This window comes from Streptomyces sp. APSN-46.1, assembly GCF_022815725.1.
Lineage (GTDB): Bacteria > Actinomycetota > Actinomycetes > Streptomycetales > Streptomycetaceae > Streptomyces.
In genome coordinates this window covers 1-115,011 of record NZ_JALGRF010000002.1, presented here as the reverse complement: position 1 = coordinate 115,011, position 115,011 = coordinate 1, and the positions used below count along the sequence as shown (strand labels likewise).

The window sequence follows — 115,011 nt, the reverse complement described above, 5'->3', positions numbered from 1 at the left end:
CGGCGCTGTGGGACGAGGTCAAGGGACTGGGCGGAGGCAAGGGGTGACGGCCGTCCGGGTGCGGCGTGTCTACGATCCCCCCGAACCGGGGGCGGATGGGGTGAGGGTGCTCGTGGACCGGCTCTGGCCGCGGGGGCTGGCGAAGGCGGCGGCGGGCGTCGACGAGTGGCCGAAGGCGGTGACGCCGTCGGCGGAGCTCCGGAAGTGGTTCCACGGGGGTGGCTCCGCCGGGGAGTTCCGGCGGCGGTACGAGGCGGAGCTGGCGGAGCCGGAGGCGGCGGAGGAGCTGGCGCGGCTGCGGGCGCTGGTGGCGGCGGGTCCGGTGACGCTGCTGACCGCGGTCAAGGACCCGGCCTCCAGCCACGCGGCGGTCCTGGCGGAGCTGCTGTCTCGGTGACGGTCGCCTGGCCGGGGCCTGGCCGGGCCTGGGCCGGCGGCTGCGCGGGGAAGCGGGCGCCGGGCCTGGGCCGGCGGCAGGCGCTGCGGGGCCGGGGCTTGGCGGAGCCGGCGCTTCGCCAGGGCCGGGGCTTGGCCGGAGCCGGGCCAGAGGCAGGCGCTGCCGGGGGCGGGGCTTGGCCCGGGCCGGACGCGGGCGCTGCGGGGACAGCGCTTGGCCGGGGCCGACGCCGGAGGCAGGCGCTGCGGTGCCGGGGCCCGGGCCGGGGCCGACGCCGGAAGCGGGCGCTGCCGGGAGTGGGGCTTGGCCGGGGGTGGGGGCTGCCGGGGCCGGGTGCGGGCTGGGGTGTCGTCCGGGACTGCATGATTTTTGGCGCCCTGGCGGGTGGCAGGCAGGCGGGCCTGATCGCGCCACAAATCACGTTTTACGTCCCGGCCAACACCCCAGCCCGCACCCGTCCCCGACAGCGCGCGTCCACGCCAGGGAGCGCTGCCCCGGCCCGTCTGAAGGGCTGCGGCCCGGGAGCGCGGCCTCGGCCTCCGGAGGGCTGCGGCCCGGGAGCACCGCCTCGGCCCGTACCCGGCGTTCCCCCGGAGGGCTACGACCCAGGAGCGCTACCCCGGCCCGTACCCGGCATTCCCCCGGAGGGCTACGACCCAGGAGCGCTACCCCGGCCCGTACCCGGCATTCCCCCGGAGGGGGCTACCCCGGCCCGTACCCGGCGGTCCCCCGGAGGGGCTACGGCCCCGGGAGGGCTGACCCGGCCCGTACCGGCGTTTCCCCGGAGGGGCTACGGCCCGGGAGCCCGGCCTCGGCCCCCGGAGGGCTACGGCCCGGGAGCGTGGACCCGGGCCGTACCCGGCGGTGCCTCGGAGGGCTACGGCCCGGGGGCGTGGGCCCGGGCCGTAGCCGGCGGTGCCTCGGGGGCTGCGGCTCGGGAGCGTTGGCTCGGCTCGTCCCTGGCAGCGCGCGCCCGGGCCCGTACTCGGTGGATCCCCGGAGGGGCTACGCCCAGAGTTGGCCGTGGAGGGTTTCGATTGCCTCTTCCGTTGTCGGGGCCGTGTAGACGCCCGTCGAGAGGTACTTCCAGCCGCCGTCGGCCACGACGAACACGATGTCCGCCGACTCGCCCGCCGCCACCGCCTTGCGGCCCACGCCGATGGCCGCGTGCAGGGCCGCGCCCGTGGAGACGCCCGCGAAGATACCCTCCTGCTGGAGGAGTTCGCGGGTGCGGGTCACCGCGTCCGCGGAGCCGACCGAGAAGCGGGTGGTCAGGACGGACGCGTCGTACAGCTCGGGGACGAAGCCCTCGTCCAGGTTGCGCAGGCCGTAGACCAGGTCGTCGTAGCGCGGTTCGGCCGCGACGATCTTGACTCCGGGTACCCGCTCGCGCAGGTAGCGGCCGACGCCCATCAGGGTGCCGGTCGTGCCCAGGCCCGCCACGAAGTGGGTGATCGAGGGCAGGTCGGCCAGGATCTCCGGGCCCGTCGTGGCGTAGTGGGCGCCCGCGTTGTCCGGGTTGCCGTACTGGTAGAGCATCACCCAGTCCGGGTGTTCGGCCGCCAGCTCCTTGGCGACGCGGACCGCGGTGTTCGAGCCGCCCGCCGCCGGGGAGGGGATGATCTCGGCTCCCCACATCGTCAGGAGGTCACGGCGCTCCTGGCTCGTGTTCTCCGGCATCACGCACACGATCCGGTAGCCCTTGAGCTTCGCCGCCATCGCGAGGGAGATGCCGGTGTTGCCCGAGGTGGGCTCCAGGATCGTGCAGCCGGGGTACAGCCGGCCGGCCTTCTCGGCCTGCTCGACCATGTGGAGCGCGGGGCGGTCCTTGATCGAGCCGGTCGGGTTGCGGTCCTCCAGCTTCGCCCAGATCCGCACGTCGGCGGAGGGCGAGAGCCGGGGCAGCCGGACCAGCGGGGTGTTGCCGACGGCGGCCAGTGGGGAGTCGTAGCGCATTACTTCGATCCGCCGGCCACGGCCGGGAGGATGGTGACGCTGTCGCCGTCCTTGAGCTCGGTGGAGATGCCGTCGAGGAAGCGGACGTCCTCGTCGTTGAGGTAGACGTTCACGAAGCGGCGCAGCTGGCCGTTGTCGACGATGCGCTCCTCGATGCCCTTGTGGCGCTTCTCCAGGTCGGCGAAGAGCTCGGCCAGCGTGGTGCCCTCACCGGTGACGGCCTTCTCGCCGTCGGTGTAGGTACGGAGGATGGTGGGGATGCGGACCTCGATGGCCATGGCAGGCTCCAGTGTCGTGAAGGGGCTTTAAGGGCGCGCGGCATGAAGTGCCCCGCGCGAGAAGGCTCTGGCTGTACTCAGGCAGCAGGACAGATGGCGCTGGCCAGGCGGCACAGGTCGACGTGCAACCGGGCCACGAGCAGCAGCCTGCCGGGCGTCTCGATGCTCACGTCGTGGGAAACCATGCAGTCATGTTAACGATTCCCGGTCACCCGATTGGAGTGTGATCCCACATCGTGGACCGGAAGCGCTCACATGATGGTCAGTAGGCTTCCACGACCCGCACTTCCTCCTCCGTGATCACGCCGTCGACGATCCGGTACGAGCGGAACTGGAACTCCCCGAGACCGTCCTGGTCCGCCGTGGAGACCAGCACGTAGTGCGCGCCGGGCTCGTTCGCGTACGTGATGTCCGTGCGCGAGGGGTAGGCCTCGGTCGCGGTGTGCGAGTGGTAGACGATCACGGGGTCCTCGTCCCGGTCGTCGAGCTCCCGGTAGAGCTTCAGCAGATCCTTCGAGTCGAACTCGTAGAACGTGGGCGAGCGGGCCGCGTTGAGCATCGGGATGAACCGCTCCGGGCGGTCGGTGCCCGCCGGGCCGGCCACGACTCCGCACGCCTCGTCGGGGTGGTCCTTGCGGGCGTGCTCGACGATCTGGTCGTACAGGGCCTGGGTGAGGGTCAACATGAGCGACAGGATAAGCAGACGGGCCCTCCCGTACCGAGGTGTGGTACGGAAGGGCCCGCATGGTGGACAAGGGCAGCCAGGGGGCGGCTAGGACGCCTTGGCGAAGGCCTCGCCGCGCGGGTTGCGGGACTTCATCACCAGGTAGGAGACCCCGAGGACGAGAACCCACAGCGGGGCGCAGTAGAGCGAGACGCGCGAGTCCTTGTCGGCGCCCATCATCACGATGACCATGCCGATGAAGAGCAGCGCGAACCAGCTCGTCCACGGGGCGCCGGGGGCGCGGAACGCGGACTGCGGCAGCTCGCCGCGGTCGGCCTTGGCGCGGTAGCGGATCTGACAGACCAGGATCATGATCCAGGCCCACATGCCGGAGATGGTGGCGAAGGAGACGACGTAGTCGAAGGCCTTGCCCGGGGCGACGTAGTTGATCCAGACGCCCACCAGCATCAGCGCGGCGGAGAAGGTGGTGCCGATGAGCGGGGTGCCGCTCTTGGTCAGCTTCGTGAAGAACTTCGGGCCCTGGCCGTTGAGCGCGAGGTCGCGCAGCATGCGGCCGGTGGAGTACATGCCCGAGTTGCAGGAGGACAGGGCGGCCGTCAGGACGACGAAGTTGACGATCGCGGCGCCGATGCCCAGGCCCATGCGCTCGAAGGCGGCGACGAAGGGCGAGACGCCCGGCTGGAAGTGCGTCCACGGCACGACCGACAGGATCATGATCAGCGCGCCGACGTAGAAGACGGCGATGCGCCACGGCACGGTGTTGATGGCCTTGGGCAGCGTCTTCTCGGGGTCCTTGGACTCGCCGGCGGTGACGCCGACCAGCTCGACCGCGAGGAAGGCGAACATCACGATCTGCAGGGTCATCAGCGTGCCGCCGATGCCCTTGGGGAAGAAGCCACCGTCGTTCCACAGGTTCGTGACGGTCGCGGTGTCGGCGGCGTCGGAGAAGCCGATGGTGAGGATGCCGGCGCAGATCAGGATCATGCCGACGATGGCGGTGACCTTGACCATGGAGAACCAGAACTCCAGCTCACCGAAGAGCTTCACGGAGATCAGGTTGGCGCCGTAGAGGATGACGGTGAAGATCAGCGCGTAGGCCCATTGCGGGAAGCTGTCGTGGGTCCAGTACGCCATGTACTGCGCGGCCGCTGTCACCTCGGTGATGCCGGTGACCACCCAGAAGAGCCAGTACGTCCAGCCGGTCACGTACCCCCAGAAGGGGCCGAGGAACTCGCGGGCGTAGTCCGAGAAGGACCCGGACACGGGGCGGTACATGAGCAGCTCGCCCAGGGCCCGCATGATGAAGAAGATGACCAGGCCCGCGATGGCGTAGGCCAGGATCAGGCTGGGCCCCGCCTTCGAGATGGCCTTGCCCGCCCCCAGGAAGAGGCCGGTGCCGATGGCTCCGCCGATCGCGATCATCTGGATCTGGCGGGCGCCGAGCGCGCGGTGGTAACCCTCGCCGCTCTCGTCCGCAGTGCCCTCGCCGGGCATCTTGCCGTGCTGCTCGACCTGCACAGAGGTCATGTTTGGTGCGCCTTTCTCCACGCCGACCCGCGCCTGTGACGGCTGCGGATCGGGTCCTCGATCCCCCCGGATACGGATGGAGTTGCACGCCGGCGGTCAGCCGGGTCAAGCAGGCCGGGGGACATGGGTGGCGTCCCTCCGGCAGTCGTGAAGATTTATCACGGACTTAACGAACCCGGAGGGGGAGAAAGGTGACGCGAGGCATCAAAAAAACGGGACAAACGAGTAGGGAAGGATCAGATCACCGCATGGCGGTGATCTGATCGTTATCCGGATTTGAGCGTCCGCTGAGCGAACAAAGGCCTCACAGCGTCTCGATGAGGGACTCCTGGAGGCCACCGAGCCAGAGGTACGCCATCACCATCGGCTTGCGCGGATCGTCGTCCGGAAGCCCGAGCAGCGCGGCGCTCTCATCGTCCTCGGTGATGTTCAGGCGGGCCGCGATGGTGAGCCGGAGGTCGTTGAGCGCGCCGAGCCAGCGCAGCGGCAGCTCCCCGGTCAGCTCCAGCACCGTCGCGCCGCCGTCTGCCGGGGTGAGTCCGTCGAGGCTGCGCACGACGGCCAGCGCGTCCTCCCGCTTGCGGGTGCGCAGGTCGTTCTCGGTGAACCGGCGGAACTCGGCGGACCGGGCGGCGAGCTCCTCGGGGTCCACGCCCTGGTCGACGGGGCCCGGGCCCCCGTACGCGTCGGGGAAGAGCCGGGCCAGCGCCGGGTCCGACGGCGGCTCGGAGGGCCCGTCGGCGAAGAGGGCGGCCAGCGGGTCGGCGTCCGCGGCGGCCTCCGGCTCACCCGGGCCGATCAGCTCCAGCAGCTGCACGGCCAGGGAGCGCAGGATCGAGATCTCGATCTCGTCGAGCGTGACGGCGGCGCCGCCGCCCTTGAGGGGCTCGAACATTCCGGCGGAGCGCCCCATCAGAAGCGGTCCTGGGAGAGGGTCGCCCACAGGCCGTAGCCGTGCATGGCCTGCACGTCGCGCTCCATCTCCTCGCGGGTGCCGCTGGAGACGACCGCCCGTCCCTTGTTGTGGACGTCGAGCATCAGCCTGTGCGCCTTGTCCTTGGGGTAGCCGAAGTACGCCTGGAACACGTACGTCACGTAGCTCATGAGGTTGACCGGGTCGTTGTGCACCAGGGTCACCCAGGGGACGTCGGGTTCGGGGACCGCGTAGGTCTCTTCGGCCGACTCGGTGCGTTCGATCTCAATGGGAGCAACACTCACTTGACCCATGCTGCCACTGCGGGCCGCCCGTCGCACAAACCGCCCCGACATCTCGTCACTCTGACGAGATGTGCGCTAGCATCCGAGGCATGAACCCTGCGGACCTGGGCCTGCCGGTGGACGTGCCGTCGACAGCGCTCTTCACTGACCATTACGAGCTCACGATGCTGCAGGCCGCGCTGGCCAACGGCACGGCCGACCGCCGCTCGGTCTTCGAGGCGTTCACCCGCCGGCTGCCCGAGGGGCGGCGCTACGGCGTCGTCGGAGGCACCGGCCGGGTGCTGGACGCGGTGGAGAACTTCCGCTTCGACGGAGCGGTACTGGAGTTCCTGCGCGAGCGGGCCATCGTGGACATGCGCACCCTGGACTGGCTCGCCTCGTACCGCTTCTCGGGGGACATCTGGGGCTACCCGGAGGGGGAGGCCTACTTCCCCGGCTCCCCGATCCTGCGGGTGGAGGGCAGCTTCGCCGAGTGCGTGCTGCTGGAGACCGTGATCCTGTCGATCCTCAACCACGACTCGGCGATCGCGGCGGCCGCCTCCCGGATGGCCTCGGCGGCGGGCGAGCGGCCGCTGATCGAGATGGGCGCGCGGCGGACGCACGAGCTGGCGGCCGTGGCGGCCTCGCGGGCGGCGTACGTGGGCGGCTTCACCTCGACCTCGGACCTGGCGGCCGGCTTCCGGTACGGGATTCCCACGGTCGGAACCTCGGCGCACGCGTTCACCCTGCTGCACGATACGGAGCGGGACGCGTTCCGGGCGCAGGTCGCCTCGCTGGGCGGCGGAACCACCCTGCTGGTGGACACGTACGACGTCGCGGAGGCGGTCCGCACGGCGGTGGAGATCGCCGGCCCCGGGCTGGGCGCGGTCCGGATCGACTCCGGGGACCTGCTGCTGGTCGCGCACCGGGTGCGGCAGCAGCTGGACGCGCTGGGCGCCGGCTCGACGAAGATCGTGGTCACCTCGGACCTGGACGAGTACGCGATCGCCTCGCTGGCGGCGGCCCCCGTGGACGCGTACGGGGTCGGGACGCAGCTGGTGACGGGCAGCGGGCACCCGACGTGCTCGATGGTCTACAAGCTGGTGGCGCGGGCCGCCTCGGCGGACCCGAAGGCGGCGCTGGTGCCGGTGGCGAAGAAGGCGACCGGCGGAAAGACCTCGATCGGGGGCCGCAAGTGGGCCGCGCGCCGGGTCGACTCCGACGGGGTCGCGGAGGCCGAGGTGATCGGGACGGGCCCGGTCCCGCCGGCCCTGGCGGACCGGCAGCTGCTGGTCCAGCTGGTCAAGGCGGGCGAGGTGATGGCCCGCGAGCCCCTGGAGGCGGCCCGCGACCGCCACCGCGAGGCCCGCGCCGGCCTCCCGCTCTCCGCGACGCAGCTCTCGCGCGGCGAGGCCGTGATCCCGACCGAGTACGTGTAGCGGGACTACGTGTAGCGGGGCGGGGGCGGGGCAAGACCCCGGCGCAGCGGCAAACACATCGACCTAAGGACACGCGACATGCACCGCGCACTGATCGTCGTCGACGTACAGAACGACTTCTGCGAAGGCGGCAGCCTCGCGGTCACGGGCGGAGCCGACGTCGCGGCCGCCATCACCGAGCTCATCGGCCAGGCCACGGCCGGCTACCGGCACGTCGTCGCGACCCGGGACCACCACATCGACCCGGGCGACCACTTCGCGCACCCCCCGGCCGAGCCGGACTACGAGACCTCCTGGCCCGTCCACTGCGTCGCCGGGACCGAGGGCGTCGGGTTCCACCCGAACTTCGCCCCCGCCGTGGCGTCCGGCAGCGTCGCCGCCGTCTTCGACAAGGGCGCGTACGAGGCGGCGTACAGCGGCTTCGAGGGCCGGGACGAGAACGGCGTCGCCCTGGCCGACTGGCTGCGGCAGCGCGAGGTCACGGAGGTCGATGTCGTCGGCATCGCCACCGACCACTGCGTCCGCGCCACCGCCCTCGACGCCGCCCGCGCGGGCTTCCGTACGCACGTCCTGCTCGACCTGACCGCGGGGGTCGCCCCCCACACCACCGCCCGCGCCCTGGACGACCTCCGCGCGGCCGGTGTCCACCTTTCCGGCACCCCCACGGTGGGCGATTGAGAAAATCTGAGAAGCAAAACTCAGTTTCCCTTGCAGCAGCTCACGGATGGCACTATCGTGAGCGCATGACGACAACGCGCATCGACGGCGTGGACCCTGCGGTCCGCGATCAGATCAACCTGCTGGCCCTCGCCTGGGATGTGACACCCGGCGAGGCGGTGGGCCGCCTCCTGGAGCGCTTCCAGCAGCAGGGCACGCCCAAGCCCGAGGCGCCGGCCTCCGAGACGCCCTTGGCGGGCGTGGCGGTCCATGCCCTGTACGCGGGCGTTCGCGTGGCAGGCCGGTACGACCCGGCCACCGAGAACCTCAGCATCCCCGCGGGGAACCCCGGCTCCGGGCACTACAAAACGCCCAGCGGCGCGGCCACGGCCGTCCTGCTGGCGCTGAAGCCGCACGTCAGCCCGAACCGGAACGGCTGGGGCTTCTGGGTCGTCGACGAGACCGGCAACCTGCTCCAGACCCTGCGCCGGACCAAGGCCTAGGCCGACGGGGCCCGGTCAGCGCCCCAGGAGCGCTCGGATCGGGTGCCAGAGTTCCTGGGCGTAGTCCGGGGCGCCGCGCCAGAGGAGGCCGTCCGGGTGGTGCAGGACGGCCGTGACCTCGTCCGGGGTCGGGGGCTGGGCGTTGCCCCGCAGGTACACCGCCCGCATGCCGAGGTTCCGCAGCCTGGTCAGGGCGCGGGCCCGGTTCGCGGCGTGCACCAGCACGCGGACGTTTCCGTCGTCGCCGCCCTCGCCGGAGGGCGGCCTCGGCAGCGTGAGCGCGACCACCACGCTGCCGCCTGGCAATCTGACGAAACCTCCACCGGGCATGATCTTCAGCTCCCCCGTCAATAAGACAACTCGCACCCGCATCTAAACGCGATCGGCCGCCGCCCGCTAGAGGGCGACGGCCGATCATGCTCTGACCTGTGGCTTTACCGAATTACTTGACGGCGGGGCCGACCTCGACCGTCATGACGCGACCGTCGTAGGTCTCCTTCGCGATCTTGATCTTGGTGTTGGTGTCAGTGACCTTCACCGAACCGGTCGGGTTCTCGTCGTAGAAGTACTTGCCCTTGTGGTCGTCGAAGACCAGGTTCGCGGGCTTCGGCTTGAGGAAGAGCGCCTCGCCGTTCTTGTGCAGCGTGAAGGCGTCCGTCGAGTACGCGCTGAAGGCGGCGTCGTACGGCTGGATCTTGTTGCGCAGCAGGGTGCCGTCCGACCACTTCATCGGCTTGGCGTTGGCGTCGATCGGAAGGATCAGACCGGCGCCCGGGTGCTGGCTGGTGTTGTTGTCCTTCTGGGAGGTGTCCCACTGCCAGATCAGCAGACCGTCCTGGTACGGGTAGTGCTCGACCCAGCCCGGACGGGTGTTGGCGTAGCCGAAGTTGTACGGGCCGACCTTGAGGGTCGAGTCGTACGAGACGTAGCGGCGGTTCTCGGCCAGGTAGTACTGCGCGTACTCCTTGGTGAAGCCGGCGCCGACGCGGGAGAAGCCCTTGCCGGTCCAGCCGTTGTCGCCGTTCTCGGCGCCGTCGGTGAACAGCGCCGAGCCGTCCGCGGTGAGGGTGACGGCATCGGCCGTGAAGCCCTTGCCGCCCGCGCCGCCGTCCGTCTGGTAGCGGAAGCGGAGGTCGATCTTCTTGCCCGCGTACGCGTCGAGCGGGAAGTTCAGCGACTGCCAGGCGCCCGAGACGCCGGTCAGCGACGGGCTGCCGGAGGCGTCGGCCGGGATGGCCTTGCCGTCGGCGGTGCCGGCCAGCGCGGTCCAGTTGGCGCCGCCGTCCGTGGACACCTCGGTGTAGAGGAAGTCGTACTCCGCCTCGATGTCCCACCAGCCCTTGAGGGAGAGGGCCGCGGAGGACTTGCCGGTCAGGTCGACCGAGCGGGTGAGGGTGTTCTTGAGGTCGTCACCCATGTTGCTCCACCACTGCGTGGAGCCCTCGGCGGGAGCGACGATGTCGGTCTTGACCTGCTTCTTCGGCAGCTCGACGACCAGCGCCTGCTTGTCCTTGGTGTTGTACGCCGAAACGCCCAGCTTGTGGGTGGACTTCGTCGCGGCCTTGGCCGTGTCGTAGTTCAGCCAGCCCAGCTGGAGCTTGTCCCAGGCCGTCATGTCGCCCGGGAGGTCGCCTATGGAGTCCTTGCCGGTGCCGAGCCAGGAGCCCGCCGACATCAGGGACCAGAAGCCGACGCTGTTCTCGCCGCCACCGGAGGTGTCGTAGAGGTCCGGCAGACCGAGGTCGTGGCCGTACTCGTGCGCGAAGACGCCGAGTCCGCCGTTCTCCGGCTGCATCGTGTAGTCGCCGACCCAGATGCCGGAGTCGCCGATCTGGGTACCGCCGGCCTTGTTGTTCTCCGGTCCGGACTTGCCCGCCTGCGTGCCGTACGCGTACCAGCGGTGCGCCCACAGCGCGGAGGTGCCCTGCACGCCGCCGCCGGCCGACTCGTCCTCGCCCGCGTGGACGATCTGGAAGTGGTCGATGTAGCCGTCGGGCTCGTTGAAGTTGCCGTCGCCGTCGAAGTCGTAGCGGTCCCACTGGTCGTACTGGGCCAGCTGCGCCTTGATCTGCGCGTCGGTCTTGCCCGCCTTCTTCTGGCCCTCGACCCAGGCGGTCACGCCGTCCTTGACGGTGTCCCAGACGTTGGCGCAGTTGGTCTGACCGCAGTAGTTCGAGCCGTATCGGCCCTCGTTGTACGGGATCTTGACCCAGTCGGCGACCTCGCCCTCGACCGAGTAGCGGCCCGAGGAGGTCTTCTCGTAGTAGGTCTTCAGCGAGTTCTTGCCCTTGCCGGTACCGAAGTACAGGTCCTGGAAGTAGTCGCGGTTGAAGTCCTTGCGCCAGGCGGTGCTGTTGTTCTGCTTGCGGTCCGGCTCCGCGATGGTGTTGTGCAGCGGACCGGGGGTGCCGCCGTACTTCGGGGCGGGCGGCTTGGGGCCGTCCGGACCGTCCGGGTCGAACATGGTCGTGTTGTCGACCTGGTCACCGAACTCGACGAGGATCGTGAAGATCTTGTCGGTCTTCTCACGGCCGAGCTCGACGTACTTCTTGTCGTCGAGCTTGACCACCTTCGAGGCGCCGCGCTGCTCGACGTCCTTCTTGCCGGTCAGAACCTGCTGCAGGGCAGCCTCGCGCTGCTCCTCCTGCTGCTTGCTGAACGGGCCCTCCAGGTTGTGCTCCACCTGCTCCTTCGCGGGGGCGGTCGGGTCCTCGCGGTGGGCGGCGGGTGCGTCCCAAGGGGCGGAATCGGCCTGGGCGGTCGTCGCGAAGACGGCGACGCCGGAGGCCGCGGTGGCGGCCATGGTCACGCCGATCGCGGCGGCGCGCAGGGCGCGCCGGCTGACGGAATTGCTGGTCACTTGATGTCGTTCCCCTCCCGCGGCCGCGACATGGGTCGGAACGTCTCCATAGGAGCGGGGGGTTCCGCGCGGCGCGCGTCTCAAGTGACGACATTTGACCGGACAGTCTAAAAAAAAGACAGTCCTTGACTTCTTCCTTACAACTGCACTATGCGGTCAGCGAGTTCCGCTATTCGGACGTTCTGCCGCCAGATGGGACGAAGGGCGCTTCACGACCCCCCGCGCGGCACGGCCGCATGACCCCGTGCGCCCCCCATGCTCCAGCGCGAGGGCATATTCGGGTGAGGTCACGCTTACTGTCGGTTCCGCTCGGGCATCTCCCGTCGTAGAGTCACTTGACGCGCGACCGAGTTGAGCCGACTCCCCCTCCCCGCCCGCCTTGAGGACGGATATCGCCATGCCGCGTCCGACTGCCGCACAGCTCGCCTACGGGTCCGCCACCGTCGTGGTGTCGACGATCGCCATGCTGCTGCTCTCGCAGACGAGCACCGGGCTGGGAGTCGCGGTCATCTCCGCGGCCGCGCTCGCCCTCGGCCTCCTCGTCGCGCTCACGGTGCCGGCGCCGCGGCGGCGCGGCCGGCACGCCGTTTCCCGGGCCGCGGCGCCCGCAGCGCCCGCGCCCGCCGGGCCCGCCTCCGCGGCGGAGCCCGCATCCGCGGCCGAGCCCGCGGACATGACTGCGGCCGCCCGGGTGTCGGGTCCCCGGACGGCCGCTGCCGAACACCCCGTCCACCACGGAGCTCGGCCGAGCTTCCGCTGAGCTCGGCCGCGCTCCGCTGGGCTCGGCGGGCCGGACGCGGGACGGGCGGCCTCCCCGAGGGGAGACCGCCCGCGAGCGCGCCCGGGACATGGGGTCAGGTCGAGTCAGGCCGAGTCAGGTCGACTTGACCACCACCGTTTTGGCGACCTTGTCGTGCAGCGCCTGCTTGTAGGGCTTGTCGACGAGCATCGAGACGATCAGCGCGAGCGGCCACAGGCAGAAGCAGCACACCAGCGTCGGCACCCACAGCACGGCGGCGCGGCTGAGGGACGCGTTGGAGGGGGGCACGCTGCCGTCGTTGAGCATCGCGACGCGCAGGCCCATCGACTTCTTGCCGAGGGTCCGGCCGTCCTTCTTCGTGAACCACCAGTCGTAGCCGACGTACGCGACGATCCCGATCAGCGTCCAGAGCAGACCGCTGCCGTCGTAGGACTTGGCGATGACCTCGGTGACGTCCTCACCCTTGGACGTGTCCACCACGTACCGCTGGGTGCCGAAGGGCAGTTGGATCAGGAACAGCGGGATCGTGACGATGAGCACGTCGATGACGCGGGCGGCGAGGCGCCTGCCGAAGTCCGCGAGCGGGGGCATGCCCGCGAGCGGGTCGGGCATGCCCCCGCCGCCGCCGTACGGGTCTCCCGCGCCACCGCCGCCGTACGGGGGCGGAGGGAACCCGCCGTGGCCCGCGCCACCGCCGGGGGCTCCGGGGCCGCCAGGGCCGCCGGGGGCTCCCGGGGGCGGAGGCGGCGAGCCGTACGGCGAACCGCCCGACGGAGGTGTCGGCTCCTGGGGCTTCTTGAGGAACGGGTCTTCCTCGGGCGGCTCGCCCGGCGGCGGCTGATCGGTACTCATGGCCCGAGTCGAACCCGGCTGCCGGGACCCCGCAATGGGACCGCGTCCGTCCGGGCGACGGAGGCCGGCCAAGCGGCCTCGGGGAAGTGGGGCACGCCTCCACGCCGCCCGGTGCGGTACCTCGGCGTGCTGCCGCATCGCCCGAGTACGCCGGGCACCACCTCAGCCTCGCCGGCGTTTGAGGCGCGGGGTCTGGGGCAGAGCCCCTGGGGGCACCTCCCAGCGGTAGCTGGGGGAGGAACCCGGCTCCGCCGGGCACCGGGCTCCGCCCGGACCCTCCCCCAGACTCCGTCCGGGGGGACCCCCACTCAAACGCCGGCGAGGCTGAAGGCGCGGGTCCGCGTACGGGCGATGCGGCAGTACGGCGAGGTGCCGTGCCGGGCGGCGTGGAGGCGTGCCCCACTTCCCCGAGACCGCTCAGCGGGCTACGTACGTGCCCGCCGCCCGGTCGTGCAAAGCGCGGCGCCGGCGGCGGTCCGCGAGGGACCAGAGGCTGCCCGGGAGGCCGAGGAAGGCGTACACGAGCCAGCGGCGCAGGGCCGCGCCGAAGGTCGGCGGGCGGAGGGTCGCGGTGGCCAGGACCCGGATGCCGAGCAGCTTCTTGCCCGGGGTGCGGCCCCAGCGGGCGGTGGGCAGCACCTCGTAGAACACCCCGAAGAGCAGGACGGCGCCCAGGACGACGGCCAGGTAGCCGCCGATGGTGCCGTCCAGCAACCACACGGTGGTGGTGCGGCCGGCCCCCCGGGCCACGTCCACCTTGGCCTCCAGGTGCGAGGTGGCGCCGGGTACGAGGGGCCAGGCGGCCCCGGCCGTGACGGCGCCGAGGACGAGGGAGTCCAGCGCGCGGGCAACGGCACGGCGCACCAGCCCGGCGGGGCGTACGGCGCGCTCCGCCATGCGCTCGAACACGGCCCGCGCGGTGCGCGGCGCGGCCGGGTCCGCTGTCGCGGGGGCGGCGGGCTTCGGGCCCCCGGGAGCCTCCCGGGCAGCGGGGACCCCAGGGGTCGCGGGCGCAGCGGAACCCGCAGAGCCCGCGTAGGCCGTTCCCACCGGCGAGACCGCCGAGCCGGCCGGGGCCCCGGACCCCGCAGAGCCCGCCCGTGCCGCCGAACCGCCTGGGGCGCCGGACGCCGCGGGAGCCGCGTAGCCCGCATGGGCCGTTCCCGCCAGCGAGGCCGCCGAGACCGCCGGGGCGCCGGAGGCCACAGAGCCCGCGCGGGCCGCCGAGGCGCCTGGGGCGCCGGAGGCCGCGGGAGCCGCGTAGGCCGTTTCCACCGCCCTGGCCCCCGAGACGGCAGGGCCCGCAGGAGCCGTTCCCGCCGCCCGGGGCGCCGAACCGCCTGGGGCGCCGGACGCCGCAGGAGCCGCGTAGCCCGCATGGGCCGTTCCCGCCAGCGAGACCGCCGGGGCGCCGGAGGCCGCAGGAGGCGCGTAGCCCGAGTGGCCCGGGCCGCCGGGGGCCGCAGCGTCCGCGTAGGCCGCCCGGGCCGCCGAGACAGCCGGGGCGCCGGAGGCCGCAGAGCCCGCGTGGGCCGGTCCCGCCGGCGAGGCGGGCGAGACGGCCGGGGCGCCGCCGGGGGCCGCGTAGGCCGCGGAGCCCCCGTGGGCCGGTCCCACCGGCGAGGCGGCCGAGACGGCCGGGGCCGCAGGGGCCGTTCCCGCCGCCCGGGGCGTCGAGACGGCAGGGGGCGCGGGGGTCGCAGAACCCGCGTAGGCCTCAGAGCCTCCGTGGGCCGGTCCCGCCGGCGAGGCCGAGACGGCTGGGGCGCCGGAGGCCGCAGGGGACACCGGGGCCGCGTAGGCCGTTCCCGCCGCCCGGGGCGCCGAGGCGACGGGGGTTGCGGGGGTCTCCCAGGGCGCTGGCGCCTGTGAGGGCGCGGGGGCGGCAGCCGCTGGGGCGGTCACCGGCGAGGGGCGGGGGGTTGAGGCCGCCCCGGGCCAGGAGGAGGTGAGCCCGGACCCGCTACGGCCACCGGGGGCGTCCGGCCACGCCGGGGCGGACACGGGGGCCGGGGCGGGGGCCGGCATGGAACCGCTAAGACCGTCGGGGGCGTCCGGCCGCGCCGGGGCGGAGACCGGGGCCGGGGCCGAGGTGGGGGCCGACCCGGACCCGCTACGGCCGCCGGGGGCGGCCGGCCAGGCCGGGGCGGAGAGCGGGGTCGGGGTCGGGGTCGGGGGTTGGCTTGCCGGGGAGCGGGCCGACAGGATGCCCGGCGCCGGCCCCTCCGCCGACGGCTTACGGGCCAGCGAGACCCCGGACGGCCGTGGCGGCCGCTGGGCGGGATCCACCGCCTCCGGCGCCTCTTCCGGGCTCCCCCAGGACACCCGCGCGTCCCTGGGCCCCCCGAAGCCGTACTGGTGGGCGGGATCGGCCTGCCACATCACCGGGGCGAGGGCGATGGCCGGTTCGGGCTCCGGTTCCGGCTCGGGCTCCCGCAGCGCCTCGGTCGCCGACGTCTCGTCCAGGAACACCGGACCCGTCTCGTCCACCGGGGGCGCGGGGCGGCTCGTACCGGGAACCCAGGACAGGCCGTTCCAGTACCGGACGTAGCCGGGGATGGACGGATCGGGGTAGTAGCCCTCGCGGGCCGCGTGCTCGCCGTCACCAGGGGAGGCCGTCAATGTCCCCAACTCCGATCGTGGCTTGAGGCTTGTCCAGGGAAGGACCATAGCCAAGAACCTCGGCCCGACAGGTCGGGTAACGGGAGAATCCCAACCTTCGGGCGAACACTCCTTCCCACGGCTACTTTCAGTCAGCCGACAGAATTCGGCCAACCTCTCCTCCTCTGCCGGAAGTCGCGTCATACCCGGGCACCACCGCGCTCTCTCCTTGCGTGGGCCCGATCCAGGCCCCGTACACGCGGCACACGCCGCAGAGCACGAAGTGAGGCCGCCATGCACCACCCCGTCATCGAGCGCGAGCTGGAACTCAAGCTGGTCCTGTCCCCCGAGCGCAGCGTCCCCGTCCCCGCCCGGCTGCTCTACCTGACCGACGACCCGTACGCCGTCCACATCACCTTCCACACCGGCTCCAACGCCCCGGTCAACTGGACCTTCGCCCGTGAGCTGCTCGTCGAGGGGGTGTTCCGTCCGTGCGGCCACGGAGACGTGCGGATCTGGCCCACGAAGATCGGCGGCAAGGGCGTGCTCTGCATGGCGCTGAGCTCCCCCGACGGCGACGCCCTGCTGGAGGCCCCGGCCGACTCGGTCTCGGCCTGGCTGGAGCGCACCCTGCGCGTGGTCCCGCCGGGCACCGAGGCGGAGCGGCTCGGCCTGGACGCCGCGCTGGCCGAGCTGCTCACCCCGACCCCGGCGGACGACCTGTGGCTGCGCGACCCGTGGCCCTCGGACGAGTCCGGGGAGGGGGACCACTGAACGGCGCGGGCGGCGTGCCCGAACACCGTGAGCCGCCCGGGGGCGGCGCGGGGAGTCAGAAGAGCTTGCCGGGGTTGAGCAGGCCCAGCGGATCGAAGGCCTGCTTGACGCCGCGCTGCATCTCCAGCCCCACCGGCCCCAGTTCGCGCGCCAGCCACTCCTTCTTCAGGACGCCGACGCCGTGCTCCCCGGTGATGGTGCCGCCCAGCGCCAGCCCGAGCGCCATGATCTCGTCGAAGGACGCGCGGGCCCGGCGGGTCTCGTCCTCGTCGGCCGGGTCGAAACAGACGACCGGGTGGGTGTTGCCGTCGCCCGCGTGCGCGCAGACCCCGATGAGCAGGTCGTACGCGCGGGCGATGGCGGCCGTGCCGTCCAGCATCTCGGCGAGCCGCGACCGCGGTACGCACACGTCGTCGATCATCGTCGCCGGCCTCAGCTCCTCCAGGGCGGTCAGCGACATCCGCCGGGCCTGGAGCAGCAGTTCCGACTCCGCCTCGTCCTCGGCGGGTACGACGGCGGTCGCCCCGGCGGCCGTGCACAACTCCCCCACGGCGGCGAGGGCGGCGGGCGCGTCCGGGGTGTCGAAGGCGGCGAGCAGCAGCGCCTCGGTGGACTCGGGCAGCCCCATCCTGCCGAGGGCGTTGACGGCGCGGACGGTCGTGCGGTCCATCAGTTCCAGCAGGGAGGGGGTGAATCCGGCCTCCATGACGGCGCAGACGGCCGCGCAGGCGGCCGCGACGGAGGGGAATTCGGCGGCCAGTGCCAGTTGCCGGGGCGGCGCGGGGCGCAGCGCGAGGACGGCCCGTACCACGACGCCGAGGCTACCCTCGGAGCCCACGAACAGCCGGGTGAGGTCGTATCCGGCGACGCCCTTGGCGGTACGGCGGCCCGTGCGCAGCAGCCGTCCGTCGGCGAGGACCACGTCGAGGCCGAGGACGTACTCGGCGGTGACCCCGTACTTGACGCAGCACAGACCGCCCGAGGCGGTACCGATGTTGCCGCCGATGGTGCACTGCTCCCAGCTGGAGGGATCGGGCGGGTAGTACAGGCCCTGTTCGGCGACGGCCCGGGACAGTACGGCGTTGACCACGCCCGGCTCGACGACGGCGATCCGGTCGACGGTGTCGATCTCCAGGATGCGGTCCATCGCGAGGAGGGACAGCACGATGCACCCGTCGGAGGCGTTGGCGGCGCCCGACAGGCCCGTACGGGCGCCCTGGGGGACCACCGGGACCCGTAGGGCGGTGGCGGTGCGCAGGACGTGCTGGACCTGTTCGACGGTGCGGGGCAGGACCACGGCGGCCGGGGTGCCGGCGGCGCAGAAGCCGGCCATGTCGGTGGCGTAGGAGGCGGTGACCTGGGGATCGGTCAGGAGGGCTTCGGCGGGCAGCCCTTCGAGCAGGCTCGCGCGCAGGCGGTCGTGGAGGCCGTCCTGGACGGTGTCGTGGACGGTGTCCTGAAATGTGTCGTGGAGGCGGTCGTGCAGGCGGCCGTGGACGCGGTCCTGGACGTGGTCGTGGACGTGGTCGTGGAGCGGCGCGGAGAGATCGTCAGCCATGGGGGCAGCGTGGCAGCCGGGGCCATCGGTGTGAACACGGCCGCGACCCTCTTCGGACACCTCGGCGAGCTCTTCATATTGACGCACAGTGACCCCATGCACCGTTTCGACCGTATCGACGAGGAAGCGCAGCAGCCGGCGCCGCCCGTGACCTTCACCGGCCGCAAGACGCTCGTGGCGGCGGCGGTCGCGGTGGTCCTGATCGCGGGCGCCCTGCTGATCCGGCCCGCCGGCGCGGGCGACGACGCCCGCCCGCCGGGGCCGGGCGAACGGGCCGCCGCGGCGGTCGGGATGGGCGCCCCGGCGGCGGCGGTGGACCTGACGGCACTGATCACCGACCGGGAGAAGTGGGTCGCGGCGCACGCGGACGACGACGCGTCCTGGGCGGTGCTCGGGTCGGCGTACCTGGAACAGGCGCGCCGGACGGCGGACTCGGGCTGGTTCCCGAAGGCGGAGAAGGCGCTGAAGCGGTCGCTGGAGGTCCGCCCGGCGGAGAAGGGCAACCTGGACGCGATGACCGGCATGGGCGCCCTGGCCAACGCCCGTAGCGACTTCGGGACCGCGAAGAAGTGGGGCGAGCTGGTACGGGCGCAGGCGCCGAAGCGCTGGACGGCGTACCCCGTGCTGATCGACGCCTACACGGGGCTCGGCGACTACAAGGCCGCGCAGCAGGCGCTGGGGCGGCTGGAGGAGCTCCACTCGGGGCTGGCGGCGCGGATCAGGGCCTCGCAGGTGTTCCGGGACCGCGGCTGGCGCGAGGACGCGTGGCTGGCGATGGAGCACGCGGGGGGCGTGGCGAAGACCCCGACGGAGAAGGCCTACGTACTGTTCCGGCTCGGGGAACTGGCCTGGGAGCGGGGCGATACGGCGACGGCGCTGGGCCTGTACGAGGGCGCGTTGCGGGCGGACCCGGGGCAGGCGGGCGCGCTGGGCGGCCGGGCCCGGGCGCTGGCCGGCCTGGGGCGGGGCGGGGAGGCGGTACGGGACTACCGGCTGGCGCTGGGGCGGGCGCCGGTGCCGCGGCTGGCGCTGGAGCTGGGCGAGTTGCTGGAGTCACTGGGCCGGGCGGACGAGGCCCGCACGCCGTACGAGGCGCTCAGCGCGCTCGCGGCCCGGGGCGCCGCGGGCGGGACCAACGGGGTGAACGAGGAGGTGGTCCTCGGGCTGTTCGAGGCGGACCACGGGGACGCGAAGTCGGCGGTGCGGCGGCTCTCGGCGGAATGGGCCCGGCACAGGAGCGTGCAGGTGGCGGATGCGCTGGGGTGGGCCCTGCACAGGGCCGGGAATGACGCGGCGGCGCTGGAGTACGCGAAGACGGCGACGGACCTGGGGCTGCGGAGCGCGGAGTTCTCGTACCACCGGGCGGTGATCGAGCGGGGTCTGGGCGACGAGGCGGCGGCGCGGCGGCATCTGCAGGAGACGCTGCGCACGAACCCGGTGTTCTCGCCGGTGCGCGGGCCGCTGGCGAAGGCGGCGCTCGCGGCGATCGGGCAGCCGGCGCCGGGCGGGCCGGAGCACATGCAGCCGCGCACTCCGTGGGTGCAGCCGGAGCTGCCGAAGCCGAAGCCGCAACCGAACCCCGCGGCGGCGAAGCCGAAGCCGGGGACCAAGCCGCAGGCCGCCGCCCCGACGGCGGATCCGAGTCCGGACCCGAACCGGGCGCCGGAACCCGAGCCGGAACCGGAGCCTTCGCCTTCGCCTTCGCCTTCGGCGTACTGACCGCGATCCGTGCCGCGGGCGGGGCCGGCCGCCGGCTGGTCACCGGCCCCCGCCCCGGCCTTCCACCCTTCCCCGCAACAGCCAGGGGCCCCGCGCGGCGGGGGCCCCGGACTGTGCGGCGCGCGGACTTAGCGGACTTGGCGGAGTTAGAGGTTGCCGCGCTTCTCCTGCTCCAGCTCGATCGCCTTGAACAGGGCCTTGAAGTTGCCCTTGCCGAAGCCCATCGAGCCGTGGCGCTCGATGATCTCGAAGAAGACCGTCGGGCGGTCCTGCACCGGCTTGGTGAAGATCTGCAGGAGGTAGCCGTCCTCGTCGCGGTCGGCCAGGATCTTCAGCTCGCGCAGCTCGTCGATCGGCACGCGGGTGTCGCCGACCCACTCACCGAGCGTGTCGTAGTACGTGTCCGGAACCGAGAGGAACTGGACGCCCGCCGCGCGCATCGTGCGCACCGTCGCGACGATGTCGTTCGAGGCCAGCGCGATGTGCTGGACGCCGGGGCCGCCGTAGAACTCCAGGTACTCGTCGATCTGCGACTTCTTCTTCGCGATCGCCGGCTCGTTGATCGGGAACTTGATCTTCTTCGTGCCGTCCGCGACCACCTTCGACATCAGCGCCGAGTACTCGGTCGCGATGTCGTCGCCCACGAACTCCTTCATGTTCGTGAAGCCCATGACCTTGTTGTAGAAGGCGACCCACTCGTCCATCCGGCCGAGCTCGACGTTGCCCACGCAGTGGTCGATGGCCTGGAAGGTCCGCTTCGCCGGCTGCGGCACCACCGGCTGGGCGGCGACATAACCCGGCAGGTACGGCCCGGTGTAATCGACGCGCTCGACGAGCGTGTGCCGGGTCTGGCCGTAGGTGGCGATGGCGGCCAGTACCACCGTGCCGTGCTCGTCCTTCACCTCGTACGGCTCGTCCAGCCCGCGTGCGCCCTGCTCGACGGCGTACGCGTACGCCGCCCGCGCGTCCGGGACCTCGATCGCGAGGTCGATCACGCCGTCGCCGTGTTCGGCGACGTGCTCGGCGAGGAAGCGGCCGTGGTCCGTCGTCGGCTTGATCACCGAGGTGAAGACGAAGCGCGCGGCGCCGTTGGTCAGGACATAGCTGGCCGTCTCGCGGACGCCGTTCTCCGGTCCGGAGTAGGCGACGACCTTCATGCCGAAGGCGGTGGAGTAGTAGTGCGCGGCCTGCTTGGCGTTGCCCACGGCGAAGACGACCGCGTCCATGCCCTTCACCGGGAAGGGGTCTGCCTCACGCGCGGTGTGGGGGGTGGTGTCGAGGGTCTCAGTCATAAACGCAGAGTCCCGCCGATCCACAAGCTGCGCAATAGTTTCTCTTTCTGCTGTACAGACTGGCCAGCCCGGGCGCAGGATGACTGAGAGATCTGTGCAGTATGACCAGCCGATCGAGGGAAGGCTTCCATGGGTATCGACGAACTCGACGGGCGGCTCATCGTCCTGCTCGCGCGCGAGCCCCGGATCGGGGTTCTGGAGGCCTCGCGCCGGCTCGGCGTGGCCCGCGGCACCGTCCAGGCGCGCCTGGACCGGCTCCAGGCGAGCGGGGTGATCCGCGGGTTCGGGCCCCAGGTGGACCCGACGGCGCTCGGGTATCCGGTCACCGCTTTCGCCACGCTGGAGATCAAGCAGGGGCAGGGGGCGGACGTACGGGCCCACCTGGACGGCGTACCTGAGGTGCTGGAGCTGCACACGACCACCGGGCACGGGGACATGCTGTGCCGGCTGGTGGCGAAGTCGAACGCCGATCTCCAGCGGGTGATCGACCGGGTGGTGGGTTTCGAGGGGATCGTGCGGGCCTCGACGGCGATCGTGATGGAGAACCCGGTGCCGCTGCGCGTGATCCCGCTGGTGGAGCAGGCGGCCCAGGAGGGCTGACCCCCACAGAGCAGGGATGCAAAGAACGCGTTGCAAAGAAACCCTTGCATAGAAGTCTTTGCAACTCTACTGTGGAGCCATGCCCGAGAACGAGAACGAGAACGAGCGCCCCGCCGCGCCGAAGGTCCGCACCCTCGACGCCCGTTCCCTGCGCGGCCTCGCCCACCCCCTGCGGATGCGCATGCTGGCCGCCCTGCGCCACGACGGCCCCGCCACCGCCTCACAACTGGCGGAGCGGCTCGGGGAGTCCAGCGGGGCCACCAGCTACCACCTGCGCCAGCTCGCCGCGCACGGGTTCGTCGAGGACGCGCCCGAGCACGGCAAGGGCCGCGAGCGGTGGTGGAAGGCCGCGCACGACGGCACGCAGTTCGACGAGTCGCTGATGTACGACACCGACCCGGACACGCGCGGAGCGGCCGACGCCTTCCTCCACGAGATCGCGACGATCCACACCCAGGAGACGAGCACCTGGCTCGGCGACGCGCACAACTGGCCGAAGGAGTGGCGGCGCTCCAGCGACCTCAGCGACTTCACGCTGCGCCTGACGCCCGAGCAGAGCCACGAACTGATCCACAAGATGCACGAGTTGGTCAACAGCTACCGCGATGTGCCGCCGACCGAGGGCGCGGAGACCGTCCGCATCCACACGCACGCCTTCCCGCGCCGCGGCGCCGAGTAGCGACGCGACGCGACCCGCGCGCCCCTCCCCCCCTTCTCCATCTCCCTCCGTAGAAGGAGTCCCGTCATGCACGCCTTCACGCACGCCGAGATCCACGCCGCCCACGCCGCCGAGCTGGCCGCCGACGCCGCCGCCTGGCGCCTGGCCCGGGAGGCCGCCGGGAACGCCCCGGCCGCCCTGCCCGCCTTCCCCGCCCTGCGCAACCGGGTCGGCGAGGCCCTGGTCTCGGCCGGAATCCGGCTGATGCAGCCCGCCCACGTCCACGCCCGCATCCAGCAGCACGCCGCGTGAGCGGGCGGCGGCCCTTCACGGCCGTACTGGCCGCCAACACCATCTCCATAGCGGGGAGTTCACTCACCCTGATCGGCGTCCCGTGGTTCGTACTCCAGACCACGGGCAGCGCCGGCCGGGCCGGGGTCGTCGCCTTCTGTGCCACCCTGCCCGTCGTCATCGCCGCGCTCGTCGGCGGCCCGGTCATCGACCGCATCGGCCGCCGCCGGATCTCGGCGGTCTCCGACCTGGTCTGCGGTCTGTCGGTCGGCGCGATCCCGCTGCTGCACTACGCGGGCCTGCTGGAGTTCTGGATGCTGTGCGCGCTGATGGCCCTCGGCGGCCTCGTGCACACCCCGGGCCTGACCGCCCGTCACGTCCTGCTGCCGGACCTCGCCGCGCACGCCGGCACCACCGTCGCCCGGGCGGCCAGCCTCTACGACGCGGTCTCGCGCGGAGCCCGGATGATCGGGGCCGCGCTGGCCGGCGTACTGATCGCGGTCTTCGGGCCCGAGGCCGTCCTGCTGCTGGACGCGGCCACGTTCGGGGCGTCGGCCCTCCTGGTCACCGCGTTCCTGCGCGGTATTCCGGCCGCCGAGCCGCAACGCGCCTCCGGAAAGGTGTCGTTCTCGGTCTACCGGGCCGAACTGGCCGAAGGGTGGGACTTCCTGGTCCGCTCCCGGCTGCTGATGGGCATCACCGTGATGGTGATGATGACCAACGGCCTGGACCAGGGCTGGTCCTCCGTCCTGCTGCCGGTGCACGGCCGCGAGGCACTCGGCGGCTCCGCCACCCTCGGCCTGATGATCTCCCTCTTCGGCGGCTCCGCGCTGCTGGGCGCCCTGCTCTACGGGGCGTGGGGCGAGCGGTTCCCCCGTAGGACGGTCTTCGCGGCGGCCTTCCTGGCCTCCGGCGCGACCCGCTACGTGGTGGCCGCCGTCACCGACACCACCCTGCCGCTCGCGGTGACGATGGCCCTGGCCGGTCTGGGCGCGGGCGTGCTCAACCCGATCCTGTCCACGCTGATGTACGAGAAGGTGCCGGAGGAGCTGCGCAGCCGGGTCTCGGGCGTCACCACGGCGGGCTGCGAACTGACCATGCCGCTGGGCGGGCTCGCCGCGGGCCTGCTGGTCGACGGGTTCGGGGCCACCCGGGCGCTGCTGCTGTTCGGCGGCACCTACCTGCTCACGACGCTCGCGCCGCTGGTCTTCCCGGCCTGGCGCGCGATGGACGACCGCCGGGCGGGGCCGGTCAGCAGGACGGAACCCGCTCCCCCCGGTTCAGCGCGCGCAGAGCGTCCACGGCATCCGACAGCGAAGTGACGGGGACCAGCCGGAGCCCCTCGGGAAGCTCGGACTGGGCGTCCGAGCACTCCGCCTTCGGTACGAGGAACACGCTCGCCCCGTCGCGCCGGGCGGCCTGGGTCTTCAGTGCCACGCCGCCGACCGCGCCGACTTCGCCGTCCGCGGTGATGGTGCCCGTACCGGCGATGCTGCGGCCGCCGGTGAGGTCGCCGCCGCTGCCGTCACCGTCGAGCTTGTCGACGATGCCGAGGGAGAAGAGGAGCCCGGCGCTCGGACCGCCGACGTCGGCGAGGTTGAGCTCGACCTTCACGTCCTTCGGGTCCTTGTGCAGGTAGCCGAGGGCGGCCTGGGCGGCGTCCGACTGGGAGGTGGTCATTTCCTCCAGGTTGTGCCGCTCGATGTCCTTGTCGCTTCCGCCGGTGGGGTAGACGGCCTCCCGGGGCATGACCGCGCGGGTGCCGTCGAACCAGTGGTCGAGGAGCTCGGGCAGGTTCACGGCGGAGGAGGGGCCGGTGGCCTGGATGGTGGTCATCCGGAGCTGGCCCTTGGTCTCGCGGGTGGGGGTGCCGGTGACGGTGATGACGGGCTTGCCGTCGCGGGCGCCGAGGACGTCGGCCGTCAGCCCGGGCTGGGCGATCACGAACGGCAACGGCGCGAAGGCGACCACGACGAACAGCCCGGCCACGGGCAGGGCGCACAACCCCAGGGCGGCGGGACGCGGCAGACGTGTGAGGCGAGAGAGCACCCACCCAATCTATCCCCCCACCCCACCACCCAGCCCCGACCTCTCAGCCCCGCCGGCGTCTCCCAGCCCCGCCGGCGTCTCTCAGCCTCGCCGGCGTTTGAGGCGCGGGGTCTGGGGCGGAGCCCCAGCTCTTCCAGCCTCGCCGGCGTTTGAGGCGCGGGGCCTGGGGCGGAGCCCCGGCTCATTCAGCCTCGCCGGCGTTTGAGGCGCGGGGTCTGGGGCGGAGCCCCAGCAGCGGCGCCGCACCCGAAACCCCGGCACGCCACGGCGGCACGGCACGGCGACTCAAGCCCGATCAGGGGGCCCGGGCGCAGCCCTGCCGTGGGCCCGGGCCCGGCCCGTCAGCGGAGGGCGTCCGCGACCTCGCGGGCCGCGTCCACGACCCGCGGCCCCACCCGCTCCGGCACGGCGTCGGCCAGCATGACGACGCCGACGCTGCCCTCCAGCCCGGTGATGCCGACCAGCGGCGCGGCGGCGCCGCTGGCGCCCGCCTCCAGCTCCCCGTGGGTCAGCGTGTACCCCGGCTCGGTCAGGGTGCCCTGACGGGCCGCCAGGATGGCCCGTCCGGCCGCCCCCCGGTCCAGCGGATGGCGGAACCCGGCCCGGTAGGCCACGTGGTAGTCGGTCCAGGTCGGCTCGACGACGGCGACGGCGAGCGCCTCGGTGCCGTCGACGAGGGTCAGGTGCGCGGTGGCCCCGATGTCCTCGGCGAGCGACCGCAGCGCGGGCAGGGCCGCCTCGCGCACCAGCGGGTGGACCTGGCGGCCCAGCCTCAGCACACCGAGGCCGACGCGCGCCCGGCCGCCGAGGTCCCGGCGGACCAGGGCGTGCTGTTCGAGCGTGGCGAGGAGTCGGTAGACCACGGTGCGGTTCACACCGAGGCGGTTGGAGAGCTCGGTGACGGTCAGACCGTGGTCGGTGTCGGCGAGCAGTTTGAGGACCTTGAGCCCTCTGTCGAGAGTCTGGGAGGTTTCCGCGGTCACGACGCCTCTCCCTCTTTTTCGGTGAGCGGCGGTGACTCTCGCGGGGTGGAGCGTCGCCGGTCCCACGGCAACGCACGGAGAGGCCGCCGGTAGCGGCCATGGCACCGGCTGCGCTCCCGCGGCGGCTCTGCCACGGAGGCGTTCGATGCGGGGACATTAGCGAGCGGGTCCGCTCAGCGGAAGGGCTCGTCCAGAATCCGGGCGCCTACTGCCGCTTTATGCCGTTTTTCCTTCGAGAGCGGTGTCAATTCGTGATCTCCCGGCCCCTTCAAAGCCATCACGCCCCTTTAGGCTGATCGCGTTCAAAAACATTAGGGGGGCGGCCCCAAAAACGGCGGGCGACCGCGCGAACCGGGCCGCATGGAGGGAAAAAACCAGTGAAGTTCAAGCGTATGGCCGTCGTGGCCGCCGCGGCGGTCGTCGGACCGACGGTTCTGATGAGCACGCCCGCCATGGCCGACGAGGTCCGCAACCCGGCGGTCACGACCCCGGACTCGGCGCCGAAGGACGACGCCGCCCAGCCGGAGGCCGACCAGGCGCCCGCGGCCCCGGCGACGCAGGCCCCGGCCGCCCAGACCCCGGCCACGCAGGCCCCGAACGCGGCGAGCCCGAGGGCGGAGAGCCCGAAGGCCCCGGCCGCCCCCAGGACCGAGACCCCCGCCGCCCCGCAGCAGAAGCAGGCGCAGCCCCAGCCGCCGGAGCTCACTCTTCACGAGGAAGAAGAGGACGAGCCCGGCCAGGGCGAGGAGAAGTGGCGCGGCGGCCCGGACCTCGCGATCCAGGGCGTCCCGAAGTCCTTCACGCCCGGCGCCGCCCTGACACCGCTCACGGTGACGGTCGACGCCACCGACGAGAGCGTGGACGTCAAGGACTACGCCCTGGCGGTCGGCGTCACTGACTTCGACGGCACGCTGAAGACCCAGCAGGTCAAGGCCGAGGTGCGTGGCGCCGACGGCACGTGGAAGCCGGCCAAGGCCGTGAACCTGGACTTCGACACGAGCTCGATCGAGATCCAGTTCGCGCCGACCACGGTCAAGGCGGGCACCACCCGCACGTTCGAACTGCGCCTCGGCTTCACCGCCGACGCCCCGGACACCACGGTCGAGATCTACGGCTACGCCGAGGGCGTGGACGCCGCCGGCCGGGTCATCTCCCCGGGGGCGTTCGAGACCGCGGACATCGGTGAGGGTTCCTCCGGCGAGGAGGGCGAGCTGCCCGGTCACCTCGAAGGCCCGCAGCTGACCCTGGAAGGGGTGCCCTCCGCCGGCTTCACGGCGGGCGCGGACTGGCAGACCCTGAAGCTGACCCTCGACAACGCCGGGATCGGCGACATCGACGAGTACACCGTGGCGATCATGATGGGCCGCCCGATGGGCTACGGCCAGTTCGTGGACGCCTCGCAGGTCAAGGTCCAGGTCCGCGACGGCAAGGGCTGGCACGACATCGAGCTCGGCGGGTCCGACGAGGTCATCGGCGGCGACCTGGGCACGTACGCGTTCAAGGCGGGCGAGAAGAAGGTCGTCGAGCTGCGCATCAAGTTCGCGGCCGACACCCCGGCCGGCCGGTTCCACATCGGGACCTTCGGCTACGCGCCGCAGGAGGACCCGGAGGGCGACTTCATGTCGTCCATGTCGGCCAACCAGAAGACCAAGATCCTCGCGGCCGACCCGACCACGGGCGGCGGCACGGGCACCGGTACGGGCACGGGTACCGGCACCGGTACTGGCACCGGCACCGGCACCGGCACGGAGACCGGCACCGGCAACACCCCGACCGAGAACGGCGGCTCCACCCCGATCGGGAGCACCGGCAGCACCGGCACCGGCACCACCACCCAGACCGGCGGCGGCCAGCTCGCCCAGACCGGCGCCGACGCCGCCACCACCTGGGCGCTCGGCGCGAGCGGCGCGGCCCTCGCCATGGGCGCGGCGCTCGTCGCCGGAACCGGCCGTCGACGCCGCCGTCCGACCGCGTAAGGCCCCACGGTCGGTCACGACAGACGGGGACGGGGTCCGTGCGAACCTCCGCACGGACCCCGTCCCCGTCTCCGTAAGAACCGCCGGAGGCTACGGCGTCACCGCATCCGGGTCGCCCACTCCTGCACCTTCTTGATCCGCTCCCGCAGCTGCCCGGCCGTCGCCTCCGCGCTCGGCGGCCCCCCGCACACCCGCCGCAGCTCGGTGTGGATCACCCCGTGAGGCTTGCCGCTCTGGTGGACGTACGCCCCCACCATGGTGTTCAGCGACTTCCGCAGTTCCAGCAGCTCCTTGTGCGAGACCACCGGCCGCCGCTCGGCGGGCAGCTCCAGCAGGTCCGCCTCCCCGTCCGGCTTGCGCCGGCTGTGCGCGATCTGCCGCGACTGCCGCTTCTGCAGCAGCATCTGCACCTGGTCCGGCTCCAGCAGACCCGGAATGCCGAGGTAGTCCTGCTCCTCCTCGCTGCCGGGGTGCGCCTGCATGCCGAACTCGGCGCCGTCGTACAGCACCCGGTCGAAGACGGCGTCGGACTCCAGCGCCTCGAAGGACATCTGCTCGTCCTCGCCGGTGTCCTCGTCCTCCTGCCGGTTCGCCTCGTCCATTTCCTTCTCGGACTCGACGTACGGGTCTTCCTCACCCTGTTTCTTCGGCTTGTCGAGGACGTGGTCGCGCTCGACTTCCATCTCATTGGCAAAGCCGAGGAGATACGGAATTGTCGGAAGAAACACGGACGCGGTCTCACCGCGCCTGCGCGAACGCACAAATCGCCCGACAGCCTGCGCAAAGAACAAAGGCGTAGAAATGGTGGTGGCATAAACCCCCACCGCGAGACGCGGTACGTCGACGCCCTCGGACACCATGCGGACCGCGACCATCCAGCGGTCCCCGTTGGCGCTGAAGTCGTCGATCCGCTTCGACGCGCCCGTGTCGTCGGACAGCACGACGGTCGCCTTGGTCCCGGTGATCTCCCGGATCAGCTTGGCGTACGCGCGCGCCGAGTCCTGGTCGGAGGCGATGACGAGGCCGCCCGCGTCCGGGATGCCCTTGCGGACCTCCGTCAGCCGCTGGTCGGCGGCGCGCAGCACGTTCGGCATCCAGTCGCCGCGCGCGTCCAGCGCCGTGCGCCAGGCCTGCGAGATGGCGTCCTTGGTCATCGGCTCGCCGAGCCGGGCGGCGATCTCGTCGCCCGCCTTGGTGCGCCAGCGCATGTTGCCGCTGTACGAAAGGAAGATCACGGGCCGGACGACGCCGTCGCCGAGGGCGTTCCCGTAGCCGTAGGTGTAGTCGGCGGAGGACCGCCGGATCCCGTCGTTCCCCTCCTCGTACGCGACGAAGGGAATCGGGTTCGTGTCGGACCGGAAGGGCGTACCCGTCAGGGCCAGCCGCCGGGTCGCCGGATCGAAGGCCTCCAGGCAGGCCTCGCCCCAGGACTTCGAGTCACCGGCGTGGTGGATCTCGTCGAGGATCACCAGGGTCTTGCGCTGCTCGCAGCGGTTGCGGTGCAGCATCGGGCGCACGCCCACACCCGCGTACGTGACGGCGACCCCGTGGTAGTCCTTGCTCAGCGGCCCGGCGGAGTACTCCGGGTCCAGCCGGATGCCTATCCGGGCGGCGGCCTCCGCCCACTGCTTCTTGAGGTGCTCGGTCGGCGCGACCACGGTCACCTGCTGGACGACGTGGTGGTGCAGCAGCCACGACGCCAGCGTCAGCGCGAACGTGGTCTTTCCGGCGCCGGGCGTCGCGACCGCGAGGAAGTCGCGGGGCTGGGTCTCCAGGTACCTGTCCAGCGCACCCTGCTGCCAAGCTCGGAGCTTGCTGGCGGTACCCCAGGGCGCACGGCCGGGGAAGGCGGGTGAGAGGTGGTGGGAGGCGGTAGTAGTCACGGTCTCCGGTTCGGGCTCTCGGCGGCGGTCGTACGTAGGACAACCGGGCCACCCTACCGGTGCGGCCCCACCCCTCGCGGAGGGACGGGGCCGTGACCTCGGGCGGTGCGGCGAGCGTCACATGTGGCGCAACCGCTCGGCGATCCGCGCCACATCGCCCTCGGTGCCGGACGCGACGTCGATGACCAGGTCATAGGCGGCATCCTGATCAACTCCCCCGAGATCCACGCCGTTCAAGGCGAGGAAGGTGGCGGCGGCGAGCCAGGCCGTGCGCTTGTTCCCGTCGACGAGGGGGTGGTTCGTGGCGATCCCGTGGAGCAGCGCGGCGGCCTGCTCGTACGGATCCTCGTACGCCGGCGTCCCGAACATCCGCGCCCGCGGCCGGTGCACGGCCGACTCCAGCAGCCCGGGGGCGCGCAGTTCGACGGGCTGGTCCTGGGCGAGGCACGCGTGCCGGGCGAGATCGAGAACCTCGGCGAGCGTGAGGTGCCGGGTACTCGGCCGGGTGCTCGGCCGGGTACTCATTCGCCCAGCCTCTTCAGCAGCGCGGCGTGCCGCGACGCCAGCCGCCCGGCTTCCTCCGCGACCCGCGCCCGCTCCTGCCGCAGACAACCGCGCACGGCGTCCAGCGCCCGCTCCTCGGGCGTCCCCCCGGTGGCGTCGGCGAGATCGGCCAACTCGGCCCATTCGCTCTCGGACAACCGGATCACCAGCTCGCTCATGCCGGGAGCGTAGCGGCCCGAGGGCGACGCCTCACCGCCTTTACCACCGGCCGGGGACGCAGCCCGGCACCGCCCCACTAAAACCTGCCCGGCACACCGGCCCCGCTCAAACCTGCCCGGACCGGCGCCTGCCCAGACCGGCGCCCGCCCGGACCAGCGCCTACCCGGACCAGCGCCTACCCGGACCGGCGCCAGCCCGGACCAGCGCCAGCCCGGACCGGCGCCCCGCTCACGCCTCGGCGGCGGGAACCGGCTCCAGCCGGGTCGCGACCCATGCACCCACCAGCGCCACGCAGGCCATCGGCAGGAACACCACGACGAACGCCCCGGGGTGCGAGGCCCCGCCCCCGCCGTCGAAGGCATGCGCGGCCCCGACGGCTCCGCCGCCCAGCGCGGCGAACGCCGCCCCGCCCCCCGCCAGCAGCACGACATTGGCCAGCGCGTCGGAGATCTGCAGCGCCGCGGAATTGGCCCCCACCTCCTCCGGCGCGGACAACTGCATCAGCAGCACGCTCGTGGAACCGACCACCAGCCCCATCCCCAGGCACCCCAGCCCCCAGGCCAGCGCCAGCGTCCACACCGGCACCCACGCGATCAGCACCGCCGGCGCGCCCGCGATCGCGGCGGTGACCATGAGCATGCCCAGCACCATCAGCCGCTCCCGGTACGGCTCCATCCGCCCCTTGGACTGGATCCACGACCCCAGCGCCCACGTCACCCCGCCCAGCGCCAGCGAGAACCCGGCCAGGGTCGGGCTCAGCCCCCGCTGCGTGACCAGCATCAACGGCACGAAGCTCTCCGCCGCGATGAACGACCCCGCCGCCACCCCGCGCAGCAGCACCACCGACGGCAGCCCGCGCCGCGCCCGGTACGTCCCGCGCGGCAGCAACCCCCGTACGGCGGGCACCAGCAGCGCCGCGCCCGCGAGCGCCGGGAGCAGCGACAGCCACCGCGGGTCCTGCGCGGCGTACTGGAGCAGCCCCGCGCCGACCGAGATCCCGAGCGCCAGCCGGATCCGCCGCCGGTCGAAGGGCTCGGCCGGGGCGTCCGGATCGACCGGCCCGGACGCGCTCCTGCGTATCGCCGGCAGCGCCACCACCAGCGGAACGACCACGAGCGCGGGGATCCCGAGGAACACCCAGCGCCACCCGAGGTGCTCGGTGACCGTCCCGGAGGCCAGCGGTCCCACGATCGACGGGACCACCCAGCTCGCGGCGAAGGCCGCCATGATCGCGGGGCGCAGCCGCTCCTCGTAGGCCCGGCTCACCACGACGTAGAGCGCGACGATGACCAGCCCGCCGCCGAACCCCTGCACGGCCCGCCCGAGGACGAACACCCACATGACGCCGGCGGTGCCGGAGCACACCAGTCCGGCGGCGAAGGCCCCGATCCCGACGGTCAGCGGCCGCAGCGGGCCCTGCCGGTCGGCCCACTGGCCCGACAGGACCATGCCGAACAGGCTCGTCGTGAAGTACGCGGAGAAGGCGAAGGCGTAGAGCCCGATCCCCTCCAGCTCCCGCGCGGCCACCGGCATGGCCGTGCCCACGGCGGTCGCCTCGAAGGCGATCAGGAAGATGACGGAGATGATGCCGATGCTGAGCGTCCGGTACGCGACCCCCATGATCCCGCCGCCGCCGCTCTCCGCGGGGACCGGGACGGGTGCGGTTCGCTCGGGCGCGCGGGGTTCGAGGGCACTCATCGCCCCAGCGTAAGGTGCGTACCCCGCGATCGACCCTGTCAATTAGTCGGATCCCGCCTCGTCCCTCAGCCCTCGGCCTCCAGCCCTACGCCTATGAACCCCGCATGGCAATCACATTGCGGGGCGCGCGCATCCCTTCCCCACCCGCGCGGCCCCTCGTACGGTCTTGGACATCACCACCACCCACCGTGTGCCCGAGTGGTTGAGGGACTCGCCTGCAAAGCGGGTTACGCCGGTTCGATTCCGGTCACGGCTTCGCGGCGGGCCGCTCAGGGACAGGCGCTCCCCTGAGCGGCTTTCGCCGCGCCCGGGTCCGGCTCTAGGCGCCGCACTGGGTCTGCTGCTTGGCAGCGTCCAGGTACTTCGTCATCAAGGTGGTGAACAGAGCCCGCGAGGTGCCGGGCTTCATGTGCTCGACGGAACCACTGATCCCCAGCTCAAGCTCGAAGGAGTTCTTGGACCCCTTACAGGTGAGGGCGACGCGGGCACCCGTGTTCCACACGATCCCCTTGTCGCCGAGGGCCAGCGGATCCGGTGCGGGCTGATTCTGGTCGGTGGGGGGCCAGGTGATGCTCTGCCCCAGAGGCCGACGCTCGGCCGTGACGAGTACCCGCCCTTCACCGTCGACATAGACGTTGCAGGTCGCCCCTCGGCGTTCTGCGGTCAGCCGGGCATCGACCGGCGAACTCTCCTTCACCTCCTCGCCATAGCCCATCAGCGGCTCCAGGTCGGACCTCGTGAAGACGCCGAAGCAGGTGCGCTCCGGCAACTGCGGGGCCGCCGCCTTCTTCTCCTCGGCACACCCGCTCAAGGCCACTGCCACCACCAGCGTGACGGCGCACACGAGGGAGCCACGGGCGCTGTTCATCAGGAGCCACCGTTCGAGGTGGCGACCTGGCCCCGGCCGACAGCGTGGGCGTTCGCCGTCTGCGTCGAAGCCATACCGGCGAGGGCATCGATGCTCCGCTGGCTCATGCCTGTTTCTTCCGCAGCCTTGCGAACCGATTGTGCCGCAGACTTGCCGGCTTCCGTCTGTGCGTTCGTATAGTCGATCACCGCCTTGTGATCGACCTCGCCGGCCTTCTCGGCCTGGTCCTTCTTCGCCCGCTCGACAATGCCTTCGGCGATGTCCTCCTGAAGCCATTCCACGACGTCCCCGGCGAGCGGCACCATCTCCAGGTATTTGCCACCAGCGGCACTGATGCCGCGGTTGATCCACTTGGCGTTGTCCTCGACGCCCTTGACGTACTCCTCGGCCTTGTGACCGTTCTCCACGAACGTGCCCTCGGCCCGGGCCTCGGACAGGATGCCGGCGATCTGGCCGCCAGGGTGCACGGCGGCGGTGATCGCCGAATCGAGGTCGTTGTTGTACTCGGCGCGGTGCGCGACGACGTCGTTGATGAGCGTGGTCGTGAACGCCCGCTGGGAGTTGGTGATGGCACCGTACGCGTCCGGGTCCTGGCCGACGGACCCGATGAACGCCGCCATGTCGGCCTTGTGGAACTCGGCCATCTCACCGTTGACCTTGATCATCTGACTGCCGTTCTCCGCCGAGGCCTGGATGTCCGGCATGTACTCCGCCGCCATCTGGCCGAAGTGCCCGGACAGCCCCTTGAGCGGGCCTTCGGGCTCGCCCGGCTTCGCAACGACCAGTTCCGGCTTGTCGCCGATCTTCTCGACGACCCGTTCCATGACAGACGCCATCTCCTTGGTGTGCGGTACGGGCTTAGCGTCCTCGTCGCCTGCCGCACGCCCCGAGACCGCCGCCTCCAGCGCGCCACCGAGCGCGTCCTGCGCCGGGTGCAGGTCACCGGTCTTGCTGATGTCGAAGCCGTCCATGTACTGCTTCTTGTCGAGCATGTAGTCGACCATGCCCTGGTCCTTGCCGTGCTGCCCGCCGACCGGCTTGTCGTTCTTGGTGACGATGCCGTCGTGGTTGCTGTCCTCGCGGACCGGCTCGTTGAAGAACGCCGTCGCCGCGTCCGGGTTGTTGCCCAGCGCCTCCATGAGCCCGGTCAGGGGGTAGAAGCCCCGGCCGCCTTCCGCGCCCTGGTTGAGGACCGTGTCCAGGCCGTACGGGGTGTGGTGCTCCCAGGCCTTCGGGTCCTTGCGGTCCATGGCGATCATGTCGCGGCCGACCGAGGTCAGGAACTCCGTGTCGTACTTGCCCTCGCGCATCAGCGCGCCCAGCGCCTGATAGCCGTAGATCGTCGTCACGCCGCCGGTGACCTGCATCTCCTTGCGGCCCGCTTTCATCAGCTGGGTCGTCCAGGCGGCATCGAGGTGGTTCGGGACGTCCTTGTGCGTGGCCAGGCCGAGCATCGCGCCCATGTCGCTCTGGATGTTGGCGACCATCAACGCGCGGTCCCTGCCCGCCGGGCCCAGGCCGGTCGCGTCCAGGGACATCTTAGAGTACATCTCCAGCGTGACCTCGGGGCCGACCTTGCGGTAGAAGTCCGTCGCGAACTCGGGGTCCTCGCGGTTGTCGTCGAGCAGGTCCTCCAGCTCGCGCAGCGCCTCGACGTTGCGGGCCGTGCCGCCGTCGCCGGTGACCTTCTTCATCAGATCCGCAGCGCGGGCCGCCTGTTCGGAGTCCAGCGTGTTGAACTTCGCGCCGCTGAAGTCGTGCTCGTCCGTAACGTTCGCCTGGAGGACACGGACGAGGGAGTCGTCGGCGTCCTGGGCGTCCTCGACGGCTCGGTTGATGCGGGCCTGCCAGGCGTCGCGGTTCTCGCGGAGCGACTGCTGGTAGTCGGGGTCGTGGCGGGCCGCGTTCCGTTCTCCCTCGGTGGCGAGGGGGATGGCGGTGACCCGCCCGGTGGGGTCGACCTGGAAACCGGCCGCCGGGGCGTCTGCGGCAAGCTTCTTCAGCTGGTCCTGGGCGGCCTTGAATGTCGTGTGTGCGTCAACAAGGACGGCGTGCACGCCCTTGGCCTCCTTGGCCGCGTCCTCGAACTCCTTGGCCGTCTTGTCGACGAACGCCCGTCCGACACCGGCCGTGACCCCGCTCCACTCGGCCTTGTCGGACTTCGCCTTCATGCCGTTGCGAGCGGCCTCGGCCATCTCGTCCAGCTTGCCGGCCATGGCCTTCCAGTCGGTGGCCGCCGTCTGGAGCTTGTCCAGCGGGGCGTTCATCACGTTCTCGTACGTCAGCATGCGGGCCGGCCTACTTCAGGTACTTGTCGATGGCGGACGCGGTGAGGTCGGCCTGGAGCTGCTGCTCGTCCTTGGCGTGGGATTTGAGCGAGTAGTTCAGCCCGTTGGAGATGTTCGCGCAGGCGGCCACGAGGGTCTTCACCTGGCTCTCCCAGAGGGTGTTCGCCTTGAGCAGCGCCGCGCCGCTGGCGAAGCTCTCCTTGGTGAGGGCCCCGGCCGCCTCGGTGGTGGCGGTGGCGGCGTGCTTGCCGTCGGTCTGGAGCCGCGTGTGCAGCTTGTACGCCTCGGAGCCGATGGCGCCGATGTGGTCCTGGTTGAGATCGAGGTCGCCGCCACCGCCGCCGCCCGGATCGACCGGAACCTGGTTGAGCCGCATGGAGACGTTGGCGGCGGCCGTGGCGCGTGCCGCCGACCATTCCTCGTCGAACGACATCGCGTGAACTCCCTTGTCAGGCCGGGTCAGCGGTCAGCGGTTACGCCGTACGACGACGGCCGTGACGGCCCCGCCGATCAGCAGGCAGGCTCCCAGCCCGAGTCCGATCCAGGGAAGGAGGCTGCCCTCCTTCTTCTCCTCGGCCTGGGCCGCCGGCTTGGGCGACGCCGCCGAGTCGGGGGCCTTGCCGTCCGCGGAGGCCGAGGGCGACTTGGTCGCCGCCTCGGCTGCCGCCAGGTCGGGCAGCGGGAATACGTCCGCCGGACCAGGGTCACCGGGGGTGGGTAGCGCGATCTTGGGGCGTACGACCCCGTATCCGATCCAGTCGTTGCGCTCAGCCCCGTCCTCGGGCTTACCGGCGGTGTTCAGCAGGACCCGCAGGACCTGATTGTTCGTCCAGTCGGGGTGAGCCGACCAGAGCAGGGCGGCGGAGGCGGAAGCCAGTGCAGTGGCAGAACTGGTGCCGTGTGTTTTGCAGAGCGACCCATCGCCGGGGCAGGAGGTCAGGATGTCGATGCCAGGAGCCGACATGTCCACCTGAGGTCCGTGCTGAGACTCATCCGTCGCACCGCCATCGGGGCCAACAGCGGAAACACCCACCACGCCTGGCGAGCCCGAGGGGTAAATGATCTGGTTTACACCCGCGCCGTCGTTTCCGACGGCGGCGAAGATGAGCTTCCCCTTCCCAAGGGCGTACCTGACCGCAACGTCCAACTCATCGCTCTGCCCCAGGCCGCCGAACGAGATATTCATGATCTTCGCGTCCGAGTCGGCCGCGAACCGAATCGCTTCGCTGATGGACTGCATGTGGCGCAGACCGCCGCCGCCCTCTGAAACACGGAGAGGAAGAATTTTGGCGTCTGGGGCCAGTCCGAACGACCCGTCACCTGATGGATGTTTCCCGGTGCCCGCGATCATCGCCGAGATTCCCGTGCCGTGCCCCTTGTAGTCCGTGCGCTCGTCACCCTCGTACCCGTGCGAGAAGTCCTTGCCCTGGACCACTTGGCCATCAAGTTCAGCAAGGCGGCCAACGCCGGTGTCGATCACGGCAATGGTCACACCCTTGCCGGTGCTGATCTTCCAGATGTCGTCGGCCTTCATGGCGTTGAGATGCCATTGCCGCTCCCGGATCGTCTCCGCGTGAGCCGGGGTCGCGGCGACCCCGGCCAGCAGCAAACCCACCAGAGCCGAGGTCGCCTTACGCATGCGCATCCCGTACTACGTCCGTTCCGCTCAGTCGATCACAGGCGGCACAACACGACGGTTGGCCTGCCAGGTCTCTTCGTCCTCGGTCAGGTAGTCGGGGCGGTTGCCCCCCTGATCGTCGCGCCGCCTGCCGGGCGTGCTGGCACCAGCACCCGCGTGTCCCATCGCACCGCCGACCGGACTGGCACCCGACCCGTTGCGTACGAGGCCCGAGCCGCCCTGCGTGAACGGCTGGCCACCCGTGACCGGGCGACCGACCGCGCCGAGCTGCCGTCCACCGACAACACCGCCGGGCTCCACGGCCAGTCGACGGCCCGCCATCGAACCGCCGGAGGGCCCGTGAGGACCGCCCATGCCACCACCCACGCCGCCGCCACCCATCATCCCGCGGCCGCCCTGCATGCCTTCGCCGATGACGGTGCCGCGCGGGATACCCCTGCTGGGCCCATTGGTCGGTACCTGCTGGCCGCCGACGATCCCGGTGTCACGAGGGGGCAGACCGATGCGGCCGCCCACCTTGCCACCAGGAGGAGAAGTGATGCCCGGAGGCAAGCCCACCTTGCCACCAGGACCGGTGATGCCCGGGGGCAGGCCGCCACCGCCACCGCGGGGCCCCGGGAGGCCGATCGGCGGGACCGTCAGGGGCGGCAGGGTCCCGACGGGGTTCGGCCCACTAGGACCAGGGCCCGGGATGGCCGTCGTCGGGGGGAGCGTCTTCTCTGGCAGCGTCGCGACGTGGTCGAGGTCCACGTCCACATCGCGGTCCGGTACGGGCACCACCACCGGCGCCGGTCCCGTCGTCGGAGGCAGGGTGATGTCGGGCTGCGACCGGTGACCAGGTACGGAGCCGGACTCGTTCGCGCCACCGCCACCGCTAGGGGCAGGCGCCACGTACGAGTACCCTCCGGTGTCGGCTGCGCCCGCACCACCCGAGCGCTGGGTCCGCTCCATTCCGTATTGCTCAACCTGCGGAACGAACTCCCCCGGCGGCGGCGGAAACGTCGGCGGTTCCGTGGCTTTCATCTGCTTCGCCGACTCGTCGTACCGCTGCGCCAGTTTCGCCAGCGCGTCGATCGCCCGCTGGTGGTCGCCGTTCAGCGTGGAGTAGGACTGCTGGCCGATCTTCTGCGCGTCCGGGTCGTTGTGGAACTCACGGGAGGCTTCGAGGTTGGCCTGCAGCGTGGCGGCCTTCGCCGCGTCGTACTTCGCGTTGACCTTGGCCTCGATCATGACCTGCGCGACGTGGATCATTTCCTTGCCGCCGGTCTCGCTGTAATCGGCGAGGCGCAGCGTCGCGCTGCCGGCCCGGCTCACCCAGTCCGCGAACTTCAGGGCCCCTTCGCCCTCCCAGCCGCTGACCTTCGTCTTCTTGAGACGGTCCCCGACCTGCCTGATCGTGGTCGCGGCCGCCACCATCGCCGCGGCCCGGGCCTTCACCGTCTCCGGGTTGGTGGACGAGATCATCGCCCACAGCTGCTCGTGCGAGTAGCCCTCAAAGTGGGTCACGATCAGACCTTGCCCTTCGCCTTGGCGCCGCTGTCGGCCGAGCCGTTGGCCTGCTGTTCCTTCGCCTGCTGTTCCTTGGCCTGCTGTTCCTTCGCCAACTCGTGCGTACGCGGATCCCGATCCGCGACGTAGTCCTCATGGGCCTTCGCCGCGATCGCGGCCATGCGCTGCTTCGTCTCCTCGTCGATGCCGGCGTAGCCCTTGCCCGCCGTACGAACCGCGATGCCCAGGGCCTCGATCTGCATCGCCAGCCCTTCCGACAGGCTCTTCAGCTGCGAGTGCACGGTGTTGTAGGCCGAGAACAGCAGCTCCGCCTCCGCGAACCCCTTGCCCAGGGTGCCCGCCGGGAGCGTGCCGTGGGCGAGTTTCTTGCCGTCGGCCTCGGAGCCGTCGAGCTTGTCGAGAAGTTCGTCGACCAGCTTCTTGTAGCCGGTCATCGACTCGTACTCGACCTCTAGCGCCCTCACCAAGTTGAACACGATGATCTCCCCGCTCCCCGACTCCCCGTTGGCCCGCTACCGCGGGCCGTCCCCGTGCACACGAGTTCGCACCCGTGCGCGGGCGCACGGGAACTCACTCCGTATCACTCTAACCACCGGGACCGACACCCCCAAGTCCGGGGTTGCAGGTGCAATGCGGGTCACACGGTCACGAGTTGGGCACCGCGACCGCGGCAGATGGCCGGATGGGGAGCCTGTTGACCGGCCGGCCCGTTGCCGCGCGGACCGCCGAGGCCACCGCCGCCGGGGCCGTCACCACCGGGACCGCGCTCGCCGCCTTCGCGCCGAAGGGGGCCACCACGTCCCGTTCCTCGACGAGTTTGACGATGCGGACGGTCGGGGCGTCCAGCGCGGTCGGCAGCGCGTACCCCGTCAGGTCGGGGTGGCGGACCAGTCCCGACACCGAGCGGAGGTTCTCCGTCAGCGCCGCGCCCACGCCCTGTGTGACACCCGCTTCGATACGGGCCTCCAGCTGGCGGGGGTTGAGGACGCGGCCCACGTCCTGGGCGACCGCCAACTCGACCACACGTACCGAGCCCAGTTCGATGTCCACGTCCACCACCGCGCGGATCGCGCAGAACGCGAGGCCGACGAAGGCGTCGCCCTGGCCGTCCGCGTCCAGCGGTTCGGTCGGGTGGGGGCGGCACTGGGCCGTGGCCCAGAGTTCCTTGCCCGCCATCGCCTCCGCGACCGTCGTCGAGAACGCCCCGTCGTACGAGGTGATCCGGCCATCCGCGATCTGGAGCAGTTCCGTGGACATGCCCAGCTTGTGGGCCATCGGCTGGAGGAGCTGCGTACGGACCATCTTCGCGGCCCGCTCCACCGCGCCGCCCGAGACCCAGGTGTGCCGGCCGTGCGCCGACGGGCCCGCCGGCGGCTGGTCGGTGTCGACCGGGGCCGTCACCACCTCGTCCACGCCCAGCACCTCCTGGACGATCTGGCGGGCGAGGGTCGCGAAGCCCTGGCCGGTGTCGACCGCCGCGCAGATGACCGTCGCCGAGCCGTTGACCACCTTGACGGTGGCGGTGGCGACCTCGTCCGTGCCCTCGGCGCCGAGCATGTGGACCATGCCGACCCCGTACCCGACCCCGCGCCGCACCGCGCCCGGCTCGCCCGCGCCCTCCGGGCCGCCGGGCAGGAGCCACTCGTCCTCCGGGGTGTCCTTGGGGAGGGAGGGCAGCGGGTAGTCGCGTACGGAGCGCAGGAGTTCGGCCACCGGCGCCGGGCAGGTGACCGTCTGGCCGGTGGGGAGCAGGTCGCCGGTGGCCAGGACGTTGCGCATGCGCAGTTCGGCGCCGTCGATGCCGAGCGCCGCCGCCAGCTTGTCCATCTGGCCCTCGTAGGCCGCGCACACCTGCATCGCGCCCTCGCCGCGGACATGGCCCGACGGAGGGTTGTTCGTACGGACCGCCCAGCCCTCGATGAAGGCGTGCGGGACCACGTACGGGCCGCAGGCGAAGGCCACCGCCGCCGCCAGGGACTCCGCGGAGGCGTCGGCGTACGCGCCCGCGTCCATCAGGATCTGGGCCTCCACCTTGACCAGCCGGCCCTCCGCGTCCGCGTGGTGGCGGTAGCGGAGCAGCGTCGGGTGGCGGTGGGCGTGGCCGAGGAAGGACTCCTCGCGGGTGGCGGCCAGTTTGACCGGGCAGCCGGTGCGCAGCGCGAGCAGGCCCAGCGGCAGTTGGAACGCGGCGTCCTCGCGGTCGGCCGTCGCGCCCGGGACGCCGGTGACGACGACCCGTACGCGGTCCGGTTCCAGCCCGAAGCAGGCGGCCGCCAGGTCGCGGTCGGTGTGCGGGTCGGTGGACGCGGTGTAGATCTCCACGCCGCCGTCGGGCCGCGGTACGGCCAGCCCGGCCTCGGCGCCGATGGGCGCGGGGTCCTGGCGGCCGATCCGGTACAGGCCCTCGACGACGACCTCGCCGGTCGCCTCCGGGTCGCCGTAGCGGAGCGGGATGTGCCGGATCAGGTTGCCGTCGGGGTGCAGGGCGGGGGCCCCGAAGGACTGCTCGGGGTCGGTGACCGCGTCGAGCAGCTCGTACTCGACGGCGATGGCAGCCGCGGCGAGCCGGGCCGTGTCCGGGTGGTCGGCGGCGACGGCGGCGATGGGCTCGCCGTGGTGGCGGACCACGTCGTGGGCGAACACCGGCCGGTCGGCGATCCGGCGGCCGTGCGTCGTGGCGCCGGGGACGTCAGCGTGGGTGACGACGGCGCGGACGCCGGGCATCTCGGTGGCGGCCGAGGTGTCGATGGAGAGGATCCGGGCGTGCGCGTGCGGGGAGCGCAGCACGGCGGCCCAGAGCAGGCCTTCGGCCCACAGGTCGGCGGCGTACGGGAAGGTGCCCTCGGCCTTGGCGCGGGCGTCGGCGGACGGCACCGACGCGCCGATGCCGCGCGGGACCCCCCGCTCCTCGGCCTCGCTGTCGGGGGCGGCCCCCGAGGCCGTCACCGTGGCGGTCGCCGTGCCGGCGGCGGTGCCGGTGGTCGCCGTGGCCGCGTCGTGCCCGCTCACGCCATGCCTCCGTTGTGGTGGATCCCGCCCTCGCCGGGCGGTGCCTGGTGCGGGATGCGCGCCTCGGTGGGCGCGGGGGACCCGGCCGGTGCCGACGATGCCGATGCCGACGCCGCAGCCGAGGCCGAGGCCGCAGCCGTAGAAGCGGCCGCCGTCGCCTCACGCTCGGCGACGACCTCGCGGACGGCGTCGATGACCCCCGCGTAGCCGGAGCAGCGGCAGAGGTTGCCGCACAGCGCCTGGCGGGTCTCCAGCTCGCTGGGGGCGTGGTTGCCCGCCAGCAGGTCGTGGATGGTCATGGCCATGCCGGGCACGCAGAATCCACACTGCACCGCACCCGACCTGCACAACGCCTGCTGCACATCCGAGAGTTCCCCGTCCGTCGCGAGACCTTCGACGGTACGGACCTCGCTCCCGGCGGCGGTCGCGGCCGGAACCAGGCAGGAGGCGACGAGCCGGCCGTCCACCTGCACGGCGCACGCCCCGCATTCGCCCTGCGAGCAGCCGTCCTTGGCCCCGGCGAGGCCGAGGCGCTCGCGCAGCACGTAGAGCAGGGATTCCCCGATCCACGCGCCGGTGACGGGCCGGTCGGCGCCGTTGACGCGCAGCACGTAGGAAGCCGGCGGATGCTCGTGCTCGTGATGGGCGACGGGCACCGCGAGTTCTTCGTCGTACGTCGGATCCTCCGCCGGGAAACCTCCGGCGCTCCCCGCGTCCGGGGTCGCCCCGGCAGGGTCCGGGCCTTCCCCGGTCGGCGTGGGCGACTCCCCCTCTTCGGCGAAGGCAGGGCCGGATCCGGTGAAGCCGTGTTCTTCGGACTCGGCGCCCGGGGCCGCAGGCTCGGCGGCCGCCACAGCGGGCCCACCGGCCACAGCGGGCTCACCGGTCACCACGGGCTCACCGGCCACCACGGGCCCACCGGCCACAGCGGGCGGCACCACGGGCCCACCCACCGGCTCAGCGGCCGCACCCGCGACCGGAGCCAGAGCCCCGACCGGAGCCGCCCCCGTGAACCCGGTCCCGCCCATCGGCCCCGGCTGCTCGGGCTGCGCCGGATACCCGGGCTGCTCCGACTGCCCGGGCCGCCCCGGCTGCTCGGCGTGCTCCGCCCGCGCGGGGTCCGCGTGCGGGTGCCAAACGTCCCCGAACCCGTGTCCACCCGCGAGCGCGGCGTCCGCCCCGCCCCCCGGATGCGGTCGTTCCGCCATGGCCGGAGCCGCCGCCGGGCCATGGGCGGCCTCGATGTCGTGCGGGGCCGGGTGCACCGGCTCGCCCTCGGGGAGCGTGCCCACCCCGGGGCCGCCCAGCACGCGCGGCCCCCGGCCCGGGGCGCCCGCCGCCGGCCCGCCGAACCCGCGCGCGGTCTCCGCGAGCCCCGGCAGCACGCCCGAGGTCAGCGACAGGTCGCCCTCGGCCGGGCCCGGCTGCTCCGCCACGTACCCGCGCACGCCGTCGAATCCGGAGTGCGTCGCCCACGGGGCAGCCGCACCCCCCGGCAGCGTCGCCGGGGCCTGGCTCCAGTCGGCGTCCAGGGCGCTGCCCCGGAACTCCCCGGTCTCCTCGGGCGTTCCTCCGACCCCGGTCACCGAGGCCGGCATCGCCCACTGCCCGGTCGCGTGGGCCTGCGCCTGAGCGGCCTGCGCCTGAGCGGCCTGAACCTGAGCGGTCTGCGTCGCGTCCGGGAACCGCCACTCCGCCGTCGCCCCCGGGTCGGGCTCCAGGCCCGCGCCCCGCTCGGCCCCGGCCCGCGCCGGGCCGGCGAACTCCGCCGCCACCGACGGCGGCAGCGGGATCGACGCCGGGATCGGCCCGCCGACCGGCGCGGGCGAAGGCACCGGCGCGTGGTGGACGGTGGCATCGGCCCCGGCCCCGGCCCCCGCCCCGGCCTCCGGCCACTGCACCGGCATGGACCAGGTGCCCGTGGCCGCCGGGTCCGTGGTCGCGGACCCCAGCGGCACGATCATCGGCGGCGGGACGTACCCGTGCCCGGGGGCGGCCAGCGGCTCTCCCGTGCCGAGCGCGTTCAGCATGTCCTCCGGCAGCTTCACGAAGGCCGTCGCGTCGGAGTCGTACTCGCCGCCGTGCGGCACCGGCTCCCAGCCCCAGACGGGCTCGGCCTGACCCCTGGGCCCGTTGCCACCGCTCATGTTCTCGATCTCGTTCTCACTCATGAGGTCAGCGCCCTCCCCAGGGCCCTCCGTGCCAGCACGGCGACCGTCCGCCGCAGATGCAGTACGCCGGGGGCCACCGGCTCCCCCTGGTCGGGTACGCAGGCCGCCGCGACGTACTCCCCGAAGGCCGCCAGCGCCTCGGGCGCCAGGCTCCGGTCGTCCCCGTCCCAGTCGATCAACGAGGCCACCCACTGCTCGGCCTCCAGCGGCCGCAGCGGCATCGGGGCGACCGCGCCGATCGCACAGCGCACGCCCCGGCGCGCGGGATCCAGCACAAGCCCCACGGACGCCACCGCACGCCCCGGACCCGTACGTCCCGTGGCCTTCAGGAACACCTGCGGCGCGTGCAGCAGCGGCACCCGTACGAAGCCGATCAGCTCGCCCGGCCGCAGCATGTCGCGCCCGGCCAGCAGGTGCGACACCGGAATCTCCCGGCTCGACGTACCCGACGAACCCGACGAACCCGACACGGCAGACGCACCCGGCACACCCGCCTCACCGGATTCACCCGCCCCGCCCGGACCGACGATGACGAGCGTCGCCTCCAGCGCGGCCAGCACCGGCAGCGCGTCCCCGGTCGGCGCCGCCGTGGCGATGTTCCCGCCGAGCGTGCCGGCGTTGCGGATCTGCGGCGGCCCGGCGGCCCGCGCGGCCGCCGCCAGCGCGGGGATCAGGGCGGCGAAATCCGGCCGCCCCATCCGCGCGTGGGTCAGTCCGGCGCCGAGCAGCGCGTGGCCGTCCTGGTACTGCCAGCCGCGGATCTCGTTGATCCGGCCCAGGCCGACCAGCGCGGCGGGCCGCAGCAGCCCGGCGTTGACGGCGGCCATGAGGTCGGTGCCGCCCGCGACGGGCACGGCGGCGGGCATGGCGGCGAGCGCCGCCACGGCCTCGTCGAGCGAGGCCGGGAGCATCACGGACTGCGTCGCGTGCGACGCCTGCGGCCCTTGGGGCCCCTGAGGTGAATCCGGTGCGTGCAGTGCATGCGGTGCGTGCGTGGTCAACCCAGCTGCCCCTTCCCGATGTCCCGGTCCCGGCGCTCACGCCTGTCCGCCGTACGGTACGTGCTCACCGCCGGGACGTGGCAACTCTGGCACATCTTCGGCACCGCTCGGCGCGAGGGGCGGCGGGAGGTCGGCGCGAGGGAGGGCGCGAGGGACGGCCGGGCGCCCCAGGAGGATCACGCTCCACCCGACCGCCCGATTTCCCCCGTATCCACCGAAATCGAGAAAGAGTTCCAAAGACTGCCGAAGAGTTCCGGTTGCCGGAGTCACACGATCGGGGGCTCTCCCTCGATCGGGCGTCCGAGCACTCCGGGCCGCCGCTGCCACGGCAACGGACCGCCCGGCGGCCGGTAGTCGACCCCGAGCGCGTCCAGTCGTACGTAGTGCTCCGCCATCCGCGCCTCGAAGCCGGCCCAGTCCCGCTCCACCGGTTCCGGAAGCCGGGACCACACCACTTCCGCGAACGCGGCCAGCCTCGGGAACACCTGGTAGTCCACTCGGCTCTGGTTCTCCATCACCTCGGTCCACACATTGGCCTGCGCGCCCAGCACATGGGCGGCGGCTTCCCGCGAGAGCTTCGGCGGCACCGGTTCGAAGCGGTACACGTCCTCCAGCGAGCGCACGTACCCGATCGGCACCGGCTCATCGGGGCCGCCCGCCTGACGGTGGTCCAGGTACACCTGCTGCTCCGGGCACATGACCACGTCGTGACCCGCCTCGGCGGCCGCGATCCCGCCCGCGTACCCGCGCCACGACGACACGGCGGCGCCCGGCGCCAGTCCGCCCTCCAGGATCTCGTCCCAGCCGATCAGCCGCCGCCCGCGCGCGGTCAGCCAGTCGTCGAAGTGCCGGATGAACCAGGACTGCAGCCCGTCCTCCCCGTCCACCCCCAGCTCCCGGATCCGCTGCCGCGCGGTCGCCGAGGCCCGCCACTGCTCCTTGGGGCATTCGTCCCCGCCCACGTGGACGAACGGCGAGACCTCGACGGGGAACAGCTCCAGCAGCTCCTCGAAGACCCCTTCGTAGAACCGCAGTACCCCCTCGGTCGGCGCGAGCACGTTCTCGTTGATCCCCCAGTCGTCCCACACCTCCAGCGCCGCCGTGTCCACCACATCGGTGTTCCCCAGCTCCGGATACGCGGCGATCGCGGCCTGCGAATGCCCCGGTACGTCGATCTCCGGGACCACCCGGACGTGCCGCTCGGCGGCGTACGCGACGATCTCGCGGATGTCGTCCCGCGTGTAGAAGCCGCCGTGCGGGGTCTCGTTCCACAGCGGCGAGGCCCGGTGCCCCCACCGGCTGCGCGGCCGCCACGCGCCGACCTCGGTGAGCTTCGGGTAGCGCTCGATCTCGACCCGCCAGCCCTGGTCGTCCGTCAGATGCAGGTGCAGCACGTTGAGCTTGTGCGCGGCGAGCAGGTCGATGTACCGCAGCACGCCGTCCTTGGGCATGAAGTGCCGCGCGACGTCCAGCATCATGCCGCGCCACCCGAACCGGGGACCGTCCTCCATGGCCAGTTGCGGCAGGCTCCACACCCGCCCGGGCAGCGGCGCCTTGCGGTACGCGTCGGGCCCGAGCATCTGACGCAGCGTCTGCGCGCCCCAGAACAGGCCGGCGGCGGCTCCTCCGACCAGGTCCACCCCGCTCTCGCCGACGGTGATCCGGTACTCCTCGGGCCCGAGGAGCTCGCCGAGCTCGCCGAGGCGGAGCCGGATGTCCCCCGGCTCGCCGGGCGGCGCGTCCGGGAGGTCCCAGCCGGTGGCCGCGCCGAGCTCGCGGCGCAGCCAGCGCGCGGTCCCGCCGGTACCCGCCCCGGCGCGGAGGGCCGGCTCGGGCCCGAACGCGTAGCGGACCGCGTCCTCACGCAGATCGGCGACCCGGGGAAGCGGGATCAGGTCCATGCGTCAACCCTTCGCGGCAGCGTGTTGCGCCCTGCGCAACACCCGTTCCGCAGAGCGCTCGTTACGCCGACCCTAGTACGCGAAGGGCCCCCGGGGCGCGCCTTCGCGCACCTCGGGGGCCCTCGGTCCCGCGAAGTCTGGCCGGGCGGACCCGGACGGGGTGCTACTTGTCCTTGCCTCCGCTGCCGCCCTTGTCCTTGTCGCCGCCGGCGCCCATGGACTCGTAGATCTCCTTGCACATGGGGCAGACCGGGTACTTCTTCGGGTCCCGGCCCGGCACCCAGACCTTGCCGCAGAGCGCGACGACGGGGGTCCCGTCGAGCGCGCTCGCCATGATCTTGTCCTTCTGGACGTAGTGGGCGAAGCGCTCGTGGTCGCCGTCGCCGTGGGACACCTGCGGCGTCGGCTCTACGAGGGTCCCCGTACCAGTCCCGCGCTCGGGCTCAAGAGTGCTCATAAAGCCCAGGGTACCGACCGCCGCCGGGGCGAGGCCTGTCCGGTCGGTCGGGTCCTCAGTTCAGCGACGGGTCGTCCGGATAGGTGGCGACCATCGCGAGCTCGCTGCGCTGGCGGCGGAGTACGGCCCGCCACAGCCGTTCGGGGTCCGGGAAGGAGATGTCCCCGGGCTCCGACTCGACGACGTACCAGGCGCCCTCGCCGAGCTCGTCCTCCAGTTGGCCGGGGCCCCATCCGGAGTAGCCGGCGAAGATCCGCAGGGAGCCCAGCGCCGCCGCGAGCAGCTCCGGCGGGGCCTCCAGGTCGACGAGGCCGATCGCCCCGTGCACCCGGCGCCAGCCGAGCGGTCCCTCCTCGCCGGGGATCACGGCGATCCCGAGGGCCGAGTCCAGGGCCACCGGGCCGCCCTGGAAGACCACGCCCGGGTCGCCGGCCAGCGCCGCCCACGGAAGCAGGATGTCGCCGACGCCCACGGGGGTCGGTCTGTTGAGGACCACGCCGAGGGAGCCCTGCTCGTCGTGGTCGAGCAGCAGCACCACCGCGCGGTCGAAATTCGGGTCCGCGAGGGCGGGGGTGGCCACGAGCAGCCGCCCTGTGAGGGAGGACACCTCGGTCATGCCGACATGATCTCGCACATTCGCCCTTCACGGGGAGCGGGCGGCGAGATCGAATCGTGCGCGGCTCAGGGGCGCACGGCAGCAGACGGGAGCGCGTGCGCCCGAGCCGAACGGAACGCAACACTCCGCCACCTGGCGGGCACTGAGGGTGTTGTGTCTCATTCATGACAGTCATACGGCCGCGTTGGCCTTACAAATAGGGGGGATGCCACCCTTACCCTTTTCCCTGGCCCCCTGCCCACCCTCCTCCGCTTCGCCGGGGGAGCCCCTCTCCGGAACGCGAGATTCATGACCGGCACAGTCAGTGACGATGTACTGCTCGTCCATGGCGGAACCCCGCTCGAGGGCGAGATCCGTGTCCGCGGTGCGAAGAACCTCGTGCCCAAGGCCATGGTCGCCGCTCTGCTCGGCAGCGAACCCAGCCGGCTGCGCAATGTCCCTGACATCCGCGACGTGCGCGTCGTACGCGGTCTGCTCCAGCTGCACGGGGTGACCGTGCGCCCCGGCGAGGAGCCGGGCGAGCTGCTGCTCGACCCCACGCACGTCGAGAGCGCGAACGTCGCCGACATCGACGCCCACGCGGGTTCCTCCCGGATCCCGATCCTCTTCTGCGGCCCGCTGCTGCACCGCCTCGGCCACGCCTTCATCCCCGGCCTCGGCGGCTGCGACATCGGCGGCCGTCCGATCGACTTCCACTTCGACGTGCTCCGCCAGTTCGGCGCGACCATCGAGAAGCGCGAAGGCGGTCAGTACCTGGAGGCCCCGCAGCGGCTGCGCGGCTGCAAGATCCGCCTGCCGTACCCGTCCGTCGGCTCGACCGAGCAGGTGCTCCTGACGGCCGTTCTGGCCGAGGGCGTGACCGAGCTCAGCAACGCCGCGGTGGAGCCGGAGATCGAGGACCTCATCTGCGTGCTGCAGAAGATGGGTGCCATCATCTCCCTGGACACCGACCGGACCATCCGGATCACCGGCGTGGACCGTCTCGGCGGCTACAACCACAAGGCGCTCCCGGACCGCCTGGAGGCCGCGTCCTGGGCTTCCGCGGCGCTGGCGACCGGCGGCAACATCTACGTGCGCGGAGCGCAGCAGCGCTCGATGATGACCTTCCTCAACACGTACCGCCGGGTCGGCGGCGCGTTCGAGATCGACGACGAGGGCATCCGCTTCTGGCACCCGGGCGGCCCGCTCAAGGCGATCGCCCTGGAGACGGACGTACACCCCGGTTTCCAGACCGACTGGCAGCAGCCGCTGGTCGTCGCCCTGACGCAGGCCACGGGCCTGTCGATCGTCCACGAGACGGTCTACGAGTCGCGGCTCGGCTTCACCTCGGCGCTCAACCAGATGGGCGCGCACATCCAGCTGTACCGGGAGTGCCTGGGCGGCTCGGCGTGCCGGTTCGGCCAGCGCAACTTCCTGCACTCGGCGGTCGTCTCCGGCCCGACCAAGCTGCAGGGCGCCGACCTGGTCATCCCCGACCTGCGCGGCGGGTTCTCGTACCTGATCGCGGCTCTGGCGGCCGAGGGCACCTCGCGCGTCCACGGCATCGACCTGATCAACCGCGGCTACGAGAACTTCATGGACAAGCTCGTGGAGCTGGGAGCCAAGGTCGAGCTCCCGGGCGGCGACCTCGTCTGACGGTCCGACGGGCTCGTCCGACGGGCCCGTCCGACCCTCTGTAGGCCGAAGGGCGGCCACCCCCACACCGGGGGTGGCCGCCCTTCTGCTTTTCCTGCTGTGTACTCCAGCCGCCCCGAGGGCCTGTGCGGTCCTCGGCGCAAGGGCGGGACTACTTGCCCTTGGCGGCTTCCTTGAGCTTGGAACCCGCGGAGACCTTCACGCTGAAGCCGGCCGGGATCTGGATGGGGTCGCCGGTCTGCGGGTTGCGCGCGGTGCGAGCGGCACGGTGGGTGCGCTCGAAGGTCAGGAAGCCGGGGATGGTGACCTTCTCGTCGCCCTTGGCGACGACCTCACCGACGGTCTCGGCGAGGGCGGCCAGAACGGCGTCGGCGTCCTTGCGGGTCACCTCGGCGCGCTCGGACAGAGCGGCCACCAGCTCACTGCGGTTCATGTTGTACTCCCGTGTTCAACTTGCCTTAGAGGCGTGAGATCGAAGCCGATGCTGCCAGGGCCCTCGGACAGTCCCCGGACCCGGGTCTGAACGTCAGACCCTCTCGCCCGGTTACGCATCCTGCCCCCACCAGCGGCGGGAAAGCCAATCCGGCACCCGCCAGGGTCACACGAAAAGCGCCACAGTCACGCCGCGGTGACGCTCCGTCCGCACCAGGGGTTCCGGTGGATGCGGACCGCGGGCCACGCGGGCATCCCCGCAACCCTAGAGGCGGCCCGGCGGGCCCGCATCTCGCGACGCGCCGGGATCGGGCAGCCGTGAGGCCGATCACAGCCCCCTAGCCGTTCGAGGCGGCCTTGCGGACGGCGCCGGCGACGGCGCCCGCGACCTTGTCGTTGAAGACCGACGGGATGATGTAGTTCGCGTTCAGCTCGTCCTCGCCGACGACGTCCGCCAGCGCGCTCGCGGCGGCCAGCATCATCTCGGTGTTCACCGTGCGGGACTGGGCGTCCAGCAGGCCGCGGAAGACACCCGGGAAGACCAGCACGTTGTTGATCTGGTTCGGGAAGTCGGAGCGGCCGGTGGCCACGACGGCGGCGGTCTGGCGGGCGACGGCCGGGTCCACTTCGGGGTCCGGGTTCGCGAGCGCGAACACGATCGCGCCCTCGGCCATGGCCGCGACGTCCTCGCCGGAGAGCACGTTGGGGGCGGAGACTCCGATGAACACGTCGGCTCCGACCACGGCCTCCTTCAAGGTGCCCGTGTAGCCCTCGGGGTTGGTGTTGTCGGCGATCCAGCGCAGCGGGGAGTCCTCGTCGGCGTCGACGAGGTCGGGGCGGCCCGCGTGCACGACACCGTGGATGTCGGCGCTGACCGCGTTCTTCACGCCCGCCGCGAGGAGCAGCTTGAGGATGGCGGTACCGGCCGCGCCGGCGCCCGACATGACGACCTTGACGTCCCCAACTGCCTTGCCCACCACGCGCAGTGCGTTGGTGAGGGCCGCGAGCACGACGATCGCGGTGCCGTGCTGGTCGTCGTGGAAGACGGGGATGTCGAGGGCCTCGCGCAGGCGGGCCTCGATCTCGAAGCAGCGCGGCGCGGAGATGTCCTCCAGGTTGATGCCGGCGAAGCCCGGGGCGATGGCCTTGACGATGGCGACGATCTCATCGGAATCCTGGGTGTCCAGGCAGATCGGCCACGCGTCGATGCCCGCGAAGCGCTTGAAGAGGGCGGCCTTGCCCTCCATGACGGGCAGCGCGGCCATCGGGCCGATGTTGCCCAGGCCCAGCACGGCGGAGCCGTCCGTCACGACTGCGACGGAGTTGCGCTTGATGGTGAGGCGCCGCGCGTCCTCGGGGTTCTCGGCGATCGCCATGCACACGCGGGCCACGCCCGGGGTGTAGATCATCGAGAGGTCGTCACGGTTGCGGATGGGGTGTTTGGACGCCATCTCGATCTTGCCGCCGAGGTGCATCAGGAAGGTTCGGTCGGAGACCTTGCCGAGGCTGACGCCCTCGATGCCGCGCAGCTTCTCGACGATCTCGTCGGCGTGCGCGGTGGACGTCGCGGCGATGGTGACGTCGATACGGAGCTTCTCGTGGCCGGAGGCGGTCACGTCGAGGCCGGTGACCGACCCGCCGGAGGATTCCACGGCGGTGGTGAGCTGGGAGACCGCGGTTCCGCTCGCGGGCACTTCCAAGCGGACCGTCATCGAGTACGAGACGCTGGGCGCCGTTGCCATGGCCGTGTTTCCTCTTCTGTCCTGGTTTTTTCTGTACACACAGGGCCCCGGCACACGGCAGGCGTGGCAGGGACCTGTTGTCCGATCGTCCCACCTACCAGCCAGTACAAGGTAACCAGCTACAAATTTCGGAAAGACACTTCCACCATACGAGATTTGATCGGGGCGGGAAAGTCTCCGGGCCACGCGAAAACAGGTCTGCCCCCTCCGCTTCCGCGGAGGGGGCAGACCTGTTGATACGCCTATGACACCGACCCGCCATGCTCGCCTCGCGGCAAGTGGTCGCTCTAAGCGACGAAGGTTGGGCCCGGGGGCTTGGATCGAGTCGGTGCCTTACCCAGGCTAACAAAGGATCGCCGGATGCGATCCCCCTCCACGGGGTTGACTGGGGTTGACCTCGTCTCACCACGCCCTTGGCCGCGGGCCATCCGGCCGTACGGCCCGAGGTGCGCCCGAGGTACGCCCCGGGCCGTCTTCCCGCGCTACGGCTGGAGCAGCGCCGGGACGCCGTCCACGCCGGGGGTGTCGCGGGAGGTGGAGACGACCGTCAGCTGCTGCGTCGCGCGCGTCAGCGCCACGTACAGCACCCGCAGGCCGGCCGGGGACTCGTCCGCGATCTCCGCCGGTGAGACCACCACCGTGGCGTCGTACTCCAGACCCTTGGCCTCCAGGCTGCCCAGCGCGACCGCCCGCTCGCCGAGGTCCGCGAGCCAGCCCGCGGCCTGCGCGCGCCGGTCCATGGCCACGACCACGCCCACCGTGCCGTCCACCTGCGCCAGCAGCCGCCGGGTCTCCTCCCGGACCGTCTCGCGCAGGTCGCTGTCGCCCCCTGCGCCCGCCACGGCCGTGAACCGCGGCTCCAGGCCCGTGGAGCGCACCGCCGACGGCGGCTCCATGCCCGGCATCGCCCGCTTCAGCACCCGGGCCGCGACCTCCGCGACCTCCGCCGGGTTGCGGTAGTTCACGGTCAGGGTGAACCGCCGCCGCGGCCGCGTCCCCAGGGCCTCGTCACGCGCCGCCGCCGCCTCGTCCGGGTCGGTCCACGAGGACTGCGCCGGGTCGCCGACCACCGTCCAGGTGCCCATCCGGCCCCGGCGGCCCACCATCCGCCACTGCATCGGCGTCAGGTCCTGCGCCTCGTCCACGATGACGTGCGCGTACTCGGTGCGCTCCGCCGCGAGCCGCTCGGCCCTCTCCCACTGGGTCTCCTCGCGGGTCGGCATCAGCTCCTCCAGCCCGGTGAGCTGCGCCAGGGGGTCCATCTCCCGCTTCCGCCTGGGCCGCGCGGGCGCGCCCAGCAGCTGCTGGAGCTCGTCGAGCAGCGCCACGTCGTGCACCGACAGCGGGCCCTTGCCGTCCGGGCCCACCCGGCGCAGCGAACGCGCCAGCTGGCGGGCCTCGCGCGGGTTCAGGTCCCGGCGCGACCAGCGGCCGAGCCGCCGCTCGTCGGCCAGCGCGGCCAGCACCCCGCGCGGGGTGAGCTCCGGCCACCAGCGGTTCAGGAAGTCGATGAAGGCGTCCTCGGTGGAGATGTCCTCGTCGAACGCGGAGCGCAGCTCGGCGGCCAGCTCCGGGTCGCTGTGCCGGCCGGCCTGGCCGGACCTCGCGTACAGGGCGTCGAGCAGGAGCTTGCGGGCGCGCGGGCGCAGCAGGTTCACCGGCGCGGTGCCGCTGAGCACGTTCTGCCGGATCCGGTTCAGCTCGTCGGCCTCCAGCTCCTGGCGCCGCCCGAAGGCCACCACGCGCAGCCGCTCGGGAGCGTCCCCCAGTTCCAGGGCGCCCCGTACGGCCTTGCGCAGCACCTTCAGCATCCGCGAGGAGCCCTTGATGCGGGCCACGGCCGGATCGTCGTACGTGGTCGCCTCGGCTCCGTCGACCAGTGAGCCGAGCGCGCGGATGGCGACCTGCCCCTCCTCGCCCAGCGAGGGCAGCACGCCCTCGGTGTACGCGACGAGCAGCGGGGTCGGCGAGACGATCAGGATGCCGCCGGAGTAGCGGCGCCGGTCCTGGTAGAGCAGGTACGCGGCGCGGTGCAGGGCGACGGCGGTCTTGCCGGTGCCCGGGCCGCCGGCGACCTCGGCGACGGACGCGGCGGGGGCGCGGATGACCAGGTCCTGCTCGGCCTGGATGGAGGAGACGATGTCCCGCATGGAGTGCGTACGGGCCCGCCCGAGCGCGGCCATCAGGGCGCCGTCGCCGATGGCGGGCAGCTCCCGCCCGTCCAGCGTGGCCGTGACCTCGGGGCGCATCAGGTCGTCCTCGACGCCGAGCACCTTGCGGCCCTTGGAGCGGATGACGCGGCGGCGCACGACGCGGCCGGGCTCCTTGGGCGTGGAGCGGTAGAACGGCGCGGCGGCCGGGGCCCGCCAGTCGATGACCAGCGGCGCGTAGTCCGTGTCGAGTACGCCGATGCGCCCGATGTGCAGGGTTTCGGCGATCTCGGCGGTGAGGTCGGGGCGGATCGCGTCGTCGTCGGGCTCGACGGAGGTGTACGCGCCGTCGGGGCCGCGCTCCCCGTCCTTGCCGCGGACCAGGTCGATCCGGCCGAAGAGGAAGTCCTCGAACTCGTTGTTCAACCGGTTCAGGTGGATTCCCGCGCGGAAGACCTGCGCGTCGCGCTCGGCGAGCGCGCCGGGCGTGCCGACCTGGCCGCGCTTGGCGGCGTCGTTCATCAGGAACTCGGCCTCGTGGATCTTCTCCTCAAGGCGGCGGTACACCTGGTCCAGGTGCGTCTGCTCGACCGCGATCTCCCGATCGCGGACGGAATCCGCCGTGCTGTCGACAGCGGCATTCTGCGCGGCCACCAAGGCCCCTTTCTGACGTGCATGGGCGACCGTCAACCGTACGCGACCGGGGCCCTGCGCGCACGCCGTTCCAAGCGGTGGACGAATCGCGGCATATCGAGGGGATACGGACGGGTCCGGCGACCCGCGCGCGTCCCGGCCTCCTCTCGCCTGCCGCCTTGCGCGGGCGGGGGCCGCGGGATCCGCTCCCCGGGGCGTGCCGGACCCGCGAAGGAGCGCCGGAGCGCTACGCCGAACCCGCCGCCAGGACGCGGCGGCGGTGCCGGGCCACCCGTTCCCGGTTGCCGCACAGCTCGCTGGAGCACCAGCGCCGCCGGTGCCCGCGCGAGGTGTCCAGGTAGACGCGGGCGCAGCCGTCGCCCTCGCAGGCCCGCAGCAGCGCCCGGTCGCCGGGGTCGGTCAGCAGCTCGACGGCGTCCCGGGCGACGGCCGCGAGCAGCCCGGCGCATTCCACTCCGCCGCACAACTCCCGTACGAGTTGTCCCTGTTGGTCCCGTACGGCACACACTCCCGGTGGTGGAGCGGCGGCCGGGGCGTTGACGCGGGCGAGCGCCGACTCAGCCCTGCGGGAGGGCCCCTGCCGACCGAGCTCCGCCCGTACGAGGGTCTCCACATCCGCGCGCAGGGCCCGGAAGGCATGTACCCAGTCGGGTCCCACGCGGGCGAGCGGCGTCCGGTGGGGCACCAGCCCGGCTCCGGCGAGCCACAGCCGCAGATCGTCGCCGTCGCGGATGCCTTCGCGCGGGGCGGCGGTGGCCACCAGGTCCAGGCAGACCCGCCCGGAGTCGAACCACATGCCCGTCACCGCCTCGGTTGGCCGGCCCCCTCGGGGGTGCCTTCAGGGTGCCCCTCCCCGCCTCGATGCGGAACCCCCCGTGCGGGGGCCTACCGATGCGGCGGGTTGTCGTGGAGCAGGCGCTGGAAGAGGCGGTGGTCGCGCCAGGCGCCGTTGATGTGGAGGTAGCGCGGGGCGAGGCCGTACTCGACGAAGCCCGCCTTCGCGAGCACGCGCTGCGAGGCCACGTTGTCGACGAGGGTGCCGGCGAAGACCCGGTGCAGCCCCACCTCGTCGCGGGCGATCCGGCAGACCTCCTCCAGGGCGGCGGTGGCCACGCCCTTGCCGTTCCACTTCTGGTCGACCCAGTAGCCCACGCCGGCGCTGCACAGCGGCCCCAGCACGATGCTGCCGAGGTTGATTATCCCGACCGGAGCGCCGGTCGCGGTCTCCACCAGGATGAACGGGCGGGCCCGCCCGCCCGCCTCGTCGGCCAGCAGCGCCTCGATGACGGTGCGCTGCCCGGCCTCGGTGTAGAACTCCTCGGGCCGGTCCGGCTCGAAGGGCGCCATGAACTCCCGGTTGCGTACGAGTACCTCTGCCCGCCCGGCGGCGTCGTCAAGCGTGACGCCCCGCATCTCCACCCCGTCAATGATCATCCGGGCACGCTAACGGACCCGCCGCCCCCGCACCATGACCCCCGCCGGAGCTCCTGCCGCGGTCCCGCCCCATGGGCCCCGCCGGAGTTCCTCCCGGGTTCCCGCGCCGGGGCTCCGCTCCATGGGCCCCGCCTGGACTCGTGCCGGGACTCCTGCCGAGGCTCGGCGCCGTGGTCCCCCGCCGGGACTCGTGCCGCGGGGCACGCCAACGGCCACCGGCAGCCCCGCGCCATGGGTCCCGCCGGGACTCGTGCCGGGGTTCCTGCCGGGACTCCCGGGACTCCCGCCGCGGTCCCGCCTCCGGTCAGGAGAGGGGTCCCTCACCCCGTGGGGGCGCAGTCCCCCGCGTCCAGGGTCAGCCGGTAGCCCCGCTTGACGACCGTCTGGATCAGCTTCGGCGCCCCCAGCGCCACCCGCAGCCGGGCCATCGCGGTCTCCACCGCGTGCTCGTCCCGCCCCGCCCCCGGCAGGGCCCGCAGCAGCTCGGCGCGCCCCACCACCCAGCCCGGCCGCCGGGCCAGCGCCCGCAGCAGGGCCATCCCGGCGGGCGGCACCGGCCGTAGCTCCGCGTCCACCAGCACCGCGTGCCCGCGGATCTCCAGCCGGCGCCCGGCCACCGGCAGGACCCGGGCCCGCCCCGGCAGTTCCTGGCAGATCAGCTGCACCAGCGGGCCCAGCCGGAACCGCTCCGGCTGGACGGTGGTCACCCCGTGCCCCTGGAGCGGCAGCGCGGTCATGGGCCCGACGCAGGCGGCGAGCACCTCGCCCCGCAGGGACTGGAGCACGGCCTCCCGCAGCCCCCGCGCCTCGGCCCGGGCCAGCAGCGAGGCCGCCGCCGGGGCCGAGGTGAAGCTGACCGCGTCCACCGCGCCGACGGCCACCATGTCCAACAGCCGGTCCAGTGGCGCGAGATCCGCCGGCGGCATCCACCGGTACACCGGTACGACGACCACCTCGGCCCCGCCGTCCCGCAGTGCCTCGACGAACCCGGGCAGCGGTTCCCCGTGCAGCTGGAGCGCGATCCGCCGCCCGGCTACCCCGGCGGACAGCAGCCGGTCCAGTACCTCGCCGAGCGACTCCGACCGCGGGGACCAGTCCTCCACGAGCCCGGCGGCCCGTACGGCGCCCTTCACCTTCGGCCCGCGCACCAGCAGTTCGGCGTCCCGCAGCCGGGCGAGCAGCTCCTCGCCGATCCCCCACCCGTCAGCGGCCTCGATCCACCCCCGGAACCCGATGGCGGTGGTGGCGACGACCGCGCAGGGCGGGCTGTCGATCAGCTCCTTGGTGGCGGCGAGCAGCTCGGCGTCGTCGGACAGCGGCACGATCCGCAGCGCGGGCGCGTGCACCACCTGGGCCCCGCGCCGGCGCAGCAGGGCGATCAGGTCGTCGGCCCGACGGGCGGCGGTGACCCCGACGGTGAATCCCGCCAGCGGTCCGGTGTGCGTGTGGTCGTCCATCGTGACCTGCCTGCCTTGCCAGTGGGTCGGTATCGCGTGGCTGAAACCGAGCCTGCCAACGTGGCGTGTCAGGCTCGGTTCCGCCGTATTTCGGCGCCGTTAACCGGCATTACACCGAGGTGAGCTGCGGTTTCGCCTCCGCACCGGCCGCCGGTACCACCGCGGTCGCGGGCCGGCGAAGGTATACCGCCCACGTCACCGCGCAGCACACCCCGTAGAAGGCGAGGAAGGTGACGAAGGCGCCCGTCCCCGTCCCGGAGTTCAAGAACGCCTCCCGGAACACCAGGTTGATGCCGAGCCCGCCGAGCGCGCCCACCGCGCCGATCAGCCCCATCGAGGCCCCGGACAGCCGTCGCCCGTACGCGGCCGCCGCCTCGCCGCTCATGCCCCGGGCCAGGGCCTTGGCCTGGAAGATCCCGGGGATCATCTTGTACGTGGATCCGTTGCCGAGCCCGGTCAGCGCGAACAGGGCCACGAAGCCGACGAGGAACACCGGCAGCGATTCCCGCACCGACGCCAGGATGACCACCCCGGTCGCCGCCGCCATCGCCACGAACGTCCCGAGCGTGATCCGCGCCCCGCCGAACCGGTCCGCGAGCGCCCCGCCGACCGGCCGGATCAGCGAGCCGAGCAGCGGCCCGATGAAGGTCAGCGAGGCGGCCTGCAGCGGGGTCCGCCCGAACTGCGTCTGGAGCACCAGGCCGAAGGCGAAGCTGTAACCGATGAAGGACCCGAAGGTCCCGATGTACAGGAACGCCATGATCCAGGTGTGCCCGTCGCGCAGCGCCTCGCGCACCGCGCCGGTGTCGTTGCGGACGGGCGCCAGGTTGTCCATGCGGACGAAGGCCAGCACGGTCGCGATCACGATCAGCGGGACGTACGCGGCGAGCAGCAGCCGCGGGTGCCCGGCCCCGGCGGTCCCTATGACGAGCAGCGCGGCGAGCTGCACCACCGGTACGCCGATGTTGCCGCCGCCCGCGTTGAGCCCGAGTGCCCAGCCCTTCTTGCGCAGCGGGAAGAAGGCGTTGATGTTCGTCATCGACGAGGCGAAGTTGCCGCCGCCCACGCCCGTCAGCGCGGCCACCAGCAGGAAGGTGCCGTACGAGGTCCCGGGCTCCATGACCAGCAGCGCGGCGACGGTCGGCGCGAGCAGCAGCACGGCGCTGACGACGGTCCAGTTGCGCCCGCCGAACCGCGCGACGGCGAAGGTGTAGGGCACGCGTACGAGGGAGCCGACGAAGGTGGCGGTCGCGATGAGGAAGAACTTCCCCGCCGGATCGATCCCGTACTGGGGCCCCATGAAGAGCACCATCACCGACCACAGGGACCAGATGGAGAACCCGATGTGCTCGGAGAGCACGGAGTAGAGGAGGTTGCGCCGGGCGATCCGCTCCCCCGATTCCTTCCAGAAGACCTCGTCCTCGGGATCCCACCGCTCGATCCAGCGGCCCCCCTTGCGCGGTGCGGTCGTACCAGTCATCACACGCCTCCACTGCCGTTTCGTCCGTGGTGACGATCCTAGGAAGGGCGCGTTTCAGCCCCGGTCCCCACCCGGTGACCGGCGCGAAACCTTGGACTCACCCCCGGTCGGAGGCGGGTGTGAGCGCGGCCGGCAGCCAGCTCCCAGGGGGTGTTTCCAGCCAGCCCCGCTCGGCCGCGAGCCCGGCGGCGGCCTCGGCGAGCGCGTCGAGGCCGGGATGGGTGAACCCCTTGCGCCACACCATCGCCAGCGGAGACAGCGGCACCGGCCCGACCAGCGGCTTCTTCACACAGCCCGGCATGTCGAGGAAGTCCACCGTCACCAGCACCGGATTGCGGGTTTTGGCCATCACCCGGCGGAACTCCTCCTTCCCCACGGCCACGGGGGCGGGCGGCGCCAGCGCGACGCCCCGCCCGGCGAACAGCTCCCGGGCCAGCCCGGTCCACTCCAGGGTCCGCGGATTCCCGGCCCCCGCGTACACGGTCTCCCCCGCCAGCGCGTCCAGCGGTACGTCCTCCCACGCGGCCAGCGGATGCCCCTCGGGCAGCAGCACGGCGAGCGGCTCGTACCGTACGGGCCGGTACGCGAGCCGGGCCCGCAGCCCCGCGTCCAGTCCGGCGGCGTACCCGAAGGACACGTCCAGCCGTCCGGCGGCGATCTCCCGGGCGGCATGGGTCAGTCCGCTCTCGAACCGGGCCATCAGCTCGCAGCCGGGGGCCAGCTCCCGGGCCCGCTCCAGCACGGTGCGCCCGCTGCTGGGCCCGTCGGTGTTCAGATCGACGAGCAGCGCCCGGGGCCCGCCGAAGGCGGCGGCCAGTTCCTCGTGCGCGCCCAGCACCTTCCGGGCCAGCGGCAGCAGCCGCTCCCCGTCGGCGGTCAGCTCGACCGCCCGGGTCGTCCGTACGAACAGCCCCGCGCCCAGGGTCTGTTCAAGGCGCCGGACATCCCTGCTGAGCGCCTGCTGGGCGACGTACAGCCGGGCGGCGGCCCGGGTGAAGTGCAACTCCTCGGCCACGGCGACGAACCCGCGCAGCAGGCGGGGCTCCACATCACGGGGTATCACGCCAGGAGACTAACAACCGATTGACAACCGGAGGCGGTCAATCCCGGGGGAACAGGTGTTGGACGCCGGCGCACCCCGAACCGGAGCCTTGATCCATGCCCGCTACTCCCGCTACTCCCGCCACCCCCCTCATGACGGTCACCGGCTCCACCCTGGTCCTGACGGCCACCCCTCCTCCCCCGCCTCCCCCGCGGGCTGCCGCGCGGCGCCGCGCTCCGGGCCCCTACCGGCGCCTGTTCACCCTCCCCGGCACCCGGGCCTTCACCGCCGGGAACCTCATCGCCCGGCTCCCCATGGGCATGTTCGGGATCAGCGCGGTCATGATGATCGCCGCGCAGCGCGGCTCGTACGCCCTCGCCGGCGCCGTCACCGCGACCGGGCTGGCCGCCACGGCGCTCGTCGCACCCTGGACGGCCCGGCTCGTCGACCGCCACGGCCAGGCCCGGATCGCCGTCCCGGCCACCCTGATCGCGGTCCTCGGCTCGCTGTCGCTGGTGGCCTGCCTGCACGCGCACGCCCCGGCCTGGACCCTGTTCGCCTCCTACGCGGCGACGGCGACGACCCCCAACATCGGCGGCATGTCCCGCGCCCGCTGGACCCACCTCCTGCCCGCGGCCTCGCACCACACGGCGATGTCCTTCGAACAGGCCGCCGACGAGCTCTGCTACATGCTCGGCCCGGTGCTCGCCGCGTTCCTGTGCACCGCCGCCTTCCCGGAAGCGGGCACCCTCACCGGCGCGCTGCTCCTCCTCACCGGCATGCTGATCTTCACGTCCCAGCGCGCCACGGAACCCCCGCCCACCGGCGGCCGCCCGGCGGCCGGGCCCACCCCGCTGCGCGCACTGGCACCCCTCCTCGGCCTCTTCCTCGCCCTGGGCATGATCTTCGGCTCGATGGAGGTCACCTCGATCGCCCACCTCGCCGCCCACGGCCTCGGCGCCGCCTCCGGCCCGGTCCTGGCCCTCCAGGCGGCCGGCTCCTGCGCGGCGGGCCTGCTGTACGGCACCCTGCGCCCGCGCGGCCTGCGCACCTGCCTGATCGCCATGGCGGCCGCGATGGCCCTCCCCTGGGCGGCCGCGTCCACCGGCTCACTCCCGCTCCTGGCCGGTGCCCTCCTCCTGGCGGGCATGGCCACGGCCCCGACGATGGTCACCGCGATGTCCCGGGTCCACGCCCGCACCCCCGAGGGCCGCCTCAACGAGGGCATGACCCTCGCGGTCACCGCCATCCTCACCGGCATCGCCACCGGCTCCGCCACCGCCGGCCTCATGATCGACCACGCCGGCACCACCCCGTCCTACGCCCTCCCGGCCCTCGCAGCCCTCCTTGCTCTCACCGCCGGAGTGGTACAAGTTTCCGGTACCAAGGCTGTACCATAAACTCGCACAAGCCAGAGAGAGGGGTGGACCCCATGTCCATAAGCGCCAGCGAAGCCAGGGCGACTCTGTTCCCCCTGATCGAGCGCGTCAACACTGACCACGCCCCGGTGCGCATCACCTCCAAGAACGGCGATGCGGTCCTCATGTCGGCCGACGACTACGACTCCTGGCAGGAGACCGTCTACCTGCTCCGCTCCCCCGCCAACGCCCTGCGCCTCATGGAGGCCGTGGCCCGTGACCGCGCGAGCGCCCCCGTCGTCACCAAGACCATGGACGAGCTGAGGGAGCTGGCTGGGGGCGAGGAGTGAGGAGCGTCCACTTCGATCCCGCCGCCTGGGAAGACTTTCTGTTCTGGCTCTCCTCGGACCGGAAGATGGCCCGCAGGATCACCCGCCTGATCGGCGAGATCCAACGCGACCCCTTCACGGGGATCGGCAAGCCCGAGCCATTGAAGGGCGAACTGTCCGGCTACTGGTCCCGCCGGATCGACGACGAGCACCGACTCGTCTACCGGGCGGACGACAAGGAAGTGAAGATCCTCAAGGCCCGCTACCACTACTGAGACCTGCCTCCGCCTTCGCCGCCTGGAGGATCTGCTGGATCTCCAAGAGCGCGTCGGTGGAGTCCTCGGTCCCCGCGTCGATGAGAGCCTCCAACGCGTGGAAGCGGGCGCCGCGGGCGCCGCAGGCGGGGTGGCGGGCGATGGCCACGTTGATGACCCAGACGTGGATGAACGTGCCCAAGGGAGCCAGACTCTGGGCCTGCTGCGCGTTCGTGGCCGCCTCCGTCAGGTGCTCGTCGAAGGCGGGGATGCGGGAGGGGGTGATCCGGGCGACGGCGTACCGTATCGCGGCAACCGTGAGCTCCGGCATCGGGATCAGCGGCCCGTCGGCGGGGATCGGCTGTGGATTCGCCTGCAACAGACATGCAGACGTGCCCCGCGCACGCGGGGATAGACGCATGCAGTCGGCGCCGGTGCGGGATGCGTCCCGGCCGCCCCGTACACGCGGGTATCTCGAAGCAACGGGCCCCCTCTCGGTGGTCGGGGGTCCGATTGCTTTCCCACGCACCGGACTTGATCCGGTCGTCGTACTCTCGACAGGAGGTCTCGCGTCCCGACACAAGAGAGCAGGACGAGTATGCCCGCTGTACTGGAGGAACAGGAGGAGATCGGCGGCCGTATCCGCCGTCGCCGCCTGGCAATGGGCCTGACACAGTCCGACCTCGGCACCGCCCTGGGGCATTCGCAGGGATGGGTGTCGAAAGTCGAAAAGGGCCTGATCGAGCTGGATAGGGCGGCCGTGATCAGCCGCATGGCGTCCGCCCTGCACTGCCACCCCAACGACCTGATCCGCCGCCCGTACGAGACGGATTCCAGTGCAAGCCGGTGGCAGCAGCACGCACACCTGATCTCCCGGGAGCTGCGCCGCTACGACCTTCCGCCCGTCTTCGAAGGCACCCCCCGCCCGGCCGCCGAGCTGTGGCAGGAGACCGTACGGCTCGGACGCCTGCGGGACGCCGCCGCGCACTCTGCCGTACTGGCAGTCATCCCCGACCTGCTTCGCGAAACCCGGGCCCTGACGGAGACGGCCGACGGCCACGAACGCGAGCAGGCATGGGGCATGTACGCGGTCCTGTGCAAGTGCACGCACACCGCCGCCCGCGACCTGGGCCACGCCGAACTCACCGCGCTCGCCTGCGAGCGGGCCGTGTGGGCGGCAGACCTGTCCGGCGATCCCCTGATGCGGACGGTGGCGGCCGGCACTCGGGTGTCTTCCATGTGGTCGGCCGACGACTACGCCGACGCCCTCGCCCTCTCCGACCAGTCCCTGTCGTGGACGCAGGACGCGTACGAGGCCAGGGACCCGATGGCCCTGCGGGTGTGGGGAGCCGCCCAGCTCCGCGCCGCCGTGTCAGCGGCCAGGGCCGGGCAGCGTGACGAGACACAGACCCGCCTCGGGTACGCACGCGAAGCAGCGGACCGGATGGACGCCCTGCCCTCCCAGCCGTTCGACCCGTACAGCCTTAACTTCTCCTCGGGGAACGTCACCCTCCACGAGATCGCCATGGACGTGGAGATGGGCGACCACGTGGGCGCTCTGGAGAAGAACCGGACCGCCGATCAGGCCCAGATCGCAGCCATGCCGAACTCTCGACGCGGACACCATCACATGGACCTCGCCCGCGCCTACATGTGGGAGAACCGGCGCGACAAAGCCTTCGAGGAGCTGACGAAGGCGGAGAAGGCCGCGAAGGAACTCGTCACCAACCATCCGATGGCGCGTGCCACGCTCCGCAAGATCCTGCACGCGGAGCGGACGGCGACGCGTGAGGCACAACGCTCGATGGCTACCCGCTTCCACCTCGACGCCTGACCACCAACACCCTCCGAAGTTAGGCTGATTGGGGGTGCGCGCAACTTGCGCGCACCCCCAATTTTCATGCTCTGGCCTGCCGTTATTCCGGCGGGGAATACTCGCCGCCTACCACGGATCTACGGTCTGTCACATGACTCCCACGCGTCGTACTGACCAGGACCGTGCCCGTCGCCGAGACCTCGCCGACGCCGCCGCCGGATGGCTCCCCGAGCGCGGTGACCTCGCCTACGACACCGAATGGCTGACGCTCGGCGTGGTCACCGCACTCCCCGAGGACACCGACACCGGCCTGTACCAGCTCGTTCCCGAGGGCGGCGGCGCGGGATGGACGGCGCCCGCCGACCGGCTCGCCCACCCTGACTCGACGGCCGGGGGTACGCGGTGATTCCGGCCTCCGAAGCGGACTTCACCATCGCCGAGGACACCGAGCACCGACTCCTCGGCCGGGACGTCGCGCACCCCGAGACAGGCCGCCGCGGAAATGTCGTCGCCGTCTTGGTCTACACGTCGAAGACCACCGACAAGGTGATCCGGCGCGTTGCGCACATGCGGCCCGCGGACGGGTCGGGCCGGGAGTGGACCGCCGACCCCCGCAGCCTCCAGCCGCTGATACCGCTCGGCCACACCAACCCGGCAGATACCCGATGAGCGGGGCGCGGGCGTGGGTCGGCGACTGGGTCACGGACGAAGACCGCCGGGAAGCGATCGTCACCGATGTCATCCGCGGGGCGGTGTGGGTTCTGCGCATGCCGGACGCCGTCCTGTCCGACCAGTGGACCACCACCGACCCCGACAGCCTCACCGTGATCCGGCGCCGCGCCGACCGTTTCACGACCCTCTGACTGCCTTGCGGCGGGGACGTTCCTGCACCTCCGTCCCCACGGCAACAGGCCCCCGCCGCAGGCCGTCACCCGAACCCCAAAGGCCCCAGGAGGCTCCGTTGACCGCGCCCGCACGCACCCGCCGCCCGTTACCGCTGCTCACCCCCGAGGAGGCCGGCGAGCTGCGACCTGATCTCGCCGACGTCATCGAGTACCGCAAGTCGGGGCTGTCGCTGAACCACGTGATCGGCTGCCCGCTGGAGTGCGGCTACTGCATCCGCCACCTTTACAAGAACTTCGGCATGAAGGTGCCGCGTGCCCTGATGTCCGACGAGGACGCCGTGACAGCCCTGATCGGACACCGGTACTTCCGCCCGCACGTCACCCCGATCCAGCTGTTCAACAAGGCCACGGACCCGATGCTCCCGGTGGTCAAGCAGCACACCTTCAACACGCTGCGCCTACTCGATGAGCAGGGCCTGACCAATCACGTGTTGGTGATCACCCGGTGGCGCGTCGATTCGGAGGACTGCGCCATCCTCAACAGCTTCAAGCACATCAAGCTGTCCGTCCTGGTCACCTACTCCGGCATCGCCCACACCGGCATCGAACCGGTGGACTCCAACATCGCGGCCACCAGCCTCAAGACCCTGTACGCGAACGCCGACACCTACCGGGCGGTCTTCTACTGGCGGCCGATCGTCCCGGGCCTCAACGACACCGCCGAACACCTGGCGACCGCGAAGGCCCTGTCCGAGCACGCGCACGCCAGCGTCTTCACCGGCCTGTTCTTCCGCGACGACATCGCCGCCTACTACCGGGAGAACGGCCTCCCCGAACCGTACGAGGGCACAGCGCGGCGGAAGATCATGCCCGAGCAGACCGAGGCCCGGATCCTGGATGTCTTCCGGAGGCCGGCCGACTCGGAGGAGCCGTGGGGCCCGCTGTTCCGTAAGACGTCCTGCGCCGTCGCCTACGCGCACGGCCTCGCCGACTACAACGGCCACTACGGCATCCGCGAGCTGTGCGATATCTGCCCCAAGCGTCAGCTCGGCCTGTGCGCGGCTGCGTGGCAGGCCCCGGAAACGGCGGACGCCAACACGGTAGCGGCGTCGCTCGGGGCGACGGCGCCGGTGGAGATCACCGATCGGGCGATCATCACCGAGGGACTGGCCGAGCAGCCCCGCTACTACATGCAGCACGGCTACGGTTTCCAGGTCCACGACCGTGCCCACCCCCACCGCGACCGCCGACACGGCCGCGCCGAGATCGGATGGCGCGGAGGGGAGCAAGGAGCCCCCACCCCGTGAACTGGTCCACCTGGCCCCGCCCCCTATTCGTCGTTGACGTCGAAGGGAACGGGGCCAACCCGCCCGACCTGGTCGAAATCGCCGCCGTGCCCGTCGAGAACGGCATGCCGCAGCCGGACGGGGCCCGCACGTGGCTGATCCGGCCGCCCACCCCGATCCCGTCCCGGATCAGCCGCATCCACGGCATCACCAACGAGATGACCGCCGACGCCCCCACCTGGCCGGAGATCGCGAAGGACGTACAGGAGCTGTTGGACGGGGCGTGGATCTGCGCGCACTCCGCCAGCGTCGAATACGGCCTCCTGACCCGGCACATGCCCCACTGGCAGCCCGCCGGGGTTATCGACACCCTCCGCCTGGCCCGGGCCGCGTTCCCCGGTCACAAGGGCTTCGGCCTCGATGCCCTCATCACGCACACCGGAATCCGCCTGGACGACGTGGCCGGCACTCGGCACCGAGCCGGATACGACGCCCACGCCACCGCTCTCCTGCTGCACCACCTGGCCACCCACTACGACACGTGGGACGCCCTTGCCGCACACGCGGTGCCGCCAGGCATGCCCGGCCTGACCCGAACCCCCGAACCGGAGGAGCAGACACTATGGTGACCAGCCCGACCCGGATCGCCGTCACCGGCACGCACTCCACCGGCAAGACCACCTTCCTGCGGCGCCTGGAAATGGAGCTGCGGGCCACCGGCCGCACCGTGGCCCGCACGCCCGCATCGTTCGCGCAGAAGGCCGCCGAGCTGGGGTTCCCCAAGCTCCAGAACCAGACGCCCGAGTGCACCGAATGGATCATTGCCGCATCCGCCGCGGCTGCCGCCGAAGCCACCTTGAACGCTGACGTGGTCCTCATCGACCGCTCGGCGCTCGACCCGGTCGCCTACTACCTCGCCGCCCAGGAACGGGCCGGAGTCGAGCCCGACCCGGACACCACCACCCACCTGATCAACCTGGTCAAGGCCCACACGGGCGGGTACGACACGCTCATCGCGACCGTCCTCGATCCGGGCATCCCGCTCGGCGACTGCCGTGACCGCGACCTCGAATACCGGGCCGCCGTAGACCGGCACATCCACGCGCTTTTGACCGACCAGCAGATCCCCCACCAGCGGATCACCGGCCCCGACGACGAGCGCGCCATCCTCGCCGCCCTCACTCGCGCAGAGAGCGCCGCGTGAGCCCGGTAGCGCCCGGCGGCACCATCACCATCGCCGGTAAGACCGTCTCCCGCATCGGCTTCGGCACCATGCGTCTGGCAGGCCACGACTCGTGGGGCAACCTGCGCACCAAGCGCGTGGAGCCCATGGCCGTCCTTCTTGAGGCGATCCGCCTGCACGGGATCACACACATCGACACCGCCGACGCCTACGGCCCCCACACCGTCGAGAACCTGATCCACGACACCCTTGCCCCGTACTGGTTCGACATGGACGTGTTGATCGCCACCAAGGTCGGCATGCTCAGGCCCGGCCCCCGCACCTGGACGCCCCACGGGTACCCCGCCTACCTGCGGGCCGCCGTCGAAGGCAGCTTGCGCCGCCTCGGCGTCGAACAGCTCGACCTGTGTTACCTCCACCGCAACGACCCGGCCGTCCCGTTCCTGGACCAGGTCGGCGCCCTCGCCGAACTCCAGGCGGAAGGAAAGATCGCCCACATCGGCCTGTCGAAGGTCGGGCCCGAGGAGATCGACCAGGCGGCCACGGTGGCCCCGATCGCCGCGGTACAGAACAAGCTCAACCGGGAGCGGCCAGACGACCTCGCCACCGTCGAGCACTGCCGTGTGCTCGGCATCCCCTACGTGGCTTACTCGCCGCTCGGCTCCGGAGCACTCGCCCGTGACGGGGGCGCGGGGGACGCGTTGGAATGGCTCCTCGGCCTCAGTCCGCACGTCGCCCCGATGCCCGGCACCAGCGACAGTCACCACCTCGGCGAACTCGTCAGCGCACTCGCCGACTAGCCCATGCCGCCAGATGCGGGTGGGGTGATACGACAAAGGCCCGGCGGTCGTGACGACTGCCGGGCCTGTGCCCACATGGGGTGGTGGAGATGGCGGGAATCGAACCCGCGTCCAACGGTGCAGAAGCAGGGCTTCTCCGAGCGCAGTCCGCTGCGATTTTCTCAGCCCCGGAGATCACGCGGACAAGTCTCCGACGGGCTCAGTCACTGTTTGATTTCCCTCCAACCCCCGTGACCGGGGCTAGAGGTTTAGATCCCTAATTGACGCCAGGATCCGGACCGGGACCACTTCCGGGCTGACGCTCCTCACAGAGGCTTCAGCTCACTGTTATTAGGCAGCGAGGGTGAAGCGGGAGTTATCGCTCTTGGAGTTGGCGATTATTGTTTGCGACATATGGTTAGCGAGATCATTGCCGCTTCCTCGGCTCGCTTCCCCTGCATCGACATCCGCTGTCGAAACCGATCATCCCCATGTTTCACGCTATTCAGTTGGATACCGCACATCTAGCGCCGCCCCCGAGGGGGTGGTGCTGACACCATGGTACGCGAAGTGGACCACCGCGTGCCAGGAGGTTAAACCGTGCCCCGCTGCTTGCGGCGGATCGCCGAGATCGCGCGGTTCGTCTCGCGGGTGTCCTGCTTCTCCCGCATCGTCTGACGCTTGTCGTACTCCTTCTTGCCCTTCGCCAGCGCGATCTCGACCTTGGCGCGGCCGTCCTTGAAGTACAGCGTCAGGGGCACGATCGTGTTGCCCGACTCGTCCGCCTTCCGCTCCAGCTTGTTGATCTCCTCGCGGTGCATGAGGAGCTTCCGCTTGCGCCGGGCGCTGTGGTTGGTCCAGGTGCCCTGGCTGTACTCCGGCACGTGCACGTTGTACAGCCAGGCCTCGTTGCCCTCCACCGACACGAAGCCGTCCACCAGGGAGGCCCGGCCCTGGCGCAGGGACTTGACCTCGGTACCCGTGAGTACGATGCCGCACTCGTAGGTGTCGATGATCGTGTAGTCGTGCCGTGCCTTCTTGTTCTGGGCGATCAGCTTGCGCCCTTTTTCCTTAACCATAGTGCGGTCATTTTCGCACTATGGACCCACTCCGAGGCCACCCAATACCGTGCGGGCCCGATCCTCGGCGCCGTCGCCCGCCGCCACGTCCGGGATGATGCCGCCGCCGTCGAGGCTGCGGCCCGCCGGCGTGCGGTACGTGCCGACCGTCAGCTCCGCCACCGAGCCGTCCGGGAGCCGCGTCGGCATCTGCACCGAGCCCTTGCCGAAGGTGCGGGTCCCGACCGTCACCGCGCGGCCGCGGTCCTGGAGGGCGCCCGTCACCAGCTCGGCCGCGCTCATCGTGCCGCCGTCGACCAGCGCCACCAGGGGCTTCGCGGTGTCCCCGCCCGGCGACGCGTACAGGGCGCGCTGGGACCCCCGTACGTCGTACGTGGCGACGAGCCCACCGTCCAGGAAGGCGGAAGCGGCCGTCACCGCCTCGGTGACCAGCCCGCCCGGGTTGCCGCGCAGGTCCAGCATCAGGCGGGCGCCGGCCGGGGCCGCGCGGACGGCGGCCCGGACCTGGTCCCCGGAGCCCCGGGTGAAGGAGACGACCTTGATGACGGTGATCCCGCCCGGGAGCTCCCGTACGGTCACGGGCTCGTGGCGCAGCTGCTCGCGCCGGACGGTCTCGGTGAAATCGGCGCCGTCCCGGCTGAGGCGGAGCACGACCGGGGTGCCCGCCGCGCCGCGCAGCAGGGCCACCACATCGGCGACGGCCAGGCCGGTGACCCCGTGGCCGTCGACGCTCAGCAGCCGGTCCCCGGTACGCAGCCCGGCCCGGGCGGCGGGGCTGCCGGGCTGGACCCGCTCGACCTCGATGCGCCCGCCCTCGCGGCGCCCGGCCCACAGGCCCACGCCGGTCCAGCGGCCGTCGAGGTCCTCGGCGAAGGCGGCGTACTCGCCCTGGTCGTAGACGGTGCCCCAGCGGTCGCCGCTGCGGCTGACCACCTCCTGGGCGGCCTTTTTGCCGGACTTGCCCTCGGCGACTGCCTCGGCGGCGGCCCGGGCGACGGCTTCCCGGTCCGCGGTGCCGGCCTGGCGGGACACGTCCGGCGCGGCAGCACTCGTACGGGTGAGGGGTAACCCCGGCGCTGACGCCGACCCCGACGCTGACGCCGACGCGTCGGTGGCGTCGGCGCGGTCCCAGCAGCCGGTGCTCGCGGCGGCGCCGAGGGCCGCGAGGACTGCCAACGTCAAAGCGGCCCCGCGACGCAGGTCGCGGGGCCGGAAACAGAAGGCGGGCAGACCCGGCATGGCGCCGAGTCTAGGACAAGCCCCGTGCCGGTACGGAGGGTTGACCGGACCGCGCACGGGGCGCTTGTCACACCTTCAGGTACTTGCGCAACGCGACGAAGGCCGCGAGCGAGGGCATCAGCACGCCGATGGCCAGCACCAGCGGCAGCTTGGTCAGGACGGAGTCCCAGCCGATGAAGTTGATCAGCTCCATCTTCGCGCGCAGCGCGACGCCGTGGTCGATCACGAAGTACTGGCCGACGCCGAGCATGCCGCAGGCGACGACGGCGCCGATGAGGCCGGCGAACGCGGCCTCCATGATGAACGGCACCTGGATGTAGAAGCTGGAGGCGCCGACGAGGCGCATGATCCCGGTCTCGCGGCGGCGGCTGAACGCCGAGACGCGCACGGTGTTGACGATCAGCAGCAGCGCCACCACCAGCATGATCAGCATGATGCCGAGGGCGGCCCAGTTGAGGGCGCTGAGCATCCCGAAGAGGTTGTCCAGCTGGTTGTGCTGGTCCTCGACCGACTGGACGCCGTCCCGGCCCGCGAACGAACTGGTGATGACCTTGTACTTCTCCGGTTGCTTGAGCTTCACCCGGAAGGAGTCCGGCATCTGGTCCGGGGTGATCACCGAGGCCAGGGCGGTGTGGCCGAAGCGCTCCTTGTAGTGCTTGTACGCCTCGTCCGTGGACTCGTAGCGGACACTCTCGACGAGGTCCATCGCCTTGAGGTCGGCCTCGATGGCCTTCTTCTGCTCGGCGGTCACCGCACCCTTGGAGCAGACCGCGCTCCCGGCCGCGCCGGCGTCCTGGCCGTTCTTCGCGTCGGCGCTGTCCTTCGCGTCGGCCTCGTTGCAGAGGTAGATCGAGACGTTGACCTTGTCGTACCAGTACCCCTTCATCGCGCTGACCTGGTCGCGCATGAGCAGGGAGCCACCGAAGAGGGCCAGCGACAGGGCCACGGAGATGATGACCGCGAAGGTCATGGTGAGATTGCGACGGAGACCGACGCCGATCTCCGACATGACGAACTGGGCGCGCATGGCGTCCTTTCAGTGCTGGTAGCCGTAGACGCCGCGCGACTGGTCGCGTACGAGACGGCCCTGTTCGAGTTCGATGACGCGCTTGCGCATCTGGTCCACGATCTGCTGGTCGTGCGTGGCCATGATCACGGTGGTGCCGGTCCGGTTGATCCGGTCCAGCAGCTTCATGATCCCAACGGAGGTCTGGGGGTCGAGGTTTCCGGTGGGCTCGTCCGCGATCAGCAGGGCGGGGCGGTTGACGAAGGCGCGGGCGATGGCCACGCGCTGCTGCTCACCGCCGGAGAGTTCGCCGGGCATCCGGTCCTCCTTGCCGCCGAGGCCGACGAGTTCGAGGACCTGCGGGACGGCCTTGCGGATCTCGCCCCTCGGCTTGCCGATGACCTCCTGCGCGAAGGCGACGTTCTCGGCCACCGTCTTGTTGGGCAGCAGACGGAAGTCCTGGAACACGGTCCCCAGCTGGCGCCGCATCTGCGGGACCTTCCAGTTGGAGAGCTTGGCGAGGTCCTTGCCCAGGACGTGGACCTGGCCGTGGCTCGCCCGCTCCTCGCGCAGGACCAGCCGCAGGAAGGTGGACTTGCCGGAGCCGGAGGAGCCGACCAGGAAGACGAACTCGCCCTTCGCGATGTCCAGGGAGACATCTCTGAGTGCGGGACGGTTCTGCTTCGGGTAGGACTTGGAGACGTTGTCGAATCGGATCACGGGTGCACCACGGTCGCCGGGAGTAGGTGTGCGTGACCCTACGCGAACGGGCGGGCGGTGGGCACCCGGCGTCCGGAGTTGCCCGATATATCCCCAGGTCCTGGAGGGGTGGGACCGCGATTGCCCGGACGGGCCGCGCCGAATGTCGCGCGAGCTGGCACAGTGGTAGGGGGAACGGTGTCGTTCCCTCCCGCGTTGTATGTGGTGTACGAGGGGACGAGAGGAGGAGCCCATGACGTACGACCGGCTCGTGTGCGCGAACTGCGCCGCACCCATCAGCCAGGGCCGTTGCCCGGTGTGCCGGGCGAACAGGGCGCGCCTCCAGCAGGAGGGCCCCTTCGCCGGCCTGAACCCCATGGCGCTCATCGTGCTTCTGGTGGTGCTGGTGGCAGCGCTGGCGCTGGTGGCACAGCAGACCGCCTAGAGGGCCTGGAAGGGCTCCGCCACGTCCCGTCGAGCAAGAGTCAAGCAAGGGAGAGGCCCGGACACCCATGGGTGTCCGGGCCTCTCCCTTGCTTGACGTGGCCCTATGCGGCCTCCGCTTACGCGACCTGCTCCTGCTGCTTGCGCCAGCGGATGCCGGCCTCCAGGAAGCCGTCGATCTCGCCGTCGAGCACCGCCTGCGGGTTGCCGACCTCGAACTCCGTCCGCAGGTCCTTGACCATCTGGTACGGGTGCAGGACGTAGGACCGCATCTGGTTGCCCCAGGAGCTGCCGCCGTCCTTGAGGGCGTCCATCTTGGCCTGCTCCTCCTGGCGGCGCCGCTCCAGCAGCTTGGCCTGGAGGACGTTCATGGCGCTGGCCTTGTTCTGGATCTGCGAGCGCTCGTTCTGGCAGGAGACGACGATGCCGGTCGGGAGGTGCGTGATGCGCACCGCCGAGTCGGTCGTGTTGACGCCCTGGCCGCCGGGGCCGGAGGCGCGGTACACGTCGATGCGCAGCTCGCCCTCGTCGATCTCGACGTGGTCGCTGGACTCGACGACCGGCAGCACCTCGACGCCCGCGAAGGAGGTCTGGCGGCGGCCCTGGTTGTCGAAGGGCGAGATGCGCACGAGGCGGTGGGTGCCCTGCTCGACGGAGAGGGTGCCGTACGCGTACGGGGCCCTGACCACGAAGGTGGTCGACTTGATGCCGGCCTCTTCGGCGTACGAGGTCTCGTACACCTCGGTCGGGTAGCCGTGCCGCTCGGCCCAGCGCAGGTACATGCGCTGGAGGCGCTCGGCGAAGTCGGAGGCGTCGACGCCACCGGCCTCGGCGCGGATGTTGACCAGGGCCTCGCGCTCGGCGTACTCGCCGGAGAGCAGGGTCCGGACCTCCATCTCGTCCAGTGCCTTGCGCACGGACACGAGCTCGGTCTCCGCCTCCGCCAGGGTGTCCGCGTCGTCCATCTCCTGGGCGAGCTCGAAGAGCACCGCGAGGTCGTCGATGCGTCCGCGCAGCGTCTCGGTCTTGCGGACCTCCGCCTGGAGGTGCGAAAGCTTGCTCGTGATCTTCTGGGCGGCCTCCGGGTCGTCCCACAGGGACGGCGCGGCGGCCTGCTCCTCGAGCACGGCGATATCTGCCCTCAGCTTGTCGAGGTCCAGGACGGCCTCGATCGACCCCATGGTCGAGGAGAGGGACTTCAGCTCTTCGGAAACATCGACGACTGCCACGGGACCAGCGTAGCCGGTCCCCGGACGGCCCAGTCCGGTCAGGCCCGCTTCGGCCCGTTCTGGCAGCCGTGGGTACGGGCGTACGCTCACCGTATGAATGTCCTACTCGTGAAGCGGCGCCATGTGGACCACATGCGTGTCACGACGACGAGCTGTCTGCCGCCGGACCGTACACAAGCCTGATCCACCCCGATCCGACTTGGTCCTGCAAGCGGCCCAGCGGCCCCGGCGACACCCCTGCCGGCGGTCCCCTCCACCCGCTGCCCCGGCGACCCCGGGAACAGGACCCCGTGACATCCCGAAACGGAGCCGTCATGACGTCCGCGCACTCCCTTCCCGTCCTCGACCTCTCCCGAGCCGACGATCCCGCCGAGCGGGCCGACTTCCTGAAGCAGCTGCACGCGGCCGCCAGGGACACCGGGTTCCTGCACCTCACCGGCCATGGGATCACCGCCGCCGAGACCGCCCGCATACTCGATCTGACCAGGGCTTTCTTCGCGCTCCCGGAGGCGGACCGGCTGGCCGTGAGCAATCTCAACTCCCCGCACTTCCGGGGGTACACCCGGATCGGCCACGAGCTGACGGGCGGTGCCTCCGACTGGCGCGACCAGCTGGACGTCGGCGCGGAGCGGCCGGCGCCGGTGGTGGGGCCGGACGATCCCCCGTACCTGTGGCTGGAGGGCCCGAACCAGTGGCCGGCGGCGCTGCCGGAGCTGCGGACGGCGGTGCTGGACTGGCAGTCCCGGCTGGCGGTGGTGGCCCACCGGCTGCTGCGGGAGCTGCTGACCTCGATCGGCGCCCCGGCGGACTTCTTCGACGCGGCCTTCGCGGACCGGCCGCACCTGCACACGAAGCTGATCCGGTACCCGGGATCGGCGCCGTCGGGGAACGACCAGGGCGTGGGCGCCCACAAGGACTACGGGTTCCTCACCCTCCTGCTCCAGGACGCGGTGGGCGGCCTCCAGGTGGTCCGGGACGGCGAGTACGTGGAGGTGCCGCCGATGCCGGGGGCGTTCGTGGTCAACCTGGGCGAGCTGCTGGAGATCGCGACGGAGGGGTACCTGACGGCGACGGACCACCGCGTGGTGAGCCCGCCGGGGGCGGTGGAGCGGTACTCGGTGCCGTTCTTCTACAACCCGCGGCTGGACGCAGTGGTGGAGACGGTCCCGGGGGAGTACCTGCGGTCGGCGCCGGGGGTGGCGCACGACGCGTCGAACCCGCTGCACGCGGAGTACGGCCGCAATGAACTGAAGGGCTGGGTCCGCGCCCACCCGGCCGTGGCGCGGCGCTGGCACCCGGAACTGGTCGAGGCGTAGCCCTGCGGCGGGCCCAGCGGGGCCGGCTGCCGGTCCGGTCCGACGGGGCCGGCGGGGCCCGGGCCCGGCGGGACATGACGGAGCCGGCTGCGCCGGGCCTTCCGGGCTCCGCCCGGACCCGCGCCTCAAACGCCGGCGGGGCTGGATGTGGCGCGGCTGGATTGCCCGCAGGGCAAATTCAGCCCCGCCGGCGATTGAGGCGCGGGGTCTGGGGCGGAGCCCCAGCGGCGGCGGCGCACGGGGGCTACGGGGTGCGGGGGCCCGACTGTTTGGTGTCCTGCGGGGGCGCGGACTCGTCGGGGCCGGAGACGGCGAGCCAGGTGCCCAGGCCCACCGCCGCCGCCAGCGCCAGCGCCGACGCGGAGAGAACCAGCCGCCGCTTGCGCGCGACCTCCGCCCGGTGCCGGGCCGAGCCCGGCCGGTGTCCGCCGGCCGGGCGCGGCACGCGGGCCGTGCCCAGCGCACCCCCCGCCAGCTCGTCCGGCCCCGGCACCCGCATCGAGGTGTGCGTATCCCGGTTCGAGTCCGTCGCGGACCCCGGCACCAGCGGGACCACGCCCCGCCGCCGCACCGGGTCCGCCAGGGCGTCCTCCGGCTCCGACGGCTCCGGTTCCGCGTCGTCCGGCTCGTCCACGTCCAGCGGCGGCATGCCGACCAGCAGCGGCAGCAGGTCCCGCAGCCGCGCGGACAGCTCCGAGGCCCGGAGCCGGGAGGCCGGGGCCTTGGCCAGGCACTGGACCATCAGCTGCCACAGCTCGTCCGGGATCCCGGGCAGCGGGACGACCGTCTCGGTGACGTGCCGCCGCAGCACCGCGCCGGGGTGCCCGCCGCCGAAGGGGGTGAACCCCGCCAGCAGCTCGTACAGCACGGTGGCCAGCGCGTATATGTCCACCGCCGCGCGCGGGGGCAGGCCCTCCACGATCTCCGGCGCCAGATAGTCCGGCGTGCCGATGATCCGGGTCGTCGGCGCCGTGGCCCGCCCCGCGGCGGACCGCCGCGGGGAGTCGATCAGTTTGGCGACGCCGAAGTCGGTCAGCAGCGCCGGGTGCGCGCCGCCGGGGCCGAGCGGGCCCTGCATGTCCAGCAGGACGTTCTCGGGCTTCACGTCCCGGTGCACCACCCCCGCCGCGTGCGCCGCCGCCAGCGCGTCCGCGACGTCCGCGACGATCGCCACGGCCGCCTCGGGGGCGAGCCGGCGCTCGCGGTCGAGGCGCGTACGGAGGTCCGTACCGCGCACCAGGTCCATCACGAGGGCGAGGTCGTTGCCGTCGACGACGAGGTCGCGGACGGAGACCACGTGCGGGTGTTCCAGGCCGAGCAGCGCGCTGCGCTCCTGGACGAACCGCCCCACCAGTTCCTGGTCGGACGCGAGGTCCTCGCGCAGCAGTTTGACGGCGACGGGCCCGTCCGGCCCCTCGCCCAGCCACACCGTGCCCGCGCTGCCGCGCCCCAGGATCTGGTGCGCGGTGTACCGGCTGCCGATCTTCCGTGCCACGACTGCTCCCTCAGCGGCTGGCGTACGCACCAAAGCTACGCGGCCGAATGGGGGTTGTAGGCCAGTAGGGGCCCCGATTCGCGGCGACCTTCACTTCTGCGGGCGAAAACACGCCCCAGAAGTCGACAAATCTACGAAGTCGGCGCTACAGAGCCCCGGGCTCCGGGCCCGCGGCTCTGCTCAGGACTCCGTGCCGCCCAGCGACTCGGTGACGGAACCCAGCCAGTCGTAGACGTCGCCGAGCCAGGTGCCCACCTGATCCCACCAGCCCTTGCCGGTGCCCACCCACTCCTGGAGCGGGGTGAGCTCCCAGATCAGCCAGCCCGCCACGAAGAACACCAGGATCATGACCAGGCAGCCCTTGAGGCAGCCGAGGCCCGGGATCCGCACCGGGTTGGCGCTGCGGCGGCGCGGCTCGCGGGGCTCCCTCGGGGCGCGCTGCTGCGGCGGCGGACCCTGCGGGGGCTGCGGCTGCGGGGGCTGCGGCTGGCGGTACTGGGGCTGCTGCGGCTGCTGGTACGGCTGAGGCTGGTGCTGCTGCGGCTGATAGTGCTGCGGCGGAGGAGGCGGAGGCGCGTACTGCTGCTGCGGTGGCTGCTGGTACTGCTGCGGCGGCGGGGCCTGGCGGTACTGCGGGGGCTGCTGCGGTCGCTGGGGCCGCTGCTGCGGCGGGGGCGGGGGTGCCTGCCGCTGCGGGCGCCGGCGCAGCGGGTCCTCGCTCGGGTCGAGGTACTGCATCTGCGTCTGCTCGTTGCGGTCGCGGGCGGCCCGCATCTGCGTCTGCCACGGGTGCGGCGCGTCCGGCTGCTGTACGGGGGGCATGACCGCGGTCGGGTCCGCCGCCGGGACCCCCGGGGTGCTGGGCAGCACGGAGGTGGCGTCGGCGGCGCCGACCGGCGGCAGCACGCTGGTCATGCCGTTCGGGTCGTAAGCGCCCATCGGGGCGCCCGTCCGGCCGGGGAGCACCTGGGTGGCGTCGGCCGCGCCCGGGGAGACCGGGTTCTCGGGGACCGGCGCGGGCGAGGGGTCGGGCGCGAGCAGCGCGCCGACGCCGAGCGCCGCCTCCACCTGCTCCGGCGAGGAGTGCACGCCGATGCCGGCGGCGACGACGCGCAGCCCGCGGGCCAGGCTCTCGGCGCTCGGGCGCTCGTTCGGCTCCTTGCGCAGGCAGCGCTCTATGACGGTCCACACCGGCTCGGGCAGCGCCGACGGGCGCTGCGGCTCCTCGCTCAGGTGGCGGTGGAGCACTTCGAGCGCGGTGCCGCCGGCGAACGGCGGGCGGCCGGTGACCAGCTCGTAGAGGAGGATGCCGGCGCCGTAGATGTCGACGGCGGAGGTCTGCGGGCGGCCCTCGGCGGACTCGGGGGCGATGTAGGCGGGGGTGCCGACGAACTCGTGGGTGCGGGTCAGGCCCGGGGAGTCGGCGAGGCGCGCGATGCCGAAGTCGGTGAGCATCGGCTTCATCTGCCCGCCGCGCTCGTCGAGCAGGACGTTGGCGGGCTTCAGGTCGCGGTGGACCACGCCGTCGGCGTGGCTGGCGGCGAGCGCGTCCGCGATCTGGGCGGTCAGCAGGCTCGCGGCGACCGGGGTGAAGGGGCCGTTCTGCCGGATGTACTTGTGCAGGTCCGGGCCGTCGATGAGGTCCATGACCAGGGCCAGCAGATCGCCCTCGACGACGAGGTCGCGGGTGCGCACGATGTTGGGGTGCGTCAGGCGCAGCAGGACCGAGCGCTCGCGCAGGAAGCGCATGACGATGTCCGCGTCCTGGGCCAGCTCCTCCTTGAGGACCTTGATGGCCACGGTTTCGCCGGGCTGCCCGGCGACGGCCGCCTCCGCGCCGGCGGTCTCCCTCTGGCGGGCACGCCAGACAGTGCCCGTGGCGCCGCGCCCGAGCGGCTCCTCGAGCAGGTATTTGCTGCCGACTGGCCGCACGTCTCGCGCTCCCCTGCTGTCGTGTGTCTGCTGTCTGCGTCTGCGTCTGCGTCTGAACGCGTGGTGGATATTTCCGGCCCACTCTAGGCGGTGTCCTGCGGGAAGACGCCGGTCACCAAAGGTTGGTTGCCGTACATATGTACGAAGGGTGAGGTTTGCGGCCTATGCCGGAGGCGTTTTTGCTCGGCTTTCGCCTGCGCGGCTGTCCGAATTGTGCGAGGCCTGGACCGGCCCGTGACCGATCAAGATCATTTCTTGGCGGGTGCCGGGCGTGTTGTCGGTGACAGGTGCGAGGATGCACCCGTACGGAACGGCCGGGACGGGAGCCCCGCCTTCGCCGTGCCGGGTGGGGGGTTGAAGGGCGGGCCGTGCCCGCCCAGTTGTCCCCCTGCCGGGCGCACGCACCGCGCACCGCGCAGAAGGGACTGCTGACGGCGATGCAGATCCGGCTGACCGTCCTTGGGTCGCGCAGCGGCCACCAGACCGCGACCGCTCCGACGAGCTGTGACGTGCTCGTCACGGCGCCCGCCGGGACCGCGCTCGCCGCGGTGGCCTCCGGGCTCGCGGCGACCGTCGGCGGACCCGACACCGGGGGCACGGTCGTGCTGTACGCCGGGGCGGAGCGGCTCGATCCGCAACGGCGGGTACTGGGGGAGCCTCCGCTGGTGGACGGGGCGGTGCTGGCCCTGCACGGGCCGGTGCCGGATGTCCTGCCGGAGCCGGAGGACGGGCTGGGCGCGCCCCAACTGCACGTGGTGGCCGGGCCGGACGCGGGCGGGGTGCACCTGCTGCATCCCGGGGCCGTACGGATCGGGCGGTCCGCGGACGCGGATGTGCCGTTGGACGACCCGGACGTGTCGCGGACGCACTGCGCGGTGACGGTGATGCCGGACGGCCGGGTGGCCGTGGCCGACCTGAACTCGACGAACGGCACGACGCTGGACGGCGCGGTGGTGGGACAACGTCCGGTCGCGCTGGCGCCGGGGGCGCTGTTGCGGGTGGGCGAATCCACCCTCCGGCTGGCCGCCGCCGCGGAGCCCCCGCTGCCGGTCACCCCGGACCAGGAGGGCCACCTCTCCATCCCGACGCCCGGCCCCGCACCCTCCGGCCCCGCGGCCCCGACCCCCACCCAGGCCGGCACGCCCGACTCCGCCCCCGTCACGGGTCGCCCCGGCGGGCCCGACACGGCCCCGGGACACCACCCCGGCACACCCGGGCACGCGGCCCCCGGCCCCGGCCAGGGTGCCCTGGGACACCACCCCGGGACACCCGGGCACGCCGCCCCCGGCCCCGGCCAGGGGTCACCCGGCACGGGGCTACGCCCCGGCAACCACAACCCCGGCACCCCCGGCACAGCACAGCCCGACGGGCCCACCTCGGCCGCCGACAGCGGCGCCCACCCCGAAACGCCCGGGCACAGGGCCTCCGGCCCCGGCGGAGCCGACATGATCCCGGGGCAGCGCCCCGTCACGCCCGGATACGCGGCCTCCGGCCCCGGCCAGGGGTCACCCGGCACGGGGCTACGCCCCGGCAACCACAACCCCGGCACCCCCGGCACGGCACAGCCCGACCGGCCCACCTCGGCCGCCGACAGCAGCGCCCACCCCGAAACGCCCGGGCACGCGGCCTTCGGCCCCAGCAGGGCCGACATGGGCCCGGGGCACCGCTCCGGCACGCCCGGGTACGCGGCCTCCGGCCCCGGACAGGGCGGCACGCCCAGCTCCGCACCCGGTATGGGGCTGCGTCCCGGAAACCGCAACCCCGGCGCACCCGGAACGGGGCGGGCCGACGGGCTCGACCCGGCGGGCGGCGGGGCCGACATGGGCCCCGGGACGCCCCGCGGGGCCGGACAAGCCGGTGGCAGCAACCGGCGGTGGGGGATCGGGGCGTGGGCGCGGAAGTGGGTGCGGGGGGAGGAGGGCCCCGGGGCCGAGGTCGTGGCCGAAACGGCCGTCGCCGCGCTGCCCTACGCGGACGATCCCGCCGCGCTGCTGCTCGCCGCCCTCGGCCCCACCCGGCGGCTGTGGTCCCGCGCCCCCGGCGTGCTCGACGTCGGCCTCGGCGCCGGCAGCCGGGTCTCGCTGCGCGAGGCCGGCGCGCTCGGGATCGCCGGGCCGCGCGCCCGGCTCACCGGCGTCGCCCGCTCCGTCATCGCCCAGCTCGCCGGACTGCACGCGCCCGGGCAGCTGGAGATCGTACTGATCAGCGGCGACCGGGCCCGGCCCCTCCAGGACCGCCGCCGGGACTGGGGCTGGCTGGGCTGGCTCCCCCACCTCCGCCCCGCCCACGGCCAGGACTGCCGGCTCCTCCTCGCGTACGACCGGGACCAGGCCGCCGCCCGCACCGGCGAGCTCACCCGGCGCCTCGACGACAGCCCGCTCGGCGCCGGCTGGGCCGGCGCCGACCGCGCCGCCGTCCGGCGGGCCGCCGATGCGTACGACGGGCCGTACACCCTCGTCGTCCTGGACGGCGACCCCGGCGCGGGGGCGCTCCGGGACGTCACCGGCCGTCTCGCCTCCCACGGTCCGGCCGCCGGGATCCACCTGCTCTGCCTCGCCGAGGCGCCCGCCGCCACCCCGGCCTCGCCCGTCGCCGAGACGTACGAGGCGGCCTGCGCCGGCGCCCCCGCCCTGCGGGACTGCGGCGCGGTCGCCCTGCTCAGCGGGGACGTGGCCACGGTCATACGGACCTTCGCGGTCACCGACGGCCGCCTCGTCCCGCCCGGCGACACCGCCACCGCCGACACCGCCACCGCCGACGCGGTCTCCGCCGCCTGGGCCGAGCGGTTCGCCCGCGCCCTCGCCCCCCTGCGGGCCCACGCCTCGCCCGCCGAGCCGTCCCGGACCGTCGCCGCCGCGCTCCCCCAGACGGCGCGGCTGCTGGACGAGTTGGGGCTGGCCCGGGCCACCCCCGCCTCCTTGATGGCCCGTTGGGCGGCCGCCACCGACCAGGGCCAAGGGGTCGGCGGCCTCGTCGAGATCGTCCTCGGCTCCGGCCGCCGCGGCCCCGTCGGCGCCGAGCTGGTCCACGACGGCCCGCACCTGCTCATCGAGGGCCCCGCCGGCAGCGGCCGTACCGAACTGCTGCGTTCCGTCGCCGCCTCCCTCGCCGCCGCCGCCCGCCCCGACCGGCTCGGCCTCGTACTCCTCGACGGTGCGGGCGGCGAGCGCGGTGACGGCCTGCTGCCCTGCACCGAGCTCCCCCACGTCTCCGCGCACCTCGTCGCCTCCGAGCCCGTCCGCATGCGGGAGTTCGCGCAGGCGATAGGCGCCGAGCTCAAGCGCCGTACGGAGCTGCTGGACGGTGTGCCGTTCGCCGAGTGGCACGCCCGCCGCGAGGTCGGCGACCGGATGGTCTCGCCCCGCCGGCCCGCCCCCGGCGAACTGCGGGGCGACCTCGAACCCCACCGCACCGGCACCCTGCGGCTGCGCTCCGCCTCGTTCCGCACCGACCCGGCGGCGGCCGGTCCCAGCCCGCTGCCCCGCCTGGTGCTCCTGGTCGACGACCTGGACGCGCTGGTCGCGCCCGGGCTCGGCAGCACGGGCCGCCCCGCCGCCGGCTCGGTGGTCCGCGCCCTGGAGGCGGTGGCCCGCGACGGCGCCCGGCTCGGCGTGCACCTGGTGGCCACCAGCGCCCGCCCGGACCGTACGGCCGACACCGAGCTCGCCCGGCTGGCCTCCCTCCGGGTGGAGCTCGACGCCCCCGATCAGCCGGGCCCCGGCCGCGGCCGCCTCCGGTACGCCGACGGCAGCACGGCGCCCTTCCAGGGCGGCCGCGTCACCGGCCGGATCCCGCGCACCGCGACGCTGCGGCCGACGGTGGTCCCGGTGGAATGGGAGCGGATGGGTGACCCGCCGGCCCGCCGCCCGGTGCGCGAGCTGGGCAACGGCCCGACCGACCTCGCGCTGCTGGCGAGCGCCCTGGACCGGGCCTCGCACCTGGTCTCGGCGACGCCCGTGCTGTTCCCGCCGGCCCCGTAGCGACCCGCCGGTACGCCCCAGCGGGGCCCCTGCGGGCCCCGACGGGCCTCCGCGGGCCGCGACGCGGTATTGCGGGGGCGCACGGCTCGGCGTAGACCTTGTGGCACGAGACACAGGGACACAGGGACAGGGACACACCACGAGCAGCACACAGGCATCGGGGGCGTAACCATGCGCGGTCAGCACGGAACGAGCCATACGCATACGCATACGCGGAGCGGCACGCACGGCGAGGGCGGGAGCGACGGCGGGAGCGGGGGCGCCAGCCTCGGACAAGGCCGGGCCGGCCCGGGCCGCAGCCGCGCGAAGCGTCGTACGAGGGCCCGCGCGCGAGCCCGTACCTGGGCGGCCCTCGCCGCCGCGGGCGCGCTCACGCTCACCGCGTGCGGGAACGGCGGCGCGGCCGAGGACCCCCCGCCCCCCGGCGCGGAATCCACGGCCGGGCAGCGGGTGGAATTACCCAAGCTGCCCGGTGAGAAGCTCGCGGTCGCGGCGGTCTGGACGGGTCCGGAGCAGGAGAACTTCACCAAGGTCCTCAAGGAGTTCGAGAAGCGGACCGGCGCCACCGTCACCTTCGTCCCGGCCCAGGACCCGATCGTCACCTTCCTCGGCTCGAAGATCGCGGGCGGCCAGCCGCCGGACGTGGCGCTGCTCCCGCAGGTCGGGGCCCTGGTCTCGGCGGTGAAGAACAAGTGGGCGCAGCCGGTGGGGCCGGAGGCGCAGGCCCAGCTCGACAAGAACTACTCGGGCGGCTGGAAGTCGCTGGGCGCGGTCGAGGGCACCCAGTACGGCGTGTACTACAAGGCCGCCAACAAGTCGCTGATCTGGTACAACGCGAAGGCCTTCGAGGCGGCGGGCGTACAGCCCCCCACCACGTGGAAGGAGCTGCTGACGGCGGCCGACACCCTCTCCGCCTCCGGCACCCCGGCCGTTTCCGTGGCCGGCGCGGACGGCTGGACCCTCACCGACTGGTTCGAGAACGTCTACCTCTCCCAGGCGGGCCCGGAGAAGTACGACCAATTGGCCAAGCACCAGATCAAGTGGACGGACGACAGCGTCAAGCAGGCGCTGACCACGCTCGGCGAGCTGTTCGGCCGCAAGGACTTCCTGGCGGGCGGCCAGAGCGGGGCCCTGGCCACCGAGTTCCCGAAGTCGGTGACGCAGACCTTCACCGGCGGCGACCGGCCCGCCGCCGCGATGGTCTACGAGGGCGATTTCGTGGCGGTGAACATCGCGCAGACCGAGGCGAAGGTGGGCGAGGACGCGCTCGTCTTCCCCTTCCCCGCGGTCGGCTCCAAGCCGCCCGTGGTCTCCGGGGGTGACGTGGCGGTCGCCCTGAAGCCGTCGAAGGGCGCGCAGGCCCTGCTGACCTTCCTGGCGTCGCCGGACGCGGCGGAGATCCAGGCCCGCGCGGGCGGGTTCGTCTCTCCGAACAAGGCGGTCAGCCCGGCCGCGTACCCGAACGACATCCAGCGCGAGATCGCCAAGGCCCTGATCGCGGCGGGCGACGACTTCCGCTTCGACATGTCGGACCAGGCCCCGGCGGCCTTCGGCGGAACGCCGGGCTCCGGTGAGTGGAAGGCCCTCCAGGACTTCCTGGCGAATCCGTCGGACGTGGCGGGCGCCCAGGCGAAACTGGAGGCGGAAGCGGCCAAGGCCTACGGGGGCTGATCCCGTGGCGGCCACGGCACCACAGGATCAGCCCCCACGACGGCAGTCCCCACCGGGGCAGTCCCCACCGGGGCAGTCCCCACCACGGCAGTCCCCACGAGGGCAGTCCGCACCACGGAAGGCCCCACCACGGCGGTCCGCACCGCGGAAGGCCGCATCACCGAAGGCCGCCGAGGCCCGGCGCCGCCGCATGGTCGCGGCGGCGTTCCTCCTCCCGGCCCTGGTCCTGCTCGGCGCGCTCGTCGTGCAGCCCATCGGCTACTCCGTGTACCGGAGCTTCTTCGACCGTTCCGGCGACGCCTTCGTCGGCGGGGCCAACTACCTGGAAATCCTGCGCGACGACACGATCCGTACGGCGCTCGGGAACACGGCGCTGTGGGTGGTGCTGGCGCCGACCACCGCCACCGCGCTCGGCCTGATCTTCGCGGTGCTCACCGAACGGGTGCGCTGGGGGACGGCGTTCAAGCTACTCGTCTTCATGCCGATGGCGATCTCGATGCTGGCGGCGGGCATCATCTTCCGGCTCGTCTACGACCACGATCCCGACCGGGGTGTCGCCAACGCGGTCTGGGTCGGGGTCCACGACACCTTCGCGGAGTCCTCGGCCTTCCCGAAGGCCCGCCCGGGCCGGGACTCGCCGCTGGTCCCGGCCGACGCGGGCGCCTTCGTGACGCGTGATCCCGTACGGGCGGGCGTTCCGGTGCCGCTGCCGCTGGTCGGCGTCGCCCCTGAGGACCTGCCCGAGGGGACCCGTACGGCGCGGCCCGCCGCCGCCGAGCCCGGGAAGGTCACCGGCACGGCCTGGCAGGACTTCACCCGCGGCGGGGGCGGCCGTACGAACGCGGTCGACCCCACCGAGTCCGCTTTCGCCGGGATGCGGATCGAGGCGGTCAAGGACGGCAGGGTCGTCGATTCGGCGACCGCCCGCGCCGACGGCACCTTCACCCTGTCCGAGAAGGCCGACGGGGCGCTGCTGCGGCTGCCCGCGTCGAACTTCCGGGAGGCGTACGCGGGCGTGGAGTGGCTCGGCCCGACGCTGGTCACCCCGGCGGTCATCGGGGCGTACGTCTGGATGTGGGCCGGTTTCGCGATGGTGCTCATCGGGGCCGGGCTGGCGGCCGTACCGCGCGAGCTGCTGGAGGCGGCCCGGGTGGACGGGGCGAGCGAGTGGCAGGTGTTCCGCCGGATCACCGTCCCGCTGCTGGCGCCCGTGCTGGCGGTGGTGCTGGTCACGCTCGTCATCAACGTCATGAAGATCTTCGACCTGGTCTTCGTGATCGCGCCGGGCGCGGTGCAGGACGACGCGAACGTGCTCGCGCTCCAGCTGTACCGCACCTCGTTCGGCACGGACGCCGATCAGGGGCTGGGCAGCGCCATCGCGGTGCTGCTGCTGGCGCTGGTGGTGCCGGTCATGCTCTACAACATCCGCCGGTTGCGGAGGGAGGGGTCCCGATGAGCGGAACCGAGCGGACGCCGTCCCCGGCGGCGGCCGGGGCGCCCCGGCCCGCGTCGGCGAGATCCGTATCCGCCACGCTCGCCGCAGGCGCCCTGGCGTTGCGCGTGTTCCTGATCCTGGCGGGCCTGTTCTGGCTGCTGCCCACGATCGGCCTGCTGATCTCCTCCTTCCTCTCCCCCGCCGGCCTGAACGAGGGCGGCTGGTGGGAGACGCTGACCGCCCCCTCCCGTCTGACCTCCGACAACTACGAGCGGCTGCTCGCCAACGAGACCATCACCGGCTCCCTCCTGAACACGGTGGCCATCGCGGTTCCGGCGACGCTGCTCGTGCTCACCCTGGGCGCGTTCGCCGGGTACGCCTTCGCCTGGCTGGACTTCCCGGGCCGGGACTGGCTGTTCCTGATCGTCGTGGGGCTGCTGGTGGTTCCCGTACAGGTGGCGCTGATCCCGGTGTCCGAACTCTTCGGCACCATCGGCCTGTTCGAGACGACGGCCGGTGTGGTGCTGTTCCACACCGCCTTCGGACTGCCCTTCGCCGTGTTCCTGCTGCGGAACTTCTTCGCGGAGATCCCGCGCGAGCTGCTGGAGGCCGCCCGCCTCGACGGGGCGGGCGAACTGCGGCTGTTCACGCGGGTGGTACTGCCGCTGGGCGGTCCGGCGATCGCCTCGCTCGGCATCTTCCAGTTCCTGTGGGTGTGGAACGACATGCTGGTGGCGCTGGTCTTCGCGGACTCGGCGCGCCCGCCGATCACGGTGGCGCTCCAGCAGCAGGTCCGGCAGTTCGGCAACAACATCGACGTGCTGGCGCCGGGCGCGTTCCTGTCGATGGTCGTCCCGCTCGTCGTCTTCTTCGCCTTCCAGCGGCAGTTCGTCTCGGGGGTGATGGCCGGAGCGATCAAGTAGCGGTCAAGTAACGCGCGCGAACAGCCCCTGACATGCGGCGTTGACGCTGCGTAACCCGAATGCCACACCGTGCGTAACCCGATCGCCACGCCGGGGGTTGCTGGGAAATATGCCCGCGCCGACCCCTGGATGTGCCGTGCCCCGGTTCAGCGTCATCGTGCCCGCGTACAAGGTTCAGGCGTACCTCCAGGAGAGTCTGGACTCGGTCCTGTCCCAGTCGTACCCGGATCTGGAACTGATCGCGGTCGACGACGCCTCCCCGGACGCCTGCGGTTCGATCATCGACGACCGTGCGGCGCGCGACCCCCGGGTCACGGGCGTGCACCTGGCGCACAACCTGGGGCTGGGCCCGGCCCGCAACGCGGGTCTGGCCCGCGCCACCGGCGATTACCTGATCTTCCTCGACGGCGACGACACCCTCGCCCCGGGCGCCCTCCAGGCCATCGCCGACCGGCTGAAGGCCACCGGCTCCCCGGACGTCCTGGTCTACGACTACGCGCGCACCTTCTGGACGGGCGAGACGGTCCGCAACAGCCTCGCGCACCGGCTCTGCGAGGACGGCCCGGCCAGTTTCCGCCTCGCCGACCGCCCGGCGCTGCTCGGCATGCTGATGGTGGTGTGGAACAAGGCGTACCGCCGCGAGTACGTGGAGCGCGAGGGGCTGGAGTTCCCGCCCGGCTCCGGCTACTACGAGGACACCCCCTGGACCTACCCCGCGCTGCTGGCGGCGGAATCCGTGGCCGTCCTCGACCGGGTCTGCGTCCACTACCGGCAGCGCCGGACGGGCTCGATCCTGACCACCTCCACCCGCCGCCACCTCGACATCTTCGACCAGTACGACCGGGTCTTCGGCTTCCTCACCAGCCGCCCCGAGCTGGAGCGCTGGCGCCCGGCGGTGCACCGCCGGATGGCCGATCACTTCTGCGCCCTGTACGCCGACCCGCGCCGCCTCCCGCGCGCGAGCCGGGCCGAGTTCTTCCGCCGCGCCTCGGCCTCGCTGCGGCGCTACCGGGCCGTCGGCCCGCAGCCGTTGCCGCTGTCGCGGACCGACCGGGTGCGGCACGCCCTGATGCGGCTGGGGCTGCGCCGCACGTACCACGCGCTGTCCGCCGGCCGCGCGGGCGCGCTGGCGACCGGCCGGGCGGGCCTCTCCGCCTGGCGGGGGCTGCGCGAGACGGCGCTGCGGCTGCACTACCGCCTCCAGCGCCTGTTGCCGCTGCGGCCGGAGCTGGCGGTGTTCTCCGCGTACTGGCACGGCGGCTACTCCTGCAACCCCGCGGCGATCGAGGCCAAGCTGCGGGAGCTGGCCCCCCGGATGCGGACGGCGTGGATCTGCGATCCGGCCCACGCGGCCACGCTTCCCCCGGAGACGGCCATGCTCCGCCCGGGCTCGGCCGCGTACTGGACCGCCCTCGCGCGCGCCACGTACCTGGTGACCAACGTCAACTTCGACCGCACCCTGGTCAAGCGGCCGGGCCAGACCCTGCTCCAGACCCAGCACGGCACCCCGCTCAAGCGGGTCGGCCTGGACCTCCAGGACCGCCCGGCCGCGACGCCGACGACGGACTTCGCGGGCCTGCTGCGCGGCGCCGACCAGTGGGACTACCTGCTGTCCGCGAACCGCCACTCGACGCTGGTGTGGGAGAAGGCGATCCCCTCGCCGTACACCACGCTGGAGTACGGCTACCCCCGCAACGACATCTTCCACCGCGCCACCCAGGCGGACGTCGTGGAGCTGCGCGAACGCCTGGGCATCCCGGCGGGCTCGACGGTGATCCTGTACGCCCCCACCCACCGCGACTACCGGCGCAGCCGGCCGGAGCACCTCGACTTCGAGCGGGTGCTGCGCGATCTGGGGCCGCGCTTCACGATCCTGACGCGCGCGCACCTCACGTACGCGGACACGGCCGCCCCGCACGAGGCGCATCCGCGCCTCATCGACGTCTCCTCGTACCAGTCGGTGGAGGAACTCTGCCTGGCCTCGGACGCGTTGGTGACGGACTACTCGTCCCTGATGTTCGACTACGCCGCGCTGGACCGGCCGATCGTGATCCACGCGGACGACTGGGAGGCCTATGAGGCGGCCCGCGGCACGTACTTCGACCTGCGGGCCTGCCTGCCGGGCGCGATCGCCCGGACAGAGGACGAGCTCGTGGACATCTTCGCCACGGGCCACTGGCGGGGCTCCCGCTCGGCGCAGCTGCGCGCGGCGTTCCGCTCCCGCTTCTGCTCCTACGACGACGGCCACGCGGCCGAGCGCGTGGTCCGCCGCGTCTTCCTCGGCCAGCCGAACCCGGCCCCGGCGGTCACCCCCCTGGAAGACCGCCACCCCACCCCACCGGCCCCCACGGCCTCCCCCGCCCCCACCCCAACCCCGGAACCCGCCCTGGCCAACCTCTGGCCGTAGCCGTAGCACCTGCGCGGCGCCGCTGCCAGGGCTCCGCCCCGGACCCCGCGCCTCAATCGCCGGCGGGGCTCGTAATTGCCAGGCAGGCGGCATCAGCCACATCCAGCCCCGCCGGCGCTTGAGGCGCGGGGCCCGGGGCCCGATCTTGCAGCCCCGCTGGCAATCTTTCAGCCTCGCCGGCGTTTGAGGCGCGGGTCCGGGCGGAGCCCGGGAAGCGGTCCGCAGGACTCAGACGGCCCGCAGCCCCGCGCCGCACACGAACGGGCCGGGTCCGGGACCAGAAGGTCCCGGGCCCGGCCCGTTCCGTGCAGCGGGGTCCGGCTAGCCGTGCGCGCGCAGCAGCGAACGCATCGTCCGCATCGCGACGGACAGGTTCGCCAGGTCGAAGTCGTCCGACCCCTGGATCTCGTCCAGGGTCGTCCGGGCCCGGCCGATGATCGCCGCGTTCTTCTCCTCCCACGCCTTGAAGCGCTCCTCGGGAGTCGAGTCGCCGTCGCCCACCGCCAGCACATCGGCGGTCAGCGCCGCGTGCGCCGAGAACAGGTCCTCGCGGATGGAGGCGCGGGCCATGGACTGCCAGCGGTCGGCGCGCGGCAGCTCGATGATCCGGTCCATCAGCTGGGTGATGTCCAGGCGGTCGGCGAGGTCGTAGTAGACCTCCGCGACACCCAGCGGGGCGACGCCGGTGCGGTCCGAGATCGCGACGATGTCGAGGATCGGGAAGGCCGAGGAGAATCCGGCGACCTTGGCCGCCAGCTCCGCCGGCACGCCCTCGCCGGTCAGCTCGTCCAGGATCGACTGGTACCAGTCCAGGTCGGCGCCGCGCACCAGCTTCGGCAGCTCGGACCAGACCTCGCCCAGCCGCGCGCCGAAGAACTCGATGGTCCCGGTGATCTCCAGCGGCTGCGGCCGGTTGTTGAGCAGCCAGCGGGTGCCGCGCTCGACCAGGCGCCGCGAGTGCAGCCGCACCCGGGTCTGGACGTCGGCCGCCACCTTGTTGTCGAGGGCCTCGACCGCGTCCCACACCTCGGCCAGGCCGAAGATCTCGCGGGCCGCGAGCTGCGCCCGGACGATCTCCTCCGTGGAGGCCCCGGTCTCCTCGCGCAGGCGGTGCAGGAAGGTCGAACCGCCGCTGTTGACGGTGTCGTTGACCAGCACCGTGGTGATGATCTCGCGGCGCAGCGCGTGCGCGTCGATCTGGTCCGCGAACTTCTTGTTCAGGGCTCCGGGGAAGTACGCGTGCAGCAGGCGGCGCAGGTACGGGTCGTCCGGCAGCTCGGTGTGGATGAGCTCGTCCGCCACCGTGATCTTGGTGTAGGCGAACAGGACGGCCAGCTCCGGCTGGGTCAGGCCCTTGCCGCCGCTCAGCAGCTCGCGGATCTGCCGGTCGGTGGGCAGGAACTCCAGCTGGCGGTCCAGCAGTCCGGCCCGTTCCAGGCGGCGCATGAAGCGCTGCTGGGCGTGGAGCAGGCTGGGGGCCTGGGCCGAGCCGTTGGCCAGGGCCAGGTTCTGCGCGTAGTTGTTGCGCAGGACCAGGCGGCCCACCTCGTCGGTCATCTCCGCCAGCAGCTTGTTGCGCTGCTTGACGGTCATGTCGCCTTCCGCGACCAGCGCGTTCAGCAGGATCTTGATGTTCACCTCGTGGTCGGAGGTGTCCACGCCGGCGCTGTTGTCGATGGCGTCGGTGTTGACCTTGCCGCCCTCGCCGCCGGCGCCGCCCCGGGCGAACTCGATGCGGCCCAGCTGGGTCAGACCGAGGTTGCCGCCCTCACCGATGACCTTGGCCCGGACGTCGGAGCCGTTGACGCGGATGGCGTCGTTGGCCTTGTCGCCGACGTCGGCGTGCGTCTCGGCCGTGGCCTTGACGTACGTACCGATGCCGCCGTTCCACAGCAGGTCCACGGGCGCCTGGAGGATGGTCTGCATCAGTTCGGCCGGGGTCATCTTGGTGACGCCCGGCTCGATGCCGAGGGCCGCGCGCATCTGCGCGTTGACCGGGATGGCCTTGGCGGTACGCGGGTGGATGCCGCCGCCCGCGGAGAGCAGCCCGGTGTTGTAGTCGGCCCACGAGGAGCGCGGCAGCTCGAACAGGCGCCGGCGCTCGGCGTACGAGGTCTCCGCGTCCGGGGTCGGGTCGATGAAGATGTGCCGGTGGTCGAAGGCGGCGACCAGGCGGATGTGCTCGGAGAGCAGCATGCCGTTGCCGAAGACGTCACCGGACATGTCACCGACGCCGACGACCGTGAAGTCCTGCGTCTGGGTGTCGTGGCCGAGCTCGCGGAAGTGCCGCTTGACGGACTCCCACGCGCCGCGGGCGGTGATGCCCATGCCCTTGTGGTCGTAGCCGGCCGAGCCGCCCGAGGCGAACGCGTCGCCCAGCCAGAAGCCGTAGGACTCGGCGACACCGTTGGCGATGTCGGAGAAGGTCGCGGTGCCCTTGTCGGCGGCGACGACGAGGTAGGTGTCGTCCTCGTCGTGGCGGACCACGCCCTTCGGCGGCACGACCTCGCCGCCGACCATGTTGTCGGTGATGTCGAGCAGCGCCGAGATGAAGATCTTGTACGAGGCGATGCCCTCGGCGAGCCAGGCGTCGCGGTCCACCGACGGGTCGGGGAGGTTCTTGGCGACGAAGCCGCCCTTGGCGCCGACCGGCACGATGACGGTGTTCTTGACCATCTGCGCCTTGACCAGGCCGAGGACCTCCGTACGGAAGTCCTCCCGGCGGTCGGACCAGCGCAGGCCGCCTCGGGCGACCTTGCCGAAGCGCAGGTGGACGCCCTCGACGCGCGGGGAGTACACCCAGATCTCGAACGCGGGGCGCGGTGCCGGCAGGTCCGGGATGGCCTGCGGGTCGAACTTCATCGACACGTACGCGTGCTCTTCGCCCGCGCCGTTGAGCTGGAAGAAGTTGGTCCGCAGCGTCGCCTTGATCAGGGTGAGGAAGGCGCGCAGGATGCGGTCCTCATCGAGCGAGGCGACCTGGTCCAGGGCCCCGTCCAGCTCCTCCAGCATGGCGTCGATGAGCTCGGTGCCGGCGGCCTGGCGGCCGGGCGACATCCGGGCCTCGAAGAGCTTGACCAGCAGCAGAGTGGTGTGGATGTTGTTGCGGAGGGTGTCCTCCATGTAGTCCTGGCTGAAGGTGGAGCCGGCCTGGCGCAGGTACTTGGCGTACGCGCGCAGGACGACGCACTGCCGCCAGGTCAGTCCGGCGCTCAGCACCAGGGTGTTGAAGTTGTCGTTCTCGGCCTGGCCGGTCCACACGGCCTCGAAGGCGTTCTGGAACCGCTCGCGGGCGTCGTCGCCGAGGTGGCTGTCGCCGTTGCCCGCCGGGGTGTGGATCCGCAGACCGAAGTCGTAGATCCAGGCGCTCACGCGGTCGGTGCGGCGCAGCTCGTACGGCCGCTCGTCGGTGACCTCGACGCCGAGGCGCTGGAGGACCGGCAGGACGGCGGAGAGGGAGACCTGCTCACCGGTGCGGTAGATCTTGAAGCGGCGCTCGCCGGGGCCCGCGCCGACCGGCTCGTAGAGGGAGAGGGCGAAGTCCTTGCCGCTCTCCGCCAGCCGCTCCAGGCGGACCAGGTCGGAGACGGCGGCGCGCGGCGGGTGCTCGGCCTTGTAGCCCTCCGGGAAGGAACCCCCGTAGCGGCGCAGCAGCTCGGCGGCGCGCTCCTCGCCGCACTCGGCGATCAGCGCCTCCTGGAAGCCGTCCGCCCAGGAGCGGGCGGCCTCGGCGAGCCGGGCCTCGATGCGCTCGACGTCGGAGTCCGTGAGGGCGGGCAGCACGGTGCCCTGCGGGACGCGGACGACGAAGTGGATGCGGGAGAGGATCGACTCGGTGTTCCAGGCGGTGAAGTCGACGCTGCTGCCGCCGAGCTCCTCCTTCAGGATGTCGATCAGGCGCAGCCGGACGCCGGTGGTGTAGCGGTCGCGCGGCAGGTACACGAGCGCGGAGTAGTAGCGCCCGTACTCGTCCTGGCGCAGATAGAGCCGCAGCCGGCGGCGTTCCTGGAGGTACAGGACGGAGGTGGCGATCTCCTGGAGCTTGTCGACCGGGGTCTGGAACAGCTCGTCGCGCGGGTAGGTCTCCAGGATCTGGAGCAGGTCGCGGCCGTCGTGGCTGTTCGGCGAGAAGCCGGCGCCGTCGAGGACCTCGGCGACCTTGCGGCGGATGACCGGCACGCGGCGCACGGACTCGGTGTACGCGGCGGACGAGAACAGGCCGAGGAAGCGGCGCTCGCCGACGACGTTGCCCTCGGCGTCGAACTTCTTGACGCCCACGTAGTCGAGGTACGAGGGGCGGTGCACGGTGGCGCGGCTGTTGGCCTTGGTCAGCACCAGCAGGCGGTGCTCGCGGGCCTTGGCGCGCGCGTCGGCGGGCAGCCGGTTGAAGGACGGCGAGACGGGGTGCGCGTCGTCCTGGCCGCTGTGGTGCGGGTCGGAGCGCAGGATGCCGAGGCCGGTGCCGGGCACGGCGGACAGGGCGTCGCCGTCGACGAGGTTGTACTCGCGGTAGCCGAGGAAGGTGAAGTGGTCGTCGGCGAGCCAGCGCAGCAGCTCCCGGGCCTCTTCGAGCTCGTACTCGCGCAGGTCGGGGGCGGTCGGCTCGTCCTGGAGCCGGTCGGCGATGCGCAGCGCGGCGTCGCGCATCTTCTCCCAGTCCTCGACGGACTCGCGGACGTCGGACAGGACGCGCTGCAGGTCCACGGTGATCTGCTTGAGGTCGGCGCGGTCGGACTCGCGGTCGATCTCGACGTGGATCCAGGACTCCACGAGGGAGTCGTGGGGGCGCGCGGTCTGGGGGCCGTGCGCGTCGCAGTCGGGGCCGAGGATCTCGATCAGCTTGCCGGTGATGTCACGGCGGACGACGACCTGCGGGTGGATCACCACGTGGATGCCGCGGCCCTGCCGGGAGAGCTCGTTGGTGACGGAGTCCACCAGGAACGGCATGTCGTCGGTGACGACCTCGACGACCGAGTGGCTGGACATCCAGCCGTTCTCCTCGACCGTGGGGGTGTGCACGCGCACGCTCGCCGTGCCCTGCGGCCGCTTCTCGGCGAGCCGGTAGTGCGAGAGCGCCGCCCCGAACACGTCGACCGGGTCCCGGTCCAAGAGGTCCTCGGGTGCGGTGTGCAGGTAGTAGCGCTGGAGGTAGGCGAGCACCGTGTCCCGGTCGGGACGCTCCCCCTGCTCGGCCCCAGTCGGAAGTAGCCCCCCGGCCGGGCTGTGCTCAGCTACCCGGGCCGCCCGCGCGAGCAGCTCGGCCTTTGCTTCGTCCAGCTTGGTCTGCATGTCCTCTGGCTCCTGTCGCGCGCCATTGCGTGACGTAGGTGAAGGAAGGAATGACGTAGCGCCGCGAGGCGGGATGTCCGTTCGGAATCGACGCTATGCCGTCGTGAGAGCCGCCGTGGAGGGAATCGGCCATGATCGGCGAGAGGTCCCGGCAGCGGGGATCAGCGAAGGCCCGGGCACGGTCGTGCGCCGGGCGCTGGCCGGGGGCGTCGGTGCCCCCGATGACTATCGCGCTGATCACGGGTACCAGGCTATCTCGCCGGACCCCCTGCCCGTCACGGGCCGGATCTGTACAAAAGGAGGTCCATAAGTTTGACGAAGTGCGCAGTGACGCGGGCGGCCCGTCGTGCCAGTACCTATTCGGCCAGTTCGCGAGCAGTGCGTACGGCGTCCGCCAGCGTGTCCACGACCGGGGCTCCGGCCGATTCCAGACTGGCGCGGCTGTGCGAACCACCCGTGTAGAGGACGGCCCGAGCGCCCACGTGGGCGGCGGCGAGGGCGTCGTCCACGGCGTCTCCGATGAGGACCGTACGGGCGGCCGTCACTCCGGTCGCCTCCATGGCGGCCATATGGCGTACGAGGTGCCCGGCCTTGGTGGTGTGGGAGGGCCCGACGCGCCCGTCGACGCGGACGAAGTGCCCGTCGATGCCGTGGATCCGCACCAGCGGTACGAGTTTGTCATGGGGCGCGAGGGACAGCAGGGACTGGGTGGCCCCGGCCCCCGACCACTGCGCGAGCAGCTCCCGTGCACCCTCGGCGAGCCCGGCGTCCTCGGCGGCCGTCCAGTAGTGCCGGTGGAACGTCTCGTCCATGACGAGCCACTCCTCGTCGGTGGGGAGCCGGCCCATCAGGCGCTCGTAGAACTTCGGCACCGGGACGACGTACAGATCGCGGTAGGTCTCCAGGGTGATCGGCGCGAAACCGAGCTCGGCGAACGACGCGTTGGTGGCGGCGATCACGGCGTCGATGTCGTGGAGCAGCGTGCCGTTCCAGTCCCACACGATGTGCGGGCCGACGGCCGTGCCGGTCAGCGCGACCGCCTTGATCACGTCGGCGTCGGTCACTTCAGCGTCGTCGGTCACTTCAGCAACCCCGGAATCTCCTGCACCCCGAACCACAGCAGCTCGTGGTCCTCGGCGCCATCGACGGTGAACTGCGCATCGTCGTCCCCGGCGTCGGCGGCGTCAAGGGCCTCCGCCGCCGCCGTGACGTCCTCCCGGGCGTCATCGGCGTCTACGTGCACGGCGGCGGCCACGGTGAGCCGTACCGCGTCCGCGAGCGTCACCTGGCCGAGGGTGGCCTCGTCGAGGCCGGGGGTCGCGGTGGCGGCCTTGTCGTCGACGTCGAGGGCCACGACGACCCGCTTGCGCGGGGCGGCGGGGTCCTGGGCGAGCAGCCGCAGCGAGGCGGCGGCGGCCCGGCTCAGCGCCGCGTACTCCAGCTCCTCGATGTCCTCCGACACGTACCACTCCCGCAGGCCGGGGGTGACGGCGTACGCGCGGAGCGGGGCGGGCCCCAGCTCGCCCGCCTTGTGCGCCTCGGCGAGCCCGGGGAGGGTCAGGGGGACGTACACGCGCATGGCCGGCTGCTTTCGGTAGTCGGAAACGCCCTCAGGATACGACTCCTTCCTCACGCCACCCTCGCACTGCTCGGCCCTGGAGGGCCTCCCAGGCTTTGGGCGGCTGGGCTGGGGGCACGTCCCAGCGGTAGCTGGGGGAGACTCCGTCCGGCGGTAGCCGGGGAGACGCCTCCGAGTGGGCGAGGCCGCGGTCCCCCTTCGGGGTGCGGGGCGGCACCCCAACCCTGTCCACCCCGGTCCTCGGGGCCCGGCGACGCGGGCCCGGGGTGGGCCGCCGCGCACTCGGATAGGTGAACGGGGCCACCAGCCGCGGCGGCCCGGCGGACGGTTGTGCGGCGTGTTCGGCGACCGTAGAAGATCCCCATCAAGTTACCGCCCGGTACCGCTCCGGGCCCGACCTGTGCGGGGGCAGATCGCCATGGACACCACGACGCGCGGCACGACCGGCGGCGACAGGAGCCGCCGCCGGCCCGGCGGCCCGGCCTCGACCCGGCCCGCCGGGCGGCGCGACGCGCGGCGCCCCGCTCAAGGGCCCCGCGGCCCGCGGCCCGGCCCGCACGACTGGTTCGCCGAGCGCCTGCTGGCGGTGGTCAGCGGCCAGCGCCCGGTCCACTCCCTACTGGGGCTCACCGTCGGTCCCGCGTACGAACAGCTCGTCACCCTGGCGCCCGCCGGACCGCTGCGCGAGCGCCTGCGCCCGGTGCTGCGCCACTGCGGCCGCTTCCACCCCGGCCCGGGCGTCATCGAGGCCTTCGCCCGCATCGCCACGGGCGACCGCGTCTCGGCGATGGCCTTCCGCCTGGAGCAGGGCGCCGACCTGCGCTGGCGCTGCGCGGCCGTAGAGATCCAGGGCCCCCGGCCGTGACCGTGACCGTGACCGTGCCGCCCCCGCACGACGCGACCGGGGCCGGGCACCACGTACGGTGTCCGGCCCCGGTCGGGACGCCCTCGGCGGCTCTGCCTCGCGCCGCGCTGCCTCGCGCCGCGCTGCTTTCCGCCGCGCTGCTTCCTGCCGCGCTACTTCTTGCGGCGACGCCCGCCGGACGCCTTCTGCGCCTTGCGGCGCTCGGCGCGGGTCATCCCGTCACCGCCACCGTCACTCTCGAAGTCGCCCTCGACGACCCCGCCCTCCCCGTCCACCGTCGGGGCGGAGAAGTGCAGCCGGTCCGGACGCTGCGGGGTCTCCAGACCCTTGGCGCGGATCTCGGGACGGGGGGCGGCCGGCTCCTTGTTCAGCGACGGCGCCGCGTCCTGCACGGGAAGCTCCTCGACCTGCTGCTCGACCTGGACCTCCAGGTTGAACAGGTAGCCGACGGACTCCTCCTTGATGCCCTCCTGCATGGCGTTGAACATGTCGAAGCCCTCGCGCTGGTACTCGACCAGCGGGTCCTTCTGGGCCATCGCCCGCAGGCCGATGCCCTCCTGCAGGTAGTCCATCTCGTACAGGTGCTCACGCCACTTGCGGTCCAGCACCGACAGCACCACGCGCCGCTCCAGCTCGCGCATGATCTCGGAGCCGAGCGTCTTCTCGCGGGCCTCGTACTGCTCGTGGATGTCGTCCTTGACGGACTCCGCGATGAACTCGGCCGTGATGCCGGCGCGGTCGCCCGCGGCCTCCTCCAGCTCCTCCACCGTGACCTTCACCGGGTAGAGCTGCTTGAACGCGCCCCACAGGCGGTCCAGGTCCCACTCCTCGGCGAAGCCCTCGACCGTCTCGGCCGAGATGTACGCGTCGATCGTGTCGTCCATCATGTGGCGCACCTGCTCCTGCAGGTCCTCGCCTTCGAGCACGCGGCGGCGCTCGCTGTAGATGACCTCGCGCTGGCGGCTGAGGACCTCGTCGTACTTCAGGACGTTCTTGCGCGTCTCGAAGTTCTGGGTCTCGACCTGCGACTGCGCCGACGCGATCGCGCGCGTCACCATCTTGTTCTCGATCGGTACGTCGTCCGGCACGTTCGCCATCGACATGACCCGCTCGACCATCTGCGCCTTGAACAGGCGCATCAGGTCATCGCCCAGCGACAGGTAGAAGCGGGACTCGCCCGGGTCGCCCTGTCGGCCGGAGCGGCCGCGCAGCTGGTTGTCGATACGGCGCGACTCGTGCCGCTCGGTGCCCAGCACGTACAGCCCGCCGAGCTCCTTGACCTCCTCGAACTCCGCCTTCACCGCCGACTCGGCCCTGGTCAGCGCGTCGGGCAGGGCGTGCGCCCACTCCTCGATGTGCTCCTCGGGGTCCAGGCCGCGCTGGCGCAGCTCGGCCTCGGCCAGGTCGTCCGGGTTGCCGCCGAGCTTGATGTCGGTACCGCGGCCGGCCATGTTCGTGGCGACGGTGACGGCGCCGCGGCGGCCGGCCTGGGCGACGATCGTCGCCTCACGGTCGTGCTGCTTGGCGTTGAGCACCTCGTGCGGGATGCCGCGCTTGGAGAGCTGCTGCGAGAGGTACTCGGACTTCTCGACCGACGTCGTACCAACGAGGATCGGCTGGCCCTTCTCGTGCTTCTCCGCGATGTCGTCGACGACGGCGGCGAACTTCGCGACCTCGGTGCGGTAGATCAGGTCCGCCTGGTCCTTGCGGACCATGTCGCGGTTGGTCGGGATCGGGACGACGCCGAGCTTGTAGATCTGGTGGAACTCGGCGGCCTCGGTCATGGCCGTACCGGTCATGCCCGACAGCTTCGAGTAGAGACGGAAGAAGTTCTGCAGGGTGATCGTGGCGAGGGTCTGGTTCTCGTCCTTGATGTCCACCCCTTCCTTCGCCTCGATCGCCTGGTGCATGCCCTCGTTGTAGCGGCGGCCGGCGAGGATACGGCCGGTGTGCTCATCGACGATCATGACCTCGCCGTCGATGACGACGTAGTCCTTGTCGGCCTTGAAGAGCTCCTTGGCCTTGATCGCGTTGTTGAGGTACCCGACGAGGGGGGTGTTCACCGACTCGTAGAGGTTCTCGATGCCGAGCCAGTCCTCGACCTTGGCGACACCGGCCTCGTGGATGGCGACCGTGCGCTTCTTCTCGTCGACCTCGTAGTCGCCGGTCTCCTCGATGCCCTTGAGGGGCTGGCCGGGCTCGCCCTTGGTCAGGCGGGTGACCAGCTTCGCGAAGTCCGCGTACCACTTCGTGGCCTGGTCGGCCGGGCCGGAGATGATCAGCGGGGTACGGGCCTCGTCGACGAGGATCGAGTCGACCTCGTCGACCACGGCGAAGTTGTGGCCGCGCTGCACCAGCTCGTCCTTCGACCACGCCATGTTGTCGCGCAGGTAGTCGAAGCCGAACTCGTTGTTCGTGCCGTACGTGATGTCGCAGTTGTACTGTTCGCGGCGCTGGGCCGGCGACATGTTCGCCAGGATGCAGCCGACGTCCAGCCCCAGGAACTTGTGGACGCGCCCCATCATCTCGGAGTCGCGCTCGGCGAGGTAGTCGTTCACCGTGATCAGGTGGACGCCCTTGCCGGAGAGCGCGTTCAGGTACGCGGGCAGCGTGCCGACGAGGGTCTTGCCCTCACCGGTCTTCATCTCGGCGACATAGCCGAGGTGGAGCGCCGCGCCGCCCATGATCTGGACGTCGTAGTGGCGCTGGCCGAGGACGCGCTTCGCGGCCTCGCGAACGGTCGCGAAGGCCTCGGGCAGCAGGTCGTCCAGGCTCTCGCCGTCCTGGTAGCGCTGCTTGTACTCGTCAGTGAGCGCGCGCAACTCGGCGTCGGAGAGGTTGACGAAGTCCTCTTCGATGGAGTTGACCTGGTCCGCGATGCGGTGCAGTTTGCGCAGGATCTTGCCTTCGCCTGCACGCATGAGCTTGTTGAAGACGGACACCGAGGTTTGTCTCCTTGCCGGTCGGGCCTGGCACTGGTTCGTACACGGGCACGGAGGGTGGACCCCGCCGCAACGGCCATCGTAAGCGAGGACGCGGTCGCGTCGGGAGGTCCGCCGTATCCGCAGGGCGCGGGCGCCCGGAATGAGAACGTACGGGGTGCCCGGAAGGTGCCGGTGTCACCGAAAAACGTTCGCGGTGTCCCCCCGGGGGCAGCAGTATCCCTTCATGGAGCCCACCACACTGAGCACAGCCCGATTGCTGCTGCGGCCCTTCGCCCCGCACGACGAGAACGACGTGTACGCGGCCTGTCAGGACCCCGACATCCAGCGCTGGACCATGGTCCCCTCCCCCTACGGGCGCGAGAACGCGCGGACCTTCGTCGGCGAGATCGTCCCGGCCGGCTGGCGCGAGGACACCGGCTACAGCTTCGCCGTACGCCTGGGACCCGACGGCGGTGACGGCCCGCTGGTCGCGGCCGTCGGCGTCCACGTGCGCGGACCCGACGCGTACGAGATCGGTTACTGGGCGGTCAAGGAGCACCGGGGCCGGGGCTTCATGACCGAGGCCGTGGAAGCCGTCGCCCGCTGGCTCTTCACCGAGGTGGGCGCCGTACGGCTGGAATGGCGCGCCGAGGTCGGCAACACCGGCTCCCGGGCCGTCGCCGAGAAGGCCGGCTTCCTCATCGAGGGCACGCTGCGGGCCGCACTGCACACCAAGGGCACCGCGCGTGACTGCTGGATCGGCTCCCTGCTGCCCTCGGACCTCGGCCTGACGCCCGCACTGCCGTACCTGCCGTACCACCTGCCCGCTGCCGCGAGCAGCGATGTCAGTGGCGGCATCTAGGGTGCCGTCATGACCACCGTCACGCCGCAGCCGACCGTGTCCCTGTCCGCCGACGAGGCCCGCCGCCTCGCCCTGCGCGCGCAGGGCTTCCTCGGCGCGCCGGACCGGCGCGGCGGCGTGCGCGGCGTGCTGCGGCACCTGGGCGCCGTACAGCTCGACACGATCTCGGTCCTGGCCCGGTCGCACGAGCTGATCCCGTACGCGCGCCTGGGCGCGGTGGGCCGGGAGACGGTGGAGAAGGCCTACTGGACCGACCGCCACGCCTTTGAGTACTGGTCGCACGCGGCCTGCGTCCTGCCCATCGAGGAGTGGCCGCACTTCGCCTTCCGCCGCCGGGCCCGCCGGGCGCGCGGCCACCGCTGGCACATCCTCCAGGACAAGGACCGCTCGACGAAGGCCGTCCTGGACCGCCTCAAGGCCGACGGCCCGCTCACCTCGACCGAGCTGGGCGGCGCCAAGAACGGCGGAGAGTGGTTCGAGTGGTCCGAGACCAAGATCGCGGTGGAGTGGCTGCTCGACACGGGCGAGGTGGTCTGCAGCGAACGCCGTGGCTGGAAGCGGGTGTACGACCTCCCCGAGCGCGCCGTCCCCGACGAGCTGCTCCACGATGACCTGGACGACCACGAGTGCCTGCGCCGCCTGGTCGCCCTGGCCGGCCGGTCCCTGGGGGTCGGCACCCGCGCGGACATCGCCGACTACCACCGCCTCAAGGGCGAGCAGTTCGACGCGGTGATCGAAGAGTCGGGCCTGGTCCCGGTCGAGGTCGAGGGCTGGTCCAAGCCGGCCTGGGCCTCGCCCGAGGCGCTGGCCACGCCCCCTCGGGGCCGCCACCGCACGACGCTGCTCTCCCCGTTCGACTCGCTCGTCTGGGACAGACCGCGCACCGAGCGGATCTTCGGCTTCACCCACCGCCTGGAGGCCTACGTCCCCAAGCCGAAGCGGATACACGGGTACTTCGCGATGCCCCTGCTGGCGGGCGGCCTGCTCCAGGGCCGCGTCGACCCGGCCCGCGAGGGCTCCACCCTGGTGGCCCGCCAGCTCTCCCTGACCTCCCCGAAGGCCGCCCGCCCGATGGCGCAGGCCCTGCGGGAGGCGGCGGAGTGGGTCGGCTGCGACGCGATCCGCGTCGAACGGGCTCAGTCTCCGGCCGAGGCCGCCGCGGTCACGTCCGAGTTGGCCGTCCTCTAGCCTCCGCCTCCAGCCCCGCCGGTAGCCCCGCCGGCGTTTCCGACCCGCGGACCCGCGACCCGACTACCGGATCTCCAGGATCTTCTCCCGCATCGCGTAGACCACGGCTTCCATCCTGGAGTGCAGCTGCAGCTTCTCCAGGATGTTGCGCACATGGTTCTTCACGGTGTTCTCCGAGATGAACAACTCCTTGGCGATGTCCCGGTTGTTCATCCCGGTGGCCACCAGTTTCAGGACCTCCAGCTCCCGGTCCGTCAGCCTCGGCGCCGGCACCAGCCGCCGCTCATCGGTGCGCTGGATCATCGACTTGAATTCGGTGAGCAGCTTCGACGCCATCGAAGGACTGATCTGCGACTGTCCGTCCGCCACGGCGCGAATCGCCGTGGCCACCTCGTCCGTCGAGATCTCCTTCAGCAGGTACCCCGTCGCGCCGGCCTTGATCGCGTCGTAGAGGTCCGCCTCCTCGTCGCTGATCGTCAGCATGATGATCTTCGCGGAGGGCGCCACCTCCTTGATCGACGTGCACGCCTCGATCCCGCCCCGCCTCGGCATCCGCACATCCATCAGCACGATGTCCGGCAACAGGTCCGCCGCCTTGTCCACGGCCTCCGCGCCGTCCCCGGCCTCCCCGACGACCTGGATGTCCTCCTCCTGCGCGAGGACGATCTCCAGCCCGCGCCGGAACAGCGCGTGATCGTCGACCACGAGCACTCTGATCGGCTCCCCGGCCGAACTCCCCGGAGCCTCTCCACGACAGTCCGCACCATCGTCGCCGCGCACCGGTCCGAAGCCGTCCGCCATGGTTCCTCCCCCTGCATGTGCCGAGCTGCCGCGCCAACCCGTCGGGGTCGGCCGCCGGTTGACTGCCCGCCATGATTCCATGCCCGCACCGTCCCCCGGGGGCTCGCGCGAGCCCCACCGGCGCATACGAGTCAACCGCGCGCCCATCCCGAGCCGCTCACGCCCGCGCTCACACAGGCGCCCCCGCGGGACGCCGAAGCGGCCCGCGAGGGCAACGAATCAAGGGATCAAGGGATCAGCCGCCGAGCGCGCCGCCCGCACCCGCGCCGGACTCACCCGAGCTGGAAGCCTCGTCGGAGTTGAGGTGGATCACGCCGTAGTCATAGCCGTGGCGCCGGTAGACGACGCTCGGCATCTTCGTGTCGGAGTCGACGAACAGATAGAAGTCGTGGCCGACCAGCTCCATCTCGTACAGAGCCTGGTCGAGCGACATGGGTGCGGCCGAGTGGGTCTTCTCGCGGACGATGAGCGGGCCTTCGCCCTGCACTTCCAGTGACCCGATCCGGGTGGTCGGGACGGCGTTCGCCTGCTCCTCGGTGAACGGCTGGCCGTTCGCGTTCAGCTGGGCGACGCCCGGCACCACGTCGGCGACCTCGGCTGCCGAGATCCGGCCGTTGCCACGGCGGGTGTAGCGCTTGTCGTGCTGCTTGCGCAGCCGGGCCTCCAGCTTGTCCTGCGCGAGGTCGAGCGCCGCGTACGGGTCGGCGGCGGCGGCCTCGGCACGGATCACCGGGCCCCGCGAACGCAGGGTGATCTCCACGCGGTCGGAACGGTCTGCCTGACGCGGGTTGAGCTCCTTGGACACCTCGACGTCCAAGCTGATCACCTTGGCGTCGAGCTTCTGGATCCGCTCCGGATTCAGCTTCTCGGCCACGTGCTTGCGGAACCGGTCGGGCACCTCGGTCTTACGGCCCTTGACGACGATGTCCACGCAGAACTCCGTTCCCGGATAGCTCCGCCTCATGGGGCGAAGCGTCTCCCTTTCGCACCAGACTCCGGTGAACACCGGAGCCTCGGACTTGGCGACTTTCACCTCCTCCTCCCCCATCGGCAAGATCTACACCCCACCGACTTCGGAGTCGAGAGACTGCCTCTGACACGAAGATCCGAAACGTTTCGAAACGTGCGATCCGATGCGTGTGGCCCAGGACTCGCCAGTTCCTACAACCGAACATATCCCTCTAAGCCGGTTGTCGGCACCCGCTACCGGAACGTACCTCCGTTCAGGTGGCCGTTCCCTCTCACTACCTGCAACGATGCGCCTTCCCTTCCAGTTCCAAATCTATTCACGCGTTTTTTGCTCTGTCCGGGTTGCGCACGGGATCCACACACACGAAGGAGTCAGCCGGGGCCGCCACCACGGCCGCCACACCCACGCGGCCGATCCCCGCGGCGCGCACCGCCCGGGCCGCCTCGGCGAGCGTGGCGCCGGTAGTGATCACGTCGTCCACCAGCACGAAACGGAATCCGCCGGCCGCGCCGCCCAGCAGCCGCGCCCCGTCCCGGCCCACCTCCAGCGCCCCGGCGAGGTTCTCCCTGCGCTGCCGCGCCCCCAGGCCCGCCTGATCCGCCACCACCCGCCGCAACCGCAGTACGGGCGCCACCCGCGCGGGAACACCGGCCCGCCGCAACCGCGCCGAGGCGGCCAGCGCGATCCTGCGCGCCGGATCATGCCCGCGCGCCCGGACCTGCCGCCGCGCCGAGGGAACCGGAATCAGCATCAACTCCCCCGCGCACCCCGCCGGGGCGGCCCGTACCGCGGCCGCGAGAGCCGTGCCCAGCGCCCCGGCCAGCGGCAGCGCCCCGCGCTCCTTGTGCGCCAGTACGACCTCTCGTACCGCCTCCCCGTACGCGGCGGCCGCATACACCGCGGGCAGCCCCGCCGGGGCCGCAGCGGGCCGTACACGCCCCGCCCCGGCCCCGCTGAGCGCTTCGCGGCACCCGCCGCACAGCAGTGCGCGGGCAGCGCCGCAGCCGGCGCAGTCGACCGGCAGGACCAGCCCGGCGAGCTCCCGCCACCACCCCCGCATACGACCCACTCTGCCGAGCCGGAAAGCACCCCGCCACCCCTGTGGACAACCGCGCGACAGCCGGACCGACGCAGGCCGGGCCAGGCGGTTGGCATCCGGCCCCGGGTCAGCCGGCGACAGCCGGACCCACCCCGGGCCAGGCGTCGGCGTCCGGCCCCGCGTCCGGCCCGGTTCAGCCCAGGTAGACCGGAGCCTCAGCCCGGGTAGACCGGAGCCGTGCCGCCCGCCGCCACCGTGCGCCACTGCGCCCCCGGCGGCAGCCAGACGATCCCGTCATCCCCCGAGAACGCCACCACGGGCTTGCCCTCGTCCTCGGACGCCGCGATCGCGCTCAGCCCGGTCGCGCCGGGAAGGCTCGCCGCGACCATCGACCCGTCCGCCAGCATGTAGCGGGCCTGCACGACCCCGCCGCTCTCCCGGCCCACCACCAGCAGACGGCCGCGCGGCGCCCAGCTCATCGCCGTCACCTCGGCCATCTGCGGGGCCGCCGGACGCAGCTCGCGCACCAGCACCGGCGCCGGCATCGCGCCGTCCCGCGCACCCTCCGGCCGCTCGATCCGTCCGATGAAGAGGTTCTTGCGGCTGCCCTCCTTCTCGATGAGCAGCGCGATCCGCGCGCCGTCGGAAGAGGCCTTCAGCGCGGTGATCTTCCCGCTGCCGAGCCCGGCCACCTCGACCTTCTGCGGCGTCCCGGACCCGCCGGGCACCCGCCACAGCACCGGGCCCTGCGGATCCGCGTCCGCGATCCACAGGTCGCCCCGGGCATCCCAGCTGGGTGCGGTCAGCTTGCCCGACCTGCTGGGCAGCACCGGCGGCGGCATCGCGCCCGCCGTCGTCAGGTTCACGACGTACAGCCCGTGCCCGTCCCCGGAGACCACCGCGGCGCGCTTCTCGTCGTACGCGACCGCCGCCGAGCCGACCTTGAACCCGGCGGCTGTGGACAGCGGACCCGGAGCCGGCTCGGCCTTCTGCTGGTGCTGCTGGTCCTCGCTGTTGACGTCGAGCGTCATCCGGACCAGCCGCGCGTCCTTGTCCACGTAGTACTGGTGGTCGGGACTCTGGGCCCGGTCGGCGATGGCCGCCGCGGCCGCGCCGGTCACCGAGCACTGCGAGGACTTCCCGTCGGAGCCCACCAGTTCGACCCGGTCGAGCCGGGAGGCCGTCAGATCCTTGACGGTGAAGAGCAGTTGGGCCGCCATCTTCTGGCACTGCGGGTGCGCGACGTTGTCGGCCTTCGCGTTGAGCGGCACGCGAAGCGTGTTCTGGCCGTCGTACGAAAGGGACTTGGTGCCGTCGCGCAGCGCCGTCCCGCTGGGGAAGCTGGACGTGACGACCGGGCCGAGCCACTTCGACGGCCCGGCGAGCAGCGACTGCACGGTCTGCGTGGTGGGATCCATCCGCGAGTCCGGGTCACTGCGCTGGCGCACGTACACCGGGTCGGCCACCAGCGTGTTCCCGGCGAAGTAGTACTTGTTGACGGGCTTGTATATGCGCTGGAAGTCGGACTCGCTGAGCACGAGGCTGCTGGGCGGCGTGGCGATCCGCCACTGCTTGTTCACCTGGACCAGCTGGAGGTACTCCTCGTAGCGCCCGCCGCCGGTCTCCGGCTGGTACGCGCTGCGCTCGTCCACCGTCGCGAGCTTCTTGCCGGTCACCTTCCAGCGGGGCTGTTCGGGCTCCTTCTCCCCGGGGACCGGGTACCGGTCGAGGCCGGCGGACAGGACCGTGACGGCCGAGCCGGGCTTCCAGTTCTTCGCCGCGTCCTCGGTGAGGTACTTGCGGGCGGTGTCCAGCTGGGGGTCGTCGCTGGTCATCGCCTCCAGGAAGCCGTCGACGATCTCGGCCGGGCTGGCCTTGTCGGCCGGCGGCACGCCGAACACCCGGACCTGGGAGTCGACGCCGTGGGAGGCCTGCACCTGCCGGATCTCACCGCTGTCGGGCATGGAGGCGCAGCCGGCCAGCACCAGCCCGGCCAGCCCGGCCGCGCCGAGGGCCGCGCACGGGCGCGCGGTCGGCGACCGGCGGCCCGGTGCGCGGGAACTCCCGGGCTCAGCGTCCACGCGCCGCTCCCCCTGCTGCTCCACCTGCTGCTCCCTCTTCCTGTGCCGGCTGATCGGCGGACCTGGCCACGACCCGGGCCCCGTTGCCCGGCAGCGCCGTCGGGTCCGCGGGCACCGGCAGCGCGCCGGCGACCGCGGAGCGCGGCGGTATCGGCGAGCGGTCCGCGCCGGCCGGGTCGGAGCCGGGCCGCCGGACCGGAGCGGCGCCCGCGCCGGCCGCCTCGGCGGCGGCCCTGGCCCGGTTGCCCCGGGAATCCTCGGGCTCCAGCGGGATCGGGGACCCGCGCAGCGGCTCGTCGGCGGTCCTCGGCAGGGTCAGCCGGAACTGCGAGCCGCCGCCCGGCTCGCCCCACGCCTGGAGCCAGCCGCCGTGCAGCCGGGCGTCCTCGACGGCGATGGACAGGCCGAGGCCGGTGCCGCCGGTGGTGCGGGCGCGGGCCGGGTCGGCCCGCCAGAAGCGGTTGAAGACGCGCGTGGCCTCGCCGGGCTTGAGCCCGACCCCGTAGTCCCGTACGGCCACCGCGACGGCCCCGCCCGCCGAGGCGAGCCGGACCACCACATCGCGGCCCTCGCCGTGCTCCACGGCGTTGACGACCAGGTTGCGCAGCACCCGCTCCACCCGCCGGGCGTCGGCCTCGGCTATCACCGGCTGGGTGTCGCCCAGGACCCTGATCCGGGTCCGCTTGTGCTCGGCGAGCGGCTCGGCGCCCTCGATGACCCGGCGTACGACGTCCCGCAGATCGATCGGCTCCGCCTCCAGCGCGGCCGCGCCCGCGTCGAACCGGCTGATCTCCAGCAGGTCGGCGAGCAGCGACTCGAACCGGTCGAGCTGCCCGGCCAGGAGTTCGGCGGAGCGGGCGGTGACGGGGTCGAAGTCGACCCGCGCGTCGTGGATGACGTCGGCGGCCATCCGGACCGTCGTCAGCGGGGTCCGCAGCTCGTGCGAGACGTCCGAGACGAACCGGCGCTGCAACCGGGACAGGTCCTCCAGCTGCTGGATCTTGAGCTGGAGGTTCTGCGCCATTTTGTTGAAGGCCTCGCCCAGCCGGGCGATGTCGTCCTCGCCGGTGACCTTCATCCGCTCCTGGAGCCGCCCGGCCGACAGCCGCTCGGCGATCCCGGCGGCCATCCGGACCGGCGTGACGACCTGGCGCACCACGAGCCAGGCGATGGCGCCGAGCAGCACGACCACGAACACGCCGGCGGTGGCGATGGTGACCTTGACCAGGTTGAGGGACTCCTCCTCCTGGGTCAGCGGGAAGAGGTAGTACAGGTCGTACGGGTCCCCGTTGATGTCGGTGAGCCGCTTGCCCACGACCAGCGCGGGCTCCGGGGCCTTCTCGCCGGCCCCGGACGTGTACCGGATCTCCGAGAAGGTCTTGAAGGTGCCCGTGGCGTGGTTGACGGCCTTGCGCAGGTCCAGCGGGACGCTCGCGGTCGGGTCCACGTTGCCGGAGGCGCGGGCGCCCTTGACGCCCTGGGCGCCGGGCGGGCCCTGCTCACCGGTGCCGGCGCCGAGCGCGGCCACCTCGAAGGCCGTCTGGCCACCACTGGCGAGCTGCTTGACCAGCGAGTTCATCCAGGTACTGGCGTCCCGGCCGACCTTGTTGTCGGTGGCGTCCGGCCCGTCCGAGGCGGAGGGCGTATTGGCCTTCTCCTGTGCGACCGCGAACCCGCCCGCGGCCTGGCTCTGGGCCGCCTCCTCCTTGGCGTCGAGGAGGCCCTCGCTGACCTGGGCGATGACGACGAAGCCCAGCGCGAGGACCACGGCCAGCGACATCAGCAGGGTGGCCGCGACCACCCGCAGCTGGATGTTGCGCCGCCACAGCCGGACAGCCGGAAGCAGCGGCCGGCGTACCAGACGTACGAACAGCCGCAGCACAGGGCCGCCGAGCGCCCCGTCCGCTACGGGACGGCCCGGCCGGCCGCCCCGCAGGACTCCTCGCCGGGAGCCGCTCGGGTGCTTGCCGGGCTGGCCGGGCTGCACGTCAGCTCGGTCCTGCCTTGTAGCCGACACCACGCACCGTCACGACGATCTCAGGGCGCTCCGGGTCCTTCTCGACCTTGGAGCGCAGCCGCTGCACATGCACGTTGACCAGGCGGGTGTCCGCCGCGTGCCGGTAACCCCAGACCTGCTCCAGCAGCACCTCACGGGTGAAGACCTGCCAGGGCTTGCGCGCGAGGGCGACCAGCAGGTCGAACTCCAGCGGGGTCAGGGCGATCGAGGCGCCGTCCCGCTTGACCGAGTGCCCGGCCACGTCGATGACCAGGTCACCGATGGTCAGCTGCTCGGGCGCGGGCTCCTCCGACCGGCGCAGGCGGGCCCGGATCCGGGCCACCAGCTCCTTCGGCTTGAACGGCTTGACGATGTAGTCGTCGGCCCCGGACTCCAGGCCCACGACGACGTCGACCGTGTCGCTCTTCGCGGTGAGCATGACGATCGGCACGCCGGACTCGGCCCGGATCAGCCTGCACACCTCTATGCCGTCCCTTCCGGGCAGCATGAGGTCGAGCAGTACCAGATCCGGCTTCGCCTCCCGGAAGGCAGCCAGTGCCTTGTCACCGTCCGCTACGAACGACGGCTCAAAACCTTCTCCACGCAGCACAATGCCGAGCATCTCGGCCAGCGCGGTGTCGTCGTCGACGACAAGGACGCGTCCCTTCATAGATGACATCATCCCATTAGCTAATCGTTACCTGGCGGTGAGCTGTCCCACAGCCAAAAGGGCTGGAAATCGCCCCTCCGACCTGCGTGGTGATCCGGACGACCAGTCTGCCCCGGATCCCGGCCACAATTGAGGGTACGGGCGGCTAGCCCGTTCGGCGTTCCCCCATGGCACGATGGCAGCCGATCAGCGCGCCCGCCACGGCAGGTGCACGTGAAGGAGCGACGATGAACGACTCTCCGGGCTGGACCACGCCTGGATCCCCGTCCGACGGCCAGGGCTCCGGCGGCACCCAGCCGCCCGCGCGGCCCGCCGGCGGCGAGAAGTGGTCCGCCGAGCAGCCGCCGCCCGGCCAGGGACCGTGGTCGAGCCCCGGCACCGGAGCGCCCGACGCCCCCTCCACGACCCCGCAGCAGCCCGCCCAGGGCACCGGCAACCCCGGCGGCGGCTGGGGCAGCTGGGGGCCGCCCGCGGCGGCCAAGCCCGGCGTGATCCCGCTGCGCCCCCTGGGCCTCGGCGAGATCCTCGACGGCGCGGTCACCACCATGCGCACCCACTGGCGCCCGGTGCTCTCCATCAGCCTCGCCGTCTCCCTCATGGTCGAGATCTTCAGCGTGCTCGTCCAGAAGTACTCGGCCGACCGCCTCGCGATCGAACCGAACGCCCAGCCGCGCATGGAGGACGTCCTCGACACCGTCGGCAGCAGCGCGGCACTGACCATCGGCGCCCTCTTCATCCAGCTCCTCGGCGGCGTCCTGGTCACCGCCATGCTCACGATGATCTTCAGCCGGGCGGTCCTCGGCCAGAACTCCACGATCGCCGGCGCCTGGCGCGACGCCCGCGGACAGCTGCTCCGGCTGGCCGGGCTGACCCTGCTCCTGGGCACCGGCGCGGCCGCCGTCCTCACCCTGATGATCCTGCCGGGCATCCTGGCCCACAACTTCGGCCTCGGCTTCGTCGGCGGCTTCACCGCGCTCGTCCTGATCACCTGGCTGTGGTTCAAGTACAGCCTCGCCTCGCCCGCGCTGATGCTGGAGAAGGCGAAGATCTTCACCGCGCTGAACCGCTCGGCGAAGCTGGTCAAGGGCTCCTGGTGGCGGATCTTCGGCATCTCGCTCCTCACCGGACTCATCACCGGCATGGTCTCGGTGATCATCGTCTACCCGCTGACGCTCATCGGCGTCGCCCTGTTCGGCGGCGGCATGGACGGCCTCGCCGACGGCACCGCCATGGACAGCTGGGGCGCGCTGATCAGCGCCGGGATCGGCAGCGTCATCGCGCTGACCATCACCATGCCGATGGCCTCCGGCGTCACCGTCCTGCTCTACATCGACCAGCGCATCCGGCGCGAGGCCCTCGACCTGGAGCTCGCCCGCGCGGCGGGCCTCGAAAACTACGGGACCGCGGCGCCCCCGGCCGCCGGCGGACCGGTCACCGGAGGCTGACACACCGATGAGCACGGGGGGCCTCATCCTCCGCGCCGCGGCCTCGCTGCCCGGCGCGGAGAAACCACCGGTGACGACACCGCGCGAACCCGCCCGCGAGGCGGCCGAACGCGAACTGTCCAAGCCGATCTACCACCAGAACGACCCGGGGCTGCTCCAGCGCGCCCTCGACCGGTTCTGGGAATGGGTCGACGACCTCTTCAGCCGCGCCTCCGGTGCCACCCCCGGCGGCGCGGTCGGCCTCCTCGTCATCCTCCTCCTCGTCGCCCTGGTCATCGCCGCCCTGTGGTGGCGCCTCGGCACCCCCCGCCGGACCGCCGCCGGCCCGGGCACCCTCTTCGACGAGGGCCCGCGCAGCGCCGCCGACCACCGCGCCGCCGCCGACGCCCACGCCGCCGACGGCCGCTGGACCGAGGCCGTCCAGGAACGCATGCGCGCCATCGTCTGCTCGCTGGAGGAACGCACCCTCCTCGACCCGCGCCCCGGCCGCACCGCCGACGAGGCCGCCGCCGAAGCCGCCGTCTCCCTGCCCGACCACACGGGCGACCTGCGCGCCGCCGCCCGCGCCTTCGACGACGTCACCTACGGCGGCCGCACCGGCGACCGCGACACCTACGCCCGGCTGCGCACCCTCGACCTCGCGCTGGAACGCGCCAAGCCGCTCCTGACGGGACCCACCGCATGACCGGCCCCACCCCGCCCGGCACCCCGGTCACCGCTCCCGCCACGACGTCCACCGCCCTCTCCGCCGCCCAGCTGTGGACCCGGGCCCGCGGCTTCCTCATCGTCCTCGCCGTCCTCCTCGTCGGCTCGATCGCCCTGGCCGCCCTCCAGTCCGGAAACCACCACGGCTACCTCGACCCCCGCTCCGCCGACGGCCACGGCAGCCGCGCCCTCGCCGAACTCCTCAAGGAACGCGGCGTCACCAGCCACGTCGTCACCACCGCCCGCGCCGCCGCCGCCGCGGCGGACCCCCGCACCACCCTGGTCGTCACCGACCCCGACCTGCTCGCGGACAGCCAACTCCGCGCCATCCGCTCCGCCATCGACCTCTCCGGCGGCCGCACCGTCCTCATCGGCCCCAGCGACGCCACCCTCCCGGACCTGGCCCCCCCCGCCCGCACCAAGGGATCCGCGCACCAGGAGAACCTCGACCCCGGCTGCGCCCTCCCCGCCCCCCGCACCGCCGGCCGCGCCGGCACCGGAGGCGGCCTCCGCTACACCACCGACGCCCCCGGGGCCACCACCTGCTACCCCAGCGACGGCAACCCCACCCTCCTCGTCCTCCCCACGGGAACCAGCGGCGGCGACACCGTCCTCCTCGGCTCCGACACGATCCTGCTCAACCGCAGCCTCGCCGACGAGGGCAACGCCTCCCTCGCCCTCCAACTCCTCGGCTCCCGACCGGACGTCGTCTGGTACCTGCCCAGCCTCGCGGACGCCACCGAGCCCGGCGACGCCGAGGACAAGAGCCTGCTGGAACTCCTCCCGGCCGGCTGGGGCTGGGCCCTGCTCCAGCTCCTGGTGGCCGCCGTCCTCGCCGCCTTCTGGCGCGCCCGCCGCCTCGGCCCGCTCGTCACCGAGCAGCTGCCCGTCGCCATCCGCGCCTCCGAGACCACCGAGGGCCGCGCCCGCCTCTACCGCAAGGCCGGCGCCCGCGACCGCGCCGCCGCCGTGCTGCGCGCCGCCACCCGCGAACGCCTGGCCGCGCTGGTCGGCGTACCGGCCACCCGGGCACACGCACCCGAGGCCCTGGTCCCCGCCGTGTCCGTCCGGCTCCCGGACGGCTCGCGCGACCTGACCACCCTGCTCTTCGGCTCCACACCCGCCGACGACGCGGCACTCGTCGCGCTCGCCGACCACCTCGACGCCCTCGAAAGAGAGGTCCGTACCTCATGACGGCCACGCCCGCAGACCAGGCAGCCACCGCGGACAGCGCCCGCTCCTCCCTGGAAGCGCTCCGCACCGAGATCGGCAAGGCCGTCGTCGGCCAGGACTCGGCCGTCACCGGTCTCGTCGTCGCCCTCCTCTGCCGCGGCCACGTCCTCCTCGAAGGCGTCCCCGGCGTCGCGAAGACCCTCCTCGTACGGGCCCTCGCCGCGTCCCTCGAACTCGACACCAAGCGCGTCCAGTTCACCCCCGACCTGATGCCGAGCGATGTCACCGGCTCGCTCGTCTACGACGCCCGCACCGCCGAGTTCTCCTTCCAGAACGGTCCGGTCTTCACCAACCTCCTCCTCGCGGACGAGATCAACCGGACCCCGCCCAAGACCCAGTCCTCGCTCCTCGAAGCGATGGAGGAGCGCCAGGTCACCGTCGACGGCACCCCGCGCATGCTCCCCGAGCCCTTCCTCGTCGCCGCCACCATGAACCCGGTCGAGTACGAGGGCACCTACCCGCTCCCCGAAGCCCAGCTGGACCGCTTCCTCCTCAAGCTCACCGTCCCGCTGCCCTCCCGCGCGGACGAGATCGGCGTCCTGACCCGGCACGCCGCCGGATTCAACCCGCGCGACCTGCACGCCGCCGGCGTCCGCCCGGTCGCCGGCCCGAAGGAACTCGAAGCCGCCCGCGAGGCGGTGGCCCGCGTCAGCGTCTCCCCCGACATCACGGGTTACGTCGTGGACATCTGCCGCGCCACCCGCGAATCGCCGTCGCTCACCCTCGGCGTCTCGCCCCGCGGCGCGACCGCCCTGCTGGCCACCGCCCGCGCCTGGGCCTGGCTCACCGGCCGCGACTACGTCACCCCCGACGACGTGAAGGCCCTCGCCCTGCCCACCCTGCGCCACCGCGTGCAGCTGCGCCCGGAAGCCGAAATGGAAGGCGTCACCTCCGACTCGGTCATCTCGGCGATCCTCTCGCACGTCCCCGTCCCGCGCTGATGGCCCTCACCGGACGCGCCGCCCTGCTCGCGGCCCTCGCCAGCATCCCCGTCGGCATCCTCGAACCGAGCTGGACGGGGATGCTCGCGGTCAACGGCCCCCTCGCCCTGGCCTGCGCGCTCGACTACGCTCTCGCGGCGCCCGTCCGCACCCTGCGCCTGGACCGCTCGGGCGACACCTCGGTCCGCCTCGGCGAACCGGCGGACGTCCACCTGACGTTGACCAACCCCGCCACCCGCAAGCTCCGCGCCCGCGTCCGAGACGCCTGGCCCCCGAGCAGCTGGCTCCCTGGCACCGAGACCGCCGCGTCCCGCCACGAGGTGGTGATCCCGCCCGGCGAACGCCGCCGCCTGACCACCCGTCTGCGACCCACCCGCCGAGGCGACCGCCAAGCCGCCCGCGTCACCATCCGCTCGTACGGCCCACTGGGGCTCTTCGCCCGCCAGGGCAACCACACCGTCCCCTGGACGGTCCGCGTCCTGCCCCCATTCACCAGCCGCAAGCACCTCCCCTCGCGCCTGGCCCGGCTCCGCGAACTCGACGGCCGTACCAGCGTTCTGACGCGCGGTGAGGGCACCGAGTTCGACAGCCTCCGCGACTACATCCCCGGCGACGACACCCGCTCCATCGACTGGCGCGCCACGGCCCGCCGGCCCAAGGTGGCCGTCCGCACGTGGCGCCCCGAACGCGACCGCCACATCCTGATCTGCCTGGACACCGGCCGCACGTCGGCGGGCCGCGTCGGCGACGCCCCCCGCCTGGACTCCGCCATGGACGCCGCCCTGCTGCTGGCCGCCCTGGCCACCCGCGCCGGCGACCGCGTGGACCTCCTGGCCCACGACCGCCGCCCCCGCGCCCAGGTCCAGGGCCGCTCGGCCGCCGACACCCTCCCGGCCTTCGTCAACGCCATGGCCACCCTGGAACCGGAGCTCGTCGAAACCGACTCCCGCAGCCTGGTCTCCACCATCCTCCGCAACGCCCCGCGCCGCTCCCTGGTGGTCCTCCTGACCAGCCTGGACGCGGCCCCCATCGAAGAGGGCCTGCTCCCCCTGCTGCCACGCCTCACCCAGCGCCACACGGTCCTGCTGGCCTCGGTCGCGGACCCGCACGTCGCCGAAATGACGAAGTCCCGCGGCACGGTGGACGCGGTCTACGAGGCCGCCGCCGGCACCCAGTCCCAGACCCAACGCCGCCTCACGGCCGAACAGCTCTCCCGCCACGGTGTCCACGTGGTCGACACCACCCCGGACACCCTCGCCCCGGCCCTGGCCGACGCCTACCTGGCCCTCAAGGCGGCCGGCCGCCTCTAGACGCGACGTGTAGTCACAGGTTCACGCGCTTGAGGTAGACACGGCTCCGGTGCGGGATGGTCTGGTACCAGACCATCAGGTGCTCATCCTCGTATGTGCGCAACCGCATCGGATTGGGGTCCTCGTACAGGCTGCCGTCCTTTGGGTCGATTCCCATGGAGGCGAGATCGACCAGTCCGTCCATGACGGTGTTGACGTGCGTCTGGTATTCCGCGGCCATCTCCCCGAGCACCCACAGGCGACTCGGATCGCATTCCCATGCCCAGCCCTGGTCGTTCTCGACGTTCTCACCGCGCACGGTCACAGACCGATCTCCCGCTGGGCCTCGGCAAGGATCCGGCTGCTCGTCGCCATGGCAGCCCGGAACTGCTCTTCGGTGGCCTTGGGATCCCCGGCGCTTCGCTCGGCCTCGCGGAGGGCAGCCGCCCGTGCGGGCCACCTCTGGATGGCGACGTGAGTGGCCCACTTCATCAGGAAGAAGCGCAGAGGATTGATCGCGCCGGTCTCTGCAGCGCGGTCGAACGCCTCGTGGCACTCCTTGTCGAAGAAAACAAGGGCAGCCATGTCGATCCGACGTACGGCATCCCGCAGGGCCTCACGCGTCATGGCCGGCTGTGAGATGAGCGGCCCATCGGCTTCTTCTGCGTGCTGAGCAGTCATCGTGTCCTCCAAAGGGAACCCTAGGGCACTCTAGGGCAAGCGGCACCCGACGCACCCCAAACGCAGAAAAGCCCCGCACCGGATACCCGGTGCGGGGCTTTTCGCAATGATTGTTCGGCGGCGTCCTACTCTCCCACAGGGTCCCCCCTGCAGTACCATCGGCGCTGAAAGGCTTAGCTTCCGGGTTCGGAATGTAACCGGGCGTTTCCCTAACGCTATGACCACCGAAACACTATGAAGTTAACCAACCGGGCAATATCACGGTCGTTACTTCAGAACTAACACAGTGGACGCGAGCAACTGAGGACAAGCCCTCGGCCTATTAGTACCAGTCAGCTCCACCCGTT

Annotated in this window: 99 protein-coding genes, 1 tRNA gene, 1 rRNA gene and 1 other RNA gene (1 of these 102 only partly in view); 41 read left to right on the top strand and 61 right to left on the bottom strand. The window is 72.1% G+C overall.

Annotation, left to right across the window (positions count from 1 at the left end):
* Both MTF65_RS07095 and MTF65_RS07090 read left to right on the top strand, forming a co-directional pair.
* Nucleotides 1-47 carry the end of a hypothetical protein gene (locus MTF65_RS07095; protein ID WP_243627448.1) on the top strand. 376 nt of this gene lie to the left of the window's left edge, so only the last 47 of its 423 coding nucleotides appear in the window; the start codon falls outside the window, past its left edge; it ends in the stop codon at nt 45-47.
* On the top strand, nt 44-397 hold the full coding sequence (locus MTF65_RS07090) for a DUF488 domain-containing protein (protein ID WP_243627447.1): 354 nt from the start codon (nt 44-46) through the stop codon (nt 395-397). Before MTF65_RS07095 ends, MTF65_RS07090 begins: the two co-directional genes overlap by 4 nt.
* A 1,005-nt stretch (nt 398-1,402) precedes the next feature.
* Here the strand turns inward: MTF65_RS07090 and MTF65_RS07080 are convergent.
* From MTF65_RS07080 to clpS, 7 genes are all read right to left on the bottom strand, one after another.
* Nucleotides 1,403-2,353 (bottom strand): PLP-dependent cysteine synthase family protein, encoded by a 951-nt coding sequence (locus MTF65_RS07080; protein WP_243627446.1) that lies wholly within the window; start codon nt 2,351-2,353, stop codon nt 1,403-1,405.
* The gene (locus MTF65_RS07075) at nt 2,353-2,631 is read right to left on the bottom strand and encodes a MoaD/ThiS family protein (RefSeq protein WP_243627445.1); all 279 of its coding nucleotides are present in this window, start codon (nt 2,629-2,631) and stop codon (nt 2,353-2,355) included. Before MTF65_RS07075 ends, MTF65_RS07080 begins: the two co-directional genes overlap by 1 nt.
* A gap of 77 nt (nt 2,632-2,708) precedes the next feature.
* Nucleotides 2,709-2,816: a putative leader peptide gene (locus MTF65_RS30690; RefSeq protein WP_311736929.1), complete on the bottom strand. Its 108-nt coding sequence runs from the start codon at nt 2,814-2,816 to the stop codon at nt 2,709-2,711.
* 77 nt (nt 2,817-2,893) lie between these two features.
* Entirely contained in the window at nt 2,894-3,316 is a 423-nt protein-coding gene (locus MTF65_RS07070) for a Mov34/MPN/PAD-1 family protein (RefSeq protein ID WP_243627444.1), read from the bottom strand.
* Nucleotides 3,317-3,403: 87 nt separating this feature from the next.
* Nucleotides 3,404-4,843 (bottom strand): amino acid permease, encoded by a 1,440-nt coding sequence (locus MTF65_RS07065; RefSeq protein ID WP_243627443.1) that lies wholly within the window; start codon nt 4,841-4,843, stop codon nt 3,404-3,406.
* Between the two features lie 304 nt (nt 4,844-5,147).
* A complete protein-coding gene (locus tag MTF65_RS07060) occupies nt 5,148-5,756 on the bottom strand; it encodes a DUF2017 domain-containing protein (protein WP_243627442.1) in 609 nt (202 codons plus the stop codon).
* A complete protein-coding gene (gene clpS, locus MTF65_RS07055; protein WP_243627441.1) occupies nt 5,756-6,070 on the bottom strand; it encodes an ATP-dependent Clp protease adapter ClpS in 315 nt (104 codons plus the stop codon). Before clpS ends, MTF65_RS07060 begins: the two co-directional genes overlap by 1 nt.
* Nucleotides 6,071-6,150: 80 nt before the next feature.
* Here clpS and MTF65_RS07050 point away from each other — a divergent pair, with 80 nt between their 5' ends.
* From MTF65_RS07050 to MTF65_RS07040, 3 genes are all read left to right on the top strand, one after another.
* Nucleotides 6,151-7,479, top strand: coding sequence for a nicotinate phosphoribosyltransferase (locus tag MTF65_RS07050; RefSeq protein ID WP_243627440.1), 1,329 nt, complete (start codon nt 6,151-6,153; stop codon nt 7,477-7,479).
* A 78-nt stretch (nt 7,480-7,557) separates the two neighbouring features.
* Complete coding sequence (locus MTF65_RS07045) at nt 7,558-8,157, top strand: isochorismatase family protein (RefSeq protein WP_243627439.1); 600 nt, start codon at nt 7,558-7,560, stop codon at nt 8,155-8,157.
* A 65-nt stretch (nt 8,158-8,222) separates the two neighbouring features.
* The gene (locus MTF65_RS07040) at nt 8,223-8,639 is read left to right on the top strand and encodes a hypothetical protein (RefSeq protein WP_243627438.1); all 417 of its coding nucleotides are present in this window, start codon (nt 8,223-8,225) and stop codon (nt 8,637-8,639) included.
* Between the two features lie 15 nt (nt 8,640-8,654).
* On the opposite strand, the gene MTF65_RS07035 is transcribed toward MTF65_RS07040, so the two are convergent.
* Together MTF65_RS07035 and MTF65_RS07030 are read right to left on the bottom strand one after the other, a co-directional pair.
* On the bottom strand, nt 8,655-8,969 hold the full coding sequence (locus tag MTF65_RS07035) for a hypothetical protein (RefSeq protein ID WP_243627437.1): 315 nt from the start codon (nt 8,967-8,969) through the stop codon (nt 8,655-8,657).
* A 112-nt stretch (nt 8,970-9,081) separates the two neighbouring features.
* The gene (locus MTF65_RS07030) at nt 9,082-11,442 is read right to left on the bottom strand and encodes an immune inhibitor A domain-containing protein (protein WP_243628599.1); all 2,361 of its coding nucleotides are present in this window, start codon (nt 11,440-11,442) and stop codon (nt 9,082-9,084) included.
* Between the two features lie 454 nt (nt 11,443-11,896).
* On the opposite strand from MTF65_RS07030, the gene MTF65_RS07025 reads away from it, so the two are divergent.
* Complete coding sequence (locus MTF65_RS07025) at nt 11,897-12,259, top strand: hypothetical protein (RefSeq protein ID WP_243627436.1); 363 nt, start codon at nt 11,897-11,899, stop codon at nt 12,257-12,259.
* Nucleotides 12,260-12,373: 114 nt separating this feature from the next.
* Here the strand turns inward: MTF65_RS07025 and MTF65_RS07020 are convergent, their stop codons facing one another.
* Together MTF65_RS07020 and MTF65_RS07015 are read right to left on the bottom strand one after the other, a co-directional pair.
* Entirely contained in the window at nt 12,374-13,111 is a 738-nt protein-coding gene (locus MTF65_RS07020; protein ID WP_243627435.1) for an RDD family protein, read from the bottom strand.
* Nucleotides 13,112-13,528: 417 nt separating this feature from the next.
* The gene (locus tag MTF65_RS07015; protein WP_243627434.1) at nt 13,529-15,733 is read right to left on the bottom strand and encodes an RDD family protein; all 2,205 of its coding nucleotides are present in this window, start codon (nt 15,731-15,733) and stop codon (nt 13,529-13,531) included.
* A gap of 273 nt (nt 15,734-16,006) precedes the next feature.
* On the opposite strand from MTF65_RS07015, the gene MTF65_RS07010 reads away from it, so the two are divergent.
* The gene (locus MTF65_RS07010; protein WP_243627433.1) at nt 16,007-16,486 is read left to right on the top strand and encodes an SsgA family sporulation/cell division regulator; all 480 of its coding nucleotides are present in this window, start codon (nt 16,007-16,009) and stop codon (nt 16,484-16,486) included.
* Nucleotides 16,487-16,541: 55 nt separating this feature from the next.
* On the opposite strand, the gene MTF65_RS07005 is transcribed toward MTF65_RS07010, so the two are convergent.
* Entirely contained in the window at nt 16,542-18,044 is a 1,503-nt protein-coding gene (locus MTF65_RS07005) for an FAD-binding oxidoreductase (protein ID WP_243627432.1), read from the bottom strand.
* Between MTF65_RS07005 and MTF65_RS07000 the strand changes: the two genes are divergently transcribed.
* A complete protein-coding gene (locus MTF65_RS07000) occupies nt 17,967-19,763 on the top strand; it encodes a tetratricopeptide repeat protein (RefSeq protein ID WP_243627431.1) in 1,797 nt (598 codons plus the stop codon). The two genes, MTF65_RS07005 and MTF65_RS07000, sit on opposite strands and share 78 nt — an antisense overlap.
* A 146-nt stretch (nt 19,764-19,909) precedes the next feature.
* Here MTF65_RS07000 and hppD read toward each other — a convergent pair whose 3' ends face one another.
* Nucleotides 19,910-21,055, bottom strand: coding sequence for a 4-hydroxyphenylpyruvate dioxygenase (gene hppD, locus MTF65_RS06995; RefSeq protein ID WP_243627430.1), 1,146 nt, complete (start codon nt 21,053-21,055; stop codon nt 19,910-19,912).
* Between the two features lie 129 nt (nt 21,056-21,184).
* Here hppD and MTF65_RS06990 point away from each other — a divergent pair, with 129 nt between their 5' ends.
* From MTF65_RS06990 to MTF65_RS06975, 4 genes are all read left to right on the top strand, one after another.
* Entirely contained in the window at nt 21,185-21,655 is a 471-nt protein-coding gene (locus tag MTF65_RS06990) for an Lrp/AsnC family transcriptional regulator (protein ID WP_243627429.1), read from the top strand.
* Between the two features lie 79 nt (nt 21,656-21,734).
* On the top strand, nt 21,735-22,334 hold the full coding sequence (locus MTF65_RS06985) for a transcriptional regulator (protein ID WP_243627428.1): 600 nt from the start codon (nt 21,735-21,737) through the stop codon (nt 22,332-22,334).
* Nucleotides 22,335-22,400: 66 nt separating this feature from the next.
* Complete coding sequence (locus MTF65_RS06980; RefSeq protein ID WP_243627427.1) at nt 22,401-22,625, top strand: hypothetical protein; 225 nt, start codon at nt 22,401-22,403, stop codon at nt 22,623-22,625.
* Nucleotides 22,622-23,926 (top strand): MFS transporter, encoded by a 1,305-nt coding sequence (locus tag MTF65_RS06975; RefSeq protein ID WP_243627426.1) that lies wholly within the window; start codon nt 22,622-22,624, stop codon nt 23,924-23,926. Before MTF65_RS06980 ends, MTF65_RS06975 begins: the two co-directional genes overlap by 4 nt.
* Here the strand turns inward: MTF65_RS06975 and MTF65_RS06970 are convergent.
* Both MTF65_RS06970 and MTF65_RS06965 read right to left on the bottom strand, forming a co-directional pair.
* Complete coding sequence (locus MTF65_RS06970) at nt 23,856-24,653, bottom strand: S16 family serine protease (protein WP_243627425.1); 798 nt, start codon at nt 24,651-24,653, stop codon at nt 23,856-23,858. The two genes, MTF65_RS06975 and MTF65_RS06970, sit on opposite strands and share 71 nt — an antisense overlap.
* A gap of 341 nt (nt 24,654-24,994) precedes the next feature.
* Nucleotides 24,995-25,636 carry an IclR family transcriptional regulator gene (locus tag MTF65_RS06965; protein WP_243627424.1) on the bottom strand — a complete coding sequence of 214 codons (642 nt, stop codon included), beginning with the start codon at nt 25,634-25,636 and terminating at the stop codon, nt 24,995-24,997.
* A 377-nt stretch (nt 25,637-26,013) separates the two neighbouring features.
* On the opposite strand from MTF65_RS06965, the gene MTF65_RS06960 reads away from it, so the two are divergent.
* The gene (locus tag MTF65_RS06960) at nt 26,014-27,612 is read left to right on the top strand and encodes a hypothetical protein (RefSeq protein WP_243627423.1); all 1,599 of its coding nucleotides are present in this window, start codon (nt 26,014-26,016) and stop codon (nt 27,610-27,612) included.
* A gap of 98 nt (nt 27,613-27,710) precedes the next feature.
* On the opposite strand, the gene MTF65_RS06955 is transcribed toward MTF65_RS06960, so the two are convergent.
* The 4 genes from MTF65_RS06955 to MTF65_RS06940 all read right to left on the bottom strand — a co-directional run bounded on the left by MTF65_RS06955 (nt 27,711) and on the right by MTF65_RS06940 (nt 31,916).
* Nucleotides 27,711-29,495, bottom strand: coding sequence for a DEAD/DEAH box helicase (locus MTF65_RS06955; RefSeq protein WP_243627422.1), 1,785 nt, complete (start codon nt 29,493-29,495; stop codon nt 27,711-27,713).
* Nucleotides 29,496-29,612: 117 nt separating this feature from the next.
* A complete protein-coding gene (locus MTF65_RS06950) occupies nt 29,613-30,020 on the bottom strand; it encodes a type II toxin-antitoxin system death-on-curing family toxin (RefSeq protein WP_243627421.1) in 408 nt (135 codons plus the stop codon).
* Entirely contained in the window at nt 30,017-30,217 is a 201-nt protein-coding gene (locus MTF65_RS06945) for a hypothetical protein (RefSeq protein WP_243627420.1), read from the bottom strand. Before MTF65_RS06945 ends, MTF65_RS06950 begins: the two co-directional genes overlap by 4 nt.
* 229 nt (nt 30,218-30,446) lie before the next feature.
* The gene (locus MTF65_RS06940; RefSeq protein ID WP_243627419.1) at nt 30,447-31,916 is read right to left on the bottom strand and encodes an MFS transporter; all 1,470 of its coding nucleotides are present in this window, start codon (nt 31,914-31,916) and stop codon (nt 30,447-30,449) included.
* 184 nt (nt 31,917-32,100) lie between these two features.
* On the opposite strand from MTF65_RS06940, the gene MTF65_RS06935 reads away from it, so the two are divergent.
* A tRNA-Cys gene (locus MTF65_RS06935) sits at nt 32,101-32,172 on the top strand.
* A gap of 63 nt (nt 32,173-32,235) precedes the next feature.
* On the opposite strand, the gene MTF65_RS06930 is transcribed toward MTF65_RS06935, so the two are convergent.
* From MTF65_RS06930 to MTF65_RS06875, 12 genes are all read right to left on the bottom strand, one after another.
* Nucleotides 32,236-32,784, bottom strand: a complete 549-nt coding sequence (locus MTF65_RS06930; RefSeq protein WP_243627418.1) for a hypothetical protein — start codon at nt 32,782-32,784, stop codon at nt 32,236-32,238.
* Nucleotides 32,784-35,072: a hypothetical protein gene (locus MTF65_RS06925; RefSeq protein ID WP_243627417.1), complete on the bottom strand. Its 2,289-nt coding sequence runs from the start codon at nt 35,070-35,072 to the stop codon at nt 32,784-32,786. The genes MTF65_RS06930 and MTF65_RS06925 overlap by 1 nt, the downstream gene beginning before the upstream one ends.
* 10 nt (nt 35,073-35,082) lie before the next feature.
* Nucleotides 35,083-35,505, bottom strand: coding sequence for a hypothetical protein (locus MTF65_RS06920; RefSeq protein WP_243627416.1), 423 nt, complete (start codon nt 35,503-35,505; stop codon nt 35,083-35,085).
* A 33-nt stretch (nt 35,506-35,538) separates the two neighbouring features.
* A complete protein-coding gene (gene mycP, locus MTF65_RS06915) occupies nt 35,539-36,711 on the bottom strand; it encodes a type VII secretion-associated serine protease mycosin (RefSeq protein ID WP_243627415.1) in 1,173 nt (390 codons plus the stop codon).
* A gap of 27 nt (nt 36,712-36,738) precedes the next feature.
* Nucleotides 36,739-38,217, bottom strand: a complete 1,479-nt coding sequence (locus MTF65_RS06910) for a hypothetical protein (protein WP_243627414.1) — start codon at nt 38,215-38,217, stop codon at nt 36,739-36,741.
* Between the two features lie 2 nt (nt 38,218-38,219).
* Complete coding sequence (locus tag MTF65_RS06905; protein WP_243627413.1) at nt 38,220-38,696, bottom strand: hypothetical protein; 477 nt, start codon at nt 38,694-38,696, stop codon at nt 38,220-38,222.
* Nucleotides 38,697-38,865: 169 nt separating this feature from the next.
* Nucleotides 38,866-41,166 carry a xanthine dehydrogenase family protein molybdopterin-binding subunit gene (locus tag MTF65_RS06900; RefSeq protein WP_243628598.1) on the bottom strand — a complete coding sequence of 767 codons (2,301 nt, stop codon included), beginning with the start codon at nt 41,164-41,166 and terminating at the stop codon, nt 38,866-38,868.
* A gap of 59 nt (nt 41,167-41,225) precedes the next feature.
* A complete protein-coding gene (locus tag MTF65_RS06895; RefSeq protein WP_243627412.1) occupies nt 41,226-43,400 on the bottom strand; it encodes a 2Fe-2S iron-sulfur cluster-binding protein in 2,175 nt (724 codons plus the stop codon).
* Nucleotides 43,397-44,311, bottom strand: a complete 915-nt coding sequence (locus tag MTF65_RS06890) for a xanthine dehydrogenase family protein subunit M (protein ID WP_243627411.1) — start codon at nt 44,309-44,311, stop codon at nt 43,397-43,399. The genes MTF65_RS06895 and MTF65_RS06890 overlap by 4 nt, the downstream gene beginning before the upstream one ends.
* 356 nt (nt 44,312-44,667) lie before the next feature.
* Nucleotides 44,668-46,302, bottom strand: a complete 1,635-nt coding sequence (locus MTF65_RS06885; protein WP_243627410.1) for a beta-N-acetylhexosaminidase — start codon at nt 46,300-46,302, stop codon at nt 44,668-44,670.
* 163 nt (nt 46,303-46,465) lie between these two features.
* Nucleotides 46,466-46,759, bottom strand: a complete 294-nt coding sequence (locus tag MTF65_RS06880; protein WP_243627409.1) for a DUF3039 domain-containing protein — start codon at nt 46,757-46,759, stop codon at nt 46,466-46,468.
* A 55-nt stretch (nt 46,760-46,814) separates the two neighbouring features.
* Complete coding sequence (locus MTF65_RS06875) at nt 46,815-47,375, bottom strand: YqgE/AlgH family protein (RefSeq protein ID WP_243627408.1); 561 nt, start codon at nt 47,373-47,375, stop codon at nt 46,815-46,817.
* A 288-nt stretch (nt 47,376-47,663) separates the two neighbouring features.
* Between MTF65_RS06875 and murA the strand changes: the two genes are divergently transcribed.
* The gene (gene murA, locus MTF65_RS06870; protein ID WP_243627407.1) at nt 47,664-49,010 is read left to right on the top strand and encodes a UDP-N-acetylglucosamine 1-carboxyvinyltransferase; all 1,347 of its coding nucleotides are present in this window, start codon (nt 47,664-47,666) and stop codon (nt 49,008-49,010) included.
* A 151-nt stretch (nt 49,011-49,161) separates the two neighbouring features.
* On the opposite strand, the gene MTF65_RS06865 is transcribed toward murA, so the two are convergent.
* The 8 genes from MTF65_RS06865 to MTF65_RS06830 form a co-directional block, all read right to left on the bottom strand.
* Entirely contained in the window at nt 49,162-49,443 is a 282-nt protein-coding gene (locus tag MTF65_RS06865) for an HU family DNA-binding protein (protein ID WP_243627406.1), read from the bottom strand.
* A 337-nt stretch (nt 49,444-49,780) separates the two neighbouring features.
* Nucleotides 49,781-51,184, bottom strand: a complete 1,404-nt coding sequence (locus MTF65_RS06860; protein WP_243627405.1) for an NAD-dependent malic enzyme — start codon at nt 51,182-51,184, stop codon at nt 49,781-49,783.
* Nucleotides 51,185-51,666: 482 nt separating this feature from the next.
* Nucleotides 51,667-53,988 carry a UvrD-helicase domain-containing protein gene (locus MTF65_RS06855; protein WP_243627404.1) on the bottom strand — a complete coding sequence of 774 codons (2,322 nt, stop codon included), beginning with the start codon at nt 53,986-53,988 and terminating at the stop codon, nt 51,667-51,669.
* 226 nt (nt 53,989-54,214) lie between these two features.
* Nucleotides 54,215-54,784 (bottom strand): ABATE domain-containing protein, encoded by a 570-nt coding sequence (locus MTF65_RS06850; RefSeq protein ID WP_243627403.1) that lies wholly within the window; start codon nt 54,782-54,784, stop codon nt 54,215-54,217.
* A gap of 89 nt (nt 54,785-54,873) precedes the next feature.
* Entirely contained in the window at nt 54,874-55,422 is a 549-nt protein-coding gene (locus MTF65_RS06845; RefSeq protein WP_243627402.1) for a GNAT family N-acetyltransferase, read from the bottom strand.
* A 320-nt stretch (nt 55,423-55,742) separates the two neighbouring features.
* Nucleotides 55,743-56,879, bottom strand: a complete 1,137-nt coding sequence (locus MTF65_RS06840) for a uroporphyrinogen-III synthase (RefSeq protein ID WP_243627401.1) — start codon at nt 56,877-56,879, stop codon at nt 55,743-55,745.
* A gap of 109 nt (nt 56,880-56,988) precedes the next feature.
* Nucleotides 56,989-58,359: a NarK/NasA family nitrate transporter gene (locus MTF65_RS06835; RefSeq protein ID WP_243627400.1), complete on the bottom strand. Its 1,371-nt coding sequence runs from the start codon at nt 58,357-58,359 to the stop codon at nt 56,989-56,991.
* Between the two features lie 97 nt (nt 58,360-58,456).
* Entirely contained in the window at nt 58,457-59,422 is a 966-nt protein-coding gene (locus MTF65_RS06830) for a LysR family transcriptional regulator (RefSeq protein ID WP_243627399.1), read from the bottom strand.
* Between the two features lie 95 nt (nt 59,423-59,517).
* Between MTF65_RS06830 and MTF65_RS06825 the strand changes: the two genes are divergently transcribed.
* From MTF65_RS06825 to MTF65_RS06815, 3 genes are all read left to right on the top strand, one after another.
* Nucleotides 59,518-60,801, top strand: a complete 1,284-nt coding sequence (locus tag MTF65_RS06825) for an MFS transporter (RefSeq protein WP_243627398.1) — start codon at nt 59,518-59,520, stop codon at nt 60,799-60,801.
* A 32-nt stretch (nt 60,802-60,833) separates the two neighbouring features.
* A complete protein-coding gene (locus MTF65_RS06820; RefSeq protein WP_243627397.1) occupies nt 60,834-61,109 on the top strand; it encodes a type II toxin-antitoxin system Phd/YefM family antitoxin in 276 nt (91 codons plus the stop codon).
* A 65-nt stretch (nt 61,110-61,174) separates the two neighbouring features.
* Nucleotides 61,175-61,363 (top strand): Txe/YoeB family addiction module toxin, encoded by a 189-nt coding sequence (locus MTF65_RS06815; RefSeq protein WP_374207213.1) that lies wholly within the window; start codon nt 61,175-61,177, stop codon nt 61,361-61,363.
* Here the strand turns inward: MTF65_RS06815 and MTF65_RS06810 are convergent.
* Complete coding sequence (locus MTF65_RS06810; RefSeq protein WP_243627395.1) at nt 61,341-61,673, bottom strand: hypothetical protein; 333 nt, start codon at nt 61,671-61,673, stop codon at nt 61,341-61,343. The two genes, MTF65_RS06815 and MTF65_RS06810, sit on opposite strands and share 23 nt — an antisense overlap.
* Before the next feature lie 267 nt (nt 61,674-61,940).
* On the opposite strand from MTF65_RS06810, the gene MTF65_RS06805 reads away from it, so the two are divergent.
* The 8 genes from MTF65_RS06805 to MTF65_RS06770 all read left to right on the top strand — a co-directional run bounded on the left by MTF65_RS06805 (nt 61,941) and on the right by MTF65_RS06770 (nt 67,272).
* Nucleotides 61,941-63,176: a helix-turn-helix domain-containing protein gene (locus MTF65_RS06805; protein ID WP_243627394.1), complete on the top strand. Its 1,236-nt coding sequence runs from the start codon at nt 61,941-61,943 to the stop codon at nt 63,174-63,176.
* A gap of 133 nt (nt 63,177-63,309) precedes the next feature.
* Nucleotides 63,310-63,564: a hypothetical protein gene (locus MTF65_RS06800; RefSeq protein ID WP_243627393.1), complete on the top strand. Its 255-nt coding sequence runs from the start codon at nt 63,310-63,312 to the stop codon at nt 63,562-63,564.
* Nucleotides 63,561-63,827 (top strand): hypothetical protein, encoded by a 267-nt coding sequence (locus MTF65_RS06795; RefSeq protein ID WP_243627392.1) that lies wholly within the window; start codon nt 63,561-63,563, stop codon nt 63,825-63,827. Before MTF65_RS06800 ends, MTF65_RS06795 begins: the two co-directional genes overlap by 4 nt.
* The gene (locus MTF65_RS06790; RefSeq protein WP_243627391.1) at nt 63,824-64,021 is read left to right on the top strand and encodes a hypothetical protein; all 198 of its coding nucleotides are present in this window, start codon (nt 63,824-63,826) and stop codon (nt 64,019-64,021) included. The genes MTF65_RS06795 and MTF65_RS06790 overlap by 4 nt, the downstream gene beginning before the upstream one ends.
* 98 nt (nt 64,022-64,119) lie before the next feature.
* Entirely contained in the window at nt 64,120-65,310 is a 1,191-nt protein-coding gene (locus MTF65_RS06785; RefSeq protein WP_243627390.1) for a radical SAM protein, read from the top strand.
* Nucleotides 65,307-65,918 carry a 3'-5' exonuclease gene (locus MTF65_RS06780; RefSeq protein WP_243627389.1) on the top strand — a complete coding sequence of 204 codons (612 nt, stop codon included), beginning with the start codon at nt 65,307-65,309 and terminating at the stop codon, nt 65,916-65,918. The genes MTF65_RS06785 and MTF65_RS06780 overlap by 4 nt, the downstream gene beginning before the upstream one ends.
* Entirely contained in the window at nt 65,912-66,493 is a 582-nt protein-coding gene (locus MTF65_RS06775; protein WP_243627388.1) for an AAA family ATPase, read from the top strand. Before MTF65_RS06780 ends, MTF65_RS06775 begins: the two co-directional genes overlap by 7 nt.
* Nucleotides 66,490-67,272, top strand: a complete 783-nt coding sequence (locus MTF65_RS06770; protein ID WP_243627387.1) for an aldo/keto reductase — start codon at nt 66,490-66,492, stop codon at nt 67,270-67,272. Before MTF65_RS06775 ends, MTF65_RS06770 begins: the two co-directional genes overlap by 4 nt.
* Before the next feature lie 81 nt (nt 67,273-67,353).
* Here the strand turns inward: MTF65_RS06770 and ssrA are convergent.
* From ssrA to ftsE, 5 genes are all read right to left on the bottom strand, one after another.
* Nucleotides 67,354-67,742, bottom strand: a transfer-messenger RNA (tmRNA) gene (gene ssrA, locus MTF65_RS06765).
* 102 nt (nt 67,743-67,844) lie between these two features.
* Nucleotides 67,845-68,330 (bottom strand): SsrA-binding protein SmpB, encoded by a 486-nt coding sequence (smpB, locus tag MTF65_RS06760; protein ID WP_243627386.1) that lies wholly within the window; start codon nt 68,328-68,330, stop codon nt 67,845-67,847.
* Between the two features lie 18 nt (nt 68,331-68,348).
* Nucleotides 68,349-69,569 (bottom strand): S41 family peptidase, encoded by a 1,221-nt coding sequence (locus tag MTF65_RS06755; RefSeq protein WP_243627385.1) that lies wholly within the window; start codon nt 69,567-69,569, stop codon nt 68,349-68,351.
* 67 nt (nt 69,570-69,636) lie between these two features.
* Nucleotides 69,637-70,596, bottom strand: a complete 960-nt coding sequence (gene ftsX / locus MTF65_RS06750; RefSeq protein WP_243627384.1) for a permease-like cell division protein FtsX — start codon at nt 70,594-70,596, stop codon at nt 69,637-69,639.
* 9 nt (nt 70,597-70,605) lie between these two features.
* Nucleotides 70,606-71,295, bottom strand: a complete 690-nt coding sequence (ftsE, locus tag MTF65_RS06745; protein WP_030161344.1) for a cell division ATP-binding protein FtsE — start codon at nt 71,293-71,295, stop codon at nt 70,606-70,608.
* 232 nt (nt 71,296-71,527) lie between these two features.
* On the opposite strand from ftsE, the gene MTF65_RS06740 reads away from it, so the two are divergent.
* The gene (locus MTF65_RS06740) at nt 71,528-71,719 is read left to right on the top strand and encodes a hypothetical protein (protein ID WP_243627383.1); all 192 of its coding nucleotides are present in this window, start codon (nt 71,528-71,530) and stop codon (nt 71,717-71,719) included.
* 118 nt (nt 71,720-71,837) lie between these two features.
* Here the strand turns inward: MTF65_RS06740 and prfB are convergent, their stop codons facing one another.
* Nucleotides 71,838-72,947, bottom strand: coding sequence for a peptide chain release factor 2 (gene prfB / locus MTF65_RS06735; protein WP_243627382.1), 1,110 nt, complete (start codon nt 72,945-72,947; stop codon nt 71,838-71,840).
* Between the two features lie 314 nt (nt 72,948-73,261).
* Between prfB and MTF65_RS06730 the strand changes: the two genes are divergently transcribed.
* The gene (locus MTF65_RS06730) at nt 73,262-74,263 is read left to right on the top strand and encodes an isopenicillin N synthase family oxygenase (protein ID WP_243627381.1); all 1,002 of its coding nucleotides are present in this window, start codon (nt 73,262-73,264) and stop codon (nt 74,261-74,263) included.
* Between the two features lie 244 nt (nt 74,264-74,507).
* Here MTF65_RS06730 and MTF65_RS06725 read toward each other — a convergent pair whose 3' ends face one another.
* Complete coding sequence (locus tag MTF65_RS06725) at nt 74,508-75,758, bottom strand: serine/threonine-protein kinase (RefSeq protein WP_243627380.1); 1,251 nt, start codon at nt 75,756-75,758, stop codon at nt 74,508-74,510.
* Between the two features lie 180 nt (nt 75,759-75,938).
* Nucleotides 75,939-77,690, bottom strand: coding sequence for a serine/threonine-protein kinase (locus MTF65_RS06720; RefSeq protein WP_243627379.1), 1,752 nt, complete (start codon nt 77,688-77,690; stop codon nt 75,939-75,941).
* Nucleotides 77,691-78,127: 437 nt separating this feature from the next.
* Between MTF65_RS06720 and MTF65_RS06715 the strand changes: the two genes are divergently transcribed.
* From MTF65_RS06715 to MTF65_RS06695, 5 genes are all read left to right on the top strand, one after another.
* Entirely contained in the window at nt 78,128-81,670 is a 3,543-nt protein-coding gene (locus tag MTF65_RS06715; protein ID WP_243628597.1) for an FHA domain-containing protein, read from the top strand.
* A gap of 171 nt (nt 81,671-81,841) precedes the next feature.
* Nucleotides 81,842-83,341 (top strand): ABC transporter substrate-binding protein, encoded by a 1,500-nt coding sequence (locus MTF65_RS06710; RefSeq protein ID WP_243627378.1) that lies wholly within the window; start codon nt 81,842-81,844, stop codon nt 83,339-83,341.
* Nucleotides 83,342-83,531: 190 nt separating this feature from the next.
* The gene (locus MTF65_RS06705; protein ID WP_243627377.1) at nt 83,532-84,797 is read left to right on the top strand and encodes an ABC transporter permease subunit; all 1,266 of its coding nucleotides are present in this window, start codon (nt 83,532-83,534) and stop codon (nt 84,795-84,797) included.
* Entirely contained in the window at nt 84,794-85,699 is a 906-nt protein-coding gene (locus MTF65_RS06700; protein ID WP_243627376.1) for a carbohydrate ABC transporter permease, read from the top strand. Before MTF65_RS06705 ends, MTF65_RS06700 begins: the two co-directional genes overlap by 4 nt.
* A gap of 136 nt (nt 85,700-85,835) precedes the next feature.
* On the top strand, nt 85,836-88,106 hold the full coding sequence (locus MTF65_RS06695; protein WP_243627375.1) for a bifunctional glycosyltransferase family 2 protein/CDP-glycerol:glycerophosphate glycerophosphotransferase: 2,271 nt from the start codon (nt 85,836-85,838) through the stop codon (nt 88,104-88,106).
* A 321-nt stretch (nt 88,107-88,427) separates the two neighbouring features.
* Here the strand turns inward: MTF65_RS06695 and MTF65_RS06690 are convergent, their stop codons facing one another.
* The 3 genes from MTF65_RS06690 to MTF65_RS06680 all read right to left on the bottom strand — a co-directional run bounded on the left by MTF65_RS06690 (nt 88,428) and on the right by MTF65_RS06680 (nt 94,974).
* Nucleotides 88,428-93,395, bottom strand: a complete 4,968-nt coding sequence (locus MTF65_RS06690) for an NAD-glutamate dehydrogenase (protein ID WP_243627374.1) — start codon at nt 93,393-93,395, stop codon at nt 88,428-88,430.
* Nucleotides 93,396-93,751: 356 nt separating this feature from the next.
* Complete coding sequence (locus MTF65_RS06685; RefSeq protein ID WP_243628596.1) at nt 93,752-94,426, bottom strand: HAD family hydrolase; 675 nt, start codon at nt 94,424-94,426, stop codon at nt 93,752-93,754.
* A gap of 47 nt (nt 94,427-94,473) precedes the next feature.
* Entirely contained in the window at nt 94,474-94,974 is a 501-nt protein-coding gene (locus MTF65_RS06680; RefSeq protein WP_243627373.1) for a DUF6912 family protein, read from the bottom strand.
* 418 nt (nt 94,975-95,392) lie between these two features.
* On the opposite strand from MTF65_RS06680, the gene MTF65_RS06675 reads away from it, so the two are divergent.
* Nucleotides 95,393-95,839: an Rv3235 family protein gene (locus tag MTF65_RS06675; RefSeq protein ID WP_243627372.1), complete on the top strand. Its 447-nt coding sequence runs from the start codon at nt 95,393-95,395 to the stop codon at nt 95,837-95,839.
* A gap of 152 nt (nt 95,840-95,991) precedes the next feature.
* Here the strand turns inward: MTF65_RS06675 and secA are convergent, their stop codons facing one another.
* Nucleotides 95,992-98,781 (bottom strand): preprotein translocase subunit SecA, encoded by a 2,790-nt coding sequence (gene secA / locus MTF65_RS06670; protein ID WP_243627371.1) that lies wholly within the window; start codon nt 98,779-98,781, stop codon nt 95,992-95,994.
* A gap of 226 nt (nt 98,782-99,007) precedes the next feature.
* Between secA and MTF65_RS06665 the strand changes: the two genes are divergently transcribed.
* Both MTF65_RS06665 and MTF65_RS06660 read left to right on the top strand, forming a co-directional pair.
* Nucleotides 99,008-99,625 (top strand): GNAT family N-acetyltransferase, encoded by a 618-nt coding sequence (locus MTF65_RS06665; RefSeq protein WP_243627370.1) that lies wholly within the window; start codon nt 99,008-99,010, stop codon nt 99,623-99,625.
* Between the two features lie 9 nt (nt 99,626-99,634).
* The gene (locus MTF65_RS06660; protein ID WP_243627369.1) at nt 99,635-100,813 is read left to right on the top strand and encodes a winged helix-turn-helix domain-containing protein; all 1,179 of its coding nucleotides are present in this window, start codon (nt 99,635-99,637) and stop codon (nt 100,811-100,813) included.
* Nucleotides 100,814-100,876: 63 nt separating this feature from the next.
* On the opposite strand, the gene MTF65_RS06655 is transcribed toward MTF65_RS06660, so the two are convergent.
* The 6 genes from MTF65_RS06655 to mtrA form a co-directional block, all read right to left on the bottom strand.
* Nucleotides 100,877-101,614 carry a response regulator transcription factor gene (locus tag MTF65_RS06655; protein ID WP_243627368.1) on the bottom strand — a complete coding sequence of 246 codons (738 nt, stop codon included), beginning with the start codon at nt 101,612-101,614 and terminating at the stop codon, nt 100,877-100,879.
* 235 nt (nt 101,615-101,849) lie between these two features.
* Nucleotides 101,850-102,545 (bottom strand): ribosome hibernation-promoting factor, HPF/YfiA family, encoded by a 696-nt coding sequence (gene hpf / locus MTF65_RS06650; RefSeq protein WP_374207212.1) that lies wholly within the window; start codon nt 102,543-102,545, stop codon nt 101,850-101,852.
* 355 nt (nt 102,546-102,900) lie between these two features.
* The gene (locus MTF65_RS06645; protein WP_243627366.1) at nt 102,901-103,644 is read right to left on the bottom strand and encodes a ComF family protein; all 744 of its coding nucleotides are present in this window, start codon (nt 103,642-103,644) and stop codon (nt 102,901-102,903) included.
* Between the two features lie 194 nt (nt 103,645-103,838).
* Nucleotides 103,839-105,704, bottom strand: coding sequence for an LpqB family beta-propeller domain-containing protein (locus MTF65_RS06640; RefSeq protein ID WP_308407120.1), 1,866 nt, complete (start codon nt 105,702-105,704; stop codon nt 103,839-103,841).
* Nucleotides 105,694-107,724 (bottom strand): MtrAB system histidine kinase MtrB, encoded by a 2,031-nt coding sequence (gene mtrB / locus MTF65_RS06635; protein ID WP_243627365.1) that lies wholly within the window; start codon nt 107,722-107,724, stop codon nt 105,694-105,696. Before mtrB ends, MTF65_RS06640 begins: the two co-directional genes overlap by 11 nt.
* Nucleotides 107,693-108,382 (bottom strand): two-component system response regulator MtrA, encoded by a 690-nt coding sequence (gene mtrA / locus MTF65_RS06630; protein WP_200904315.1) that lies wholly within the window; start codon nt 108,380-108,382, stop codon nt 107,693-107,695. The genes mtrB and mtrA overlap by 32 nt, the downstream gene beginning before the upstream one ends.
* A gap of 215 nt (nt 108,383-108,597) precedes the next feature.
* Between mtrA and MTF65_RS06625 the strand changes: the two genes are divergently transcribed.
* Genes MTF65_RS06625 through MTF65_RS06605 form a run of 5 tightly spaced genes read left to right on the top strand, consistent with a single transcriptional unit; the run spans nt 108,598 to nt 114,004 of the window.
* Nucleotides 108,598-109,815 carry a hypothetical protein gene (locus tag MTF65_RS06625; protein WP_243627364.1) on the top strand — a complete coding sequence of 406 codons (1,218 nt, stop codon included), beginning with the start codon at nt 108,598-108,600 and terminating at the stop codon, nt 109,813-109,815.
* Between the two features lie 7 nt (nt 109,816-109,822).
* Nucleotides 109,823-110,500 carry a DUF4129 domain-containing protein gene (locus tag MTF65_RS06620; protein ID WP_243627363.1) on the top strand — a complete coding sequence of 226 codons (678 nt, stop codon included), beginning with the start codon at nt 109,823-109,825 and terminating at the stop codon, nt 110,498-110,500.
* Entirely contained in the window at nt 110,497-111,714 is a 1,218-nt protein-coding gene (locus tag MTF65_RS06615) for a DUF4350 domain-containing protein (protein ID WP_243627362.1), read from the top strand. The genes MTF65_RS06620 and MTF65_RS06615 overlap by 4 nt, the downstream gene beginning before the upstream one ends.
* Nucleotides 111,711-112,694, top strand: a complete 984-nt coding sequence (locus MTF65_RS06610; protein WP_243627361.1) for a MoxR family ATPase — start codon at nt 111,711-111,713, stop codon at nt 112,692-112,694. Before MTF65_RS06615 ends, MTF65_RS06610 begins: the two co-directional genes overlap by 4 nt.
* Nucleotides 112,694-114,004 (top strand): DUF58 domain-containing protein, encoded by a 1,311-nt coding sequence (locus tag MTF65_RS06605; RefSeq protein ID WP_243627360.1) that lies wholly within the window; start codon nt 112,694-112,696, stop codon nt 114,002-114,004. The genes MTF65_RS06610 and MTF65_RS06605 overlap by 1 nt, the downstream gene beginning before the upstream one ends.
* A 13-nt stretch (nt 114,005-114,017) precedes the next feature.
* On the opposite strand, the gene MTF65_RS06600 is transcribed toward MTF65_RS06605, so the two are convergent.
* The 3 genes from MTF65_RS06600 to rrf form a co-directional block, all read right to left on the bottom strand.
* Nucleotides 114,018-114,308 (bottom strand): hypothetical protein, encoded by a 291-nt coding sequence (locus MTF65_RS06600; protein ID WP_243627359.1) that lies wholly within the window; start codon nt 114,306-114,308, stop codon nt 114,018-114,020.
* Nucleotides 114,305-114,664, bottom strand: a complete 360-nt coding sequence (locus tag MTF65_RS06595; protein WP_243627358.1) for a hypothetical protein — start codon at nt 114,662-114,664, stop codon at nt 114,305-114,307. The genes MTF65_RS06600 and MTF65_RS06595 overlap by 4 nt, the downstream gene beginning before the upstream one ends.
* A gap of 112 nt (nt 114,665-114,776) precedes the next feature.
* A 5S ribosomal RNA gene (gene rrf, locus MTF65_RS06590) occupies nt 114,777-114,893 on the bottom strand.
* Nucleotides 114,894-115,011 lie beyond the last annotated feature (118 nt).

Coding starts and splice junctions, on each gene's coding strand:
- MTF65_RS07080 (WP_243627446.1), bottom strand. CDS start 2,353: ATGCGCTACGACTCCCCACTGGCCGCCGTCGGCAACACCCCGCTGGTC.
- MTF65_RS07075 (WP_243627445.1), bottom strand. CDS start 2,631: ATGGCCATCGAGGTCCGCATCCCCACCATCCTCCGTACCTACACCGAC.
- MTF65_RS30690 (WP_311736929.1), bottom strand. CDS start 2,816: ATGGTTTCCCACGACGTGAGCATCGAGACGCCCGGCAGGCTGCTGCTC.
- MTF65_RS07070 (WP_243627444.1), bottom strand. CDS start 3,316: ATGTTGACCCTCACCCAGGCCCTGTACGACCAGATCGTCGAGCACGCC.
- MTF65_RS07065 (WP_243627443.1), bottom strand. CDS start 4,843: ATGACCTCTGTGCAGGTCGAGCAGCACGGCAAGATGCCCGGCGAGGGC.
- MTF65_RS07060 (WP_243627442.1), bottom strand. CDS start 5,756: ATGGGGCGCTCCGCCGGAATGTTCGAGCCCCTCAAGGGCGGCGGCGCC.
- clpS (WP_243627441.1), bottom strand. CDS start 6,070: ATGGGTCAAGTGAGTGTTGCTCCCATTGAGATCGAACGCACCGAGTCG.
- MTF65_RS07050 (WP_243627440.1), top strand. CDS start 6,151: ATGAACCCTGCGGACCTGGGCCTGCCGGTGGACGTGCCGTCGACAGCG.
- MTF65_RS07045 (WP_243627439.1), top strand. CDS start 7,558: ATGCACCGCGCACTGATCGTCGTCGACGTACAGAACGACTTCTGCGAA.
- MTF65_RS07040 (WP_243627438.1), top strand. CDS start 8,223: ATGACGACAACGCGCATCGACGGCGTGGACCCTGCGGTCCGCGATCAG.
- MTF65_RS07035 (WP_243627437.1), bottom strand. CDS start 8,969: ATGCCCGGTGGAGGTTTCGTCAGATTGCCAGGCGGCAGCGTGGTGGTC.
- MTF65_RS07030 (WP_243628599.1), bottom strand. CDS start 11,442: ATGGCCGCCACCGCGGCCTCCGGCGTCGCCGTCTTCGCGACGACCGCC.
- MTF65_RS07025 (WP_243627436.1), top strand. CDS start 11,897: ATGCCGCGTCCGACTGCCGCACAGCTCGCCTACGGGTCCGCCACCGTC.
- MTF65_RS07020 (WP_243627435.1), bottom strand. CDS start 13,111: ATGAGTACCGATCAGCCGCCGCCGGGCGAGCCGCCCGAGGAAGACCCG.
- MTF65_RS07010 (WP_243627433.1), top strand. CDS start 16,007: ATGCACCACCCCGTCATCGAGCGCGAGCTGGAACTCAAGCTGGTCCTG.
- MTF65_RS07005 (WP_243627432.1), bottom strand. CDS start 18,044: ATGGCTGACGATCTCTCCGCGCCGCTCCACGACCACGTCCACGACCAC.
- hppD (WP_243627430.1), bottom strand. CDS start 21,055: ATGACTGAGACCCTCGACACCACCCCCCACACCGCGCGTGAGGCAGAC.
- MTF65_RS06990 (WP_243627429.1), top strand. CDS start 21,185: ATGGGTATCGACGAACTCGACGGGCGGCTCATCGTCCTGCTCGCGCGC.
- MTF65_RS06985 (WP_243627428.1), top strand. CDS start 21,735: ATGCCCGAGAACGAGAACGAGAACGAGCGCCCCGCCGCGCCGAAGGTC.
- MTF65_RS06980 (WP_243627427.1), top strand. CDS start 22,401: ATGCACGCCTTCACGCACGCCGAGATCCACGCCGCCCACGCCGCCGAG.
- MTF65_RS06950 (WP_243627421.1), bottom strand. CDS start 30,020: ATGAGTACCCGGCCGAGCACCCGGCCGAGTACCCGGCACCTCACGCTC.
- MTF65_RS06945 (WP_243627420.1), bottom strand. CDS start 30,217: ATGAGCGAGCTGGTGATCCGGTTGTCCGAGAGCGAATGGGCCGAGTTG.
- MTF65_RS06940 (WP_243627419.1), bottom strand. CDS start 31,916: ATGAGTGCCCTCGAACCCCGCGCGCCCGAGCGAACCGCACCCGTCCCG.
- MTF65_RS06930 (WP_243627418.1), bottom strand. CDS start 32,784: ATGAACAGCGCCCGTGGCTCCCTCGTGTGCGCCGTCACGCTGGTGGTG.
- MTF65_RS06925 (WP_243627417.1), bottom strand. CDS start 35,072: ATGCTGACGTACGAGAACGTGATGAACGCCCCGCTGGACAAGCTCCAG.
- MTF65_RS06920 (WP_243627416.1), bottom strand. CDS start 35,505: ATGTCGTTCGACGAGGAATGGTCGGCGGCACGCGCCACGGCCGCCGCC.
- mycP (WP_243627415.1), bottom strand. CDS start 36,711: ATGCGTAAGGCGACCTCGGCTCTGGTGGGTTTGCTGCTGGCCGGGGTC.
- MTF65_RS06895 (WP_243627412.1), bottom strand. CDS start 43,400: ATGAGTGAGAACGAGATCGAGAACATGAGCGGTGGCAACGGGCCCAGG.
- MTF65_RS06890 (WP_243627411.1), bottom strand. CDS start 44,311: ATGCTCCCGGCCTCGCTCGACGAGGCCGTGGCGGCGCTCGCCGCCATG.
- MTF65_RS06885 (WP_243627410.1), bottom strand. CDS start 46,302: ATGGACCTGATCCCGCTTCCCCGGGTCGCCGATCTGCGTGAGGACGCG.
- MTF65_RS06880 (WP_243627409.1), bottom strand. CDS start 46,759: ATGAGCACTCTTGAGCCCGAGCGCGGGACTGGTACGGGGACCCTCGTA.
- MTF65_RS06875 (WP_243627408.1), bottom strand. CDS start 47,375: ATGACCGAGGTGTCCTCCCTCACAGGGCGGCTGCTCGTGGCCACCCCC.
- murA (WP_243627407.1), top strand. CDS start 47,664: ATGACCGGCACAGTCAGTGACGATGTACTGCTCGTCCATGGCGGAACC.
- MTF65_RS06865 (WP_243627406.1), bottom strand. CDS start 49,443: ATGAACCGCAGTGAGCTGGTGGCCGCTCTGTCCGAGCGCGCCGAGGTG.
- MTF65_RS06860 (WP_243627405.1), bottom strand. CDS start 51,184: ATGGCAACGGCGCCCAGCGTCTCGTACTCGATGACGGTCCGCTTGGAA.
- MTF65_RS06850 (WP_243627403.1), bottom strand. CDS start 54,784: ATGTGGTTCGACTCCGGGCGGGTCTGCCTGGACCTGGTGGCCACCGCC.
- MTF65_RS06845 (WP_243627402.1), bottom strand. CDS start 55,422: ATGATCATTGACGGGGTGGAGATGCGGGGCGTCACGCTTGACGACGCC.
- MTF65_RS06840 (WP_243627401.1), bottom strand. CDS start 56,879: ATGGACGACCACACGCACACCGGACCGCTGGCGGGATTCACCGTCGGG.
- MTF65_RS06835 (WP_243627400.1), bottom strand. CDS start 58,359: ATGACTGGTACGACCGCACCGCGCAAGGGGGGCCGCTGGATCGAGCGG.
- MTF65_RS06825 (WP_243627398.1), top strand. CDS start 59,518: ATGCCCGCTACTCCCGCTACTCCCGCCACCCCCCTCATGACGGTCACC.
- MTF65_RS06820 (WP_243627397.1), top strand. CDS start 60,834: ATGTCCATAAGCGCCAGCGAAGCCAGGGCGACTCTGTTCCCCCTGATC.
- MTF65_RS06815 (WP_374207213.1), top strand. CDS start 61,175: ATGGCCCGCAGGATCACCCGCCTGATCGGCGAGATCCAACGCGACCCC.
- MTF65_RS06810 (WP_243627395.1), bottom strand. CDS start 61,673: ATGCCGGAGCTCACGGTTGCCGCGATACGGTACGCCGTCGCCCGGATC.
- MTF65_RS06805 (WP_243627394.1), top strand. CDS start 61,941: ATGCCCGCTGTACTGGAGGAACAGGAGGAGATCGGCGGCCGTATCCGC.
- MTF65_RS06800 (WP_243627393.1), top strand. CDS start 63,310: ATGACTCCCACGCGTCGTACTGACCAGGACCGTGCCCGTCGCCGAGAC.
- MTF65_RS06790 (WP_243627391.1), top strand. CDS start 63,824: ATGAGCGGGGCGCGGGCGTGGGTCGGCGACTGGGTCACGGACGAAGAC.
- MTF65_RS06775 (WP_243627388.1), top strand. CDS start 65,912: ATGGTGACCAGCCCGACCCGGATCGCCGTCACCGGCACGCACTCCACC.
- smpB (WP_243627386.1), bottom strand. CDS start 68,330: ATGGTTAAGGAAAAAGGGCGCAAGCTGATCGCCCAGAACAAGAAGGCA.
- MTF65_RS06755 (WP_243627385.1), bottom strand. CDS start 69,569: ATGCCGGGTCTGCCCGCCTTCTGTTTCCGGCCCCGCGACCTGCGTCGC.
- ftsX (WP_243627384.1), bottom strand. CDS start 70,596: ATGCGCGCCCAGTTCGTCATGTCGGAGATCGGCGTCGGTCTCCGTCGC.
- MTF65_RS06740 (WP_243627383.1), top strand. CDS start 71,528: ATGACGTACGACCGGCTCGTGTGCGCGAACTGCGCCGCACCCATCAGC.
- MTF65_RS06730 (WP_243627381.1), top strand. CDS start 73,262: ATGACGTCCGCGCACTCCCTTCCCGTCCTCGACCTCTCCCGAGCCGAC.
- MTF65_RS06715 (WP_243628597.1), top strand. CDS start 78,128: ATGCAGATCCGGCTGACCGTCCTTGGGTCGCGCAGCGGCCACCAGACC.
- MTF65_RS06710 (WP_243627378.1), top strand. CDS start 81,842: ATGCGCGGTCAGCACGGAACGAGCCATACGCATACGCATACGCGGAGC.
- MTF65_RS06705 (WP_243627377.1), top strand. CDS start 83,532: ATGGTCGCGGCGGCGTTCCTCCTCCCGGCCCTGGTCCTGCTCGGCGCG.
- MTF65_RS06700 (WP_243627376.1), top strand. CDS start 84,794: ATGAGCGGAACCGAGCGGACGCCGTCCCCGGCGGCGGCCGGGGCGCCC.
- MTF65_RS06690 (WP_243627374.1), bottom strand. CDS start 93,395: ATGCAGACCAAGCTGGACGAAGCAAAGGCCGAGCTGCTCGCGCGGGCG.
- MTF65_RS06680 (WP_243627373.1), bottom strand. CDS start 94,974: ATGCGCGTGTACGTCCCCCTGACCCTCCCCGGGCTCGCCGAGGCGCAC.
- MTF65_RS06675 (WP_243627372.1), top strand. CDS start 95,393: ATGGACACCACGACGCGCGGCACGACCGGCGGCGACAGGAGCCGCCGC.
- MTF65_RS06665 (WP_243627370.1), top strand. CDS start 99,008: ATGGAGCCCACCACACTGAGCACAGCCCGATTGCTGCTGCGGCCCTTC.
- MTF65_RS06660 (WP_243627369.1), top strand. CDS start 99,635: ATGACCACCGTCACGCCGCAGCCGACCGTGTCCCTGTCCGCCGACGAG.
- MTF65_RS06655 (WP_243627368.1), bottom strand. CDS start 101,614: ATGGCGGACGGCTTCGGACCGGTGCGCGGCGACGATGGTGCGGACTGT.
- MTF65_RS06645 (WP_243627366.1), bottom strand. CDS start 103,644: ATGCGGGGGTGGTGGCGGGAGCTCGCCGGGCTGGTCCTGCCGGTCGAC.
- mtrA (WP_200904315.1), bottom strand. CDS start 108,382: ATGATGTCATCTATGAAGGGACGCGTCCTTGTCGTCGACGACGACACC.
- MTF65_RS06625 (WP_243627364.1), top strand. CDS start 108,598: ATGAACGACTCTCCGGGCTGGACCACGCCTGGATCCCCGTCCGACGGC.
- MTF65_RS06620 (WP_243627363.1), top strand. CDS start 109,823: ATGAGCACGGGGGGCCTCATCCTCCGCGCCGCGGCCTCGCTGCCCGGC.
- MTF65_RS06615 (WP_243627362.1), top strand. CDS start 110,497: ATGACCGGCCCCACCCCGCCCGGCACCCCGGTCACCGCTCCCGCCACG.
- MTF65_RS06610 (WP_243627361.1), top strand. CDS start 111,711: ATGACGGCCACGCCCGCAGACCAGGCAGCCACCGCGGACAGCGCCCGC.
- MTF65_RS06605 (WP_243627360.1), top strand. CDS start 112,694: ATGGCCCTCACCGGACGCGCCGCCCTGCTCGCGGCCCTCGCCAGCATC.
- MTF65_RS06595 (WP_243627358.1), bottom strand. CDS start 114,664: ATGACTGCTCAGCACGCAGAAGAAGCCGATGGGCCGCTCATCTCACAG.